Below are 82,254 nucleotides of genomic sequence, written 5' to 3' on the forward strand. Positions count from 1 at the left end.
CCGGCACACACCAACACAACCATCCACACAAATGCAAAAAGTACATTGGCACACTATTGAGTTCTCAAACATCACTGCCACCCAAACGAACACACACAAAAAGTACGTGCTCATTTAAGAGCTTTGAAAAGATTTTTGTCAGGGCCTGTTTTCCTGCCGCCTCTCTTCCTTGGACTCTGTCTCAAGGAGGGGCGCTGTCGGTCGCGCTGACCCATATGAATTTACACACCGGTATTACATTCCACAAATCGCCTGGCAGGACCACTTTTTAACGCGCTTATTCGAGGCCGAGTTTGCGCACTATTCCGCCGCCCAGGTTCGCACCGCCGGCGGAGACCCGGAACAGGCCCCACGAAATGAAGTAGGCGGCGAAGGGGAAGCCGAGCAGCGCCACTCCCCATCCCGGGAACTTCACCCACGCGCTAATGCTTATGGCAAGCATGACCAGCACCGCGGCGAACGCCCACCAATTTTTTATGGAGATGAGCTCTAGCGTAACGGCAATGGGCGCAATCCAGAAGGCTACAAAGACGACCTGCCAGATATCGCCGTAGCCGAAGAGAAAGCCCAGCGCTCCCGACAACAACGCGCACGCGACGTTCAACCAGCCGGTCAGCCACGCGGCATTTGCCCACGCCCGGCGCGTGCCACCGAAGACGAGGTTGTCCCGCCAGGACTGGCGGACGGTATCCATCGCGAACGGCACCAGCACGCCCGCGACCCCTGACGCCGCCACGACGGGGTTCGCCCAGCCCCAGAAGTAGTTAGTGATGCCAAGAATGATCGCCACCAGGCCTACTACCGCCCAAAGCGCTAGCCAGCTGCGAACCAGGGGTCGGTAAACAATCTGCGCCGCCGGCATCGGCGGGAAAATCCCGTTGTCGGTCCGTCCGTCGGTTTCCGGTAGACGTTCCGACAGGGACTGGCGTTCCGGTTCGCCCGGCCTGAACCAAATCAACGCGACAACCGCGACGGTCGGCAGGGCAATCCACCACTGGGCGACTAGCGCGGAGATGGCGGCCGGCAGCAGAAATAAACTGGCATGGACTTTGCGCAGCTTCTGCCACTCGCGGGCAGGTAAGCCCAACAACTGGAAGGGAGCAAATTCGGGGACCGTAAACCACGCCGACACCGCGATAAAGGCACTGATGAGCACCGATTCCCAGGCACTCGCATCCGGAAGTATGGCCGCTCCCCACATCAGGAAGAAGACTCCGTATGCGACGAGGTTCCATTTCGTACTTATGGCCCAAAGAAGACGGAATCGGTTAGGCATTGTGCTCGCCTCCCACCTGGGCCAGGGCCGCCACGGCGCGGGCGAGAGTGACTTCGCTGGCGCGCAGCCCCAGCTCCCGGGCCTGCTCGAAGACGGCGTCGGTGAGGTTCGGGCGGGCATCGACAAGCGCCTTGGAACCGAGCTTTCCTTCGTGGCGATCCAGGACGGGCACGTCCAGGCGCGACAGGGCCCTGTCGAGCTGTTCCGGATTGCCGGTGAGCTCGAGTACGCCTTCCAAAATCTCCTCGACCCGGCCCGTGACCGGGTTCTCGCCCATCAGGGAGACGGTGTCCAGGTAGGCCGCCAAGTCGTCGAGGTGGTGGGTGGCCACGATGATGGTGCGCCCGTGCTCTTCCTGCAGGATCTCGTAGAAGACCTCCTGGTTGCGCGCATCGAGGCCCAGGTAGGGCTCGTCGAGAAGCATGTTCTCGCAGCCGGAGGCGACCGCGAAGACGATGCCGAGGGCCGACTTCTGGCCGCGCGATAGGCTCGCGTAGTTCGTGCTCGGCAGGTCGAAGCGTTCAATCAACTCTTCGGCGCGTTGGGCATCCCAGGTGTGCCAGCGCGCTTTACCGATGGTCATGAGTTTGCGCGTGTTCCACCCGTCGATGAGCGGGGTGTCAATCCCCATGAGGATGGTCTTGTCCAGCACAGCCGGGTTATCGAAGGGCTCTTGCCCGTCCACCCGCACGCCCGCGGCAGGGAGGTGGCCTGCTATCCGGCGCAGCAACGTGGTCTTGCCAATGCCGTTGCGGCCCACCAAGCCGTGGGTTAAGCCGGGTTCGAAGGCGAAATCGGAGGTCGTAATCATCGTCGTACTCCTTTGTGTTTTGCGGGTCTAGTGGTAGAGACCGCGGCTTTCGGCCACGCGCACGATGAGGTCGAGGAGCCCCTCGCGCTCGTAGCCGAGCCGCACCGCCTCATCGATGAGCGGGGCAACATACTCCGCGGCGAAGTCCCCGCGGCGCCGCTTGCGAATGAGTTCGGTTGCTCCGTCCGCCACGAACATGCCGATCCCGCGGTGCTTTTCCAGGACCCCGAGGTCAACCAGCACGGTCAGGCCCTTGCGGGCGGTGGCCGGGTTGATGTTGTGGAAAGCGGCCAGCTCGTTGGTCGAGGGCGCTTGCGCGCCCTCCGCCAGCGTTCCGTCCACGATGGAGTCCTCGACCAATGTGGCGATCTGCCGGAACAAAGGTTGGGTCGCGTTATCCATGTCCACCTCGGGATCTGTCGTGTTTTCGTTGGTGAAGGGTAGTTGGTTAGTTAGTCGGTTAGTTACTCACATAACTAACCTATACCCAGGCGCCGGTTTTCCACAACCCTTCGGGCGAAATTTCGGCGTTAACTTCTAGATTTCAACTCTCTGCCTGCAGTTTTGGAAAAAGAGATCGACGTTCACACGTGAATGAGGCAGACTGGGAGGTACCGAAACTTAGTTAGAACAAAGAGAAACGGATTTTAGGAGCCATGCTTGAACGCACAGTTGTATTCGTCGACACCTCGTATTTGTTGGCTAGCTTTTACAACTCCTGGGAAATTGGAGCTCGCGCGCAGCTAGAAATCGACCTTCCCGAGGTGGTATCCACCCTCGGGTCCATGATTGAAAACCAGATTGGCAACCCCGTCCACCGCCAAAACTGGTACGACGGCATCCCGGACACCGGCCCCCACCGCTACCAGCGCGCGCTGCGTACCTGCGACGGCGTCCAACTGCGGACGGGCCAGCTCATCGAGTGGGGCGAACGGCGTACCCAAAAGGCCGTTGACACCCGCTTGGTCGCCGACATGGTCATCGCCGGTTATGGCCGCCAGTTCACGGATTTCGTGTTGGTTTCTGGCGACGCGGACATGATCCCCGGCGTCCAGGAGGCAACGGAAAACGGCGTGCGCGTCCACCTCTACGGCTTCGGCTGGGACTCTATGTCCTCCGCCCTGCGCCACGCCTGCGACTCGACCACCATTCTGGACCCGCGCGAAGACTTCGCCGACGCGATGGAGCTGCAGGTCCTCGAGGGGCCGCTGCCTCCCGCCGTCCGGGACACCAGCTCGGCCGAGGGATCCGGCGATCCTTGCGCCGAGGGCGCGGATGCCGAGCCGGAACAGGCCGACGCACCGCTGCCGCCGGAGGAAGACTCCCGGGTAGAAAAGGAAATCGCCGGCGACGCAGCCAAGCCGCAGCCGGACGCCAAGCCGGACCAGGCCCAGGCGTCGGCCGCCGCACCGGCGCCCAAGCCGGCCCCAAAGCCCGGGGACCAGCTGCCGGCCAACAAGAAGCCCGACAACAAGAAACCGGCCCCGAAGCCGTCCATGATGGCGCCGCGGCGGAAGCTGCGCTCCCGCTACGTCCCGCTCCCCGAGGAGGTGTGGACCTCCGCCGGCTTCCAGACCCCGTTCGACGTGGGCCAGCAGTACGCGTCGTGGTGGTTCGACAACGCCGCCAACGCGGAGCAGCGCGACCAGGCCCACCTGCTCTCGGGCGGCGGGCTTCCCCCGGAAATCGACCGCCCGCTGCTGCAGTTCGCGTGCGAGACGCTGCACGAATACACGTTGAGTGAAAGCCAGCGCGTCAATCTGCGCGACGGCTTCCACTCCGGGATTCGCGGCGTCCTCATCAACGTCCGCCGCGATAACTAGCTTCCGCTAGGGATTAGTCCTTCGCGGAGTCGGTGGACTCTGCGGACTCAGCCGAGGTGGTGGAGTCAGCGGCGTCCTGGGCCTCGCCCTCCTCGCCGGATTCCAGCTCGGCGGTGGTATCCGCGCCGGATTCCACCTGCTTGCCACTGTTCATCGAGGCGCGGATCTCGTCCAGGCGGGCGGCCGCCTTCATGTCCGTGCCGCTCGCGGCGATTTCCTGCATGTGGGCCCCGGCGGAGTCCTGGTAGAGCTCCTGCGCGCCCAGGGCGTCGGTGTAGCGCTTTTCAATCTTGGCCCGCACCGAGTCCAGGGTCGGGGTATCCCCGTCCGGGGTCAGCTCGTTCATGGAGTCGAGCGCCTGGGAGTTCTTCTCCTGCATTTCCGCCTGGTCCGCCTGAGCCATCAGCTGGTCCACCTGGGCCAGCTGCTCCTTCAGACGGGCGGAAGACTCCTTCTGCTGGCGCTGCGCCTGCTCCGCGGCCTGCTCCGCAGCCGCGTGCTGGGTCTTCAGGTTCTCCAGCTCGTTTTCTGCGGAGACCAGCTGGGAGGCCAGGACCTCAGCGGCGTCGTTGTACTCCTGGGCCTTCTGGCTATCGCCTTCCGCGGTGGCCTTATCCGCCAGCTCCAGCGCGCGCTTGGTCTGGTTCTGGTACTCCTCCCGGGTCTTGACCAGGCGGTTCAGCTGCATTTCCAGCTTGTTGCGGTTGCCGATGATCTCCGCGCCGTGATCGGAGATTTCCTGGTGCTGCTTCTTGGCCCCTTCGACGGCCTGCTGGATCTGGACCTTGGGATCAGCGTTCTCATCGATCTTCTGATCGAAGGAACTCATCAAGTACTTCCAGCCCTTGCTGAACGGATTAGCCATAGCTTTTAAGTCAACTCCTCGGGTACATCGAGCATAAAAAATCGCTTTCTCGCGAGTTTAGCGTTACTCACGAGAAAGCGTGCGGCGAAAGCTGCGGAAAGCCTAGTTGTTTTCGGCGTCTGCCTGGGCGTTCTGTTCCGCAACCTGCTTGCGGACCTCGTCCATGTCCAGGCCCTTGACCTGCTCAATGAGGTCCTCCAGGGCGGCCGGCGGCAGGGCGCCCGCCTCGCGAAAGACCATGATGGAGTCGCGGAAGATCATCAGGGTCGGGATGGACTGGATCTGCAGGGCGGCAGCCAGGCCCTGGTTGGCCTCGGTGTCCAGCTTGGCGAAGGTGAGATCGGTGTGCTTTTCCGAAGCCTCCTCGTAAATTGGGGCAAAGCGCTTGCACGGACCGCACCAATCGGCCCAGGCGTCTACGAGGACGATGCCGTCCTCGGTAACAGTCTTCTCAAAGCTATCTTCGGTCACATCGATGGTCGCCATCTGTAACGTTCTCCTTAAATTCGCGGTACGGGTACGTTGGCCACAACGGTACCGGACTCGCCTTTATTCCGTTTCTTCCGGTGTGGCATTTTCCCGGGCCAATCGGGAGGGAACCTACCCTTGCCCTATACCCCCTGGGGGTATACCATGAGAGAGAAAGCAACGCGAGGAAAGGAGCCACCATGGCCACCAAGAACTACACCGTCGAAGGCATGACCTGCGGGCACTGCGAACTCTCCGTCCAGGAAGAGGTCAGCGAGATCGCCGGCGTGACCGAGGCCAACGCCGATCACACCACCGGCACGCTCACCGTCACGGGCGAGGACTTCAGCGACGAGCAGGTCGCCGCCGCCGTAACCGAGGCCGGATACCAGGTGAAGTAAATGACCGCCCCCGATCTTGCCCGCTCCGCTGACACCGCCCACCTAGATCTCGGCGTCACGGGGATGACCTGTACCTCCTGCTCTTCACGGGTGCAGCGCAAGCTCAACAAGGTCGAGGGCGTTGACGCCCAGGTCAACTTCGCCACCGAGACCGCGGCGATCGACTTCGATCCGCAACTGTCCACGCCGCAATCGCTTATCGACGTCGTCCGGGCCGCCGGCTACGACGCCTTCGATCTCTCCGGCGCCGGGGACAACGGTTCCGGTGGCGCGGCGGGTGACTCCCCCACGGACGCGCTGTCCGCGGCCCGCGACGACGAGGCCCGGCAGCTGGCCCGCCGCACCGCTTGGGCGGCGATGCTCTCCGCCCCCATCATGGTCGTCTCGATGGTGCCGGCCTGGCAGTTTATGCACTGGCAGTGGGCGGCCGCCCTCCTGGCCACCGTGGTCTACGTGGTCGGCGGCGCCCCCTTCCACACCGCCGCCTGGGCGAACCTTAAGCACGGCGCGTTCACCATGGACACGCTCATCTCCTTGGGCACCTCCGCGGCCTATTTCTGGTCGCTCTACGTCATGTTCTTCGGCAACGCCGGCATGCCCGGCATGACCATGCACATGACGTTTAGCTCCAACCACGCCGAAATGGACCACATCTACTTCGAGTCGGTGGGCATGGTCATCACCTTCCTGCTGCTGGGCCGCTGGTTCGAGACCCGCGCCAAGGGCCAATCCTCCGCGGCCCTCAACGAGCTGCTGACCCTGGGGGCCAAGGATGCCACGGTCCTGCGCGACGGTAAGGAGGTGCGCGTGCCTATCGAGGAGCTCGCCGAGGGCGATGTCTTCGTCGTCCGGCCCGGCGAGAAAATCGCCACCGACGGCGTGGTCATCGCGGGCAATTCCGCCGTCGACGAATCCATGCTCACCGGCGAGTCCCTGCCCGTCGAGGTCACCGAGGGCTCCACGGTCACCGGGGCGACCATCAACTCCTCCGGCCGCTTGGAGGTCAAGGCCACGCGCGTCGGCAAGGACACGACCCTGCAGCAGATGGCCGAGCTGGTCACCGCCGCCCAGGCCTCCAAGGCCCCGGTGCAGCGGCTGGTCGACCGCATCGCGCAGATTTTCGTTCCCGTGGTGCTGGCCATCTCCGCGCTGACCCTCGTGGTCCATCTCTTCTTCGGCGGCGTGGCAGCGGCATTCGTCGCCGCGGTCTCCGTGCTCATCATCGCCTGCCCCTGCGCCATGGGCCTGGCAACTCCCACCGCCATGCTGGTGGGCACCGGGCGCGGCGCCCAGCTGGGGCTGCTCATCAAGGGCCCGGAGATCCTGGAGTCGACCAAGCAGGTCGACACCATCGTGCTGGACAAGACCGGCACCGTCACCGAGGGCGCCATGCGGGTGGCCGAGGTCTTCAGCGCCGACGGCACCGCCAGCCAGGCGGAGGTCCTCCGCCTAGCCGCCGCCGTGGAGGCCGGCTCCGAGCACCCCATCGCCCGCGCGATCTGCGCCGAAGCCCAGGGCGACTCGGCGGTCCCGACCGCCACCGACTTCACCACCGTGGCCGGGCAGGGCGCGCAGGCCCACGTCGACGGCCGCACCGTCCGCGTCGGCCGCCCGGCCGCGCAGCTTTCCGATGCCCAGGGCCTGGCCAGCGCCTTTACCCGGGCGGAGGAAGCCGGCGGCACCGCCGTGGTCGTGACCCGCGACGAGGAGCCGATCGGGGTCATCGACGTGCGCGATACGGTCAAGGACACCTCGGCCGAGGCCATCGCCCAACTCCGTAAGCTGGGCCTGCGCCCGCACCTGCTCACCGGCGACAACGAGGGCGCGGCCCGGGCCGTGGCCGAGCAGGTCGGCATCGCTAGCGCGGACGTGACCGCGGGTGTTATGCCGGAAGACAAAGTCGCGGTCATCCGGCGGCTGCAAGAAGGCGGGCACAACGTGGCGATGGTCGGCGACGGGATCAACGACGCCGCCGCCTTGGCGCAGGCCGACTTGGGCCTGGCCATGGGTGCGGGCACGGACGTGGCCATCGAGGCCTCCGACATCACCCTGATGAACAGCGACCTGCGCGCCGCGGTGGATGCGATCCGCCTCTCCCGCCGCACGCTGCGCACGATCAAGGGCAACCTGTTCTGGGCCTTTGCCTACAACGTGGTGCTTATCCCCGTGGCCGCCTTCGGTCTGCTCAACCCGCTCTTCGCCGGGCTGGCCATGGCGCTAAGCTCCGTCTTCGTGGTCAGCAACTCCCTGCGGCTACGCGGCTTTCAGAGCACAATTCGGGGGTAGGAGAAAAGAAAAGTCCTGGGCAGCCGCATAAAACACTGGCCTTGGGCGGGGGCACGTCCTACAGTTAGGTTTCCATGACCCCTATCACTCCTACTTCCCTGACCCGCAACCAACGCCTGGACCGCCTGCCGGTGACCCCTAAACACCGGCGGCTCATCTTTGGCTCTGGGCTCGGCTGGGCGCTCGACGCGATGGACGTCGGGCTGATTTCCTTCATCATGGCCGCACTCGCCCTGCACTGGGACCTGAGCAGCACCCAGACCTCGTGGCTGGCCTCGGCCGGCTTCATCGGCATGGCCATCGGCGCTTCCGTCGGCGGGCTACTCGCCGACAAGCTGGGCCGCCGCCAGGTCTTCGCCGCCACTCTGCTCGTTTACGGCCTCGCCACCGGCGCTTCCGCGATGGCGACGGGCCTGGCGGTGCTCATCGTCCTGCGCTTCATCGTCGGCCTAGGGCTGGGCGCCGAGCTGCCCGTGGCCTCCACACTCGTCTCGGAGTTCTCCCCGCGCCGCATCCGCGGCCGGCTGGTGGTGATCCTGGAGGCCTTCTGGGCGCTGGGGTGGATCGCCGCCGCCGTCATCGGCACCTTCGTCGTCGGCGCCTCCGACTCGGGCTGGCGCTGGGCGCTCCTCATCGGCATGGTGCCCGCCGCCTACGCCGCCTACGTGCGCCTGGGACTCCCGGAGTCCGTGCGCTTCCTGGAGGATCGCGGCCGCCACTCGGAGGCCGAGAAGATCGTCCGCTCCTTCGAAGACTCCGCCGAAAAATCCGGCGCCACCGTAGAGACCGAGCCGCCGGCCGCGGTGGAAACCGCCCCGGAGGATGAGAAGGAATCCCTGTTCTCGCCGCGCCTGCGCCGCCGCACCGCGGCCTTCTGGACCGTGTGGTTCTGCGTCAACCTGTCCTACTACGGCGCGTTCATCTGGATCCCCTCCCTGCTGGTCGCGGACGGTTTCGGCCTGGTGAAGTCCTTCAGCTTCACGCTGATTATCACCCTGGCGCAGTTGCCCGGTTACGCCGCGGCCGCCTGGCTCATTGAGGTCTGGGGGCGGCGGGCCACCCTCACCGTCTTCCTGGTGGGATCCGCGCTGGCCGCCGGTCTCTACGGCTGGGCTAGCACCGACGCGCTCATCATCGTCGCCGGCTGCCTGCTGTCGTTTTTCAACCTGGGCGCCTGGGGCGCTCTCTACGCCATCGGCCCAGAGCTCTACCCCACCCGCCTGCGCGGCCGAGGCACGGGTGCGGCCGCCGGCTTCGGCCGGCTGGCCTCCATCGCCGCCCCGCTCATCGTGCCGCCGATCGTGGCCGCGGCCGGCACCCCGTGGCTCTTTGTCCTTTTCGCGGTCTCCTTCGCCATCGCCGCCGCGGCGGCCTGGGCCCTGCCGGAGCAGGCGAACAAGGAGCTCGCCGATTAGGGCTCACCCCGCGCCCGGCGTGCTTTAATAATGCCCATGCGTACTTGGTTATCGCTCCTGTGCTACCTCGCCGTGATGGTGGCCATCACCACCCTGAAGCCCTTCTACCAGATCGGCTACCTGTGGGACCCGGCGCGCCAGCGGGTCCGGGAGCTGCACCTGGTCCCCTTCGACGAATTCGCCGGCTCTACCTGGTTTGCCCCGCTCTTTGAGTACGCCGGCAACACGGCGTTCTTCGTCCCCTTCGGGGTGCTGGCCTTCATCCTGGTGCCCAGCGTTAGCCGGGTGACCGCGTGGGGCTTCGCGGTGAGCCTGGCCGTCGAGGTGGTCCAGTACCTGGGCGCACTGGGGCGGACCGACGTCGATGATTTGTTGTTTAACACCCTGGGGGCGCTCATCGGCGCGCTGATTGCGCGCGCCTGCGGCCGCCGGGCCTACCCCGTCTGGCGGGGTCTCTCCTTCGTCCTGACCGCGGTTTTCCTCGTGCTCGTGGTACTCGGCCCGCGCCTGGGCGACGCGGACAAGGTGGTCGATCTGGCCGGCGCCTATCCGTGCCCCATGTTGACGAACCGGGAGTAGTGCAGCTGGTGGGCGACGCCGACGTCGCCGATGGGCCCACCACGGTGCTTGGCCAGGATGATGTCGGCCTCGCCGGCGCGCTCGTTGTCGCGGTCCTGGGAGTCTGGGCGGTAGAGCAGCATAACCATATCCGCGTCCTGCTCCAGAGAGCCGGACTCACGCAGGTCGGCCAGCTGCGGGCGCTTGTCGGTACGGGCCTCCGGGCCACGGTTCAGCTGGGAGATGGCGATGACGGGCACTTCCAGCTCCTTGGCCAGAAGCTTCAGGGAGCGGGAGAACTCACTGACCTCTTGCTGGCGGGACTCGACCTTCTTGCCCGAGGACATCAGCTGCAGGTAGTCCAGCACGATGAGGTCGAGGCCGTGCTGCTGCTTGAGGCGGCGGGCCTTGGTGCGGATTTCCATCATCGTCAGGTTCGGCGAGTCATCGATAAACAGCGGCGCGTCCTGGATGCGGTTCAGGGTGTCATTGATCTTGGTCCAGTCATCGCCGCTGACGTTGCCGCCGCGCATATCCGATAGTTTGACCTCGGACTCGGCGGAGAGCAAGCGCATGACGATCTCGGACGCGGACATCTCCAAGGAGAAGATGACCGAGGTGCGGCCGTGGGCCAGGGAGGCCGAGCGCATGAAGTCCATGGCCAGCGTCGACTTACCGACACCCGGGCGGGCCGCGATGATGATCATCTGCCCGGCGCGCAGGCCGTGGGTGAGCTTGTCCAGGTCGTAGAAGCCGGTCGGCACGCCGGTTTCCTGACCGCCGTTTTGCAGCTCCGTGAGCTCATCGATGGTGGGCGTAATCAGATCGCCCAGGACGTGGTAGTCCTCCGCGGTCTTCTTCTGCGCGACCGCGAAGACCTGCTGCTGGGCGCTGTCCAGCAGCCCCTCCAGCTCCTGGTCTTCCGTGCCCTCGAAGCCGAGCTCCACCACGCGGGTGCCGGCGTCCACCAGGCGGCGCAACACCGCCTTCTCCGCCACGATCTCGGCATAGTAACGCGCGTTCGCGGCCGTCGGCACGCTCGACAGCAGCGTGTGCAGGTACGGCGCGCCGCCGACGCGGTCCAGATCGTGGGAGCGGTCCAGCCGGGAGGCCAAGATAACCGGGTCGATCCGCTTGTTCTCCGAGTACAGGTCCAGCATGGCGTGGTAGATGATGCTGTGCGCCGGGTAGTAGAAGTCCTCCGGGTCCAGCTCCTCGATGACCTCGATGAGCGTGCTGGGGTTGAGCAGCATGGAGCCCAGAACGCCCTGCTCGGCGTCCTTGTTGGCCGGCGGGTGCCGGTACTCCGCTAGCTGGTTGAAATCCTCCCGGCCGCCACGCTTGGCCGGACGGGAATAGCTGCGGTAGCCGCCTTCGTCCGGCGGTTCCGGCGGGATGTACCCGTCGTCAAAGCTGTCGAAACTCGCGTTCGCCTCAGCCGCCATTGTCGTCTCGCTCCCCTTCAGAAAATAATGTCCGCAGTAGTCTCGGTAATCTCTTTAGTGTCGGTAATCTCAGTCATCTCTGTCAGCGCGGTCAACTCAGTTTAACCGCCACCGCAGACACTGGCTCAGGCACTGCCCCTTCCGGGCCTCTTCCTGCTCTTTTGCCATTGTCCTGGAATCCCTCGCGGGACGCCCTTGGCCGGCGCCTACATGGTCGCCACGATGACGTACTGGAGGCCGGTAAAGATCCAGATCATACAGTTGGGGATGAGCACCCACATAACCCCCATCCACGGCCGCCAGCGGATATAGCCGCGGTACTTGCGCACCATGATGACGCCGCAACCCAACATGCCGAAGACCGGCACCACGAGCACAGCAAAGCCCCAGAAGATCTGTTGGCCAGGGCTGCACAGCCAGGCGGCCTCCCCGGCCTCGCACAGCGGGCCGCCGATAAGCCGCATGATGATGCCGAGGACGAAAGCGACTGCGAACGAGGCCACCAGCACCGAGCCGACGTACCACAGGGCCTGCCGGCTGGACTGCTCGTTCTTCTGGGCGATGACAGCCGGGTCCGGCTCGTCCGCGAGCTCGTCGAAGCTGTGCGGCTCCGGCCGAGGCACGTTGCTGAAATCAGCATCCGTTGACAAATCGTTTTCTGGGTGCTCGAAGCCGCGCGAATTATGGGACCGCGAATTATAGGACATAGTGGGGCCTAGTCTAGCCCAGCCGCTAGCCGCTTAGTTACCCGCCGGATAGACCAAGACCGGCACGCGCATGTGCGGCAGTAGTTCCGTGGCGGTCGAGCCGATGAAGACCCGGGCGATGGGGCCCATCGGGTTGGAGCCCATCACCATGAAATCGCCCTTTTTCCACTTCAGGGCGTCGACCGCGCCGCGCCAGCCGCTGCCGATGCCGATGTCGGTGCGCACGTCCAGCTCCGGGTACCGTTCCATCACCCAGTCGCGGGCGACGTCCAGCAGCGCCAGGGATTGCTCGCGCCACTGGTTGGTCAGCTCGTCTGCGACATCGCGGTGGTTATCGAAGGGGGCGTGGATGATGCCGGACGGGGAAAAGGCCACGATGCGCAGCGGCACTCCCCACGTGTGGGCCATCTCCGCCGCGCGGCCGAGCGCCGGGTCGTCCTTCTGCCCGTCTTCCTCGGTGAAGGCGAAGTTCACGCGGGTCACCCCGTGCTTGGACAGCTTAACCTGCTTCGGCGCCAGCCCGACCGGCACGGGCGAATAATGCAGGAGGGTATCGGCGGTGGATCCGGCCATGAAACGGCCCTTCGGCGCGGCTTGGTTGGGCCCTAAGAAAATCATGTCCGCCGCGAAGTCGTTCGCCGCCTCTGTGATGAGCTGCGGCTTGGACGAGCCGTTCGACAACAGCGAGACCTCGTCGTCCCAGCAAGATTCATCCAGCCCCGCGGCGGACAGCGCCTTTTCCACCTCGGCGCGGCAGGCCTCGGCTTCCTTGCGGAAGTATTTCTTGTATTTCTTGCCCAGCTTGAACAAAGGCGTGGCCGCCCAGGGCTGCAAAAGGGTAGACAAAACCCGCACCTTGACGGGCATGGTCCGCGACAACCAGGCGGCAAAATCGATCGCCTCAGTGCCGGAGTAGCTCGGGGTCCACGAGACCAAAATGCGCATGGTCTGCGGCAATTCTGCTACTTCGGCGAGATCGTCAGGGAGGTTGTCTGTGGGCATGAACCTAATTCATTACGGGGGCTTGCTGTCTGACCATTTTATAAATGTCGCTCCCCTATTACCTAATCCCGGCTGGGCCGGTAGATCTCCGCCAGCTGGTTAATCAGGTCGCCGACCTCCTCGGCAGTCTGGAGGCCGTCCTTGTCCAGCCAGCGCAGAATCTCCGCCAGAGCGTGCGCGCGCTGGCTCGAGACCTCCTCGAGCTCCCGGTCTCCTTCCGGGGTGAGCGCGACCAGGACGCCGCGGCGGTCGTTCTCGTCGCGCATGCGCTTGACCAGCCCGCGCCGCTCCAGCTGGTACAGCGCGTTCGAGGCAGTGGGCATGCGGATGAGCTCCGCCTGCGCGATCTGGCTGACGCGGGACGGACCCCGCTCCTTGAGCTGGTTCATGATGGAGACCTGCGAGGTGGTCAGGCTCGATCCTTCGGTCGTGCGCTGGAAAATCACCATCAGCTTGTTCAGAGCCGGTTGAATCTTCGCAGCGACAGCGAAAGCCTCCTCCGCGCTGGACGGGGACTCTTGGGGCCTTTCTGCGGGGCTAGATTCATTCATGAAACCTAAGTTTAGCGGTTTTGTGCAGCAAACGTTAACACCTTCCCGCTCCCGCCGGAGGCCCGCTTGCCCGGCTAGGACTGCCCGCCGCGGATGAACTCCTCCAGCTGGGCCCGCGCGATATCGTCCGGCAGCTGCTGCGGCGGGGACTTCATCAGGTAGGAGCTGGCCGGCAGGATCGGCCCGCCCAGCCCGCGGTCGAGGGCAATCTTGGCCGCGCGCACGGCGTCGATGATGATGCCGGCGGAGTTGGGCGAGTCCCAGACCTCCAGCTTGTATTCCAGGTTGAGCGGGACCTCGCCGAAGGCGGAGCCCTCCAGGCGGACGTAGGCCCACTTGCGGTCGTCCAGCCACTCCACGTAGTCCGAGGGGCCGATGTGGACGTTGCGGTCCTCCTTCTTGCCGGCCAGCGGCCCGGACTGCAGGTTGGAGGTCACCGCCTGCGTCTTGGAGATCTTCTTGGACTCCAGGCGGTTGCGGTCCAGCATGTTCTTGAAGTCCATGTTGCCGCCGACGTTGAGCTGCATGGTGCGATCCAGGCGCACGCCGCGGTCCTCGAAGAGCTTGGCCATGACGCGGTGGGTGATGGTGGCGCCCACCTGCGACTTGATGTCGTCGCCGACGATGGGCACGCCCGCGTCGGTGAACTTCTTAGCCCACTCCGGGTCGGAGGCGATGAACACGGGCAGGGCGTTGACGAAGGCACAGCCGGCATCGATAGCCGCCTGGGCGTAGAACTTGTCGGCCTCCTCCGAGCCCACGGGCAGGTAGCTGACCAGCACCTCCGCGCCGGCCTCACGCAGGGCCTGGGCGACGTCGACGGCCGGCTCGGCGGATTCCTCGATGCTGTCCAGGTAGTGCGTGCCCAGCCCGTCCAGGGTGGGGCCGCGCTGCACGCTAACCCCCAGGTCCGGGACCTCGGCGATGGTGATGGTGCAGTTGCGGGAGGCGCGGGTGGCGGCGGCCAGATCCGCGCCCACCTTGGCGGCATCCACGTCGAAGGCAGCGACGAATTCGATGTCGCCCACATGGTAGTCGCCGAGCCGCGCGTGCATGAGGCCCGGAATTTTCTCGTCCTCGGCGGCGTTACGGTAGTACTCCACGCCTTGGATGAGGGAGGTGGCGCAGTTGCCGACGCCCACGATGGCGACTTTGACTTTTCCAGACACGGTCGGGTCTAACTCCTTGGTTCGGCTGAATATGTGGCTGATACCTAAAAGCGGCACGGACGCCGCCGGTTCACATCGCTGAGCCTAGGCCGCGGCCCGGCACGGGTGTGGGCGGGACAGCAAGTGGATCGATCAAGATGGCACAAAACCCACTAGATTGGGGCGCCACCGGCGGCCGGAACCTTAACCTCCGAGCAAACGCCGGGGCTTTGAGACAGGAAGGGACAGTTGATGAGCGGACTCGTGTTCACCCAGGCGGTCTCCCACCAGTGGGAGCGCGCCCAGTGCATCCGCGATCTCCGGGCGGGCCGGATCCTGCGCGAGGAGGTCTGCGACGCCGATTTCCTCCTGCGGGCGGCCGCCCAGCACCACGGGGTCGACCTGCCCAAGGCGTGCCCGGTCTGCGGGGCGGAGAGCATGCGGCTGACCCGGTGGGTCTACGGGGATAGCTTGGGGCGCCGGGCGGGCAGCGCGCGCCGGCTGAGCGAGATCGCCGACTTCGCGGCCGAAGGCTTGGAATTCACCGTGCACACCGTGGAGGTATGCCCGTCCTGCCGCTGGAATTACCTGCTAGAAACGGCGGAGGCCCGCCACCGCACAGATTGACCGAAGCTGTGAGTTGTGCGTGTTAGTTTTCTGCGGGCCCACCTAGCCGGTAAGCTGCGAATATTGAAGTCTAGGTTTACAAGTTAAGTAAGGGCTAAGGTCGCAGTGACTGACAATAGTGGATCCCGCACCCGCGATAACCAGGGCGCGGCTAAACCAGCCTCCGCTGGCCAGGCGAAAAACAAGCGCCGTTGGCCGTGGATCGTCCTCGCGGTCGTCGGCGTAATCGTCTTCCTTCCCCTGGCGATTTTCGCGTACGCCTACGCGCAATACGACGTCCCGGAGCCGGAGGAGCTGACTAACAACCAGATCTCCTACATCTACGCCAACGACTCGTCGACGCAGCTGGCGCGCATCGTGCCCCCGGAGGGCAACCGTAGCCAGGTCAAGCTCGACGAGATCCCGGATCACACGGAAAACGCTGCCCTGGCAGCCGAGGACCGCGAGTTCTGGACCAACTCCGGCTTCTCCCTGAGCGGTTTCGCCCGCGCCGTGCTGGGTGAAATCACCGGCAACTCTTCCGCCGGCGGCGGTTCCACCATCACGCAGCAGTACGTGAAAAACACCCTGGTCGGTGACGAGCGCTCCTACGTGCGCAAGGCGCGCGAGCTCATCTACTCGATCAAGATGACCAACGAGTGGTCCAAGGAAGACATCCTCAACGCCTACCTCAACACCGTCTACTTCGGCCGGAACGCCTACGGCATCCAGGCCGCCTCCAACGCCTACTTCGACAAGAACGTCGAGGACCTGACGGTCGAAGAGTCCGCCCTGCTGGCCGGCGTCATCCAGGCCCCCAGCGCCCTGGACCCGGCGGTGGATGAGAACGCGGCCGAGGCCCGCTGGAACTACGTCATGGACGGCCTGGTCGACATGGGCGAGCTCGACGCCGCGGAGCGCGCCGGCATGCAGATGCCGCAGACCCGCGAGCAGGGCGAGTACTCCGCCTACACGGAGGCCCCCGGCGCCAACGGCCACATCAAGAACCAGGTCATCCGGGAGCTGGGCGAGGTCGGCATCACCGAGGAAGACGTCAACACCCGGGGCCTGCGGATCACCACAACCATCGACATGAACGTCCAGAACGCCGGCATCGACGCCGTGGATACCAACCTGGCTCCGCTGCAGGAAGACGCCCGCGCGGCGGCCGTGACCATTGAACCGTCCACCGGCGCTATCCGCGGCTACTTCGGCGGCCACGAGGAGCACGGCTGGGACTACGCCAACGCTCCCCTGCAGACCGGCTCGACGTTCAAGATCATGGCCCTGGCGGCCGGCCTCCAGCAGGGCATCTCGCTGGATACCAACTACTCCTCCGCCCCGTACCAGCTGCCCGGTTCGCAGGTGGTCAACAACGTCAACGGCAGCGGCTGTGGCGTGTGCTCCCTGCGCGAGGCGACGAAGAAGTCCTACAACACCTCCTTCATCCGCCTGCAGGAGGACCTGAAGAACACCACGCAGGACACCGCGGACATGGCCCACGCCCTGGGCGTGGCCCGCTCCCTGCCGGGGATTGAAAAGACCCTGACCGAGAACGGCAAGCAGCCCTACGAGGGCATCGTTCTGGGCCAGTACCAGTCCCGCCCGATGGACATGGCCATCGCCATGGCCACCCTGGCCAACCAGGGCGTCTGGCACAACCCGCACTTCGTCGAGAAGGTCGAGACCATCAACGGCGAGGTCCTCTACGAGCACCCGACGGATAAGGGTGAGCGCCGCGTCGGCCAGCAGGTAGCCAACAACGTCATCGACGCCATGCGCCCCGTGGCCGCCTGGTCGAACGGCGCCCTGGCGGGCGGCCGCGAGTCCGCCTCCAAGACCGGTACCGCCCAGCTGGGCGACACCGGCTACAACAAGGACACCTGGATGGTCGGCGCGACCCCGCAGCTGGCCACCGCCGTATGGGTCGGTACCGCGGAAAACACCGACGCCATCTTCAACGCCTACGGCGGCAACATGTACGGCGCCGGCGCCCCGACCCAGATCTGGAAGTCCATCCTGGACACCTCGCTGGCCGAGGCCGACTACGAGACCTTCCCGCAGGCGGCTCCCGTGCGCTACGGCACCGGCGGGGCCGGCGGCGGCGCGACCTACTACGCGCCGACGGAGGACACCTACACCCCGAGCGACTCGGAGGGCGTCGAAGAAGCCCCGGCCGAGGGCGAGGGCGAACAGCCCACGCAGCCGGCCCCGGCCGAGCCGAGCCGTAACCCGAACGACAACTCCGGTAACGGCGGCGGCAACGCCCCGTCCGGCGGTAACGGCGGCGGCAATGGCGGCGGAAACGGCGGCGGTGGCGGCGGGGGCAACCCCTCGCTCGAGGACTTCCTCGAAGATCCCCAGGGCGGCTTAGCCGACATCCTGGGCTAGGCGCCGAGGCGGAGGAGTACACACGCATATGCACGACACCGCCCCGCGCAATTGGGTGCCGCTGAGCGCGGAGCCCATGGCCCGCGGCATCGTCGACTTCTTGGGTGGGCCGGCCGGGCGCTTTGCCCGCCCCCGCCCGCACTGGATGACCCCGGCCCGGGCGGTCATCGCGGTCGCGTGGGTTTTCCTCGCCCTCGGTTTTCTGGCCAAGGCCAACTGCGCGGGCGGCATCCGGGACGAGCACGGCGCGGTCCAGCTCGACTGGTCCGGCAACCGGCACTACACCTCCGCCTGCTACAACGACATCGTGCCGCTCTTTGCCGGGCGCGGCCTCGACCAGGGCGGCTTCCCTTACGCCTTCTCCTGGGTCGAGGACGGCGTCACCCGCTACATGGAATACCCGGTGCTGGCCGGGCTCTTCCAAGGCGCGATCGCGGCCGTGTCGCGCGCGACCCACCCCCTGGTGGTCTGGGCGGGCATCCCGGCCGCCGGCTGGTACTTCGCGCTCACGGCGCTGGCGATGTCCGTCCTCTGGGTCGCGACCATCACCCTCGTGATGCGCCTGGTGGGCAATCGCTTCTGGGACACGCTGCTCATCGCGGCCAGCCCCCTGGTTATCGTCCACGCCTTCACGAACTGGGACATCCCTTCCATCTTCTGCATGGTCGCCGCCGTTTCCGCTTTCCAGCGCTCCCGGCCGGGCTGGGCGGGGTTCTGGGTTGGCATTGGCACCGCGGTCAAGCTCTGGCCGCTTTATATCCTGGGCGCCTACCTCGTGCTGGCCATCCGCACGAAGTCGTGGCGGCCGTTCAGCCAGATGCTGGGGACCACCACGCTGACGTGGCTGGCGGTCAACCTGCCGGTGGCGCTGGCCTATCCGGCGGCGTGGGGAGAATTCTTCCGGCTCAACTCGGAGCGGTCCTGGGAGTGGACCACCGTCTACGCCGTGTTGGCCCGCAACACACCGTTTAACGTCTCCCCCGGCGTTCTCAACGTCATCTCCTTCGGGCTCTTTGCCGCCCTGTGTCTGGCCATCCTCGTCGTCGGCCTTAAGGCCGCCCGCACCCCGCGGGTGGGCGAGCTCATCTTCCTCATCGTGGCCGCGTTCTTGTTGGTCAACAAGGTCTGGTCGCCGCAGTACTCGCTGTGGCTGCTTATCCCGGCGGTGCTGGCCGTGCCGCGATGGCGGCTGATTACCGCGTGGCCCTGCGCCGAGTTCGCGGTCTGGCCGCTGTTGATGTGGCACATGCTGGGCGCCGAAAACGGCGGCATCCCGCACGAGCTGCTGGATACCGCCATCCTGGTGCGCGACGGCCTCATCATCGCCATGGTCGTGCTGGTGCTGCGGCAGCTTCGCGGCAGCGCCCACGACGCCGTGCGCAGCGTCCACCCCGACCGTCCATATTCCGATCCCCTACAACCGTTGCACTAATCATGCTCATCACCATCATTGGCATTATCTCTATCGTCATTGGCTTTGCCTGTGTGGGCACGGCCTACTACCTCTACCAGCAAAAGGGCCAGCGCACCGCGCCAATCGTCCTGGGCCTTTTGGCCCTGGTTTTCCTGACGCTCGTGCCCGCGGGCAGCGCCGTGTTTTTCGCCGCTACCCAGGGCGGCTAGATTTCAGTTTTGGGCCCCGAGTGCGGTACTGTGGTGGGGTTGCTTGACGCAACGTACCCTCCTGCCACATCCGCAAAGGTGATGTGGCCGAAAACCATTTACTAGACCATAGGAGGTGATGAGGTCCGTGCGTCACTACGAAGTAATGATCATTCTGGATCCTAGCCAGGATGAGCGCACCGTAACCCCGTCCCTAGACAAGTTCCTCGACTCCGTCCGCAAGGACGGCGGCAAGGTTGAAAACGTCGATGTCTGGACCAAGCGTCGCTTGGCCTACCCCATCAACAAGAAGGAAGAGGGCATCTACGCCGTCGTCAACCTGGAGTGCGAGTCCCACTCGGTGCTCGAGCTCGATCGCCGTTTGAACCTGAACGACGCCATTCTGCGTACCAAGGTTCTGCGCACCGACGCTAAATAGCGGATACTGGGGTTTGTAAAAACTACAGTTTCCACGAAAAGGAGTTTAAGAACATGGCACAGGGAGATACCCCAATCACCGTAGTAGGCAATATCGTCGCCGATCCGGAATTGCGTTTCACCCCGTCTGGCGCACCCGTAGCTAATTTCCGGGTGGCCTCTACCCCGCGTTACTTCAATGCGCAGCAACAGCAGTGGGAAGACGGCGAAGCTATGTTCTTGACCTGCAACGCCTGGCGCAACATGGCTGAAAACGTCGCAGAGACCCTGACCAAGGGCATGCGCGTTATTGTCAACGGCCGCCTGAAGGCCCGCAGTTTCCAGACCCGAGACGGTGACAACCGCACCGTTTTCGAGATTGACGTTGATGAGGTTGGCCCCTCGTTGAAGTACGCCAAGGCCCAGGTTCACCGCAACCCGCGTGAGGGCGGCAGCGGCAACTTTGGCAACAACCAGGGCGGAAACAACTCGGGTTCCAACAACTTCGGCTCCAATCAGGGCGGAAACCAGGGCGGCTTCGGCGGTAACCAGGGCAACCAGGGCGGTTTCAGCCAGGGTGGCTTTGGCGGCAACCAGCAGTCCGCGCAGGACAACGATCCGTGGAATTCTGCACCGCAGGCCGGAGGCTTCTCCGGCGCTGATGATGAACCCCCGTTCTAACTAAGTGCGCAGTAATCATCGAATAAACGACTCAATTGAAAGGCAGGGATCATGAAGCTGATCCTCACCGCTGCCGTTGAGAACCTCGGCGCCCCCGGCGAAATTGTTGAGGTTAAGAACGGCTACGGACGTAACTACCTGCTGCCGCGCGGCCTGGCCATCGTTGCCACCCGCGGCGCAGAAAAGCAGATCGAGGGCATCAAGCGTGCCCAGGAAGCTCGCGCAATCCGCGACCTGGACCACGCTCGCGAGGTCCGCGATCAGCTTGAGCAGCTCAACGACGTCACGGTCGAGGTTAAGACCTCCGAGAAGGGCAAGCTCTTCGGCTCCGTGAACGCTGAGGACATCGTCAACGCCGTGAAGAAGGCTGGCGGCCCGAACCTGGACAAGCGCATCGTCAAGATGCCCAAGGGCCTGGTCAAGAAGACCGGCAACTACCAGGTCGAGCTCCAGCTGCACGCTGACGTTCTCGGCAAGGTGAACTTCTCGGTCGTAGCTGCCTAATTAGGCGCTCGACGGTCAAACCATAGACCCAAAGACAACAGCAGCTTGAAGGCCCTGGGGCCGAAATCCTATGTGAGGTGGGATTTCGCCCCGGGGCCTTTTTGCATGCCCACACGGTCATCCCCGGCACCTATCGCGCAGATCCCCGCGATCTGGCGCCTGGTCGGACCGCGAACCCGAACGCGGACTACGGGCCTGTGAGTAACTGTGGATAACTCGGCTCCAGCTGTGGATAACTTCTACCCGGGGACGACTGTTACGAAAAATATACAGGTTCAAAGTGACGCCCCGTCGCCGCAGGTAGGAAAGTTATTCACGTTTTTCTTTAAAGTATTCACACCTTTAAAAACCGTCTGACCTGCAATTATTAAAACCGCTGGTCAGAAAATTAGAGAGTTATCCACAGCGCCCGGTGGATACTTCGACGACGAAAGCAAAGGTGAGAGGGAATTCTACAGCTACCTGTGGATAACTCCCCCGGCCTTATCCACCAGGGGCGGCGATTTGTACCCCCGAGCCCAACGCAGCGGGGGTAAAAGCGGGCACCTCTCCCCGACTGGATTTGCCTCGCCCTCCCCCGAACCATGCCCCGGGGTATTCGCCCTAGTTGCCCTTTTTCCCGGCGGCCTCGGCGGCTACCGCCGCGCAGTCGGGCCGGCCGCAGTGCTGGGTCTCGGTGTGCTGGGCGCAGTCGTCGCAGATGAGGACCTGACGCCGGCAGGTATCCTCATTGATGCAGTTATGGAAGGTGTTCGTCCCGGCGCCGCAGTGCACGCAGTGGCCCAGCTGGATGAAGCCGGGGTCCTCGGTGCCGATGCCGAATTCGTGGTGCATGCGCTTGTCGAAGACGTACATCGAGCCTTCCCACAGCCCGTCGTTTCCGTATTTCTCCCCGTAGCGCACGATCCCGCCGTCGATTTGGTAGACCTCGTTGAAACCGCGGTTTTTCATCAGGGCGGAGAGGACCTCGCAGCGAATCCCGCCGGTGCAGTAGGACACGACGGGCCGGTCCTTCATCCAGTCGTATTTGCCGGACTCCAGCTCCTTGATGAAGTCGTGCGTGGTATTTACATCCGGCACGACTGCGCCCTTGAACTTGCCGATCTCGGCCTCCATGGCGTTGCGGCCGTCGAAGAAGACGACGTCGTCGCCGCGCTCGGCGACCAGCTCGTTGACCTGCTCGGGGCGCAGGTGGACGCCGCCGCCGACGACGCCGTCCTCGTCGACCTGCAGTTCCTGGGGCGCGCCGAAGGCCACGATCTCGTCGCGTACCTTCACCGACAACCGCGGGAAGTCGTCCGCGGAGCCCTCCGACCACTTGAAGGCCATCTTCTTGAAGCCGGGGTAGTCGCGGGTCTTGCGCACGTAGCGCTTACAGGCGTCCATGTCCCCGCCCACGGTGCCGTTGATCCCGTGCTCGGAGACCAGGATCCGGCCCTTGAGCCCCAAAGATTCACACAGGTCCCGCTGCCACAGCATGATGGCCTGCGGGTCCTTGAGCGGGGTAAAGCAGTAGTACAGGAGAATTTTGCCGATGCTCACGCCTTAAAATCTTAGGCGGGGCACCGGCAAATTCCGAATTGTTGACCTGCGGTTTAGCGCTTGTGGTACAAGCCCTTCTTGCGGGCAAAGACCGGGTCCGAGGTCACCAGCACGCCCAGGTTACGGAAAATCCCCTCGTCTACCGAGCCCAGGATGGTGGTGGTGTGGACGTCGCAGCCGGTCAATTCCTTGATGTGCTCGAGGGCGCGGCGGGCGTTCTCGTCCTTCGCCGCGGACGTCGACAGGGCGATGAGCACCTCGTCGGTGTGCAGGCGCGGGTTGCGGGAGCCCAGGTGCTTGGTCTTGAGCGTTTGGATCGGCTCGATGGCCTCGGGGGAGAGCAGGTGGATCTCGTCGTCGATGCCGGCCAGGTGCTTGAGTGCGTTGAGCAGCATGGCCGCCGAGCAACCCAGCAGCGCGGAGGTACGGCCGGTGATGATAGTGCCGTCGGCCAGCTCCAGTGCGGAGGCCGGATCCCCGGTCTCCTGGGCGCGCTGGCGCGCCGGCTCGACGACCGGGCGATCCTCAGCGCGGATGCCGGCCTTGGCCATGATGACCGCGGCGCGGTCGGACTGGGTGGAATCCAGGCCCTCGCGGGCTTCTTCGACTAGCGCCTTGAAGTAGCGGCGGATGATCTCCTGCTGGGAGGCGGCGCGGCAGACGGCGTCGTCAGTAATGCACAGGCCGGCCATGTTGACACCCATATCCGTGGGGGACTGGTAGGGGGTCTGGCCGGTCAGGCGCTCCAGCAGCGACTTGAGCAGCGGGAAGGCCTCCACGTCGCGGTTGTAATTCACCGTGGATTCCCCGTAGGCCGACAGGTGGAAGTGGTCGATGATATTCGAGTCGTTCAGGTCCACGGTCGCGGCCTCGTAGGCCAGGTTGACCGGGTGCTCGAGGGGCAGGTTCCAGATGGGGAAGGTCTCGAACTTGGCGTAACCGGCCTGCACGCCGCGCTGGTGCTCGTGGTAAATCTGGCTCAGCGCAGTGGCCAGCTTGCCGGAGCCCGGCCCCGGCGCGGTAACCACGACGAGGTCCCGGGTGGTCTCGGCGAATTCGTTGCGGCCGAGCCCCTCCTCGGAGACGATCAGATCCGTGTCGGTCGGGTAGCCAGGGATAATGCGGTGCCGGGCGACCTTGAGACCCAGGCGCTCCAGCTTGTCGATGAAGGCTTCAGCCGGGCCGTTGCCGTCCTCCAGCTGGGTCATGACCACGTTGTTAACCAGGAAGCCGCGTTCGCGGAAGACGTCGACCAGGCGCAGCAGGTCGTCTTCGTAGAGGATGCCCAGATCCGCGCGCACCTTCTGTCGGGCGATGTCCTTGGCGTTGATGCAGACGAGGATCTCCACCTCGTCCCGGATATGCTCCAGCATGGCAATCTTGTTGTCCGGGGTGAATCCGGGCAGCACGCGGGAGGCGTGCATGTCATCAAAAAGCTTGCCGCCCATCTCCAGGTAAAGCTTTCCCCCGATGTCACGCCGCCGGGCGCTGATGTGTTCGGACTGGAGTTGGATGTATTTTTCGCGGTCAAATCCAAGTGCGTGCGTCATAAATGGCCCTTCTTGCTCCATCAGCATGGGCGGCGTTACTGCCGTCTTATCGATTTATGTACGCCGCTACAGTCTACGCAACCCCGACCTAAAAGTCATAGAAATCCTAGTCAGCCTATAACGAGGCCCGAAAAATTTGTCATTTCCTCTACGTTGGCAGTGATCTGGGCCCCGAGAAGAGATAAGCGCGGGGGAGGCCGGGATATGTCAAACGGCGCCGCCACCCACGGAAAGGAATATGGGTTAGCGGCGCCGTTCGCCTCTCTCCAGGAATAGGCGTTTCCGACGGTTGCCGCTCTTACCCAACAACCGTCACGCCCGTACCCGACGTCAACCCTCTCGGACGGCGTCGAGTGGTGGTCACCCTACCGCAGATAGCACCAAAGTTATGAATCTGCTTAATCGTTGTCTCGTCCACAATTGCCTCGTCTACCTTGGAGTTTCCTGATGTTAACGCTGTGCGCAGGGAAGACGGCAACCGCAATACACAGGTTCCTAAGATGTCATAGGTATTATGATTTCCGTCACTCACTGCCGCCGAGGGCCACGCGCGCGCCGCCGACTAGACTGGATCAGTATGCCCGAAGGTCATGTTATTCACCGTCTAGCCAACCGCCTCAACCACGATTTCCGGCACCGCGCGTTGCAGGTCACCAGCCCGCAGGGCCGCTTCGCCGCCGAGGCCGCGCAGTTGGACGGGTGCGAGATCGACCGGGCCGAGACCTTCGGCAAGCACCTCTTCGTACACTTCGACGCACCCCAGCCGGAGCACATCGTCTACATCCACCTGGGACTCATCGGCTCGCTGCGCTTCGAGCCGGCAGAAGACGTCTGGGGCCAGATCCGGCTCCGGATCACCACCGACGAGCTGGCGGCCAACCTCCGCGGCCCGCAGTTCTGCCGGCTGATCACCGAGGAGGACTATGCCGCCCGCCTGACCAAGGTGGGCCAGGACCCCCTGCGCGCGGACGCGAATCCCGAGGTGGTATGGGAGAAGGTGCACCGCTCCCGGCGCAGCATCGCCTCCCTGTTGATGGATCAGCACCTGTTCGCCGGGGTGGGCAACATCTACCGCGCGGAGGCCCTTTTCCGGCAGGGCATTAGCCCGTTCCTGCCCGGCAAGGAACTGGACCGCGCGGCTTTCGATGCCCTCTGGGCGGACCTGGTCTTCCTCATGCAGGTGGGCGTAGAGCGCGGACGGATCGACACCGTCCGCGACGAGCACACCCCAGAGGCGATGGGACGCGATCCGCGCAAGGACGATCACGGGGGAGAGGTTTACGTCTACCGCCGGGCCGGCCTGGGCTGCTACGTGTGCGGCACCCCGATTGCCGAGCGCGCGCTCGAATCCCGCAATCTTTTCTGGTGCCCGACCTGCCAGCCGGCCTAGGCTGGAGGCATGTTAGCCACCTATAGCACTGCCGCTGTCCGCGCCGCCGAAAAGGAGCTGCTCGCCGCCGAGCCCGAGCCGGATCACGTCATGCGCGCCGCCGCCCAGGCCGTCGCCCGCACCGCGGCGGCGATGTCGGGCTCCGGGCGCATCCTGGTGCTGGCCGGCTCCGGGGGAAACGGTGGCGACGGCCTCTACGCCGGCGCGCTGTTGGCGCAGCTCGGCCGCTCGGTCGAGGCGCTGCTGGTTACCGGTTCCGCCCAGCCGCGGGCCCGGGCCGCCGCGGAGCAGGCCGGCGTCACCATCACCGACAAGGCCCCGGAGGCGGGACAGTTCGACCTGGTCATCGACGCGGTCGCCGGGCTGGGCTCGGCCCGCGGCCTGGACCCGGACGTCCACGGCCTGCTGGCCGGCGCCCAGGTCTTGGCCGTCGACATGCCCACCGGGGTGGACGCCGACTCGGGAGTGGCCGCGGACAACGCGGTCACCGCCGACGTCACCGTCACCTTCGGCGGCGGGCGGCTGGGCCAGGCCGTGGCAGCCGAGTGCGGCGAGGTCATCGTGGGAGACGTGCCCAACTTCGCCGAGGCGCTCGCCCGGCACATCCCGGACGCCTATTTGGCGGCCGAACCCACCGTGGGCAGCTGCTATGTTTGGGACTCGCCATTTCTGCGTCCTGCGGAAACCACTGGCCCCATCCCGGATCCCCGCCCCGGGATCCACTCCCACAAATACAGCGGCGGGGTGACCGGCATCTGCGCCGGCAGCCAGCGCTACCCGGGCGCCGGGGTGCTCGCCGCCGCCGGCGCCCTGCGCACGACGCCTTCCATGGTCCAGGTCCTCAACAACCCCGGCGCCACGCAGCGCTTCCCGGAGATAGTCTCGGCCACCGGGACAGACGCCCGCGTCGATAGCTGGGTGGTCGGCCCCGGTAGGGCAGAGGCCGCCGCCGCGGAGCTGGAGGCCGTACTACAGCGCCCGGAGTGCGCGGTGGTCATCGACGCCGACGGCCTGCGCCAGCTGGCCGACAGCCCGCGCCTCCAGAACCTGGTCCGCGCGCACCCGGCGGTCCTGCTGACCCCGCACGCCGCGGAATTCGACGCCCTCTACGCCGGCTGCGTGCAGGGCGAAAAGCCCGCCGGGCGCCTGGAGGCGCAAGAAGACCTAGCCGCAAACCTGATGTGCTGGGTGCTGCACAAGGGCCGGATCACCACCGTCGTGGGCCCGGAATGGGCCGGCACCACCCCGGTCGGCATCAACGCGGGCCATTCGCTGGCCGCCACAGCCGGCTCCGGCGACGTACTCAGCGGGCTCCTCGGCGCGCAAGTAGCGCTGGAGGGCATGACCATGGACGCCATCGTCCACGCGGTGACCATCCACATCCACGCCGCGGAGATCGCGGCGACGACGGAGTACGGGGTATCGGTAGCCACTGCCAGCCAGATAGCCGCCGCCATCCCCGCGGCTATCGCACGGCTACTTGCGCGCCAGTAGCTTGCGGACCAGGCCCTTCGGGCCGATCTGCCGGGTGCGGCGGCGCAGGGAGGGCAGCTGCCACGGCGCGGTCATCGCAGCCCAGGCCGCGCCCACCGCGAGGATCTCGGAGACGATATAGAAAGGCCACGGGCCCAGGTAGTTGATGATGGAGCGGCTGCCCGGCGGGTGGTTTAAGAAACCGTAATTGCCGTCGGTAAAACGGTTGACCAACATGGCGGTGGCCATCCACACCGGGGTGGTGGCCACGGCCGAGCGGTACCCGGCCCAGGTCGGGCGGTAGCCCAGGCCGAAGGTGAGCGCCAGGGGAGTGGCCAGCGCGGTGATGTGGAAGAACCAGTAGGTGGCAAAGCGCAGCCACTTCGGCTCGAAGTAGTAGATCACGTCCGGGGTGATGATCGCCTGCGGGTTGAGGATAATCCCCCAGAAATACGTGAGGTTGAGCGCCCGCTCGTTTTCCGTGATAAGCCCGATGGCCAGCACCGGCCGCAGGACGTCGCACAGGTGCAGCGGCAACGACTCCCGGACGTCGAACTGCTTCGGGTCCAGGGAGATAATCGTCCAGGCGGTGCCGGCGACGAGCATGACCCAGCCGGTCATCTTCCGCAGGAAGGATTCCTTGCTGGTGCCGCGCACGCGCCGCGCGGCCACGATGAAGACTCCGCACGCGGCGACCGTGACGGCCAGCATGGTGATATGCGCGTATCCCCACTGCGGCATCCGGGGATACGCGGTGGGGACTACACGTGCTTTACGCGGGCGTTTTAACATGACCCGAACTAGGTTACTATCGTCTCCTTAACCTTTCCGTCATTGACCTCCACTACGGCGTCGCACTCGGCGGCCAGGCCCCGATCGTGGGTAACCACCACCGTGGCGAGATCGCGCTCCCGGGTAAGCCGAATCAACAGGTCCATGATCTGCTGGCTGAGCTTGGAGTCCAGCGCACTGGTGGGCTCATCCGCCAGCAGGACCTCCGGGTCGGCCATCAGGGCGCGGGCGATGTTGACGCGCTGGCGCTGGCCGCCGGACAGCTGCTGCATGCGGCGGCCGCCCAGCCCGCCCAGGCCGACCTGCTCGAGGAGCTCATCGGCATGGCGCGGGCGGCGCTTGCGCCCACTGATGTGATCGACGATCTCGAGCTGCTCGCGCACGGTCAGCGAGGCAATCAGGTTGGCCTGTTGGAAGATGATGCCGATGTGGTTGCGGCGGGTTTGAGAGCGCAGCTTGTCCGGGGCATCGGTGAGATCGGTGCCGGCCACCCGCACGCTGCCGCTGTCCGGGACCACCAGCCCAGCACCCACCGACAGCAGGGTGGACTTGCCAGAGCCAGACTCGCCGACGAGCGCGGTGACCTGGCCGGCCGGAACCTGCAGGTCGGCGGCGTCGAGGGCGGTGGTCACGGTGGGACCATCGGGGTAGGTGACGGTGATATTGAGTAGATCAAGTGGGTAAGTCATCTTAGGCAGCCCCTCCTAGAGCCAGCATCGGATCGGTACGGGAGACCTTGCGGGTAGCCAGTGCCGCGCCCGCCAGGCCGAGCAGCCAGATGCCCACGGCGGGCACCAGCACGGTGTTGATGGACAGTTCGAACGGCAGCGCTTGGGCGGCGGCTTCGCCCAGGCCCCAGCCCACGACGGCGCCGAGGACGGTGCCCAGCCCCAGGACCACGGCGGCCTGGCCGAGCGCGTCGCGGCGGAGGTAGGAACCGTCGGCGCCGAGTGCGCGCAGGATGGACAGGTCGCGGGTGCGCTGGATGGTCCACACGGTCAGGAAGGCGACGGTCACCAGCGCGGAGATGGCGTAGAGGAATCCCTGCATGGTCAGCAGCGAGCCGCGCTCCGACTGGTAGCTGGCCAGCCCGCCGAGTGCCTCCTTCAGGGAGACCGCGCCCGGCGCGTCGGCGTCCTCAGTCAAAAGGACGGTGCCAACGACGTCCTGCGGGGCGTGCGCGACCTCGCGCCAGGTCTGCGTGGTGGTCCAGGCGACGGGGGAGTGGGAGTAGAACTCGTCCGGGACGGTCCCGGCGACCCGGGCGTCCTCCCCGCCTACCTGGAGCATCTCCCCGGCGGAGGCGGCGATATCTTCCGCGGCCGTCTCGGACAGTTGCAACTGCCCGGTTTTCACTGGGGTCTCGGTGCCGGGGACGAGGCTGCCTTCGGGCAGGCCCATCACCGCAACGGTGCCGGCCTCGTCACCGGAGGCGATCCGGGTTTGGCTTACTCCCAGGGCGGTGGCGCCGGGGTAGTCGGCGGCGAAGGCCCGGTCGATCTGGGAGTCGCTGAAGGAGGGCTCGTCGCTGCTGAAGACCACGCCGGCCGGATCGAGCGCCTCCAGGGCGGAGGTGTTTTGCTTACTGAGGCCGCCGGTGAGTCCGCTCAGCATGACGAGCAATAGGGTGATGAGCCCGACGACGGCGGTCATCAGCGCGAACCGGCCGCGGGCATAAACGATATCTCGAAGTGCTAAGAACATACCTTCATCATGGTTTGCCCAGCTCAGAAAGTAATCGGGGCGGCGGTTGATTTGCCAGTCAACCGACTGGTTGATGAAAATCAACCTCCCGCCCGACTAGCTTGGATCGCTGTGAGGTTTGGTTTCGACTCCGTATTGAGTGGGCTGCGCGTGGGCCTGCACGTCATGTTCGCCTTCCTGCTGGGCTTCGGCGTGCTGCGCGCCAGCGTGGACGGGCGCTTGGACTACCGCGCCGTCCTGTTGGCCGGGGTGTTGGCCGTGGTCTACGTCGCCGGCACCTGGCAGGAAAAGCGGGGCGTGCCGCTGCGCCGGGCCACCCGGTATACCTGGTTGGTGCTGGTGACCATGTTGTGGCTCGGGTTGGTCGTCCACACGCCGGACTTTTTGTGGCTGGAATTCCCGCTGGCCTTTCTGTACCTGCACCTGCTGCCCACCGCGCCCGGCCTGATAGCGGTGGCGGGCGCCTGGGCAGTGGCGGCCTTCGTGCCGGCCTGGCTCCACCCGGCGGATTGGACGGTGGCCGCGGCCATCGGGCCGGCTATCGGCACGCTGTTCGCCGTGGCCATCTACTACTCCTACCGGGCCCTGGCGCGGGAGGCGGATCACCACCGGAAGGTGGCCGAGCAGCTGCGGGCCACGCGCGAGGAGCTCGCCGCCGCGGAGCACCAGGCCGGCCGGCTGGAGGAGCGCGAGCGCCTATCCCGGGAAATCCACGACACCGTGGCCCAGGGGCTGAACTCCATCGTGCTGCTGGCCCGTGCGACCCGCGCGCAGGCCCCGGGCAGCGCGCAGGAGGGCCTGTCCACCATCGAGTCCGTGGCCCGCGAAAACCTGGCCGAGGCCCGGCGCTTCGTGCGGGATCTGACGGCGCCGGAGTCCGCCCGCCCTCTCCCGGAGGCCGCCGCCGAGGTGCTGGCGCGGATGCGCCGGCGGGGCCAGGCGCTGGGGGAGCTCACCACCTTTGAGCTGCATACCCACGGCCAGGCCGCCGCCCTGCCGGAGCCGGTCTTCTCCGCCGCCCTGCGCTGCGTGCAGGAGGGCCTCAACAACGTGGTCAAGCACGCCCACGCCTCCCGCGCCGTGGTCACCCTGGGGTTGTTTGCGGACGCCGTGACCGTCGACGTCGTCGATGACGGCGACGGGACCGACGGGCGCTTCGGCTACGGGCTGCGCGGGCTGGCCCGCCGCGTGGAGGACTTAGGAGGTAGCCTGAGCCTAGAATCCACCGGCGCCGCCGGCACCGCCCTGGCAGTCTGCATTCCCCTGACCAGCCAGCACGCGGCCGAGTCCCAGCGCCCCGGCCCGGCAGAAACGGGCACACAGTAGGAGCGCTCCGGACGCGGACGCACGATTAGACGAGGAGGACGAGCACCATGGTGGCAGTGATGCTGATTGATGATCACCCCGTGGTCCGCGCGGGCCTGCGCGCCATTTTGGACAGCTTCGACGACATCGAGGTCGTGGCCGAGGGCGCGGACGGCTCCGCGGTCGATGACTTAGACCCGCAGGTGGAGGTCATCGTCTGCGATATCCAGATGCCCGGCGTGGACGGTATTACAGCCACCCAGCGGGTGGTGGAGCGCGGCGGGCCGCCGGTGCTCATCCTGACCACCTATGACACGGAGGCCGATATCGTCGCCGCCTTGGAGGCCGGCGCCCGCGGTTACCTGTTGAAGGACTCGCCGGAAGAGGAGCTCCACCAGGCGGTGCTGGACACGGCCGCCGGGCGCCGCACGCTGTCCCCGGAGGTCGCCGGGATGCTCGCCGACCGGCTGGGCCGCGGGCAGCAGGCGCTGTCGGCCCGGGAGATTGAGATCTTGCGCGCGCTGGCCACGGGCGTGTCCAACAAGGAGCTGGCCAGCCAGCTGTTTATCTCCGTGGCGACGGTGAAAACGCACCTGATTCACATCTATCAGAAGCTAGGCGTGGACACCCGCACCGCGGCCATCCACCGGGCGCAGGAATTGAAGCTCATCTAATGCTGGACTGTCTCGTTATCGGCGGCGGGCAATCCGGGCTCGCCTGCGGCTACTACCTGCGCAAGCGCGGCCTCGATTTCCGCATCCTCGACGCCGAGCCCGCCCCGGGCGGGGCCTGGCAGCACACCTGGGATTCGCTGCACCTGTTCAGCCCGGCGACGGCCTCGAACCTGCCGGGCATGCCGATGCCCGCCTACCCCGGCTACCCGCCGGCCAGCCACGTGGTGGACTACCTGCGCGCCTACGAAAAGCGCTACGACCTGCCGGTAATCCGCCCGGTCACCGTCACGCGGGTCGACCACCACGGCGAGGGCCACGGGGATAACCACAGTGAGGACGCCAGGGATCATTTCGTGGTGGCCCTCCGCGGCGGCGATGCCCCGACGGTTGCCGCCCGCACCGTCGTGGCCGCGACCGGCACGTGGTCCAGCCCGTTTATCCCTTTTTATCCCGGGCACTTCCGCGGCAAGCAGTGGCATTCGGCGTGGTACCCGGGTGCTTCCCCCTTTGCCGGCGCGCGCGTGGCCGTGGTGGGCGGGGCCAATTCCGGCGCGCAAATTGCTGCGGACCTGCTGGACACTGCGGCCCAAGTGGACTGGTTTACGCACCGGCCGCCGCGCTGGATGCCGGACAACATCGACGGCCGGGATCTCTTCCACCACAGCCGCGCGCGGCTGCTGGCCCAGAAGGAGGGCCGCCCCGATCCGGGTTCGGAGTCTTCCCTCGGCGATATCGTCATGGTCCCGCCGGTCAAGGCGGCGCGCGATGCCGGGCGCCTGGTCGCCCAACCCATCTTCGGACGGCTGGACGAGCTCGACCACGACCACCTAATCTGGTGCACGGGCTTCCGCCCGGCCCTGGGTCCCATCCGGCACCTGGTCGCCGAGGGCAAGGCCCAGGTGCCCGGCCTTTTCCTGGTGGGTTACGGCAGCTGGACCGGCCCCGGCTCGGCCACCATCACGGGGGTCTCGCCGTTTGCTAAGCAGACCGCCGCCGCGGTCGAGAAGATCGTCCGCGCTTAGCCGCGCAGGAAGGTAAAGCCCAAGGCGGCGAGCATCAACGCGGTGACGATGGCGCCTATCAGCGTCAGGCGCCACAACAGGCGGGTCCGGGCCGCGTGGTCGCAACGGGCGAACCAGATGCCGCCGAGTGCTGCGCCGATGGTGTTGAACAGCAGGTCGTCGACGTCGCTGTAGCCGAGGGCGAAGATGTACTGGATGATTTCGATGCTCAGGCTGGTGGCCAGGCCCAATAGCACCGCCCGGCCGGTGCCGCGCGTCAGCGTGTAGAAGGCGGCGCCCACCGGCACGAACAGCAAGATATTGCCGAAGGTATTGGTGTACGGCCCGTACCAGATGGGCGGGGTCTCCCAGCCATCCAGGAATTGCAGATCCAGGCTGCGGATCGCGTGCGCCGAACCGTTAATAAGGCCGGGGATTTCGATCCACGGCTTGGCCAAGGTCACCAGCCCCACCATCGCGAGGATGACAGCGAAGCTGAGGGCCATCCGCCCGCGCCCAGCACGACGCGGCCGAGCGGCGGTGGGCTCGGCAACGGCGAGGCGGTAGTTGGCTGACATGTCCTCTACCGTAGCCACCCGCCCTGCTAATCGGGAGGGGAGACACTGGCAGGAACCTGAGTCCTCCCCGAGGGTGTCGGTTCTAACAATGCAGTTTAGCCGTGGGGCGCATAACATGGCGGACATGACTATTTGGGTAACTCGCAACGATGACGGCTCCGTCCAACACTCGCAGGATTCCGAGCAGAGCTCGGTCAACACCGAAGGTGACGTCGTAGTCGCAGTCAGCCACTCTTCCCTGAACTACAAGGACGCCATGGCCCTTAACGGGGACAAGGGCGTGATGCGCACCAACCCGCTGGTTCCCGGCATCGACGTGGTCGGCACCGTGGAAGAGTCCGACTCGGAGCGCTTCAACCCGGGCGACCAGGTCGTCTGCAACGGCGACGGCCTGGGCGAGTTCCGCCACGGCGGTTACACCGACCGCCAGCGCGTGCGCGCGGAGGCCACCGTCGCCGTCCCGGAGGCCTTCAGCCTGGCGCAGGCCGCGGCCATCGGCACGGCCGGCTACACGGCCGCGCTCTGCGTGAACTCCCTGCTGGACCACGGTCTTTCTCCCGAGGATTCGCCGCGGATCCTGGTCACGGGCGCTACCGGCGGCGTGGGTTCGATTGCGGTCGTACTGCTCAAGCAGCTGGGCTTTTCCGTCACCGCCCTGACCGGCCGCGTGGAAGAACACGGCGACTACCTGCGCCGCCTCGGCGCGGACGAGGTGCTGGACCGCGCAGAGTTTTCGGAGGCCGGCAAGCCGCTGCAAAAGGCCCGGTTTGCCGGCGCGGTGGATACCGCCGGCTCCCACGTCCTGGCCAACGTCTTGGCGCAGGTCACCTGGGGCGGCGTGGTCGCCTCCACGGGCATGGCCGCCAGCCCCAAGCTGGAGACCACCGTGCTGCCGTTCATCCTGCGCAACGTCATCCTGGCCGGCGTGAACTCGGTCGACGCCCCGCTGGATTACCGCCAGCGCGCCTGGGACCTGCTGGCGGACAAGCTGCCGGTCGAGGTCTTCGACAGCCTGACGACGACCATCGGCATCGATAAGGTCGCCGACGCGGGCGAGGCCCTGCTGGCCGGCACCCGCCACGGCCGCACGGTGGTGGAGCTCTAATGGGCGAGGAGGCCATGGCCCAGGTCTATGCCGCCCTGGGTTTCGAATTCGGTGATTTCGACGAGCTGCTGGAGCTCATCCAGGAGGCCCCGGGGCAGCGGACCATCCCGGTCGACGGCTTCGACGCCGCCATGACCTACCAGGATCCCTCCGGCGCGCGCATGACCGCGCTGCAGTACGAGGGCGAATGGGCCACCCTGCCGGGCTTCCGCTCCGACAACACGGTCGACGCGTCCACCTACCGCGTCAGCCCCTACCTGTCGCTGGTGGAGCTACGCCGCGCCGGCGACGGGGAAGTCTTCAACCAGTTCGCCGCCGCCTCGGACGAGGCCTTCGCCCTGCCCGCCGGCAATCCTGCGGGCGGGCGCAAGCTGCGCGCCACCGAGCTACGCATGGCCGCGGCCGGCACCGACTACACGCTGTACGACTCGGTGGAAAGCTGGCGCGAGTCCAAAGACGCCTACGATGCCGCCGAGCCGTCCATGCTCTATTCGCCGTCGACCGAGCGTTTCTACCGCGACTTCCACCCGGGCAATGTCAACCCCTTCGCCCGCCTCGGCGGGGTCATCCGCAGCGCGCAGAAGCGCACCAACCAGCTGACCGGCAACGAATTCGTAGTCGCTACCCTGGCCACCCCGGCGGGCAACCTCCCACTGCTACTGACCGGCGAGGTTCCGGAGGAGGGCCAGGTCTTCTTCGGCGCGGCCTGCATGCTGGCTTCTGCCGGCTTCTGGGAGACCGCCCTGGCTCGCTAAGCCCGCTGTTGTTGCATGAGATCTTGTCCCTTTTCGAAAAACACGAAAACTTAACTGTCTAAGTTTGCGCTTTTCTACAAAAGGAACAAGCTCGATTGAAAATTTTTCCTGCCCTCGCGGGCCAGCCGGCGTCCCCGTAGCCCAGCCGGCCTCCTCGTGGGTCGGCTGGTTAGACGAAGACGATGCCGGTGGCCGGGGTATCCAGGTGGGCGACGGCCGTGGCCTCGGATGTTTCGGTGTCGACGCGGTAGATGGTGCCGGACAGGTCGCTGACCCAGACCGCGGAGCCTGCCGGGTCCAGGGCCAGCCCGATGGCCTCGTGCAGGCCGCGCACCACGACCTCGACCTGGCTCAGATCCGCCAGGGGAGCGCGGTTGAGGGAGTTGCCGTCCGGCTCCGCGCCGCGGTCGGTCCAGTACATATAGTCGCCCACCACGGCCAGATCGATGGGCTCGGGCAGGCCGTCCACCAGGGTGCTTCCCGGATCGACGGCGTCGGCGCCCAGCTGCGTTAGTTCGGCGGCGTGGATGCTGCCGTGGCCGCCCTTCGACGGGCCCTTTTGCGTCCAGTACAGCGTGCCGTCGTGCACGGCCACGCCGACCGGGGTGGTCCGCCAGCTGCCGGCGGGGTCGGTGGCCACTAGCTGCTCCAGCTGGGCAGCGCCCGCCGGGTCAGTCACCCGCCAGACCTTGTGGCCTTCGCGGTCGCCCACGTAGAGCGCGCCGTCGGCGTAAATCAGTTGCTTGCCGGTGGTAAAGCGCGCGTCATCCGTAGCGACGAGGTCTTCGACCGGGCCGGTGGCGGCGGTGCCGTCGAAGGCGACGCGGTGGATGCCGCCGTCCGGGGAGGAATAATCCCCCTCCTGGGTGCCGTTGGGGCGCGGGGTGCCCATCGTGGAGTAGAAGATATATCCTTCGGCCAACGCGATACCGTCGGGCCCACCGCCGGTGCTTTCCACCACCGTGCGCGCGGATCCCGTCGCAGTATCCACGGCCACGATTTCTTCCTTCTGGTGCAGCAAGACGAGCAATTCAGACATACAAACCTCCTTGAACGAGTGGTATGCCTTCCAGTGTAAGCGCGTCTTGGCTAGCGCCCGCGGGCCCGCCGGGAGGCCTAGGCCGACACCGGGCAGATGACCGGGGTCCCGGCGTCATCCAGGATGGTGGACTCGATGCCGTAGACCTCGGCGATGAGCTCCGGCGTGAGCACCTCGGCCGGGGTGCCGTGGGCCAGGGCCTTGCCGCCCTTGATGACCAGCAGGTCGTCGCAGTAGCGAGCGGCCAGGTTCACGTCGTGGATGGCCACGACGGCTTGGCGCGCGCCGTCGGCCACGGTGCCGCGCACCACCTTGAGGAGCTTGATCTGGTGGCGCAGGTCCAGCGCGGAGGTCGGCTCGTCCAGCAACAGGATGTCGGGGTTGCCCACCAAGACCTGCGCGACGCTGACCAGCTGGCGCTGGCCGCCGGACATCTGGGAGACCAGGCGGTCGGCCAGGTAGGTGATGCCGAGCAGCTCAAGGGTGTCGGCGCTGGCCTGGACGGGCTCGACCCCGGGGCGGTGGCTGCGCCGGGCGGTGACCATGAGGCTTTCGAATGCCGTGAGAGAGGCGGTGGACAGGATGTCCTGGGGCACGTAGCCGATAGCCGTGCGGCGCTCTTTCTTGCCCAACTCGGTTTCCCCGCGGGTCAGGTGCACCTGGCCGTCCGCCGGCTGCTTGAGCCCGGCGATGGTGTTGAGCAGCGTGGACTTGCCGGCCGCGTTCGGGCCCAGCAGCCCGGTTACCCGGCCTTCCTTCAGCGGCCCGAAGGACATGCCGTCCAAGATGGTGTGCTTGCCGTAGCGGAAAGTGAGGTTTTCAACCGTGATTGCCATGGTTAGCTCCTTCCCTTCCGCCGCGAGAAGATGAGGAAAACGAAGAAGGGCACGCCCACCAGGGCAGTGATGATGCCGATTGGGATGGCGACGCCGGGCACGATCGAGATGGAGACCGCATAAGCCACGGTCATCAGGACCGCGCCGGAGGCGACCGAGGCGGGCAGGAAGAAGGCCTGGTCCTCACCCACCAGCATGCGGGCGATGTGCGGGCCCACCAGGCCGATGAAGCCGATGATCCCGGCGAAGGCCACGGCCGCGGCGGCCAAGACCGAGGCGACCACCAGGGTCGCAATCCGCAGGGCCTTGACGTTAACGCCCAACGATGCCGCCCGGTCGTCGCCCAGGCGCAGCGCCGTGAGCTTCCACGCGCTGGCGGCCGCGTAGGGGAGGGCCAGGAGCAGGACCACGCCGATGATGCCATTGGAGGTCCAGTTGGCCCGCTGCATGGAGCCCATGGTCCAGAAGACGATCTGTTGCAAAGCTTCCGTGGAGGCGCCGTATTGCATCAGCGACAGCAGGGCCTGGAAGAAGAAGGACAGAGCGATGCCCAGCAAGATCATGACCTCCGCGCTGGCGCCCCGCCAGAGGGATGCCGCGGCCACGACGACGACCGCCAGCAGCGCCGAGACGGAGGTCAGCAGCGCGAGGTTGAACTGCGGGTTGGCCAAGATGGTCCAGCCCATCACGATGGAAAACGCCGCGCCGAAGGCCGCCGCCGCGGAAATGCCCAGGGTGAAAGGCTCGGCCAGGGGGTTATCCAGGATGGTCTGCATGAAGGCCCCGGACAGGCCGAGGGCCGCGCCGACCAGCAGCGCCATGACAGAGGCCGGCAGGCGCAGCTGCCACAGCACCGTGTGCGTGCGTTGATCCACCCCGTCGGAGCCGGTCAGCGCCAGGAAGAGATCGTGGACGCTCAGGTCGATGGGGCCGACGATGGTCGCCACGACGAAGGCGACGAAGGCGAGCAAGAACAGCCCGACGATGGCCACCACCTTCCGGCGCCCCCGCGAGCGGTAGTCCTTGATGGCCAGTTGCTTCAGCCCCGCGTTCTCCTCGCTCGTGACAGGCTGGGCCGGGCGGTGACCAGTTGCGTCTGTTGCTTGCATTAACGCCATCGCAGGTTAGTTGTCCTGGTTCTGGGCGAAGAAGGCGCCCGAGTAGTCGAACGGCAGCCAGTCCTTGTGGAAGTCCTCAAAGTCCTGGGCCGCGTCCATGTCCTGGAACTTCTCCGGGTAGAGCCACTTCGCGAAGGCCTCCAGGGCGAAGACGTTGAACGGGTTGTCGTAGAACTGGTGGTAGACGGCGAAGTACTTGTCGTTCTTCGGGGCTTCCAGCAGGTCCAGGCCCTGGGTCTCCAGCGGGCCGTCCAGGGTCTCCTGCGCCTTTTCCGGGCTGGACTGATAGCCCAGCTGGACGTGGCGCACGTCCGGAGTCTTGTCCGTCTCGTCGGACCACTCACCGCCGGTGACGATGAGGTTCTCCGGCTGCATCTCGATCATCTTCTCGGCGGTCAGGGTGTTGTTCTCGGCCGAGGTGATGTCCTCGCCCAGGTTCTTGGCGTGCAGCGCGTCCAGCAGGGCGCCGAAGTTCTTGTCCGCGGAGACGGAGCAGCAGTCCATCATGCCGGCGGCGGTCCAGACCAGCGCCTCCGGACGGTCCTCGTCCTTAACGTCGGCGATCCGGTCGGTGATTTCCTTGACCTTGCCGTCGTAGAACTCGTTGAACTTCTCGGCGCGCTCGGTCTCACCCAGCAGGTCGCCCAGCAGCTTCACGGAGGTGGTGGTGTTCTCCAGCGGCTTCTGGCGGAAGTCGGTGAAGACGTAGGTGATGCCGGCCTTGTCCAGGTCGTCCAGGAAGCCGGTCTTTTCCGCGCCCTCCTTGTGGTCCAGGGACATGACGACGACGTCCGGGTCCTGCGCCAGCAGGTTTTCCACGGTCACGTCACCCTTGGCGATGTTGCCGATCTCCGGCAGGTCCTTGGCCGCCGGGTTCAGCTCGTACAGCTTTTCTTCGAACTTCGGCGCGGCCTTGGTCAGGTCCGAGCCGAAGGCGACGACGTTTTTGAACGGGTCGTCTTGCAGGATCGAGGTGACGAAGGTGTTGCGGCCTTCCGCCAGGATGATGCGCTCCGGCTGTTCCGCGAATTCGACGGTGCGTCCGGCGGCGTCGTGGACCGTCAGGGCCGCGTTCTCCACCTTCTTGCCGTCTTGGTTTACTTGAGAAGCTCCATTCGAGCCATTCGACCCGGTGGAGCCGTTGTCGGCAGAGTCGCTAGAACAGCCCGCTGCGCCGAAGATCAGCGCAGACGCCGCGACAGCGGCCAGGATTTTCTTCATGATGTGCTGGAACCCTTTCAGAGTAATAAGCATGTAAGCAAGGACAGCTTAACCTTAGTCCTCTGAGGGTGGGCATCAAAATATTTTAGGCGACCCTGCCCTAAACAAGCCCTCCGAGCGGTCCCCGCAGTTCACCCGCGGCGGGATCACCCCACCTCACCGCGGGTTTTCGGGCGGATTACCCCAAAAGGAAGTATCCGCCCGTCTCCCTAGTGGAGACTCCCCGCTACTTCACGACGAGGTTGACCATACGGCCGGGCACGTAGATCTGCTTGACCACGTTCTTGCCGCTAATCAGATCTGCGATCTTCGCGTCGGCGGAGGCGGCGGCCAGAACGGTGTCCTGGTCGGCATCGGCGGCGACGTGGATGCGGGACTTGACCTTGCCGTTGATCTGGACCGGGACCTCGATCTCATCGTCCACCAGGTACTTGTCCTCGTAGGCCGGGAAGGGCTCGAAGGTGATGGTCTCTGCGTGGCCGAAGCGGCGCCAGATCTCCTCCGCGATGTGCGGGGCGACCGGGGAGACCATCTGGGCGATGGGCTCCACGGCCTGCCGCGGCGCGCCGTCCGAGTAGGCCTTGGTCAGGTAGTTGACGTACTCGATCAGCTTGGCCACGACGGTGTTCAGGCGCAGGTTCTCGTAGTCGTCGCGCACGCCCGCGATGGTGCGGTGCAGGGCCTTCAGATCGTCCTCGGTCAGGGCGGCATCGGTAGCCGCCAGCTCACCCGTCTCCTCGTTGACGGCCAGGCGCCACAGGCGCTGCAGGAAGCGCTGCGCACCCACCACGTCCTTGGTCGCCCACGGGCGGGAGGTGTCCAGCGGGCCCATCGACATCTCGTAGACGCGCAGGGTGTCCGCGCCGAAGTCGCGGCAGATGTCATCCGGGGCGACGGCGTTCTTCAGGGACTTGCCCATCTTGCCGTATTCCTGGTTGACCTCTTCGCCGTTGTAGTAGAACTTGCCGTCCTTCTCCTCGACCTCGGTGGCCGGGACGTAAACGCCGCGGGAATCCGTGTAGGCATAGGCCTGGATATAGCCCTGGTTGAACAGGCGGCGGTACGGCTCCTTGGAGCTGACAAAGCCCAAGTCGTAGAGCACCTTGTGCCAGAAACGGGAGTACAACAGGTGCAGCACGGCGTGCTCCACGCCGCCGACGTACAGGTCGACGCCGCCCGGATCGTTGGCGCCGTGCTCCTGCGGGCGCGGGCCGGTCCAGTAACGCTCGTTCTCGAGGTCGCAGAACTGCTCGTCGTTGGTCGGATCCACGTAGCGCAGCTGGTACCAGGAGGACCCGGCCCACTGCGGCATGACGTTGGTGTCGCGGTAGTAAGTCTGCGGGCCGTCGCCCAGGTCCAGCTCGACCTCGACCCACTCGCGGGCCTTGGCCAGCGGCGGCTGCGGCTCCGAGTTGCGATCCTCCGGATCGAAGGAGACCGGCGCGTAGTCCTCTACCTCCGGCAGCTCGACCGGCAGCATGGACTCCGGCAGGGCGTGGGCGTGGCCGTCCGCGTCGTAGACGATCGGGAACGGTTCGCCCCAGTAGCGCTGGCGGGCAAACAGCCAGTCGCGCAGCTTGTACTGGATCTTCTCCGCGCCCTTGCCGGTCTCTTCCAGCCAGGCAATGGTGCGGGCGATGGCGGCCTTCTTGTCCAGGCCGTTGAGATCCAGCCCGGCATCGTTAGCCGAATTGACCAGGGTGCCGTCCTCGGTCCACGCCTCGGTGCTGACGTCGCCGCCGCTAACGACCTCCGTGATCGGCAGGCCGAAGGTCTGCGCGAACTCGTAGTCACGGATGTCGTGGGCCGGGACCGCCATGATGGCGCCGGTGCCGTAGCCCGTCAGGACGTAGTCCGCGATGAAGATCGGGACCTGCTTCCCGGAGACCGGGTTGGTGGCATAGGTACCCAGGAAGACGCCGGTCTTGTCCTTGTTTTCCTGGCGCTCCAGGTCGGACTTCGCGGCGATGTCCTCGCGGTAGGCCTCCACGGCCTCCTTCGGGTCATCGTGGCCGTAGGTCCAGCGCTCATCGATGTCGTCGTCGTAAGGGATGGGGGACAGCAGGTGGTCGACCAGCTCGTGCTCCGGCGCCAGCACCACGTATTCCGCGCCGAACAGGGTGTCCGGGCGGGTGGTGAAGACGGTGATCTCCTGGCCCTCCGCGGTGAAGTTCACGTCCGCGCCGCGGGAGCGGCCGATCCAGTTGCGCTGCATGGACTTGACCTTCTCCGGCCAGTCCAACAGCTCCAAGTCGTCGAGCAGCCGGTCCGAGTACGCGGTAATGCGCATCATCCACTGCTTCAGGTTCTTGCGGAAGACCGGGAAGTTACCGCGCTCGGACTTGCCGTCCGCGGTCACCTCCTCGTTGGCCAGCACGGTGCCCAGGCCCGGGCACCAGTTCACCGTGGAATTCGACAGGTAGACCAGGCGGAACTCGTCCACCGCCTCGGCCTTTTCCGCCGCGGTGAGATCCTCGTAGTAGCGCCCGTCCTTGGTGGTGCGCTTGTTCGCCTCCAGCTCCTGGATCAGCTCCGAAATCGGGCGGGCCTTACCCTGCTCCTCATCGAACCAGGTGTTGTAAATCTGCAGGAAGATCCACTGCGTCCACTTGTAAAACTCCGGATCCGTGGTGGCCACGCTGCGGCGCGGGTCGTGGCCCAGGCCCAGGGCGCCCAGCTGCCGACGCATGTTGTCAATGTTGGCCATCGTGGTCGTCCGCGGGTGCGTGCCCGTCTGGATGGCGTACTGCTCAGCCGGCAGGCCGAAGGCGTCATAACCCAGAGTGTGCAGCACGTTCTTGCCCAGCATGCGGTTGTAGCGGGCGAAGGTGTCCGTAGCGATATAACCCAGCGGGTGGCCCACGTGCAGCCCCGCCCCGGAGGGGTAGGGGAACATGTCCTGCACGTTGAGCTTTTCCGCCGGCAACTCGCCATCCGTAGCCAGGTCGCCGGTCGGGTTCGGCGCGTTAAAAGTGCCATTATCTGCCCAGTACTGCTGCCAGGTCTTCTCAATCTGGTTAGCCAGTTCCGGCGTATAGCGGTGCGCGGTAGTATCCGTGGAATCACTCGGGTTAGTCATAGGCACTTAGTGTAGTCGCCGCAGGTTAGCGGTGTCAGTTTAGGTTAAGCCGTGGCATAGATGGTCTCTTCCTTCTCCACCAGGGTCAGCACGTCGTAGGAAGCGACCAGCTCATCCTCCTGGTTGTAGAGCGCGGCGTCCCAGCGAACCTCGCCGTAGTCATCGGTCACGCGCGGGGTGATCTGCTTGGCGGTCAGCTCGATTCGGATGGAGTCGTCGTAGGTGACCGGGGTGATAAACCGCAGGTTCTCCAGGCCGTAGTTGGCCAGGACCGGGCCCGGGGCCGGCTCGACGAACAGGCCGGCGGCCCAGGAGACCAGCAGGTAGCCGTGGGCGACCCGGCGCGGGAAGAAGGGGTTGGCAGTGGCGGCCTCCTCGTTCGTGTGCGCGTAGAAGGTGTCCCCGGTCGACTCCGCGAAGGCGGTGATGTCCTCCAGGGTGACCTTCCGTAGATCCGAGGCGAACTGGTCACCGATGCGCAGCGTGGCGAGGTCCTTGCGGAACGGGTGGGTGCCCTTCCCGGATTCCACGTCCGCACGGGTGACCCGGTTGACCTGGGCGCCGCGGTGCCACTGGCCCGTGACGGCCGTGAGGTGATCCGGCGTGCCCTGGACGGCGGTGCGCTGCATGAAGTGCTTGATGCCGCGCACGCCGCCGAGCTCCTCGCCGCCGCCCGCGCGACCCGGTCCACCGTGGATGAGGTGGGGCAGGGGAGAGCCGTGGCCCGTGGAGGTCTTCGCGTCGTCGCGGTCCAGGAAGTGCAGGCGGCCGTGGTGGGCCGCGATGCCCCGCCCGTATTGCGTGGCCAGCTCCGGGTCGTGGGTCACGACGGAGGCCACCAGGGAACCCGCACCCAGTGCTGCCAGCTCGACGGCCTCGTCGACGGTCTCGTAGCCCAGGACGGAAACGACCGGGCCGAAGGCCTCAGTGGAGTGCACCGTGGGATTCTTCGCGTCCGCGAACTTCAGGATGGTCGGGGCGAAAAACGCGCCCTCCAGCTTGTCCGCGCCGCCGTAGACCACTTCGCCGCCGGCGTTTTCCAGGGCGCCGACGGCTGCGGCGACGTCGTCGCGCTGCTCCACGGAGACCAGCGGGCCCATGGTGGAGCCTTCCTCGCGGGGGTCACCCACGACGACCTTATCGTCCAAGCGCTGCGACAGCGCGGCGATGAAAGGCTCGACCAGCTGGTGCGGCACAATGGCGCGGCGGATGGCCGTACACTTCTGCCCGGCCTTCGAGGTCATCTCCCCGAAGACGGCCTTGACGTAGGCGGTGAACTCGGGCGAGTCCCCGGTGGCATCCGTGCCGAGGATGGCCGCGTTGAGCGAGTCCGCCTCGGCGCTGAACTGCACCCCGCCCTCGATGACGTTGGCGTGGCTGCGCAGCTTGTGAGCGGTGTCCGCCGAGCCGGTAAACGCCACGTGGTCGCGGTAGTCTAGGTAGTCCAACAGGTCGCGGGCGGAACCGGAGATGAGCTGAATGGATCCTTCCGGCAGCACCCCCGACTCGACCATCAGGCGGACGCAGGCCTGGGTGATGTAACCCGTCGGGGTCGCCGGCTTCACGATGGTCGGCACGCCTGCGATGAAGGCCGGTGCGAATTTCTCCAGCATGCCCCAGACCGGGAAGTTGAAGGCGTTGATCTGCACCGCGATGCCGGGAATGGAGGTGTAGATATGGCAGCCGATGAAGCTGCCGTCGGGGGAGAAGACCTCGGGCTCGCCGTCCGTGACGACCATCGAGTTCGGCATCTCCCGGCGCCCCTTGGAAGAGAAGGTAAACAGCGTAGAAATACCGCCGTCGATGTCGACGAAGTTGTCGCGCTTGTTGGCGCCGGCGGCATGCGCCAGTTCGTTCAGCTCCTTCTTGTGATCCTGCAGGTAGAGCGCCAGCTCTTTAATCTTCAGGGCGCGCTCATGGATGGTAAGTTCCTGCAGCCCGGCGCGGCCGGTGCTGCGGGCGTAGTCAACCGCGGCGGCGATGTCGAGGCCTTCCGCGAAGACCGTGGCGACGAGTTCTCCGGTGGAGGAGTCGCGCACCTCCTTGGCCCCTTCGACATCAGTGGGGGTGACCCACTGACCATTCAGGTAACTCGGGACCACGCCCGGGCTGTGGGTAGTCGCGTCAAAGACAGTGTTGCTGGCGGTAGTCACGGGAGAAAGTATCCTTTCATTAGTTGCCGAACGGTCGGTCAGTATTTGAGAGTAGTATAACCCACATCACAGTGGAAGGAGTCAGGATGGAAAACCAGCCTTGGGGAATCGAGTTGGGCGAGCTGGACAAGAAGATGGGCGTCGAGGTCATCGAACAGTCCCCCGAACGAGTGGTGGCGACCATGCCGGTTAGCGGCAATACCCAGTCCTTCGGGCTCCTACACGGCGGGGCGATGGCCTGCCTCGCAGAGGCCGTAGGTAGCTGGGCCGCGGTCATCCACGCCTCTACCTTGGGAAAAGTGGCCGTCGGCGTGGATCTCAACGCCACCCACCACGCCTCCGGGCGGGAGGGACTGGTCACGGCCACCGCCACGGCCATCCGGCTAGGCCGCACGCTCTGCAGCCACGAAATCGTCATCACGGACGAAGCCGGCACCCGGCTGTGCACCGCCCGCATCACCAACGCCGTAGTGGACAAGCGCTAACACCGTTACCCGGTACCAAGTCGAAGTGCCGTGCGGGCTTATTCGGAGTAATCGTAGAAACCCTTGCCGGCCTTGCGGCCCAGCTCGCCGCGAGCGACCATGTCCCGCATCAGCTGCGGCGGGGCGAAGCGCTCGCCCAGGGTGGACTCCAGGTACTCCGCGATGCCCAGCCGCACGTCGAGACCCACGATGTCGGTCAGCTCCAGCGGGCCGATGGGGAACTTGTAGCCCAGGACCATCGCGTTGTCGATGTCGCGCGGTTCGGCCACGCCCTCCTCAACCATGCGGATGGCTTCCAGGGCAATGGCCACGCCCAGGCGGGAGGAGGCGAAACCCGGCGCGTCCTTGACCACCACTGCCGTCTTGCCCAGGCCTGCGACCCATTCGCGGGACTGGGCGACCAAGACCTCCGGGGTGGACTCGGCGACCACGACCTCGACCAGCTTGGAGGCTGGGACCGGGTTGAAAAAGTGCAGGCCGATGACGTCGTTGTCCACGGTGGCGGCGAGCTCAGTCACGGACAGCGAGGAGGTGTTGGTGGCGATGACCGCCTTCGGAGCGGTCTTCGCGATATTCCCGAAGGCCTCCTGCTTGAGCTCCATGGACTCCGGGACCGCCTCGACCACCAGCTCAAAGCCGGCAAAGTCGCCCACCTCGGTACTGGTGATCAGGCGTTCGGCCCAGGATTCAAAGCTTCCTTCAGCGCCACGGTCAAGGGAGCCGCGGATGGCCTTTTCCACCCGCTCCCGCGCGGCCTGGGCCGCGTCTTCATTGATGTCGACGACGGTGACTTCCGAGCCCGCGGCGAGGAAGGCGTGCGCAATTCCCGCGCCCATCCGGCCGCCACCCAGGACGCCTACTTTGTTCGGGATAGTCATTTACTTGCCCTTCTTCTTGTTCTTCTTGTCGAGGAATGCTTGCATGCGGTCGAACTTGGCGGGGGATTCAAAAAGGACGGCCTGGGCGATGTTGTCCACGGCCGGGTGGGCCGCCGCCGGCATGTCCATGAGCTGCTTGCTTAGGCGCACTGCCAGCGGGTCGAGCGCCGCGATGCGCCCGGCCAAGTCCGCGGCCGCCGCGTCCAGTTCTTCCGGCTCGTGAATTTCCGTGACCAGGTGCAGCGCGTGCGCCTCTTCGCCGCTCAGGATGCGTCCCGCCAGGAGGATTTCCTTGGCCACGGGAGCGCCCACGGTCTCCTTGAGTCGCCAGAGCGCGCCGGCGCCGGCGATGATGCCTAGACCCGCCTCCGGCTGCCCGAACTTGGCGCGCGGGGTGGCCAGCCGGAAATCAGCGGCAAGGGCGAGCTCCAGCCCGCCGCCCAGGGCGAAGCCGTCGATGGCCGCGATGACCGGGGAGGGCAGCTTAGCGATCCGGTCGAAGATGCCGGAGTTGATGCCGCGCAGCGCGTCGGCGCGGCGGCGCTCGCGCAGCTGCGCGATATCCGCCCCGGAGGCGAAGATCCCGCGCGGCCCCTTCGAGGTTTCGGCTATGCAGCCGGTCAGGATGAGAATTTGCGGATCGTTTTCCAGCTGCTGGCACAGCTCGTGAAGCTCCGCGACCATCGTTTCATCGATGGCGTTGCGAACCTCCGGACGGTTTAAGCGGGCGGTGACGAAGCCGTCACCGGGGATGATCTCGAGTGCTTCTGGCATGTCTTTTACACCTTCTCAATCGCGATAGCGGAACCCTGGCCAACGCCCACGCACATGGTGGCGATGCCGCGCGCGCCGCCGTCCTGCTCCAAGCGGTTCAACAGGGTGAGGGTGATGCGGGAGCCGGACGAGCCCAGCGGGTGGCCCAGGGCGATGGCGCCGCCCCAGGCGTTGACCTTGTCCTCGTCCAGCCCGAGCTCCCGGATGCAGGCCAGCGACTGGCTGGCAAAGGCCTCGTTGAGCTCCACCGCATCCACCGAGTCCAGGCCCCACCCGGCGCGCTCCAGCACGTCGCGCGTCGCCGGGATCGGGCCGGTGCCCATGATTTCCGGGCTCACGCCGCGGGCAGAGTTCGCCACGACGCGGGCGCGGGCCTTCAGCCCGTACTTTTGGATCGCTGCGGCCGAGGCCACGATGACCGCCGAGGCACCGTCGTTAAGCGAGGAGGCGTTGCCCGCGGTGGTGACCTCGCCGAGCTTGGTGACCGGCTTCAGCTTGGCCAGCGCCTCCGCGGAGGTATTAGCGCGCGGGCCTTCGTCCGTATCCACCACGGTCACGTTGCCCTTCCGGTCGGTGACCTCCACCGGCACGATTTCGTGGGCGAACTTGCCGTCCGCGATGGCCTTGAGCGCCCGTTGGTGGGAGCGCAGCGCGAAGGCGTCGGCGTCCTCGCGGCTGATGCCGAAGGTGTTGGCGACCTCCTCGGCCGTTTCCGGCATGGAATAGGTGAGCTTTTCTTGCGCCGCGAATTTGTCATTCACGAAGCGCCAGCCGATGGCGGTATCGAAGGCCGCGCCCGGCTTGGCGAAGGCCTTCGTCGGCTTTTCCATCACCCACGGGGCGCGCGACATCGACTCCACGCCGCCGGCGACCACGACCTCGGCCTGGCCAGACTCCACCAGAGCGGTGGCCAGCGCGATAGCCGACATGCCGGACGCGCACAGGCGGTTAATGGTCATCCCCGGGACCGTGTCCGGGAACTCGGCCAGCAGCCAGGCCATGCGGGCGACGTTGCGGTTTTCCTCGCCCGCCCCGTTGGCGTTGCCGATGATGACCTCGTCGACGGCGGCCGGATCCAGGCCCGACTCTTCGACGGTCTTCTTGATGGTCAGCGCCATCAGGTCATCCGGCCGCACCGACGACAGGGCCCCGCCGTAGCGGCCCACCGGGGTGCGGAAACCGGATACGAGGTATGCAGAAGAATCGGACATTTTAGGCTCCTTTGAATTCCGGCTGGCGCTTCTCGTTGAACGCGGCAAAGCCTTCGTAATAGTCTTCGGTATCGCACAGGCGGCCCTGCGCTTGGTTTTCGGCGTCCACGCTGTCCCAGAAACCGGTGCGCTCGTCCCGGATGCTGGCCACCAACGCGCGGCTGGCCAGGAAGGCCTGGGTCGCGCCCTGCGCTGCGGCGGCGGCCTTGGTCCGGCCGAACTCGAGCAGTTCGTCCGCCGGGACCCCGCGGGAGAACAAGCCGGCGGCCACCGCGTCCGCGCCGGAAATCAGGTCGCCGGTGATGATGAGGTCCATGGCGCGGTGGACACCAAGCCGCTCGACGAAGAGGGCGTGCCCGCCCGAATCCAGCGTGGCGCCGAGGTTGGCGAACGGGGAGCCGAAGAGGGCATCGTCGGCCACGTAGACGACATCGCAGGCCAGCGCCAGGCCCAGGCCCACGCCCAGGCACGCGCCGTGCACCAGCGCGAACGTCGGGGCCGGGAAGTCATCAATCGCGCGTAGCACCGGGGTAACCGCCCCGGCGAGGAACTCGGTGGCGTCGTCCTCGCGCGGGTTCAGGCCCTTGATATTCCGGCCGGCGCTAAAGCCCTTGCCCTCACCCCGCAGCACCAGCGCGCGTGGCTTATCCTGCGCGGCCTTGTCGAGGGTGTCCTTTAGCTCCGCCAAATCCTCTGGCCCCATCGCGTTGCGGGCTCGCGGGTTGTTGAGCACGACTTCAGCGACGCCGGTGTCCGGGGCAAAGTGATAATCGATCATCGACATTGCTTTCTTCTCTTTCTGTTGGGGTGGTGGGTAGTCCGGCTGTTGACTAAGCGTCGAAATCGAGGGAAATCTTGTCGGTCTTCGGACGCGACTGGCAGGTCAGGATGTAGCCGGCCTCAACCTCGTCCTTTTCCAGGGCGTAGTTTTCGGCCATGTCGACCTCGCCGTCGACGAGCTTCGCGCGGCAGGTGCCACACACGCCGCCGGCGCAGGCGAAGGGGACGTCCGGGCGCGCCCGCAGCGCGGCATTGAGCAGGGACTCGTTGGCCGAGACCGGGGACTGCACGGAACCGGACAGGCCGTCCAGGGTGAATTCAATGTCCACGTTGTCGCCCTCGGGGTCGGCTTCCACCTCGCGGCCGGTCTGGCCCTGGTTGCCGGAAGGCTTACCGGTGGTAAACAGCTCGTAGCGCACCGCCTCTTCCGCGACGTCGCGGCCCGAAAGCTCGTCACGGACCAGCTGGACTAGCTCGAAGGGGCCGCAGAGGAACCACTCGTCGACCGAACCGGTCTGGATGACGTTGTCCAGCAGCGTCTGGAGCTTCTCCGCATCAATGCGACCGGAGAACAGCGGGTTGACGCGCTGCTCTCGGGACAGGACGTGGTGGACCGCGAAGCGGTTGGGGAATTTGTCCTTCAGATCGCCAATCTCCTCGGCGAACATCACGTCCCCGCCGCCCTTGTTGGCGAAGATGAGCTCGAAGGTGGTCCGCTCCGACTCGTTCAGGACGGTTTGGGCAATAGCCATGATCGGGGTGATGCCAGAACCGGCCGCGATAGCCACCAGGTGGGGGTTATCCAGTTTTTCTAGTTCCTCGCGTACGGCCTCCGGGTTGTTCAGGCCGGTCAGGTGGGTCTTGGAGGTGAACGCGCCCTGCGGGTTCATCACGTCCATCTCATAGCCGGCCTCCAGCTCGGTGTTCGCCCAGGTGGAGAACACGCCCCCGCGGTCGCGCTTGATGGCCACGCGGATGACCCCGTCCCGGGGGACGTCGCAGATGGAATAGGAGCGGCGGACTTCTTTGCCGTCGATGGTGGCGCGCAGCGCCACGTACTGGCCGGGCACGTAGTCGTAGTCGTCTTGGAGTTCCGGCGGGACTGCGAAGGAGACCTCCACCGCGTCGTCGGTCAGCGGCCGCACCGCAGAGACCGTCAGGGGGTGAAAGGTCGCCTTCTTCTTGGCCGGCTTCTGGGCCGACTCGGCCGGGGCAGTTGTGGTGGGAGTAGTCATTAGTGCACCTTGAAGTAGTCGAAAGGCTCCAGGCAGTCCTGGCAGTTGTAGAGCGCCTTGCAGGACGTAGAGCCAAATTGTGCAAGTTTCTGAGTGCGGCGCGAACCGCAGTGCGGGCATTCGATGGCCGGCGGCGGGGCCAAGGTCAGCGGGATGGGCCCGTCATTTGCCTTTCGCGATTGCCCGGTGGGCGGGGCGATGCCGTAGTCGCGGAGGTTTTGCTTGCCCCGCTCGGTAATCCAGTCGGTGGTCCACGCCGGATCCAGGACGAGGTCGACGCGGGAAGAGCTATATCCCGCCTCTTCCAAGGCCCGGACGATATCGGTCGTGATGTGCTCCATCGCCGGGCAGCCCGAGTAGGTCGGGGTGATAGTGACGACGGCGGTCTCGCCCTCTAAGGTCGCTGCCCGCAGGATGCCCAGGTCGGCGATAGAAATGACTGGGATTTCCGGGTCCGGGACCTGGGCAGCCACGTCCCAAACCCGGGCGGCTTCCGGATCCGCGGGCCGCAGAGGGTGCGCCGGCTGGTTGGTGGGGGTCTGGCTAGCCATCACTGTCACCTCCCGCTACCAGGTAGCGCCCGGGTGCTTCCGGGCCAGGGACTGCATCTCCGCCAGGATGAAGCCGCGGTATTCCGAAAAGCAGCCGGTTCGCTGGCCGGAGCGTGCCTGCTTGACCTGCGGCACCTCAAGGCCGGCCTTGTCCAGCACGTACGCGATCCGCTCGTCGAACTGCGGGCGCAGGCTGGACGGGAGCACCGCGATGGATCGCTCCGCCAGCTTCTCGTGCACCGGCAAGTCCTCGAAGAGCTCGTCGAGGTAGGGCCACATGTGCTCCAGGCCCGCAGTCAGTCGGCGCTTGGACTCTTCAGTCCCGAGGCCGAGACGCAGCACCCATTGGTTGGCGTGGTCGACGTGGTATTCAACCTCCTTGATCGCCTTCGCCGCGATGGCAGCCAGCGTCTGGTCGGCCGACTCCAGCAGGGCGGTGTACAGCCCGTATTGGTAGTAGGAAAAGAGGAGCTGGCGAGCGATAGTGTGGCCGAAGTCGCCGTTTTCCTGCTCCACGAGACGGCAAGAGCAGAACTCCTCTTCGTCGCGGAAGTAGGCGAGATCGTCCTCGGTCTTGTCAAAGGCGGTTCCGGCGTAGGAGAGCAAGAAGCGGGCGTGCCCGATAAGGTCCAGGGCGATATTGCCCAGCGCAATGTCTTCTTCCATCTCCGGGGCGCGGGAGATCCACCAGCCCAGGCGTTGGGCCAGGATGAGAGCGTCGTCGCCCAGCGTGATGGCGTAGTTGGCCACGTCCTGGTCGGCGGTAGCGCCGGAGGCCACAATGTCTTCTGCGGTAATACCGTCACCCTGCGATTGCTTGGTGGCGGAGTCCGCGGCAGCGAATCCACTCACAGGTGCGGCACCCCCTCAGACTTGTCGTAGTAGGTGGCGTGGCGGTAGTTCTTGCCCTGCGGCGACTCGAAATAGCCGCCCTTGGAGTCCGGATCCGACGAGGCGATAGCTTCCGAGGGGACAACCCACACGGATGTGCCCTCGTTGCGGCGGGTGTAGAGGTCGCGCGCGTTGCGCAGCGCCATCGTCGCGTCCGGGGCGTGCAAAGAGCCGGCGTGGACGTGGGAAAGGCCGCGGGAAGAGCGCACAAACACTTCCCACATGGGCCACTGGTTTCCCTGGTTAGCGGTCATGGGGTGGATACTCCTTAATTCCTAGTTGCTCACTGCGCCCGGGCGCTAGGCCGAAAGCGCCGAGTCGGTGTGGTGGTACTTCTCCGCGTAGGCAGCGGCGGCCTCGCGGACCCAGGCGCCCTCGTCGTGGGCCTGGTTGCGGCGCTGCAGGCGCTGCTCGTTGCAGGGCCCGTTGCCCTTGATGACGGACTTGAACTCGTCCCAGTCCAGTTCGCCGAAGTCGTAGTGGCCGCGCTCCTCGTTCCACTTCAGGTCCGGGTCCTCGAAGTGCAGCCCCAGGGCTTCTGCCTGCGGGACGATCATGTCCACGAAGCGCTGGCGCAGCTCGTCGTTGGAGAAGCGCTTGATGTTCCAGGCCATCGACTGCTTGCTGTTGGGGGAGTCATCATCCGGCGGGCCGAACATCTGCAGGGCCGGGCCGTAGAAACGGTTGATGGCTTCCTGGGCCATCTGCTTTTGGGCCTCGGTGCCGTGCGCGAGCTCGTAGAGGATCTCCCAGCCTTGGCGCTGGTGGAAGGATTCCTCCTTGCAGATACGCACCATCGCGCGGCCATAAGGCGCATACGAAGCGCGGCACAGCGGCACCTGGTTGCAAATGGCCGCACCGTCGACCAGCCAGCCGATAGCGCCGATATCCGCCCAGGTACGGGCCGGGTAGTTGAAGATGGACGAGTACTTGGCACGACCGTCTAGCAGCTGGTCAACCAGCTCATCGCGGGGAGTACCGAGGGTCTCGGCGGCGGAGTACAGGTAGAGGCCGTGGCCGGCCTCGTCCTGGACCTTGGCCATCAGGATGGCCTTGCGCTTCAAGGAAGGAGCGCGGGTGATCCAGTTGGCCTCCGGCTGCATGCCGATGATTTCGGAGTGCGCGTGCTGGGAGATCTGGCGGGTCAGGGTCTTGCGGTAGGCCTCGGGCATCCAGTCGGTGGGCTCGATGCGGGAGTCCTCCGCGATGATCTCATCGAAGCGTTGCTGGGCCTGGGCGACGTCGAATTCCGCGTCAGCGGCGCCATCGATTGCGGTTAATGCCTGGTCACGGTTAGTCATGGTGGGTTTCCTCCTCGGGTGGGGAGAGTGTCAGTAGCAGGATTACCTACTGAATGGTTGGTCAGTATATGAGAAAATGTGACCTACGTCAATAGCAAGTGTGATCTAGGTGGCAATTAACGGGCCGTCATTGTGGCCCCGCGATAATCGCCTCGCGGCCTAGCTCCGCTTCTCCGGCTTGCCAGGGAGGACCCGGTACGTGCCGCGAAACTCGGCGATGTCCCGGCCGTCGGCGCGCAGCGTGACGTCCACGATCCCGTTTCGGCCCCAGGACTGACGCGTCGTGGCCACGCCTTCGACCCGCTGTCCGGAAAAGCCCGGCGCGAGGTAGTGGATGGAATTGTGCGCCGCCACGGCGACGTCGCCGTAGGAGTTGCAGGCGCCGGCGAACAGGGAATCGGCGAAGGCGTAGAGAAAACCGCCCTGGCAGGTGTCATGCCCGTTGCACATCTCGGGGCGCACGGTGAATTCACCCGCGCAGTGCCCCAGGTCAAGCTCGGTGATGGTCACCCCCAGAAAGGCGGTCGCGCGGTCGCTTTCGAACATCTCGCGGACGTGCACGAACTCCGGGCTCGCGGCTACGCCGGGCGCTAGCACGGGAGCGGGCGCAACTGCCTCGGTCGACATTTCCTCCGCGGCAGTAGAGCGGGAGGGGGTGGAGTTATTGGCTGACATTTCTACTCTCCTTGGGAGTTATTTGGCCAGCGCAAAGAGAAAACTTCCGGGTGTGGGTGACACATACTATAACCGCTGCGACTAAGTCGTGCTTGAATGGAATGCGTGACTGACACGAGTACCGACACCCACCGCGGCCGCCCTGGCTACTCACGCGCCGACGTAATCCGCGCCGCCATCAAGGCGTTCAACACCCGCGGCTACGAGGCGACGTCCATGGGAGTTGTGGCAAACGACCTGGGAATTTCCAAGTCCGCCCTGTACCACCACATCTCCTCCAAGGAAGAGATTCTCGAGGAGACCGTTTCCCGCGCCATGGGGCAGCTCGAGGACGTGGTCGCCGAGGCCCAGGCTGCCGACGCCACCCCGGCCGAGCAGATCGCCATGCTGGTCCGCGGGTCCGTGCACGTTCTGTGCAGCGATCCCGAATCCGTGGCGCTGCTTCTGCGCCTGCGCGGTAACTCCGAAGTCGAGGAACGCGCACTCGAACGCCGCCGCGCGCTTACCCGGTCGGTCATCCCGATGGTCAAGCAGGCCCAAGAGACCGGGGATATCCGCAACGACCTCGAAGCGGCCACCCTAACCCGCCTCGCCTTCGGCATGGTCAACTCCGTGTCCGACTGGTACGAACCCGGCGGGAAATTCGGCGCAGAGGACATCGCCAACAGCGTGGAACGCCTGCTCTTCGGCGGTCTTTCACCGCGCTAAGCTCGCCAAAACACCAGGTCGGGGATTGTTGAACAACATTGACCGAAACAACAATTTCCCCAAAATGTGTTGCCACTCACTAAAATCGCCTGTATTCTACCTCACAAGACTTAACTGACCGATTGTTAAGTCAGGAATTAATCGCTCGCCGCTCCCGCGGCACCCATGACTTCCAACCCAATAGGCGCATTCGAGAAGACGCCAGGTGTGGGCCTGCACGTTTCCCGAAGTGAAAGGCACTGCTGTGACTGCAACTTTTGATATTTTCTCCGACAACTATGGCCCCCAAATGGGCATTGAATACGCCTCGCGAGACGAAATCATCGCCCTCCAGACTGAGCGCGCTCGCAACGAGCTCCGCCACGCGTATTACAACGTTCCCCACTACCGCCGAGCCTTCGATGAACTCGGCGTCCACCCCGACGATTTCAAGGAGCTCGCCGACTTCGCGAAGTTCCCGTTCACGGACAAGGAGACGCTGCGCAACGAGTACCCCTTCGGCATGTTCGCGGTGGGGCAGAAGCAGATCGCTCGTATCCACGCCTCCTCCGGGACCACCGGCCGCCCGACGGTGGTTGGCTACACCGACAACGACATCCGCATCTGGTCTGACCTGATGGCCCGCTCCCTGCGGGCCGGCGGTCTGCGCCCGAGCGACAAGGTGCAGATCACCTTCGGCTACGGGCTCTTCACCGGCGGCCTGGGCGCGCATTACGGCGTGGAGGCCCTCGGCGCCACCGCCATCCCAACCTCCGGCGGCCAGACCGAACGCCAGATCCAGCTCATCAAGGACTTCGAGCCGGACGCCATCCTCGGCACCCCCTCCTACGTCCTCAACCTCCTGGACCGTATGCGCAAGGAGGGCATCGACCCGCGGGAGACCTCCCTGCGCGCCGGCGTCTTCGGCTCCGAGCCGTGGACCGAGGGCATGCGCCGCGAGCTGGAGGAAGGCTTCGGCATCGACGCCACCGACATCTACGGCCTGTCCGAGGTCATGGGCCCTGGCGTGGCGCAGGAGTGCATCGAGACCAAGGACGGTCTGACCGTCTGGGAGGATCACTTCTACCCGGAGATCATCGACCCGGAGACCCTGCAGCCGCTCCCGGATGGCGAGTACGGCGAGCTGGTCATTTCCTCCCTGACCAAGGAAGCCTTCCCGATCATCCGCTACCGCACGCATGATCTGACCCGCATCCTGCCGGGCACGGCGCGTTCGATGCGCCGCCTGGACCGCATCTCCGCCCGCAACGACGACATGATCATCCTGCGCGGCGTGAACTGCTTCCCGTCGCAGTTCGAGGAAATCATCACCGAAGACCGCAACCTGCGCCCCCGTTACCAGTGCGTGCTGAGCAAGCGCGGCCGCATGGACCACCTGACCCTGGTCGTCCAGCACGCCGAAAACCTGAGCCGCGACGACCTCGACGCCTCCGAGCGCCAGCTGCGCAAGCAGATCAAGGACCGGATTGGCGTCACCGTCGAAATCCAGCTGGTCGAGCACTTCGATTCCGGCGACGGCAAGGCCAAGCGCCTGGTCGACAACCGCAACAAGTAAGCCTGGTTCCCGACCTACCTGAAGCACAGAACAAGAGCCGCGCGAACGCTGAACATCTCAGCGCCGCGCGGCTCTTGGCGTGCCGGCTAGTTAAGGGCCTAGCCAAAGATACGGTCGAAGAAGTTCTTGACCGGCTTCATCATCAGGTGCGGTACATACTTCCAGACTGCCCAGCTGCCCAAGCCAAGCGCACCCAGCACGGCCGCGACCAGGCTAAAGCCCCAGAAGACGTTGGAAGAGCCCTGCGAGCTAGCGGAGCTACCGTTGCTGCTGCTCGAGCTACCGGAGCTGCCATTGCTGCTGCCGCTGCTGCCTTCCTTGTTCGGTTCCTTGCTCGGCTTCGAAGGCTCTTCAGTCTCGCCCGGCTTACCCGGCTCGGTCGGCTCAGCTGGCTTCGTAGTCTCAGCCGGCTCGGACGGCTTGTTCGGCTCGGTGGACTCTTCCGGTTCGCTCGGCTCGGTGGTCGGCTCTTCAGAAGGCTCGGTCGACGGTTCGGTAGACGGTTCCTCAGAAAGCTCGGTCGACGGTTCGGTGGTCGGCTCCTTGGAGGGCTCCGTCGACGGCTCGGTCGACGGCTCTTCGGTCGGTTCCGGCTGCTCCTCGCGCGGATCGACCAGGGCGCGGTCGCGGTTTTCCAGGGTGACGCGGTCGACGAGTGCGCCGGTGGGCTCGTCGTAGGTGGTCAGGCGCAGTTGCTCGCCGGTCACGTCCACCCGCAGGTAATCCGGGGTGTAGTCCTGGCGCCAGTAGGCGGTGGAGTCGTGCACCAGTTCCTGCGGGACGTGTTCCATGCGGGCGTTCGGCTGCTTTTCGCCGTTGACGTCCTGGAAATCGTAGAACTTGCCGCCGCCGGCGCTGGTGGTGGTCAGGTAAAGGACCTCGTTGTCGTTCGGGGAAAGCTTGTCATTGCGCTTGCCCAAGCCCTCAGAGACCGGCTCATGGCCGTTCATCAGGTGGGTGCGGGTGTAGATGTGGTCGTGGCCCGACAGGACCACGTCGACGCCGAGCTCAGAGAAGGTATCCGCCAGGCCGTCGCGCAGGCGTCCGACATCGGAGTCGGTGTAGTGGGTGGCCTGCGAGTACAGGGAGTGGTGCATACCCACGATTACCCACTCGTTGAAGGCGCCCCGGTTGTCGATGGTGTCCTTGAGGAAGCGCTTGTGGCGCTCAATGTCGTCCTCTTGGCTTGCGTTGGAGTCCAGGTTGATGAAGAGCACGTTGTTGCGCTCAAACCAGGAGTTGCGCAGGTCCGGGGCCTGGTTGGGGTTGATGAAGTGCTCGTCGTAGTCACCAAAAGCAATCGCGGAGGGGTAACCCTCGTGGTTGCCCGGGATAGCGCTGAGCGGGATCTGCCGGATGACATCCGGGCTAAAGAAGCCGTCGTACTGAGCCAGGGGAGCGCCCCAGCCCTCAATCTGGTCGCCCAGGGACCAGATGAGCCGCGAATCCGGAACGTCACCGATGGCCTTGTTGATGGTCTTATTCCACTGCTCGGTTTGTTCCTCGATCTTCGCGCCCACGCCGATCTGCGCGTCGCTAATCGTGACGAAGGACCAGTCATCACCGTAGGAACCGGTGTTGAACGTGTGCGGGGCGGACCAGCCGCCCTCGTCGGAGCCCACCACGTAGGTGTACTCGGTGTTCTCCGCCAGGCCGGTAGCCGTAGCGTAGTTGGACAGGTAGAGGATGCGGCCGGCGTCCTTCTCCTTGGCGTCGAATTCCTTCGCCTGGTCTTCCTGCCCGGTCGGGTAGACCTTGAGCTTTTCCTCACCCTTGTGGTTGGTGCGCCAGGAGACGATGACGGAGGTTTCATCCGCGCCCGGCTGCAGGACCTGGCGGAAAATCGGGGACTCCTGCGCCTGCGCGGCGGTCGGGACGACGGCGCCGGAGGCTAGGGTGACAGACAAGGCGCAACCAAGCGCCACGAATGAGCGGTTGAGGCGAGCTTTAATCATGAGCTTCTTCCTGGTCAGACGGTCCTACCGCGGGGCCGGATGACACTGCAGTTATTCATTGGTGTCGGGGCTGCAGTGCCAAGTGATCCGTGCGGCAGAACCAAAAGCAGAGTGGTGGGCGAGTTGTTTTACAGCTTTAGAGCCGGGCGGTCACGAGGGAAAATCTTCGGTCGCCCGCGTAAACCACCCGGCTTGAGCAAAACGTTAGGCATATGGAAACAAATACAGGTAAATGCCAGGTTAAAGTCAGGTTGCTCAGAAAATAACTTCTACTTAAAACTTGACAACCAGCACTTATTCCCGCAGCGAGGGACCCTGGACTGGGCTAGTTTGACAGCCATGAAGACGACTCGTTTCTCCCGCCGCACGGCCCTGACCGCTGCCTCCCTTACCGCAGCCGGCATCGCCGCGGCCCCCGCCTTTGCCCAAGACCAGCCCACCTCCCCGTTGGATATTTATAACCAAGATTCCGGTGCCAGCCTGCCGTTCTTGCACGGCGTGGCCAGCGGCGGCCCGTTGCCGAGCTCCGTGGTGTTGTGGACCCGCGTTACCCCGGATCGTGACTCGCTGCCCGGCTCCGGCCTGGGCGAGCCCACCCGCGTCGACTGGGAGGTGTCTACCAGCCCCGAGTTCGGCGACATCGTCGCCCGCGGCACGGAGACCACCAGCCCGGATAGCGACCACACCATCCACGCGGAGCCGCACGACCTGAGCCCGGCCACCGAGTATTACTACCGCTTCCGCGTTGCCGACGGCCCGCACGCCGGGGCCGAGTCCCCGGTGGGCCGCACCAAGACCGCACCCGCCCACGGGGACAGCCCGGACCAGCTGACCTTCGCCGTGGCATCGTGCGCGAACTACGAATCCGGCTTCTTCTGCGCCTACCGCGACATGGCCAAGCGCGGCTGGTCTGGCGAGCTCGACCTCGTCGTCTTCCTCGGCGATTACATCTACGAATACGGCACGGGCGAGTACGTGGGCAAGTCCGGCATCGCCCGCCCGCACCACCCGACGTGGGAGATCACCACCCTCGAGGACTACCGCATGCGCTACGGCCGGTACCGCACTGATGCCCACCTGCAGGCCGCGCACGCCTCCGCCCCGTGGGTCGTGACCTGGGATGACCACGAGTCCGCAAACAACGCCTGGCGCGAGGGCGCGGAAAACCACACCGACGGCTTCGCCGAGGGCCAGTGGGCCAGCCGCCGCGACCAGGCCCTGCAGGCCTACTTCGAGTGGATGCCGCTGCGCAAGGCCGGCACCTCGAAGGAAGGCCACCTCTACCGCAGCTTCCAGTTCGGCGACCTCATGGAGCTGACGCTGATGGACCTGCGCAGCTACCGCGACGCGGAGACCACCTCCGCCAACTTCGCCAGCCCGGACCGCACCATGCTCGGCAGCGAGCAGTTCGCCTGGCTGACCGATGTCGTGGAGACCTCCCCGGCGCGCTGGATGGTGCTGGGCAACTCGGTCATGATGTCGCCCATGCGCTTGCTGACCATGCCGGGCAACCGCGAGGCCGAAGAAGCAATCCAGGCGATGAAGGCCTCCCGCTCCGGTATCGCGCTTAACTCCGACCAGTGGGACGGCTACACCCACGACCGCGACAAGCTGCTCGAGCTTTTAGGGAAGCGCGGCCGCCACAACTTCTTCGTCACCGGCGATATCCACTCCGAGTGGGCCAACTCCATCTACACCGGTGACAAGGAGGTCGCCTGCGAGATGGTGACCACGTCCATCTCCGCGCCGAACGTCGACGAAATCCTGACTGAGTACACGGGCATCTACCACGCGGAGGACAACTCGACCTCCGTGCTGGTGGAAAGCGCCATCAAGGACGCGAACCCCAACGTCAACCACCTCGACTACGACGCCCACGGCTACGCGGTCGCGCAGCTGCGCGCCGACGACGTAGAGATGCGCTACTACCGCGTCTCAGACGTCGAGGACCCCGAAGCCAGCGTCTCCCTGCACACCACCCGCACCTGGCGCGTGGACGGCGGCTTCGACCCCTCGGACGGCGAATAGGCAGGTCACAGGGTTTCGGGTAGGGCCGAGGCGTACAGCAACCGTTTAGGAAGCTCTCGGTTTACTGCCCCGAAAACCCCACGGCTTTGGCACCCGGGCGGCTTAGTCTCGAGTTCATGACATCGCACAGACTCCGCACGAAAGTGGCCGCCCTCCTGGCCGCCACCGCCCTGACCATCCCGCTCGCCGCCTGCTCCACAGGCACCGGCTCGGCTAACGATGCCACCGCCGCGAGCTCCAGCTCGGCAAGCACCAGCACCGCGTCCACCACCACCTCCAGTTCCTCTAGCGAGACCACCGCGGCCACCGCCCAGGCCGTCCAAGAGTTCTTGGACACGCTAAGCGACGAGCAAAAGGAAGCGGTCCAGCTCAGCATGGACGACGACTCCCGCTCAACCGCCTGGTCCAACTTCCCGGTAACCTTCGTGGAACGCAATGGGCTCAACCTCAACGACCTCAACGACGAACAGCGCGCCGCGGCGTTGAAAGTGCTCGAAACCCTGCTATCCGAAAGCGCCTATGAGCGGGTCGTCGCCATCATGGAGGGCGACCAGTACCTCCTGGACAACTCGTCTTCGACGGAAGACTCCTTGGGGCAGTACTACTTCACGCTGTACGGCACCCCGAGTGAATCCGGCGAGTGGGCGCTGCAGTTCGGCGGCCACCACCTGGGCCTAAACGCCACGTTCAGCGACGGTTCCATCACCTTCGCGCCCACCCACTTCGGCGCCCAGCCGGCTGTCTACACCAACGACGCGGGCGAAGAGGTGCAGCCGATGAGCAGCATCTACGAGGCCGCCTTTGCCTTCTACGACTCACTCACCGATGAGCAGAAGGAGCAGCTCTACCAGGGCGAGGAAGTAAAGAACCTCAGCTGCGCCCCGGGCAGCACCTGCGACTACGACACGGGTACCGGGCTAAAAGGCGCGGATCTCAACGATGAGCAGAAGGAGCTCCTTCTCGAGCTCATCGCGCAATGGACCACACTCTCCGACGAGTCCACCAACGAGACCACGCTGAGTGCTATCCGGGATACCTTGGACGAGACGTATATCAACTGGTCCGGTGCCACCACCTACGACATGACCCAGGGCGAGGGCATCTACTTCCAGATTTCCGGACCGAGCGCCTACATCGAATTCGCCAACCAGCAGGGCTCTGCCGGCGCGGATGTCGACGGGGTGACCACCTCCGGCTGGGGCCATATCCACACCATCTACCGCGATCCCCAGAACGACTATGCCGGCACGACCACTCAGCAGGAGGGCTCCGGACCGGGTGCCGAAGGCGGCCCCGGTGGGGGAAAGGACCCGACGGCCTAGCCGCCGGCACCCCGCCCGGCGCGGCGCAGGCTGACAGCACCCCGCCGGACCGCCGAACCTAAAATGGCGCCGAAGCCTAGAACGGGCCGTTAGGTTGCCGGGTAGACCATCGGCCGGCTGATCCTCAGCCCGACGGCGTCGCCGACCTTGGGGTGGTGCTCAAGGCCCGTGGGGTCCTGCATGGCGGGCGCCACGTTGCGCTGCGGTGAATTATCTCTCGGCAGGTTTTGGCCTTTAGCCGTTGATGATGTGCGGGTAGGCTAGGCCCTTCAGCCCCTCCGCGCCGAATTCCACCCCGTAGCCGGAGGACTTAATGCCGCCGAAGGGCACGCGGGGATCCACCCCGCCGTGGCCGTTGATCCACGTGGTTCCGGCCTCCAGCCGGGCGGCCACGCGACGCGCGCGCTCGCGGTCGCTGGACCACACCGACGAGCCCAGCCCGACATCCAGCTTGTTCGCCTGCTCGATGGCCCACTCCTCGTCCTCGTAGGCGATGATCGGCAGCACGGGGCCGAACTGCTCTTCCACCACGAGCGGGTTATCCGGGTCGATGTCCCCGACCAACGTGGTGGGGTAGAAGTAGCCCGGCGCGTCGTAGTCCGGCTCACCGCCGAGTAGCACCGTGGCGCCGCCCTTCTTCGCCTCCTTGACCAAGCGGTCGACGATCTCGAATTGCTGCTTGTTCTGCAGTGGGCCGAGGACGTTGTCATCCTCGAGACCAACGCCCATGGGGGAATTCTTCGCTACTTCGATCAGCGCCGCGACCACGTCGTCGTATTGTGCCGCCGGCACGTAGAGGCGCTTCATCGCCGCGCAGGTCTGGCCGGTGTTGATGAACGCGCCCCAGAAGAGATCCCCGGCGATAGCGTCGATGTCCGCGTCATCCAGGACGATGCCGGCGTCGTTACCGCCCAGCTCCAGCGTCAGGCGCGTCAGGTTGGCCGCGGAGGATTCCACGATCTTGCGCCCCGTGGCGGTCGAGCCGGTGAACATGATCTTGTCGATCCCCGCGTGGGTGGACATCGCCGCGCCGACTTCGCCGTCGCCGGTGACCACCTGGAGGACGCCATCGGGCAGCACATCGTTCATGATCTTCATCAACGCCAGCACGGACAGCGGCGTGTATTCGGAAGGCTTCACAACAACCGCGTTGCCCATCCGCAGTGCCGGGGCGACCTGCCAGACGGTGATCATCATGGGCCAGTTCCACGGGCCGATAGCTCCCACCACGCCCAGGGGGCGGTAGTGCACGGTGGCCGTGATGTCGTCATCCACCGCGGTGTAGTCCGGGGATTCGAACGACGCCGTGGCGCGCAGCCACGCGGAACAGGCACCGACTTCAAAGTGCGCGTTCGGGCCGTTGAGCGGCTTGCCCTGCTCGCGGGATAGCAGCTCCGCGAGCGCCTCCGCGTGTTCCTCGATGACGTCGGCCGCCTTGAGCAAAAGGTCGCAGCGGGCGGCATCCCCTAGCCGGTCGAAGTCTTTCTGCGCCGCGCGGGCCTTATTCACCGCGACGTCGACGTCGTCCACGGTTCCGACGGGCGCGACGCCGACGACTTCTTCGGTCGCCGGGTTAATGATTTCGCGCCCCGTGCCCGAGTCGACGTGGGGGAGCAGGTCTGCGTAGTTGTGCACTGTGGTCACGAGAACTCCTGGGAGAGGATCGGAGGGTCAAGAACTTGGCCTCCAGTATTGCACAGGTCACACATCCATGGTTTCACGTGAAACCATGAGGTTAATTGGCGGTACCTTCCAGGCCCTGCCGGGCTTCCGCCGAGGCGCCCGGGACGCGCATCTCGAATTTCTCGCGGACTACCGTGTAGTCGAAGTAGCCCATGCGGGCGATCGGCTCGGCCTTGAGGATATCGAGCAACCCATCCTCGGTCAGGTAATCGTCATCGATGTGAATCTTTTCGACCCGCGCGAATACGACGTCGATGCTGCCCTGGTTGGAGTTCCCCATGAGCCGTTGCGTGGACAGGTAGCGGCACTCGAAGTGGACCGGGGATTCCTTGACCATAGGGATGGGGTAGTTGTCTGCGTAGACCTTGGTGACATCGAGGTGGTCCCACTCGCTCTCGTTCGCCTCGAGCGCCATCGCGGACTTGTTGACCTCTTCGCGGAGGGGATAGGTAGCCATGTTCCAGACGAACCATCCGGTGCGCTCAGCGTTAATGACCGTGTCCTTGCGACGCCCGTCGGGGTAGTGGTTCGCGGAGAACATCACCATCGGAGGGTCAAAGGTCAGGTTCTGCCACTGGCTGTAGGGCGCGATATTCTCCTGGCCGTCTTCGCTCACCGAGGAGAGCCATCCGATGGGGCGAGGCACTGTGCAGCCCTTGAATGGGGAGTGCGGCAGTCCGGAGCTTTCAGTTAACGGGTTGAACTTCATGGAAGAAACCTTCCCTGGTTTGGCGGATGGGGCTGACCGGTTAACGCAAGACTATGCGCACCCGGTGAACCCGGCAAGGACTTTTCTCCCCCGAACGCGAATGTTTCACGTGGAACATTGCATTTCGCAAGTCGCGAGGAGGATTCCGTTAGCCCCGCTGCGCCTCGCGCAGGGTTTAACGATAATTCCCTTATTGCCGCCTATCGACCCCCTAAGCACCCGTAAAATACGAATCCCAACAACGAAAATTGGAGATCCACTTTGAGCGTCGTCAATAGAATAGTTTTGCTGATAACAGCCGCCCTGGCTCTTTTGTGTACTTGCTTAGGCACGGCCGCGATAGTTTCCACCGTCGCCCCTTGGCTCACCGACGTCACCGGCACTCCGCGGGCCGGAATACCTTATTCCGTCTGCTTTACAGTCTGCGGGCTAAGTTTCGCAGTCTTTCTTGGCATTTGCACCTGGTTCTGCCTCACCCGGGGCGGGCGATCGCAGGCCGTGTTCTTGCTCCGCTCCCTAATCGCCGTGATCATCTTGTGGATGGTAGCGGCAGTAGCCTGCAGCGTCTGGTTCACCATTGAGGTCGACGACTTCGGCTACCCAGGAATCTTGGGAGTTCTGACCGCGCTGTCCATCGGTACCCTGATGGTCGCCGCCCTGCGTCGGGTCAAAGCGAGCATCGATTCGCGAGCCTAGGGGCCGGCCCGCAGCAGACTTAACCGGGGTGGATATCAACTATCCACCCCGGTTTTTGCTTACCCAAGGAGCCGGGCTGGGCCCTAGCTAGGCCTGGCTTGCGTAGGGGTCGCGGATTCCCAGGTACTGGACCTCGGTGTACTCCTCGATGCCCTCGGCGCCGCCTTCGCGGCCCAGGCCGGACTGCTTGACACCGCCGAAGGGGGCGGCGGCGTTTGAGATGACGCCGGAATTGAATCCCATCAGGCCGAATTCCAGGCCGTCGGCAAGGCGCCAGAGGCGGTCGGGATCCTCAGAGTAGACGTAGGAGGCAAGACCGTACTCGGTGTCGTTGGCCAGCTCGATGACCTCGGCCTCCGAGCGGAAGGTCATGATGGGGGCGATGGGCCCGAAGATTTCCTCGCGCATCACGCGGGCACGGCTGGAGACGTTACTCAAGACGGTGGGGCGGAAGAAGTAGCCCGGCTTCTTCACGGCGCGCTGATCCGTTTCCACGGTCGCGCCCTTGGAAACGGCGTCCTCGACGAGCTTTTCCAGGTTCTCGAGAGCCTTTTCCTCAATCACCGGACCGCAGGTCGTCTTCTCGTCCAAGCCGTTGCCGATCTTCAGCTGGTCCATCCGCTTGGCCAGCTTGCGGGTGAATTCCTCGGCAACGGATTCGTGGACGAAGAAGCGGTTGGCGGCGGTGCAGGCTTCGCCCATGTTCCGCATCTTGGCGCCCATGGCACCCTCGACGGCCTGGTCGATATCGGCGTCCTCGATGACGATGAACGGGGCGTTGCCGCCGAGCTCCATCGAGGTGCGCAGCACGTTGTGGGAGGCCGACTTGAGCAGCGAGCGGCCGACTGCGGTGGAGCCGGTGAAGGAAACCTTCCGCAGGCGGGCATCGCCAAGCAAGGGGTTGGAAACCGCGGAAGCGGACTGCCCGGAAACCACGTTGAGCACGCCCGCGGGCAGGCCGGCGTCCTCCATGGTCTTGGCGAAGTACTGCGCAGTCAGCGGGGTGAGCTTGGCCGGCTTGAGCACCATTGTGCAGCCGGCGGCCACGGCGGGCGCGACCTTGCGGGTCGCCATGGCCAGCGGGAAGTTCCACGGGGTAATCAGCAGGCAGGGCCCCACCGGCTTGCGGCGGGTAATCATGCGCAGCGTACCCTCCGGCACGGGGGAGGAGTGGCCGTAATCGCGCACGGCTTCCTCGCTAAACCAGCGCAGGTACTCCGCGCCATAGGTAACCTCGCCGCGGGACTCGGCCAGGGGCTTACCCATCTCCAGGGTCATCAAGGTGGCGAAATCTTCCGCGCGCTCGTGGACGAGCTCGAAGGCGCGGCGCAGAATGTCGGCGCGCTCCCGCGGGGACGTTGCGGCCCACTGGTCCTGGACAGAGCACGCGGAGTTCAAAGCCGAAAGGGCGTCCGCCGAGGAGCCGGAGGCCATCGTGGCGATAACTTCCTTAGTGGCGGGGTTTTCCACCTCATAGGTGGAACCGTCGCTAGAGTCGCGCCACTCCCCGCAGATCAACAGACCCTTCGGTACGCGACTGAGAAGCTCTTCCACATTAACTGCCATGTCCCACTCCTAAACTACTAATCGAGGTTCCCTTCTGATCGCCACTCTACACTTGTCTAGAGTAGTGCGGCCCCGATCACACCCTTGGCTGGCGATGAGCCACGGACATTTACCCGCATCCGTATAGTCACTGTGACGTTATTTGCTGTGGCCTGCGGGACGGGAGGGCCGCGCTCGGATCCCGGTTTCGGCGAATGGTGAGCGGGGGAGGACATCCGCTAGGGTGGCAACTATGCGGAAGGCGTTACTCATTGGGCTCGGTTGGGTAAGCGTGGCCCTGGCGGCGATCGGGGTGGTGTTGCCCCTGCTGCCGACGACGCCCTTCCTCTTGTTGAGCGCGTTCTGCTTCGCCCGCAGTTCCGAGCGCTTCCACGGCTACCTCTACAACCACCGGGTCTTTGGCGCCTACCTCCGCAACTACGAGTCGGGCCAGATGAGTACCCGCCACAAGGTCCGCACGCTCAGCATCATGTGGATCGGCATCCTCGTTTCCGCCGCGTTAATCAACAAGCCCATCGTCTGGGTAGTCTTCATCATCATCGCCAGTTGCGTGACCGTGCACCTGTGGCGGCTACGGCCGGCGGAGGCCCAGGAGCCCGCCCGGGATGAATAAATCTCCCGATTCGCTCCCACCATCCGGAGTTTCTACGTTAATATAGGTTTCATGAAGCAGAACACACTCAACGCCCAGTGGTGGTGGCTCGCTTAACGTAGCGGACCACCAGCTTCTAGTCATGTCCTAGGTCCGCTTAGCGCGGGCCTAGTGGTGTTTCTGCACCTCTCTTGCTCGCGGTAAAGCTAAATTCCCACCGCTCCCACACCTTCGACCCGCAAGAGAGGTCTTCAATGACGCTAGTAACCGCCAGCCAGACGCTGGCTTTTCACGGCGACACGGCGGCCGTGTTCCAAGAACTCAGCACGCCGCACGACAGCCTGCTGCTGGAATCCGCGGATATTCAATCCAAGGACAGCCTCAACTCCCTGGCCGTCCTCACCGCCGCCGCTAAGGTGGTCTGCCAGGACGATGAAGTCACCGCCACCGCCCTCACCGCGGCAGGCCAGGAGATCGTCTCGCGCCTGAAGGAGCAGTTCTCCCACCGTTTAGTAGACGAGTCCGCTGCTCAGGCCACGTTCCGCTTTAGCCGTTCCACGGCCATTGACGAGCGGGAGCGGCTGCGCGAGGAATCAACGGTCTCCGTCCTCCGGGCCCTGCAGGCGGACGCCGGCTACGGCGACGGGATGCTTCCCTTCGTCGCGGGCGGATTCGCCTTCGACTACCTCGCCGGCTTCGAAGAGCTGCCCGCCGTCGCGGACGGCGCCAACACCTACCCGGACTACGAGTTCATAGTGGCCCAGGAGTTGCTGCACGTCGACCACCAGGGGGGCGAAGCTCACCTGCACGTGTTAGGGGTTGATGAGGGCCAGGTCGACCAGCAGCTGGGCGAGCTGGTGCGCCGCGTCGATGGCGCTAGGGATAGCCTACTGCGGGAGCCATCCACGGTGGGGGAGCCCAACACCACCTTCCAGGCGCGAGCGGACCGCACCGACGAGGAGTTCCGGGGCATCGTCGAGCAGATGAAGGAGCACGTCCACGCTGGCGATATCTACCAGGTCGTGCCGGCCCGGGCCTTTAGCATCCCCTGCCCGGACGCGTTTGCCGCATACCGCGAACTGCGCGCGGCGAACCCCTCGCCCTATATGTTCTACGTGCGCGGCAGCGACTACGAGCTCATCGGCGCCTCCCCGGAGTCCAACTTGAAGTACGACCCGGAGACCCACGAGCTGCAGCTCTATCCCATCGCCGGCACTCGCCCCCGCGGGCTGAACCCGGACGGCAGCCTCAACGAGGAGCTGGACGTCCGCAATGAGCTGGACCTGCGCACGGACGCCAAGGAGCTAGCCGAGCACACCATGCTAGTTGACCTGGCCCGCAACGACCTGGCGCGCGTCTGCGTGCCGGGGACCCGGAAGGTCTCCGCCCTGATGCAGGTGGACCGCTACTCCCGTGTGATGCACCTGGTCTCCCGCGTGACGGGCCAGCTGGACGAAGGCCTCGATGCCCTGGACGCCTACCGCGCGTGCATGAACATGGGCACGCTCTCGGGCGCGCCGAAGCTCAAGGCCACGGAGCTGCTGCGCAACGCCGAGGGGACTCGGCGCGGTTCCTACGGCGGGGCAGTGGGCTACCTCCGCGGCGACGGGGTGATGGACAACTGCATTGCCATTCGCTCCGCCTTCATCCGCGGCTCCCGCGCCATCGTCCAGGCCGGCGCCGGGGTGGTGCGGGACTCCTCGCCCCAGGCCGAGGCCGATGAGACCGTCCACAAGGCCTTCGCCGTGCTGAAGGCCATCGCCACCGCCCACCACGCTGAATTGGAGGTTATCCGATGAGCGACAAGCGCCCCACCGTGGCCGTCATCGACAACCATGACTCCTTTGTCTACAACCTGACCGACGCGCTGCGCGCCTACGACGTGCACGTCTTCCGCAACACCGTGGACGTCGACGCGGTCCTTAAGACCCAACCGGACGTCATCTGCCTCTCGCCCGGGCCGGGCCACCCACGCGAGGCGGGCAACCTCATGGAATTCGTCGAGCGCGCCGCCGGCCGCATCCCGCTGCTGGGCATCTGCCTGGGCTTCCAAGCCCTGAGCGAGCACTTCGGCGGCGACGTCGAGCGCTGCGGCCCCGTCCACGGCCAGTCGGTTCCCATGCAGCTGACCGAGGAAGGTATTGCCAGCGAGCTCTTCGCTGGGCTGGGCACCGACGCGGACCCGGCGGCCGTGCCGGTCGCGCGCTACCACTCCCTGGGCTGCCGAAAGCTCCCGGAACCGCTGCGGGCCCTGGCCACCACGGAGACCGCCATCGGGCCGGTCGCCATGGCCGCCGATAACGCGGAGGGCACCATCCTAGGCCTGCAGTTCCACCCCGAGTCCATCCTGAGTCCGACCGGCCCGCTCATCCTGGAGCGGTGCATCGCCCGGCTCAGCCCCGACTAGGGCGATGCTAACCCGAAGCAACCACCCCCTAAAGACTTAGAACTATCACTCAAGGAGTCCAGCACATGGCAAACAACGAATCCCGCAAGATTCTGCAGCAGTTCCTCGACAACTACGATCCGACGGTGGAGGAGGCCATGGAGGCCTTCGCCCCCTTGGCGGTCGGCGACTACGACGACATCCAGATCGCGGCACTTCTAACGCACATCCGCACCCGCGGCGAGACCTTCGCGGACGTGGCCGGCACGGCCAAGGCCTTCCTCAAGGTCGGCTACCCGTTCCCGATCACGGGCGAGGGCCTCATGGACACCGCCGGCACGGGCGGCGACGGCGCCAACACGATCAACATCACCACCGCGGCGTCGCTGGTCGCCGCCGCCGGGGGAGTGAAGATGGTCAAGCACGGCAACCGCTCGGTCTCCTCCAAGTCGGGCTCCGCGGACGTGCTGGAGGCGCTGAATATCCCGCTCGACCTCGACGCCCCGCGCGCCGTGCGCCAGTTCGAGGCCTCCGGCTTCACCTTCCTCTTCGCCCCGGCCTACAACCCGGCCGTCGCGCACGTGCAGCCGGTGCGCAAGGCGCTGGGCGTGTCCACGCTCTTTAACACCATGGGCCCGCTGCTCTCGCCGGCCCGCCCGGAATTCCAGATCATGGGCATCGCCAACCCCGACCAGGGCCAGCTCATCGCCGAGGTCTTTAAGGAGCTCGGCCGCAGCCGCGGCCTGGTGGTCCACGGCGCCGGCACCGACGAGATCGCCACCCACGGCACCACGCTGGTCTGGGAGCTGCGCGACGGGGAGATCACCCACTACGAGATTACGCCGGAGGACATGGGCATCGGCCGCCACCAGCTGGCCGACCTGGTTGGAGGCGAGGGCAAGAACAACGCCGCCGCCATCCGCGCCGTCTTCGCGGGGCAAGGCAGCGAGGCCCACTTCGACGCCATCGCGGCCACCGCGGGCGCCATGTTCTACCTGGACGGCCACGACGAGACCATCGCCGACGGCGTGGCCCGCGCCCAGCAGCTGATTACCTCCGGCGAGGTCAACGCATGGTTGGCCAAGCACGAGGAGGCCAACTATGCCCAGTAATCCCTCTTCTGCGAATCCTTCCGGGGCGCTACCCACGGTGTTGGAAAACATCGTGGCGAACCGCCGGACGCACCTGCCGGAAATCCGCGAGCGCCTCGCCCACGTGGATACCTCCGCGCTGCCGCGCTCCGAGCGCTCGCTCTACGAGTCCCTCAAGGGCACCAACCACTTCATCATGGAGTGCAAGTCCTCCTCGCCGTCGTTGGGGCTCATCCGCTCGGATTACCACCCCGGGGACATGGCCCGCATCTACTCCCGCTACGCCGCGGGCATCTCGGTGCTGTGCGAGCCCGACCACTTCGGCGGCGACTACGACCACCTGCAGACGGTCTCTCTGTCCACGCACCTGCCGGTGCTCTGCAAGGACTTCATCGTCGATCCCATCCAGGTCTACGCCGCCCGCTACTACGGGGCGGACGCCATCCTGCTCATGATGTCGATCGTCAACGACGAGGAGTTCGCGGAGCTCAAGGCGCTCGCGGACGAGCTCGGGCTGGACGTACTCACCGAGGCGATCACCCCGGAGGAGGTCCAGCGCGCGGAGAACTTCGGCGTCGACATCATCGGCATCAACAACCGGAACCTCCACGACCTGAGCATCGACCTGAGCCGCACGGAGCGGCTGGCCAGCCTGGTATCCCCGGGCAAGGTGGTGGTCTCCGAGTCCGGCATCCGCGACCACGCCACGGTCCGCCGCCTGGGCGCGCACGCGAACGCCTTCCTGGTCGGCTCCCAGCTGTCCTCGCAGCCGGACGTGGACCGCGCGGCCCGCGAGCTGGTCTACGGCACCCACAAGGTCTGCGGCCTCACCACCCCGGAGCACGCCCAGGCGGCCCGCGCCGCCGGCCCCTGCTACGGCGGCCTGATCTTCGAGGAAGCCAGCCCCCGCAATGTTTCACGTGAAACCGCGGAAAAGATCATCAACGCCGAGCCGGGCCTCCACTACGTGGCTGTCAGCCGCCGCGAGGACAACTTCGCCGAGCTCGCCCTCCCCGGCGTCCACGCCATCCAGGTGCAGGCGCCGTACCAGGGCAGCCTGGACGCCGAGCGGGCGCTCATCGCCAAGGCCCGGGAGCAGGCCGGGGGAGCGGAGGTCTGGCGCGCCGTCGCCATGACCGACCCCGAGCACGCCGCCCTCGCCGAAGACCTCGCCCGCGAGGCGGACCTTCTGGTCCTGGACTCCGGCCACGGCGGCACGGGCCAGTCCTTCCGATGGTCGGATGTGCCCGACGCGGTGAAGGAACGCAGCCTGCTCGCCGGCGGCATCGACCACACCAACCTGGCGGCCGCGCTCGCGGTCGGCACCCGCGGGCTGGACCTGAACTCCGGGCTCGAGGCCCAGCGGGGAGCCAAGGACACCGGGCTCATCGCCCGCGCCTTCCAGGTAATCCGCGCCAACACCGAAGCAACCCCCGTTAACAACTAGACCCACACCAGAACACAGAAGCAGACAAGACACAAGGAGATTCCCATGGCGGAAGTTTCACGTGAAACCAAGAAGACTATCCTCCCGGCCTATTTCGGGGAGTTCGGCGGGCAGTTCGTGCCCGAGTCCCTCATCCCGGCCCTCGACCAGCTCGAGGCCGCCTTCGTCGAGGCGATGGACGACCCGGAGTTCCACAAGGAGCTGGCCGGCTACCTCAAGGACTACCTGGGCCGCCCGACCCCGCTGACCGAGGCGACCAAGCTGGGCGGTAAGGCCCGGATCTTCCTCAAGCGCGAGGACCTCGTCCACGGCGGCGCCCACAAGACCAACCAGGTCATCGGCCAGGCGCTGCTGGCTAAGCGCATGGGCAAGACCCGTATCATCGCGGAGACCGGCGCCGGCCAGCACGGCACGGCGACGGCTCTGGCCTGCGCGCTGCTCGACCTGGAGTGCGTGGTCTACATGGGCGCCAAGGACGTCCAGCGCCAGCAGCCCAACGTCTACCGCATGGAGCTCATGGGCGCGAAGGTCGTCCCGGTCGACACCGGCTCCGGCACCCTGAAGGACGCCGTGAACGAGGCCCTGCGCGATTGGACCGCCACCTTCCACGAGTCCCACTACCTGTTGGGCACCGCGGCGGGCCCGCACCCGTTCCCGACGATCGTGCGCGAATTCCACCGCGTCATCTCCACCGAGGCGAAGGCCCAGATGCTCGAGCGCACCGGCGGCCTACCCGACCTCGTGGTGGCCTGCGTGGGCGGCGGTTCCAACGCCATCGGCATGTTCGCGGACTTCATCGACGAGGAAGGCGTGGAGCTCGTCGGCGCCGAGCCCGGCGGCGAGGGCCTGGACTCCGGCCACCACGGGGCGACGATTAATAACGGCACCGTGGGCATCCTCCACGGCGCCCGCAGCTACCTGATGCGCAACGCGGACGGCCAGGTCGAGGAATCCTATTCCATCTCCGCCGGCCTGGACTACCCGGGCGTCGGCCCGCAGCACGCCTACCTGTCCGCCACCGGCCGCGCGAAGTACGTCGGCATCACCGACGCCGAGGCCCTGCACGCCTTCCAGCTGCTGAGCCAGAAGGAGGGCATCATCCCGGCCCTCGAGTCCTCCCACGCCCTGGCTTACGCACTCAAGCGCAAGGACGAGGACATCACCATCCTCGTCTCCCTGTCCGGTCGCGGCGACAAGGACATCGACCACGTGCGCGCCACCTTGAGCGCCCACCCCGAACTGCAACTGAACCAGGAGGACTAACCATGACCGACAACCGCTACGAAAAGATGTTTTCCGCCCTCGCGGAGCGCAACGAAGGCGCCTTCGTGCCCTTCATTATGCTCAGCGACCCGAACGCCGAGGACTGCCTCGCCACCATCCGCACGGTGGTGGGCGCCGGCGCCGACGCGCTCGAGCTAGGCGTGCCGTTCTCCGACCCGGTCGCCGATGGCCCGACCATCCAGGCCTCCCACATCCGCGCCCTCGACGGCGGCGCCACGGTGGATCAGGCCCTGGAAATCATCCGCACCGTCCGCGCCGAATTCCCCGAGCTGCCCATCGGCATGCTCATCTACGGCAACGTCGCCTTCACCCGCGGCCGCGACAAGTTCTACACGGAGTTCCACGACGCCGGCGTGGATTCCATTCTCCTGCCGGACGTTCCGGTGCGAGAGGGCGAGCCCTTTGCCGAGTCCGCGAAGAAGGCCGGCATCGATCCGATCTTCATCGCCCCGGCCCGCGCTACCGATGCCACCCTGGCCGGCGTGGCGGCCCTGTCCGAGGGCTATATATACGCCATCTCCCGCGACGGCGTGACCGGTACCGAACGCTCCTCCGAGACACTGGGCCTCGAGGAGGTCGTGAACAACGTCGCTCGCCACGACGGCCCGCCGGTCCTGCTCGGCTTCGGCATCTCCCAGCCCGAGCACGTCCGGGACGCCATCGCCGCCGGGGCCTCCGGCGCCATCACCGGCTCCGCCATCACCCAGATCATCAACGAATACGTCGAGCGCACCGATCCGGACGACGAGCACTCGCCGGCCCGCGTGACCGACCGAGCAGCACTCGATGCCAAACTTAACGAGTACGTCTCCGCGATGAAGGCGGCCACCCGCCGCTAGGAACTGGCCCGCCGTACTGGCAAGGCAGTACTGGCAAGAAGGCACAAAAAGACCGCCGGCCCGAAAAGGACCGGCGGTCTTGTCATTTCTTAGTCGCTACTACTTCTGATTGGCCGGGCAACACCATTGGCATCGTCACCAGAAGACGGGGCAGGAGACTTCCCGCCCGCGCTCTTTGCCGGGCGGGCCGGCCACCAGAAGCGCTCGCCCAGCAGCTGCACCACCGCGGGCACGACCAGGGTTCGCACGATGAGGGTGTCCAGCAGCACGCCAATGCACACGATGACGCCGATCTGGGCCAGCACCACCAGCGGCAGGACGCCCAGGGCGGCGAAGACCGCGGCCAGCAGGACACCGGCCGAGGTGATAACCCCGCCGGTCGCGGCCAAGGCGGTGTAGATACCGGACGCCGTCCCCTCCCGGGCGGAGTCCTCGCGGGCGCGTGTGACCAAGAAGATCGTGTAATCCACGCCTAGGGCGACGAGGAAGACAAAGGCGTAGAGCGGGGTGGTGGAATCGAAATTGTTGAAGCCCAGCACGTAGTGGGAGACCCACCAGCCCAGGCCCAGCGCCGCGATATTGGTCAGCAGGACCGAGGCAATCATGATGGCCGGGGCCACCAAGGCCCGCAGCATGACCACGAGGGCGGCGAAGATCAGCACCAGCACGAGGGGGAAGATGAGCTGCCGGTCCTCGGCCGCTGCGGTCTCCGCGTCGGCGAGCTCCGCGTCCGGGCCGCCCACGAGCGCCCCATCCAGCTCGCCGCGCAACTCCGCGAAGTCGGCACCGCTGACCTGCAGGAGGGTCCAGCCGTCGACGCTGCCTTGTTCGCGGCCGTTCGCACCCAGCTGCTCAAGCTGCTCCTGCGTGCGGTCCACGTCCTGGGTGGCCACCACCGGTGGGGTGGCCGACTGATCCGGGAAGTCGCGGCTGAGTTCTTCCGCGGCGGTGATGGACTCCGGGGTGTCGATGAATTGCTCGGACTGGATCAGCCCGGTGTTGGTCTGGAAATAGCCGGTGCAGCAGAGGCCGAGCACCAGCAGGGCCACGGCCACGACCTTGCGCGGGCGCTGGTTAACCCAGGAGCCGACCTTCGCCCAGACGCCGTGGTTGGGGGTGTCGCCCTCCCGGGGGATGCGCGGCCAGAAGATCCACCGGCCGAACAGGGCCAGGAATCCGGGTAGGGCGAAAAGCGCGAAGAGCCAAGCGATCGAGATGCCGACGATGGCGGCCGCGCCCAGGCCCTGGGTGGTCGGCACCGAGGACAACAGCAGGCAGGCCACGCCCACGATGACGGTGGCCGCCGAGGCGGAGACCGTTTTGGCGGTCGGGGTCCACGCCCGCGCCATCGCGGTGAAGCGGTCCGCGGTCCCGGTCAGCTCGTCGCGGTAGCGGGAAATGAGCAGCAGCGCGTAGTTCGTGCCCGCGCCGAAGACGAGCACCGACAGGATGCCGGCCGTGGACTCGTTCCAGGACAGGCCGAAGGCGTCCAGCACATAGGTAAACGCGGTGGCTGCGGTGCGGTCGGCGACGCCGATAACGGCCAGCGGCAGGATCCACAGGATGGGGGAGCGGTACGTCACGATGAGCAGGAAGGCGACGATGGCCGTGGTGACGCCCAGCAGCAGGAAGTTCGCGCCCTCGAAGACGCCGGCGAGATCCGCCTGGATAGCGGCGGGGCCGGTGGCTTGGGCGGAAACGCCCGCGGGCATCTCCGCGTTAATATCCGCGCGGAGCTTCTCGACCTCCTCGGCGTTTTCCGAGGCGGTGCCCGCATTCACAGTGACGGGCAGCAGGGCGGCGGTGCCGTCCTCGCTGGGGATGAGCGCCTCACCCCACTGGGAGGTCACTTCCTTAAGGGCGGGCAGGTCCAGCGGCTCCGCGGACTTGAGGTAGACCAGCGCGGTGCTGCCGGACTCGCCCTCAGAGTTTTGAGCCGAGTATTTTTCTTGTAACTCGGCCACCTGGGTGGAATCCATGCCGGACGGCGCGGTGGCCGTGGCGGATTCCGGCTGGTCCACGCCGCCCAGGGCGCTAACGCCCAGGCCCAGGACCAGCAGGACGAGGGAAATCCAACGCAATATGCGTATTCGATGATTGGTCATTTACCCAGCATAACAGCGTTGCCGAGCTGGGCTAGGGGACCCGGACTACGGGCGCTCCTCCTGGGCGACCGGGCGCGCGGCCTCGGCGTCAGCGGGCTCGCCCTCCGCGTTGACCTTGCCGCGGGCGAACTTGTCCACGATCATCGCGATGGCGCCGTCGCCCGTGACGTTGGCCGCGGTGCCGACGGAGTCGACAGCAATGTAGGCGGCGATCATCAGCGCGACGAGGTTGTCGTCGAAGCCCATGTTCTGGCTCAGCAGGCCGACGGCCACCATGACCGCGCCGCCCGGCACGCCCGGGGCGGCAATCATGGTGATAGACAGCAAGAGCATGAAGCCCATGGCCGCGCCCAAGCTGACGTCCATGCCGGTGAGGTAGATGATGGCGAAGGCGTAGAGCATCAGCTTGATCATCGAACCCGCGATGTGGATGGTCGCGCACAGCGGGACCACGAAGCTGGCCACCGGCTTGGAGATGTTGTTCTTCAGCGCGTTGTCCAGAGTCACCGGGATGGTGGCGGCCGAGGAGGAGGTACCCAGCGCGGTGGCATAAGCCGGCAGCATATTCTTCAGCGCCTTGAACGGGTTCTTGCCGGTGATAGCGCCGGCGATCAGGTACTGGATGACCAGGTAGACCAGCGTCATAGCGACCGAGAGCAGCAGGACCTTGCCGAAGGCGACGAGCACGTCGACGAGGTTGCCGTTCATGCCCAGATCCAAGAACATGCCGAAGATATAGAACGGCAGCAGCGGGATGACAAAGCCCCAGATGACCTTGACCACTACGTTCTCGAGCTCTTTAGTGACGTTGTACAGGTTGTCGGACTTGACCTGGGTCATGGCCACGCCGATGCAGAAGGACAGCAGGAGGGCGGTCATGACCTCGATGGGCGCGGGCATCTCGACCTCGAAGTAGGGCTCCAGCGCACCGGCATCAATATCGGAGACGTTGGTATCGATGGTCTGGCCGGCCAGCATCCACGGATACACCAGCATCGAGACGCCGTAGGCGAGCAGGCCCGCGATGATGGTCGAACCCCAGGCGATGCCGGCGGTGATCCCGAGCCACTTGCCGGCCCCGCGGCCGAGCGCGGCGATGGCGGGGGCGATAAGCGCGAAGATGAGGACGGGGATGAAGAAGTTGAGGAAATTGCCGAACAACCCGTTGAAGGTGGCAAAGACCCGGCCCAGCCATTCCGGCGCGACGAAGCTTAAGCCGATGCCCAGCACGATGGCTACGGCGATCCGGAACAACAAGTTTTGGCTCAGTGTTTTCAATTTCATGATGTCACTAACTATTTTTATATCCCGCGCCCCGGCGTTTCCGCGGTGCGCAGGATGAGACTTTCAAAGACAGCGGGCCAATCGCTAAATATTTTCTATAGACCGACCTGAATTAAAGTGTACCCAACGGGTATGCCCCGCCGGAAGGGGGGATGGCTAAGTGCACCCGCCGAGAATTGCTGCTCGCCCGGCCCAGCGGGTTAGGATATGAGGCATGGTCGTTATCGGTATTGTCATCCTCATCCTCGCCGCGGTCTTGATCGTGGTCGGAGCCTTGGCCACCACCCGCAAACTGCCGGGCAACTCGGTGGTGGGCCTGCGCGTCGAGGAGGTCCGCAAGTCCCGCGAGGCCTGGGATGCCGCGCACGCCGTCGCCGGCCCCGTCTGGTTCCTCGGGGGAGTGGCGCTCGCCTTCGGCGGGATCGTCGCCCTGACCGCGACCGGCTGGATGTGGCTCATCCCGGTGGCAACCGCCATCATCGCCGTCATTACCCTGTCGGTGGGCGCCAACCTGGGCGCGCGCTCGGCGCTCCTGTGGGACCAGGCCAACAACGCCGACGAGGGCTGCGGCGACAGCTGCAACTGCGGCTCCGGCGGCTGCGGCAGCGATACCGCAGCGGAAGCCGCGCCCGCGCAGATCGATCTCGACGCTGTCCGCCAGGCGGCCAACCGCGCGGATCAGTAGCCGATCCCCGGTCGAATAGCCCGCCGCGGCCTAGACCCGCAGCACCCACCACTATTGTCACTGTGACGCAATGTTTGTGGTGGGTGTTTTTGTCTCTCGCGTTGCCCGCGTGGGGCCCGAGGCGACGGAAGGATAGCCTGCCGTAAATAGTCTCCCCGCCGGCCGAGGGATAGAGTAGGGGGCATGACTATGAAGTGTTCGCGTCGCATGTTCCTGCTCGGGACCGCCACCACCTTCGCTGGCGCCTACCTCGCCGCCTGCGGCAAGCAGGCCTCGGCGGAGATCGCCGCCACCGAGATCCCGGTCGGCTCCGCCGTCATCGTCGACAACGTGATTTTCGCCCAGCCGGAGGAGGGGCTCTTCAAGGCCTACTCGCAGACCTGCCCCCACCAGGGCAACCCCATTACCGAGGTGGAGGGCTCCCACGTCATCTGCACCTCCCACTACACCGAGTACGACATCACCGACGGCTCGGTCGTCTCCGGACCCGGCCGCGATCCGCTCGAGGAGATCTCCGTCGAGGACGACGGAACCACCGTGAAGACCGTCTAAGGTTTCACGTGAAACCCCGCCGCCGAGGGGGAGGCGGGGCGTAAACTGCGGTACATGCTCAACGCACTGCGCCGACTAGATCCGCTCATCGTCCTGATCATCACGGCGGTCCTTATCGCGATCGTCTTGCCCGCCCGAGGGCAGTTCGCCGAGGTCTTCGCGGTACTCACCAACATCGCGATCGCGCTGCTTTTCTTCCTCTACGGCGCGCGACTATCCACCCGGGAGGCGCTCGCGGGCCTGCAGCACTGGCGGCTCCACCTGACCATCCTGGCGGCTACCTTCGTGCTTTACCCGCTCATCGGCATGGCCCTGCGGCCCCTGTCCTTCGTCGTGGGCGACGAGCTCTACCTGGGCATTCTCTACCTGACGCTGGTCCCGTCCACGGTGCAGTCCTCGGTCGCCTTCACCTCCATCGCGCGCGGCAACGTGGCGGGGGCCATCGTCTCAGCCTCGCTGTCTAACCTCGCCGGAGTCATCCTCACCCCGCTGCTGGTGATGCTGTGCATGGGCGCCGGCCACGGCATCCACATCGACTCCTCGGTCTTTCTGGAGATTTCCCTCCTGTTGCTCATGCCCTTCGTCCTGGGCCAGCTGACCCGCCGCTGGGTGAAGAACTTCGCCGCCCACAAGGCCACGAAGGTGGTCGACCGCGGCTCCATCGCGATGGTGGTCTACTCCGCCTTCTCCTCCGGCGTGGTCGGCGGGATCTGGTCCGATATCGGGGTGGGCCAGCTGCTATTCCTCATCGTCTTCGCCGTCGTGCTGGTCAGCGCCGTGTTGTGGCTGACCCGCTGGGTGAGCGCGCGCCTGGGTTTCGCACGCCCCGACGTCATCGCCATCGAATTCTGCGGCTCGAAGAAGTCCCTGGCCACCGGCCTGCCGATGGCCTCGGTCATCTTCGCCACCGGCGGCGGGCAGCTGGGGCTGCTGATCCTGCCGCTGATGATCTACCACCAGGTCCAGCTGATGGTCTGCTCGTGGCTGGCCGCCCGCTACGCCCGGCAAGACCCCGCGGCCGAGGCGCGTTAAACACCGGGAAGGCTAGGCACTAGACTTGGGTGCCATGACTTCCGCAGAGAACTCCGAGAGCGACAAGGCGCTGCTCTACGTCAAGACCACGCTGCACATCCCGGGCGCCGGCGCGGCCATCCACGTGGCCGAGATGCAGCAGCTCGACGCCCGCAGCTGCCGCATCCACCGACTCATCGCACAAACCCCGGACGGGCAGATCGCCGGCGCGGTCAGCGGCAGCCAGCGCGTCGGCAGCATCGACAAGCCCAACAGCACCGTGCCGCACCCGGATACCTACGCGTCCTACCCGGACATCGACGCCGAGTACCTCGCCGCGGCGGATTTCGAGTCCCTCTGGGTCGAGGCGCAGCTGCGCTTTCCGGGGCTCTAGAAGACGAAGTTCACCAGCACCATGTAGACGGCGGTGCCGCCCAGGATGGACAGCCCGGACTCGCGCCGCCACAGGTGGAGGCCGGCGGTGACGGCCGCGCCCAGCAGGGCGGCCAGGATGCCGCCCGGGGCCGCGGACTGCCCGACGATGGTGTAGACGACCAAGACCACCATCACGCCGACCGGCATCGTCCGGCCCAAAACGCTGACCAGATCGCTGCCGCGCAGCGCCTTAACAAAGCTAAAGGGGATCTGCCGCAGCAGGACCGTGACCACGCAGACCGGGATGAGCACGGCCAGGATCATGGATAGGCTCACGCCAGCTGGCATCAGCGTTCACCTCCCTGTGCCCGGTGGGGCCCGCGGCGCCACTCGATGAGTTCATCGAAGCGCGGGGAATACACGCGCGCCAGCAGGAAAAGGAAATAGGCGATCAGCGCGACCATCAGCACCTGGTTGGGCGTGATAACCACCGCCACTATGCCCAGCAAGGCGGCGACCGCCGGCAGGGAAAAGTCCGGGTTGTTGCGAAAGGAATCCAGCGCCAGCACCACAAACAGGGCCACCAGCGCGAATTCAATCCCCTGCACGTTGTCCGGGATGGCCTGGCCCGCCAGCGCACCCACCACGCCGCCGCCGACCCAGAGGAACTGGGCGAAGAGCTGGATGGTAAGTATCCGCCGCCCGGTCAGGGCGGAGTCGTGGGGCAGTGCCGAGACGATCGCGTAGGTCTCGTCCGTCAGCGCGTAGGTGGAGTAGACCTTCCCGCCCACCGAAGAGATGCGGTGGCGGGGGAAGCTTAACCCGTAGAAGATATGGCGGAAGTTGACCATGAAGCCGGTCAGCGCCGCCGAGAGCGGGCCGACCCCGGAGGTGACCATGCTGATGGCCAAAAACTCCATGGAGCCGGCATAGATGACGATCGAAAAGATAGGCGCCCACCACCAGTCGAAGCCGGTTTGGACGATCAGGACACCGAAGGCTAGGCCCAGGGGAACCAGGCCCAAGGCTACGGTCCAGGTGTCCTTCAATCCCTGGCGAACATCAGCGTGCATGCGCTTATCGTAGCGGCGGCGACGCCCACCCGCCCCCGAGAATGGAGATAAAAATTCTAATTATCATCCAGGTCGGCGGGGAAGGTGGAATACAGCGGCAGCGGCATCGGCTGGCGCTTCATCACGTCCGCCCACAGGTCGGCCGGGCCGGGAGTCAACACGTCATGGGCCAGGGCCGGGGCGACGAACCAGTCGCCGCGGTCGATCTCCTGCTGCAGCTGGCCCGGGGCCCACTCGGCGTAGCCGGCAAACAGCCGCATCCCGTCCAGGGTCTGCGCCAAAAACTCCGGGTCGGCGCGCATGTCCACGTGCGCCAGCCGCGGGGCCAGGCGGCTGAGCTGCGGGTGATCCTCGAAGCGCACGCCCTGCTTGGTCATGCCCAGGCCCACCACGGACTGCTGGTTGAGCGGGCCGCCGATGTAGAGGGCCTGCGGCTTGGCGACCACCGGCAGGTATTCGGGCAGCACGTTGAAGACCGCCAGCTCGCTGCGGGTCGTCAGGTTCACGCCGAAGGTCAGGTAGTCGTCGTGCTGGATGATGAGGATAACCGAGCGGGCAAACTCGGCAGAGAACATGCCCGGGGCGGCGACCAGCAGTTGGCCGGGCTCCGGGTCGTTGCGTTCGAGGGCATTAAATAGTCGGTCCGCGTACATTAACTACCAGACTCCCACCAAGCACGTAGCTTTGCAATTGCTTCCTCGCGGGGCAGCGGGCCCTGCTCCAGGCGCAGTTCCTTCATAAACGACCACGCGCGGCCCACCTCGGGCCCCGGCTGCAGCCCCAGGATCTCCATGATCTCGTTGCCGTCCAGGTCCGGGCGCACGCGGGCCAGGTCTTCCTTCTCCTGGATCTCCTGGATGCGTTCCTCCAGGTGATCGTAGGTCCGCTGCAGGCGGCGCGCCTTGCGCTCGTTGCGCGTGGTGCAGTCCGCGCGCACCAGCTTGTGCAGGCGCGGCAGCAGCGCGCCGGCGTCAGTGACGTAGCGGCGCACGGCGGAATCCGTCCACTGCCCCTCGCCGAAGCCGTGGAAGCGCATGTGCAGGTAGACCAGCTGCGCGATGTCCTGAGTCATGGCCTTCGGGAATTTCAGCGCGCGCAGGCGCTTGCGCACCAGCTTCGCGCCGACCACCTCGTGGTGGTGGAAGGTCACCTTGCCGCCGGTGGTGTCCCGGGTATCCGGCTTGCCGCAGTCGTGCAGCAGCGCCGCCCAGCGCAGGACCAGGTCGGGTCCGTCCTCTTCCTGATCCATCGCCTGCCGCATGACCTGCAGGGAATGGGCGTAGACGTCCTTGTGCTGGGCGTGCTCGTCCGGGGCCATGCACATGGCGGGGATCTCGGGGATGACGATCTCGGCGATCCCGGTATCGACCAGCAGGTCGATGCCCACCCACGGCGCAGTACCGGCGACCAGCTTGTCCAGCTCGACGCGGATGCGCTCGACGGTGATGCGCCGGATCTCGCCGGCCATGTCCTGCATGGCGCCGAAGACCCGGTCGGCGACGTGGAATTCCAGCTGGGAGGCGAAGCGGGCGGCGCGCAGCATGCGCAGCGGATCGTCGTGGAAGGAGATCTCCGGCGCGTCCGGGGTGTCGATGATCCCGGCGACGAGATCCTCCAGGCCGCCCAGCGGATCGTGGAATTCGCGGCCGCCGTCGGCCTTGAGCTCGACCGCCATGGCGTTGATCTTGAAATCGCGGCGAACTAGGTCCCCGGCCAGGGTGTCGCCGTAGACGACCTCCGGGTTGCGGGAGTCGCCGTCGTAGGAGTCCGCGCGGAAGGTGGTGATCTCGATCTGCTGGCCGCGGTAGACCGCGGAGACGGTGCCGAAGGCGATGCCGGTGTCCCAGACCTTCTCGGCGTAATCCTCCAAGATCTCCTGGACGACGTCGGGGCGGGCTGGGGTGGTGAAGTCGAGGTCATTGCCCAGGCGCCCCAAAAGGGCGTCCCGGACGGAACCACCTACCAGGTAGAGCGGAAAGCCTCGCTGCGCGAAGCGCTCCACGAGCCCGCTCAACAGGTCACTGAGTTGGGCAATCGCGGATTCTGCCCGCGCCATAACGCCAATTAGCTGAGTGTCCTGAAAATTCACGCACGTTAGTCTACTACGATTAACCAGGATGACTAACCACAACGAGGCCAGCCCGAAGGCCAGCAACACCAACGCCGCGCCCGGCGGCGAGCCTGCGGCTGCCACGGCAGGCGGGAGCGGTTCCAGCTCCTCCCGTCGCGGGGGCCGCGGCCGCTCGCGCCGGCGC

78 protein-coding genes are annotated in these 82,254 nt (G+C 65.6%); 36 read left to right on the plus strand and 42 right to left on the minus strand.

Annotated features, from left to right (window positions below):
* Positions 1 to 277: 277 nt before the first annotated feature.
* From ACEE23_RS07285 to ACEE23_RS07295, 3 genes are read right to left on the minus strand one after another with little or no spacing between them, the layout of a single operon-like run.
* Positions 278 to 1,276 carry a hypothetical protein gene (locus ACEE23_RS07285; protein WP_448871495.1) on the minus strand — a complete coding sequence of 333 codons (999 nt, stop codon included), beginning with the start codon at positions 1,274 to 1,276 and terminating at the stop codon, positions 278 to 280.
* Positions 1,269 to 2,087: an ATP-binding cassette domain-containing protein gene (locus tag ACEE23_RS07290; protein ID WP_368520727.1), complete on the minus strand. Its 819-nt coding sequence runs from the start codon at positions 2,085 to 2,087 to the stop codon at positions 1,269 to 1,271. Before ACEE23_RS07290 ends, ACEE23_RS07285 begins: the two co-directional genes overlap by 8 nt.
* Positions 2,088 to 2,114: 27 nt before the next feature.
* Complete coding sequence (locus ACEE23_RS07295) at positions 2,115 to 2,489, minus strand: GntR family transcriptional regulator (RefSeq protein WP_368520726.1); 375 nt, start codon at positions 2,487 to 2,489, stop codon at positions 2,115 to 2,117.
* 254 nt (positions 2,490 to 2,743) lie between these two features.
* Here ACEE23_RS07295 and ACEE23_RS07300 point away from each other — a divergent pair, with 254 nt between their 5' ends.
* Complete coding sequence (locus tag ACEE23_RS07300) at positions 2,744 to 3,910, plus strand: NYN domain-containing protein (RefSeq protein ID WP_368520725.1); 1,167 nt, start codon at positions 2,744 to 2,746, stop codon at positions 3,908 to 3,910.
* Positions 3,911 to 3,923: 13 nt separating this feature from the next.
* Here ACEE23_RS07300 and ACEE23_RS07305 read toward each other — a convergent pair whose 3' ends face one another.
* Both ACEE23_RS07305 and trxA read right to left on the minus strand, forming a co-directional pair.
* Entirely contained in the window at positions 3,924 to 4,775 is an 852-nt protein-coding gene (locus ACEE23_RS07305) for a PspA/IM30 family protein (RefSeq protein ID WP_448871493.1), read from the minus strand.
* 102 nt (positions 4,776 to 4,877) lie between these two features.
* Positions 4,878 to 5,261 (minus strand): thioredoxin, encoded by a 384-nt coding sequence (gene trxA, locus ACEE23_RS07310; protein WP_368520723.1) that lies wholly within the window; start codon positions 5,259 to 5,261, stop codon positions 4,878 to 4,880.
* A 182-nt stretch (positions 5,262 to 5,443) separates the two neighbouring features.
* Here trxA and ACEE23_RS07315 point away from each other — a divergent pair, with 182 nt between their 5' ends.
* The 4 genes from ACEE23_RS07315 to ACEE23_RS07330 all read left to right on the plus strand — a co-directional run bounded on the left by ACEE23_RS07315 (position 5,444) and on the right by ACEE23_RS07330 (position 9,924).
* On the plus strand, positions 5,444 to 5,644 hold the full coding sequence (locus ACEE23_RS07315) for a heavy-metal-associated domain-containing protein (protein WP_070768798.1): 201 nt from the start codon (positions 5,444 to 5,446) through the stop codon (positions 5,642 to 5,644).
* A complete protein-coding gene (locus ACEE23_RS07320; RefSeq protein ID WP_368520722.1) occupies positions 5,645 to 7,930 on the plus strand; it encodes a heavy metal translocating P-type ATPase in 2,286 nt (761 codons plus the stop codon). It abuts the gene before it with no gap.
* A gap of 74 nt (positions 7,931 to 8,004) precedes the next feature.
* The gene (locus ACEE23_RS07325) at positions 8,005 to 9,345 is read left to right on the plus strand and encodes an MFS transporter (protein ID WP_368521438.1); all 1,341 of its coding nucleotides are present in this window, start codon (positions 8,005 to 8,007) and stop codon (positions 9,343 to 9,345) included.
* A gap of 36 nt (positions 9,346 to 9,381) precedes the next feature.
* Positions 9,382 to 9,924 (plus strand): VanZ family protein, encoded by a 543-nt coding sequence (locus tag ACEE23_RS07330; protein WP_368520721.1) that lies wholly within the window; start codon positions 9,382 to 9,384, stop codon positions 9,922 to 9,924.
* On the opposite strand, the gene dnaB is transcribed toward ACEE23_RS07330, so the two are convergent.
* The 5 genes from dnaB to ACEE23_RS07355 form a co-directional block, all read right to left on the minus strand.
* Complete coding sequence (gene dnaB, locus ACEE23_RS07335) at positions 9,891 to 11,348, minus strand: replicative DNA helicase (RefSeq protein WP_368520720.1); 1,458 nt, start codon at positions 11,346 to 11,348, stop codon at positions 9,891 to 9,893. The genes ACEE23_RS07330 and dnaB overlap by 34 nt on opposite strands.
* Positions 11,349 to 11,554: 206 nt before the next feature.
* Positions 11,555 to 12,055 (minus strand): hypothetical protein, encoded by a 501-nt coding sequence (locus ACEE23_RS07340; protein WP_448871489.1) that lies wholly within the window; start codon positions 12,053 to 12,055, stop codon positions 11,555 to 11,557.
* Between the two features lie 33 nt (positions 12,056 to 12,088).
* Entirely contained in the window at positions 12,089 to 13,057 is a 969-nt protein-coding gene (locus ACEE23_RS07345) for a universal stress protein (protein ID WP_448871487.1), read from the minus strand.
* 62 nt (positions 13,058 to 13,119) lie between these two features.
* Positions 13,120 to 13,608 (minus strand): MarR family winged helix-turn-helix transcriptional regulator, encoded by a 489-nt coding sequence (locus ACEE23_RS07350; protein WP_368520717.1) that lies wholly within the window; start codon positions 13,606 to 13,608, stop codon positions 13,120 to 13,122.
* Positions 13,609 to 13,682: 74 nt separating this feature from the next.
* Positions 13,683 to 14,777 carry an inositol-3-phosphate synthase gene (locus tag ACEE23_RS07355; protein WP_368520716.1) on the minus strand — a complete coding sequence of 365 codons (1,095 nt, stop codon included), beginning with the start codon at positions 14,775 to 14,777 and terminating at the stop codon, positions 13,683 to 13,685.
* Between the two features lie 231 nt (positions 14,778 to 15,008).
* Between ACEE23_RS07355 and ACEE23_RS07360 the strand changes: the two genes are divergently transcribed.
* From ACEE23_RS07360 to rplI, 7 genes are all read left to right on the plus strand, one after another.
* Entirely contained in the window at positions 15,009 to 15,383 is a 375-nt protein-coding gene (locus ACEE23_RS07360) for a DUF5318 family protein (RefSeq protein WP_368520715.1), read from the plus strand.
* 105 nt (positions 15,384 to 15,488) lie between these two features.
* Positions 15,489 to 17,753: a transglycosylase domain-containing protein gene (locus tag ACEE23_RS07365; protein WP_409338206.1), complete on the plus strand. Its 2,265-nt coding sequence runs from the start codon at positions 15,489 to 15,491 to the stop codon at positions 17,751 to 17,753.
* A 28-nt stretch (positions 17,754 to 17,781) separates the two neighbouring features.
* Positions 17,782 to 19,185 carry a glycosyltransferase family 87 protein gene (locus ACEE23_RS07370; RefSeq protein WP_448871483.1) on the plus strand — a complete coding sequence of 468 codons (1,404 nt, stop codon included), beginning with the start codon at positions 17,782 to 17,784 and terminating at the stop codon, positions 19,183 to 19,185.
* A 2-nt stretch (positions 19,186 to 19,187) separates the two neighbouring features.
* Positions 19,188 to 19,376: a hypothetical protein gene (locus ACEE23_RS07375; protein WP_368520713.1), complete on the plus strand. Its 189-nt coding sequence runs from the start codon at positions 19,188 to 19,190 to the stop codon at positions 19,374 to 19,376.
* Between the two features lie 127 nt (positions 19,377 to 19,503).
* A complete protein-coding gene (gene rpsF / locus ACEE23_RS07380; RefSeq protein ID WP_210400092.1) occupies positions 19,504 to 19,794 on the plus strand; it encodes a 30S ribosomal protein S6 in 291 nt (96 codons plus the stop codon).
* A gap of 53 nt (positions 19,795 to 19,847) precedes the next feature.
* Positions 19,848 to 20,453 carry a single-stranded DNA-binding protein gene (locus tag ACEE23_RS07385; RefSeq protein WP_368520712.1) on the plus strand — a complete coding sequence of 202 codons (606 nt, stop codon included), beginning with the start codon at positions 19,848 to 19,850 and terminating at the stop codon, positions 20,451 to 20,453.
* Between the two features lie 51 nt (positions 20,454 to 20,504).
* Positions 20,505 to 20,957 carry a 50S ribosomal protein L9 gene (gene rplI, locus ACEE23_RS07390; RefSeq protein WP_368520711.1) on the plus strand — a complete coding sequence of 151 codons (453 nt, stop codon included), beginning with the start codon at positions 20,505 to 20,507 and terminating at the stop codon, positions 20,955 to 20,957.
* A 603-nt stretch (positions 20,958 to 21,560) separates the two neighbouring features.
* Here the strand turns inward: rplI and trhO are convergent.
* Positions 21,561 to 22,499, minus strand: coding sequence for an oxygen-dependent tRNA uridine(34) hydroxylase TrhO (gene trhO / locus ACEE23_RS07395; RefSeq protein WP_368520710.1), 939 nt, complete (start codon positions 22,497 to 22,499; stop codon positions 21,561 to 21,563).
* Between the two features lie 53 nt (positions 22,500 to 22,552).
* The gene (locus ACEE23_RS07400; RefSeq protein WP_368520709.1) at positions 22,553 to 24,049 is read right to left on the minus strand and encodes a DUF1846 domain-containing protein; all 1,497 of its coding nucleotides are present in this window, start codon (positions 24,047 to 24,049) and stop codon (positions 22,553 to 22,555) included.
* A 577-nt stretch (positions 24,050 to 24,626) separates the two neighbouring features.
* Here ACEE23_RS07400 and ACEE23_RS07405 point away from each other — a divergent pair.
* Together ACEE23_RS07405 and ACEE23_RS07410 are read left to right on the plus strand one after the other, a co-directional pair.
* Complete coding sequence (locus ACEE23_RS07405; RefSeq protein WP_368520708.1) at positions 24,627 to 25,439, plus strand: Fpg/Nei family DNA glycosylase; 813 nt, start codon at positions 24,627 to 24,629, stop codon at positions 25,437 to 25,439.
* Positions 25,440 to 25,448: 9 nt separating this feature from the next.
* Entirely contained in the window at positions 25,449 to 26,933 is a 1,485-nt protein-coding gene (locus ACEE23_RS07410) for a bifunctional ADP-dependent NAD(P)H-hydrate dehydratase/NAD(P)H-hydrate epimerase (RefSeq protein ID WP_368520707.1), read from the plus strand.
* On the opposite strand, the gene ACEE23_RS07415 is transcribed toward ACEE23_RS07410, so the two are convergent.
* The 3 genes from ACEE23_RS07415 to ACEE23_RS07425 are packed head-to-tail and all read right to left on the minus strand — an operon-like array spanning position 26,916 to position 29,408.
* Entirely contained in the window at positions 26,916 to 27,653 is a 738-nt protein-coding gene (locus tag ACEE23_RS07415) for a YwaF family protein (RefSeq protein WP_368520706.1), read from the minus strand. The genes ACEE23_RS07410 and ACEE23_RS07415 overlap by 18 nt on opposite strands.
* A gap of 59 nt (positions 27,654 to 27,712) precedes the next feature.
* The gene (locus tag ACEE23_RS07420; protein WP_368520705.1) at positions 27,713 to 28,393 is read right to left on the minus strand and encodes an ABC transporter ATP-binding protein; all 681 of its coding nucleotides are present in this window, start codon (positions 28,391 to 28,393) and stop codon (positions 27,713 to 27,715) included.
* Position 28,394: 1 nt separating this feature from the next.
* On the minus strand, positions 28,395 to 29,408 hold the full coding sequence (locus ACEE23_RS07425; RefSeq protein ID WP_368520704.1) for an ABC transporter permease: 1,014 nt from the start codon (positions 29,406 to 29,408) through the stop codon (positions 28,395 to 28,397).
* Between the two features lie 165 nt (positions 29,409 to 29,573).
* Between ACEE23_RS07425 and ACEE23_RS07430 the strand changes: the two genes are divergently transcribed.
* Genes ACEE23_RS07430 through ACEE23_RS07440 form a run of 3 tightly spaced genes read left to right on the plus strand, consistent with a single transcriptional unit; the run spans position 29,574 to position 32,409 of the window.
* Positions 29,574 to 30,734 (plus strand): sensor histidine kinase, encoded by a 1,161-nt coding sequence (locus tag ACEE23_RS07430; RefSeq protein WP_448871498.1) that lies wholly within the window; start codon positions 29,574 to 29,576, stop codon positions 30,732 to 30,734.
* A gap of 47 nt (positions 30,735 to 30,781) precedes the next feature.
* On the plus strand, positions 30,782 to 31,387 hold the full coding sequence (locus tag ACEE23_RS07435; RefSeq protein WP_368520703.1) for a response regulator: 606 nt from the start codon (positions 30,782 to 30,784) through the stop codon (positions 31,385 to 31,387).
* Complete coding sequence (locus ACEE23_RS07440) at positions 31,387 to 32,409, plus strand: FAD-dependent oxidoreductase (protein ID WP_368520702.1); 1,023 nt, start codon at positions 31,387 to 31,389, stop codon at positions 32,407 to 32,409. The genes ACEE23_RS07435 and ACEE23_RS07440 overlap by 1 nt, the downstream gene beginning before the upstream one ends.
* Here the strand turns inward: ACEE23_RS07440 and ACEE23_RS07445 are convergent.
* On the minus strand, positions 32,406 to 32,966 hold the full coding sequence (locus tag ACEE23_RS07445; RefSeq protein ID WP_368520701.1) for a VanZ family protein: 561 nt from the start codon (positions 32,964 to 32,966) through the stop codon (positions 32,406 to 32,408). The two genes, ACEE23_RS07440 and ACEE23_RS07445, sit on opposite strands and share 4 nt — an antisense overlap.
* Before the next feature lie 124 nt (positions 32,967 to 33,090).
* Here ACEE23_RS07445 and ACEE23_RS07450 point away from each other — a divergent pair, with 124 nt between their 5' ends.
* A complete protein-coding gene (locus ACEE23_RS07450; protein ID WP_448871477.1) occupies positions 33,091 to 34,071 on the plus strand; it encodes an MDR family oxidoreductase in 981 nt (326 codons plus the stop codon).
* Positions 34,071 to 34,826, plus strand: coding sequence for a hypothetical protein (locus ACEE23_RS07455; protein ID WP_368520699.1), 756 nt, complete (start codon positions 34,071 to 34,073; stop codon positions 34,824 to 34,826). The genes ACEE23_RS07450 and ACEE23_RS07455 overlap by 1 nt, the downstream gene beginning before the upstream one ends.
* Before the next feature lie 169 nt (positions 34,827 to 34,995).
* Here the strand turns inward: ACEE23_RS07455 and ACEE23_RS07460 are convergent, their stop codons facing one another.
* From ACEE23_RS07460 to paaZ, 6 genes are all read right to left on the minus strand, one after another.
* On the minus strand, positions 34,996 to 35,865 hold the full coding sequence (locus ACEE23_RS07460) for a hypothetical protein (protein WP_368520698.1): 870 nt from the start codon (positions 35,863 to 35,865) through the stop codon (positions 34,996 to 34,998).
* 77 nt (positions 35,866 to 35,942) lie between these two features.
* Positions 35,943 to 36,701, minus strand: coding sequence for an ABC transporter ATP-binding protein (locus tag ACEE23_RS07465; RefSeq protein WP_368520697.1), 759 nt, complete (start codon positions 36,699 to 36,701; stop codon positions 35,943 to 35,945).
* A 2-nt stretch (positions 36,702 to 36,703) separates the two neighbouring features.
* Positions 36,704 to 37,810 carry a FecCD family ABC transporter permease gene (locus ACEE23_RS07470; RefSeq protein ID WP_368520696.1) on the minus strand — a complete coding sequence of 369 codons (1,107 nt, stop codon included), beginning with the start codon at positions 37,808 to 37,810 and terminating at the stop codon, positions 36,704 to 36,706.
* A 15-nt stretch (positions 37,811 to 37,825) separates the two neighbouring features.
* Entirely contained in the window at positions 37,826 to 39,040 is a 1,215-nt protein-coding gene (locus ACEE23_RS07475) for an ABC transporter substrate-binding protein (protein WP_368520695.1), read from the minus strand.
* A 226-nt stretch (positions 39,041 to 39,266) separates the two neighbouring features.
* Positions 39,267 to 42,119: a leucine--tRNA ligase gene (gene leuS, locus ACEE23_RS07480; protein WP_448871473.1), complete on the minus strand. Its 2,853-nt coding sequence runs from the start codon at positions 42,117 to 42,119 to the stop codon at positions 39,267 to 39,269.
* Positions 42,120 to 42,163: 44 nt separating this feature from the next.
* Positions 42,164 to 44,272 carry a phenylacetic acid degradation bifunctional protein PaaZ gene (paaZ, locus tag ACEE23_RS07485; protein WP_448871471.1) on the minus strand — a complete coding sequence of 703 codons (2,109 nt, stop codon included), beginning with the start codon at positions 44,270 to 44,272 and terminating at the stop codon, positions 42,164 to 42,166.
* Between the two features lie 86 nt (positions 44,273 to 44,358).
* On the opposite strand from paaZ, the gene ACEE23_RS07490 reads away from it, so the two are divergent.
* Entirely contained in the window at positions 44,359 to 44,757 is a 399-nt protein-coding gene (locus ACEE23_RS07490) for a PaaI family thioesterase (protein ID WP_448871469.1), read from the plus strand.
* A gap of 38 nt (positions 44,758 to 44,795) precedes the next feature.
* On the opposite strand, the gene ACEE23_RS07495 is transcribed toward ACEE23_RS07490, so the two are convergent.
* The 10 genes from ACEE23_RS07495 to paaI form a co-directional block, all read right to left on the minus strand.
* The gene (locus ACEE23_RS07495) at positions 44,796 to 45,635 is read right to left on the minus strand and encodes a 3-hydroxyacyl-CoA dehydrogenase family protein (protein WP_368520691.1); all 840 of its coding nucleotides are present in this window, start codon (positions 45,633 to 45,635) and stop codon (positions 44,796 to 44,798) included.
* Positions 45,636 to 46,409 carry an enoyl-CoA hydratase/isomerase family protein gene (locus ACEE23_RS07500; protein WP_368520690.1) on the minus strand — a complete coding sequence of 258 codons (774 nt, stop codon included), beginning with the start codon at positions 46,407 to 46,409 and terminating at the stop codon, positions 45,636 to 45,638. It abuts the gene before it with no gap.
* Positions 46,410 to 46,414: 5 nt separating this feature from the next.
* A complete protein-coding gene (locus tag ACEE23_RS07505; protein ID WP_368520689.1) occupies positions 46,415 to 47,620 on the minus strand; it encodes an acetyl-CoA C-acyltransferase in 1,206 nt (401 codons plus the stop codon).
* Position 47,621: 1 nt separating this feature from the next.
* Positions 47,622 to 48,398, minus strand: coding sequence for an enoyl-CoA hydratase/isomerase family protein (locus tag ACEE23_RS07510; RefSeq protein ID WP_368520732.1), 777 nt, complete (start codon positions 48,396 to 48,398; stop codon positions 47,622 to 47,624).
* 52 nt (positions 48,399 to 48,450) lie between these two features.
* Positions 48,451 to 49,635, minus strand: a complete 1,185-nt coding sequence (gene paaE / locus ACEE23_RS07515) for a 1,2-phenylacetyl-CoA epoxidase subunit PaaE (protein ID WP_368520688.1) — start codon at positions 49,633 to 49,635, stop codon at positions 48,451 to 48,453.
* Entirely contained in the window at positions 49,635 to 50,186 is a 552-nt protein-coding gene (paaD, locus tag ACEE23_RS07520) for a 1,2-phenylacetyl-CoA epoxidase subunit PaaD (RefSeq protein WP_368520687.1), read from the minus strand. The genes paaE and paaD overlap by 1 nt, the downstream gene beginning before the upstream one ends.
* A gap of 15 nt (positions 50,187 to 50,201) precedes the next feature.
* Entirely contained in the window at positions 50,202 to 51,038 is an 837-nt protein-coding gene (gene paaC, locus ACEE23_RS07525; RefSeq protein WP_368520686.1) for a 1,2-phenylacetyl-CoA epoxidase subunit PaaC, read from the minus strand.
* The gene (gene paaB, locus ACEE23_RS07530) at positions 51,035 to 51,331 is read right to left on the minus strand and encodes a 1,2-phenylacetyl-CoA epoxidase subunit PaaB (protein WP_368534455.1); all 297 of its coding nucleotides are present in this window, start codon (positions 51,329 to 51,331) and stop codon (positions 51,035 to 51,037) included. The genes paaC and paaB overlap by 4 nt, the downstream gene beginning before the upstream one ends.
* 45 nt (positions 51,332 to 51,376) lie before the next feature.
* Positions 51,377 to 52,378, minus strand: a complete 1,002-nt coding sequence (gene paaA / locus ACEE23_RS07535) for a 1,2-phenylacetyl-CoA epoxidase subunit PaaA (RefSeq protein ID WP_368520684.1) — start codon at positions 52,376 to 52,378, stop codon at positions 51,377 to 51,379.
* Positions 52,379 to 52,537: 159 nt separating this feature from the next.
* The gene (gene paaI / locus ACEE23_RS07540; protein ID WP_409338204.1) at positions 52,538 to 53,053 is read right to left on the minus strand and encodes a hydroxyphenylacetyl-CoA thioesterase PaaI; all 516 of its coding nucleotides are present in this window, start codon (positions 53,051 to 53,053) and stop codon (positions 52,538 to 52,540) included.
* A gap of 96 nt (positions 53,054 to 53,149) precedes the next feature.
* On the opposite strand from paaI, the gene ACEE23_RS07545 reads away from it, so the two are divergent.
* Both ACEE23_RS07545 and ACEE23_RS07550 read left to right on the plus strand, forming a co-directional pair.
* Positions 53,150 to 53,761 carry a TetR/AcrR family transcriptional regulator gene (locus tag ACEE23_RS07545; protein WP_368520683.1) on the plus strand — a complete coding sequence of 204 codons (612 nt, stop codon included), beginning with the start codon at positions 53,150 to 53,152 and terminating at the stop codon, positions 53,759 to 53,761.
* A 289-nt stretch (positions 53,762 to 54,050) separates the two neighbouring features.
* Positions 54,051 to 55,316 carry an AMP-binding protein gene (locus tag ACEE23_RS07550; RefSeq protein ID WP_409338213.1) on the plus strand — a complete coding sequence of 422 codons (1,266 nt, stop codon included), beginning with the start codon at positions 54,051 to 54,053 and terminating at the stop codon, positions 55,314 to 55,316.
* A 98-nt stretch (positions 55,317 to 55,414) separates the two neighbouring features.
* Here ACEE23_RS07550 and ACEE23_RS07555 read toward each other — a convergent pair whose 3' ends face one another.
* Entirely contained in the window at positions 55,415 to 57,271 is a 1,857-nt protein-coding gene (locus ACEE23_RS07555; RefSeq protein ID WP_448871464.1) for a fibronectin type III domain-containing protein, read from the minus strand.
* A gap of 339 nt (positions 57,272 to 57,610) precedes the next feature.
* On the opposite strand from ACEE23_RS07555, the gene ACEE23_RS07560 reads away from it, so the two are divergent.
* Entirely contained in the window at positions 57,611 to 59,299 is a 1,689-nt protein-coding gene (locus tag ACEE23_RS07560; protein WP_448871462.1) for an alkaline phosphatase D family protein, read from the plus strand.
* A gap of 116 nt (positions 59,300 to 59,415) precedes the next feature.
* Positions 59,416 to 60,621, plus strand: a complete 1,206-nt coding sequence (locus tag ACEE23_RS07565) for a DUF3500 domain-containing protein (protein ID WP_448871460.1) — start codon at positions 59,416 to 59,418, stop codon at positions 60,619 to 60,621.
* A gap of 234 nt (positions 60,622 to 60,855) precedes the next feature.
* Here ACEE23_RS07565 and ACEE23_RS07570 read toward each other — a convergent pair whose 3' ends face one another.
* Together ACEE23_RS07570 and ACEE23_RS07575 are read right to left on the minus strand one after the other, a co-directional pair.
* Positions 60,856 to 62,265 carry an aldehyde dehydrogenase family protein gene (locus tag ACEE23_RS07570; RefSeq protein WP_448871458.1) on the minus strand — a complete coding sequence of 470 codons (1,410 nt, stop codon included), beginning with the start codon at positions 62,263 to 62,265 and terminating at the stop codon, positions 60,856 to 60,858.
* Positions 62,266 to 62,356: 91 nt separating this feature from the next.
* Entirely contained in the window at positions 62,357 to 62,950 is a 594-nt protein-coding gene (locus tag ACEE23_RS07575; RefSeq protein WP_368520677.1) for a flavin reductase family protein, read from the minus strand.
* Between the two features lie 603 nt (positions 62,951 to 63,553).
* Between ACEE23_RS07575 and ACEE23_RS07580 the strand changes: the two genes are divergently transcribed.
* The gene (locus ACEE23_RS07580; protein WP_368520676.1) at positions 63,554 to 63,709 is read left to right on the plus strand and encodes a hypothetical protein; all 156 of its coding nucleotides are present in this window, start codon (positions 63,554 to 63,556) and stop codon (positions 63,707 to 63,709) included.
* Between the two features lie 87 nt (positions 63,710 to 63,796).
* Here the strand turns inward: ACEE23_RS07580 and ACEE23_RS07585 are convergent, their stop codons facing one another.
* Entirely contained in the window at positions 63,797 to 65,275 is a 1,479-nt protein-coding gene (locus ACEE23_RS07585; protein WP_368520675.1) for an NAD-dependent succinate-semialdehyde dehydrogenase, read from the minus strand.
* A gap of 232 nt (positions 65,276 to 65,507) precedes the next feature.
* Between ACEE23_RS07585 and ACEE23_RS07590 the strand changes: the two genes are divergently transcribed.
* The 7 genes from ACEE23_RS07590 (at position 65,508) to trpA (ending at position 72,914) form a co-directional block, all read left to right on the plus strand.
* Positions 65,508 to 65,888, plus strand: a complete 381-nt coding sequence (locus tag ACEE23_RS07590) for a YbaN family protein (protein WP_368520674.1) — start codon at positions 65,508 to 65,510, stop codon at positions 65,886 to 65,888.
* A gap of 233 nt (positions 65,889 to 66,121) precedes the next feature.
* Positions 66,122 to 67,666 (plus strand): anthranilate synthase component 1, encoded by a 1,545-nt coding sequence (locus ACEE23_RS07595; protein WP_448871455.1) that lies wholly within the window; start codon positions 66,122 to 66,124, stop codon positions 67,664 to 67,666.
* Complete coding sequence (locus ACEE23_RS07600) at positions 67,663 to 68,274, plus strand: glutamine amidotransferase-related protein (RefSeq protein ID WP_368521424.1); 612 nt, start codon at positions 67,663 to 67,665, stop codon at positions 68,272 to 68,274. The genes ACEE23_RS07595 and ACEE23_RS07600 overlap by 4 nt, the downstream gene beginning before the upstream one ends.
* 65 nt (positions 68,275 to 68,339) lie before the next feature.
* Positions 68,340 to 69,365, plus strand: coding sequence for an anthranilate phosphoribosyltransferase (gene trpD, locus ACEE23_RS07605; RefSeq protein ID WP_448871453.1), 1,026 nt, complete (start codon positions 68,340 to 68,342; stop codon positions 69,363 to 69,365).
* Entirely contained in the window at positions 69,355 to 70,791 is a 1,437-nt protein-coding gene (gene trpCF, locus ACEE23_RS07610) for a bifunctional indole-3-glycerol-phosphate synthase TrpC/phosphoribosylanthranilate isomerase TrpF (protein WP_368521423.1), read from the plus strand. The genes trpD and trpCF overlap by 11 nt, the downstream gene beginning before the upstream one ends.
* A 45-nt stretch (positions 70,792 to 70,836) precedes the next feature.
* Complete coding sequence (trpB, locus tag ACEE23_RS07615; protein ID WP_368520669.1) at positions 70,837 to 72,054, plus strand: tryptophan synthase subunit beta; 1,218 nt, start codon at positions 70,837 to 70,839, stop codon at positions 72,052 to 72,054.
* A gap of 2 nt (positions 72,055 to 72,056) precedes the next feature.
* Positions 72,057 to 72,914 (plus strand): tryptophan synthase subunit alpha, encoded by an 858-nt coding sequence (gene trpA, locus ACEE23_RS07620; RefSeq protein WP_368520668.1) that lies wholly within the window; start codon positions 72,057 to 72,059, stop codon positions 72,912 to 72,914.
* Positions 72,915 to 73,003: 89 nt separating this feature from the next.
* Here the strand turns inward: trpA and ACEE23_RS07625 are convergent, their stop codons facing one another.
* Positions 73,004 to 74,995: an MMPL family transporter gene (locus ACEE23_RS07625; protein ID WP_368520667.1), complete on the minus strand. Its 1,992-nt coding sequence runs from the start codon at positions 74,993 to 74,995 to the stop codon at positions 73,004 to 73,006.
* 69 nt (positions 74,996 to 75,064) lie between these two features.
* Entirely contained in the window at positions 75,065 to 76,303 is a 1,239-nt protein-coding gene (locus ACEE23_RS07630) for a dicarboxylate/amino acid:cation symporter (RefSeq protein WP_368520666.1), read from the minus strand.
* Between the two features lie 214 nt (positions 76,304 to 76,517).
* Between ACEE23_RS07630 and ACEE23_RS07635 the strand changes: the two genes are divergently transcribed.
* The 4 genes from ACEE23_RS07635 (at position 76,518) to ACEE23_RS07650 (ending at position 78,945) form a co-directional block, all read left to right on the plus strand.
* Positions 76,518 to 76,988 (plus strand): SdpI family protein, encoded by a 471-nt coding sequence (locus ACEE23_RS07635; protein WP_368520665.1) that lies wholly within the window; start codon positions 76,518 to 76,520, stop codon positions 76,986 to 76,988.
* Positions 76,989 to 77,195: 207 nt separating this feature from the next.
* Positions 77,196 to 77,540 carry a Rieske (2Fe-2S) protein gene (locus ACEE23_RS07640; RefSeq protein WP_141759337.1) on the plus strand — a complete coding sequence of 115 codons (345 nt, stop codon included), beginning with the start codon at positions 77,196 to 77,198 and terminating at the stop codon, positions 77,538 to 77,540.
* 54 nt (positions 77,541 to 77,594) lie between these two features.
* A complete protein-coding gene (locus tag ACEE23_RS07645; protein WP_368520664.1) occupies positions 77,595 to 78,572 on the plus strand; it encodes a bile acid:sodium symporter family protein in 978 nt (325 codons plus the stop codon).
* A gap of 34 nt (positions 78,573 to 78,606) precedes the next feature.
* Positions 78,607 to 78,945 carry a hypothetical protein gene (locus ACEE23_RS07650; RefSeq protein WP_368520663.1) on the plus strand — a complete coding sequence of 113 codons (339 nt, stop codon included), beginning with the start codon at positions 78,607 to 78,609 and terminating at the stop codon, positions 78,943 to 78,945.
* Here ACEE23_RS07650 and ACEE23_RS07655 read toward each other — a convergent pair.
* From ACEE23_RS07655 to ACEE23_RS07670, 4 genes are read right to left on the minus strand one after another with little or no spacing between them, the layout of a single operon-like run.
* Positions 78,942 to 79,274: a branched-chain amino acid transporter permease gene (locus tag ACEE23_RS07655; RefSeq protein WP_368520662.1), complete on the minus strand. Its 333-nt coding sequence runs from the start codon at positions 79,272 to 79,274 to the stop codon at positions 78,942 to 78,944. The genes ACEE23_RS07650 and ACEE23_RS07655 overlap by 4 nt on opposite strands.
* Complete coding sequence (locus ACEE23_RS07660; RefSeq protein WP_368520661.1) at positions 79,274 to 79,999, minus strand: AzlC family ABC transporter permease; 726 nt, start codon at positions 79,997 to 79,999, stop codon at positions 79,274 to 79,276. The genes ACEE23_RS07655 and ACEE23_RS07660 overlap by 1 nt, the downstream gene beginning before the upstream one ends.
* A gap of 56 nt (positions 80,000 to 80,055) precedes the next feature.
* Complete coding sequence (locus tag ACEE23_RS07665) at positions 80,056 to 80,652, minus strand: YqgE/AlgH family protein (RefSeq protein ID WP_368520660.1); 597 nt, start codon at positions 80,650 to 80,652, stop codon at positions 80,056 to 80,058.
* Entirely contained in the window at positions 80,652 to 82,088 is a 1,437-nt protein-coding gene (locus ACEE23_RS07670) for a CCA tRNA nucleotidyltransferase (protein ID WP_368520659.1), read from the minus strand. The genes ACEE23_RS07665 and ACEE23_RS07670 overlap by 1 nt, the downstream gene beginning before the upstream one ends.
* Positions 82,089 to 82,254: the final 166 nt, after the last annotated feature.

The organism is Corynebacterium sp. 32222D000AT (genome assembly GCF_053546955.1).

Bases quoted from the DNA above. Each gene is read 5' to 3' on its own strand.
- ACEE23_RS07435 (WP_368520703.1), top strand. From the start codon at position 30,782: ATGGTGGCAGTGATGCTGATTGATGATCACCCCGTGGTCCGCGCGGGC.
- ACEE23_RS07560 (WP_448871462.1), top strand. From the start codon at position 57,611: ATGAAGACGACTCGTTTCTCCCGCCGCACGGCCCTGACCGCTGCCTCC.
- ACEE23_RS07510 (WP_368520732.1), bottom strand. From the start codon at position 48,398: ATGATCGATTATCACTTTGCCCCGGACACCGGCGTCGCTGAAGTCGTG.
- ACEE23_RS07595 (WP_448871455.1), top strand. From the start codon at position 66,122: ATGACGCTAGTAACCGCCAGCCAGACGCTGGCTTTTCACGGCGACACG.
- ACEE23_RS07500 (WP_368520690.1), bottom strand. From the start codon at position 46,409: ATGCCAGAAGCACTCGAGATCATCCCCGGTGACGGCTTCGTCACCGCC.
- trpA (WP_368520668.1), top strand. From the start codon at position 72,057: ATGACCGACAACCGCTACGAAAAGATGTTTTCCGCCCTCGCGGAGCGC.
- ACEE23_RS07375 (WP_368520713.1), top strand. From the start codon at position 19,188: ATGCTCATCACCATCATTGGCATTATCTCTATCGTCATTGGCTTTGCC.
- ACEE23_RS07550 (WP_409338213.1), top strand. From the start codon at position 54,051: ATGGGCATTGAATACGCCTCGCGAGACGAAATCATCGCCCTCCAGACT.
- ACEE23_RS07325 (WP_368521438.1), top strand. From the start codon at position 8,005: ATGACCCCTATCACTCCTACTTCCCTGACCCGCAACCAACGCCTGGAC.
- ACEE23_RS07490 (WP_448871469.1), top strand. From the start codon at position 44,359: ATGGAAAACCAGCCTTGGGGAATCGAGTTGGGCGAGCTGGACAAGAAG.
- ACEE23_RS07650 (WP_368520663.1), top strand. From the start codon at position 78,607: ATGACTTCCGCAGAGAACTCCGAGAGCGACAAGGCGCTGCTCTACGTC.
- paaB (WP_368534455.1), bottom strand. From the start codon at position 51,331: ATGACCGCTAACCAGGGAAACCAGTGGCCCATGTGGGAAGTGTTTGTG.
- ACEE23_RS07315 (WP_070768798.1), top strand. From the start codon at position 5,444: ATGGCCACCAAGAACTACACCGTCGAAGGCATGACCTGCGGGCACTGC.
- ACEE23_RS07430 (WP_448871498.1), top strand. From the start codon at position 29,574: ATGTTCGCCTTCCTGCTGGGCTTCGGCGTGCTGCGCGCCAGCGTGGAC.
- ACEE23_RS07440 (WP_368520702.1), top strand. From the start codon at position 31,387: ATGCTGGACTGTCTCGTTATCGGCGGCGGGCAATCCGGGCTCGCCTGC.
- ACEE23_RS07505 (WP_368520689.1), bottom strand. From the start codon at position 47,620: ATGTCCGATTCTTCTGCATACCTCGTATCCGGTTTCCGCACCCCGGTG.
- ACEE23_RS07385 (WP_368520712.1), top strand. From the start codon at position 19,848: ATGGCACAGGGAGATACCCCAATCACCGTAGTAGGCAATATCGTCGCC.
- leuS (WP_448871473.1), bottom strand. From the start codon at position 42,119: ATGACTAACCCGAGTGATTCCACGGATACTACCGCGCACCGCTATACG.
- ACEE23_RS07350 (WP_368520717.1), bottom strand. From the start codon at position 13,608: ATGAATGAATCTAGCCCCGCAGAAAGGCCCCAAGAGTCCCCGTCCAGC.
- ACEE23_RS07400 (WP_368520709.1), bottom strand. From the start codon at position 24,049: ATGACGCACGCACTTGGATTTGACCGCGAAAAATACATCCAACTCCAG.
- rplI (WP_368520711.1), top strand. From the start codon at position 20,505: ATGAAGCTGATCCTCACCGCTGCCGTTGAGAACCTCGGCGCCCCCGGC.
- ACEE23_RS07555 (WP_448871464.1), bottom strand. From the start codon at position 57,271: ATGATTAAAGCTCGCCTCAACCGCTCATTCGTGGCGCTTGGTTGCGCC.
- ACEE23_RS07445 (WP_368520701.1), bottom strand. From the start codon at position 32,966: ATGTCAGCCAACTACCGCCTCGCCGTTGCCGAGCCCACCGCCGCTCGG.
- ACEE23_RS07425 (WP_368520704.1), bottom strand. From the start codon at position 29,408: ATGTTCTTAGCACTTCGAGATATCGTTTATGCCCGCGGCCGGTTCGCG.
- ACEE23_RS07455 (WP_368520699.1), top strand. From the start codon at position 34,071: ATGGGCGAGGAGGCCATGGCCCAGGTCTATGCCGCCCTGGGTTTCGAA.
- ACEE23_RS07450 (WP_448871477.1), top strand. From the start codon at position 33,091: ATGACTATTTGGGTAACTCGCAACGATGACGGCTCCGTCCAACACTCG.
- ACEE23_RS07340 (WP_448871489.1), bottom strand. From the start codon at position 12,055: ATGTCCTATAATTCGCGGTCCCATAATTCGCGCGGCTTCGAGCACCCA.
- ACEE23_RS07460 (WP_368520698.1), bottom strand. From the start codon at position 35,865: ATGTCTGAATTGCTCGTCTTGCTGCACCAGAAGGAAGAAATCGTGGCC.
- trpCF (WP_368521423.1), top strand. From the start codon at position 69,355: ATGCCCAGTAATCCCTCTTCTGCGAATCCTTCCGGGGCGCTACCCACG.
- ACEE23_RS07580 (WP_368520676.1), top strand. From the start codon at position 63,554: ATGGTAGCGGCAGTAGCCTGCAGCGTCTGGTTCACCATTGAGGTCGAC.
- ACEE23_RS07305 (WP_448871493.1), bottom strand. From the start codon at position 4,775: ATGGCTAATCCGTTCAGCAAGGGCTGGAAGTACTTGATGAGTTCCTTC.
- trpB (WP_368520669.1), top strand. From the start codon at position 70,837: ATGGCGGAAGTTTCACGTGAAACCAAGAAGACTATCCTCCCGGCCTAT.
- ACEE23_RS07285 (WP_448871495.1), bottom strand. From the start codon at position 1,276: ATGCCTAACCGATTCCGTCTTCTTTGGGCCATAAGTACGAAATGGAAC.
- paaA (WP_368520684.1), bottom strand. From the start codon at position 52,378: ATGACTAACCGTGACCAGGCATTAACCGCAATCGATGGCGCCGCTGAC.
- ACEE23_RS07465 (WP_368520697.1), bottom strand. From the start codon at position 36,701: ATGGCAATCACGGTTGAAAACCTCACTTTCCGCTACGGCAAGCACACC.
- ACEE23_RS07475 (WP_368520695.1), bottom strand. From the start codon at position 39,040: ATGAAGAAAATCCTGGCCGCTGTCGCGGCGTCTGCGCTGATCTTCGGC.
- ACEE23_RS07665 (WP_368520660.1), bottom strand. From the start codon at position 80,652: ATGTACGCGGACCGACTATTTAATGCCCTCGAACGCAACGACCCGGAG.
- ACEE23_RS07655 (WP_368520662.1), bottom strand. From the start codon at position 79,274: ATGCCAGCTGGCGTGAGCCTATCCATGATCCTGGCCGTGCTCATCCCG.
- paaD (WP_368520687.1), bottom strand. From the start codon at position 50,186: ATGGCTAGCCAGACCCCCACCAACCAGCCGGCGCACCCTCTGCGGCCC.
- dnaB (WP_368520720.1), bottom strand. From the start codon at position 11,348: ATGGCGGCTGAGGCGAACGCGAGTTTCGACAGCTTTGACGACGGGTAC.
- ACEE23_RS07420 (WP_368520705.1), bottom strand. From the start codon at position 28,393: ATGACTTACCCACTTGATCTACTCAATATCACCGTCACCTACCCCGAT.
- ACEE23_RS07415 (WP_368520706.1), bottom strand. From the start codon at position 27,653: ATGCCGCAGTGGGGATACGCGCATATCACCATGCTGGCCGTCACGGTC.
- paaE (WP_368520688.1), bottom strand. From the start codon at position 49,635: ATGACTACTCCCACCACAACTGCCCCGGCCGAGTCGGCCCAGAAGCCG.
- ACEE23_RS07405 (WP_368520708.1), top strand. From the start codon at position 24,627: ATGCCCGAAGGTCATGTTATTCACCGTCTAGCCAACCGCCTCAACCAC.
- ACEE23_RS07495 (WP_368520691.1), bottom strand. From the start codon at position 45,635: ATGACTATCCCGAACAAAGTAGGCGTCCTGGGTGGCGGCCGGATGGGC.
- ACEE23_RS07545 (WP_368520683.1), top strand. From the start codon at position 53,150: ATGGAATGCGTGACTGACACGAGTACCGACACCCACCGCGGCCGCCCT.
- ACEE23_RS07470 (WP_368520696.1), bottom strand. From the start codon at position 37,810: ATGCAAGCAACAGACGCAACTGGTCACCGCCCGGCCCAGCCTGTCACG.
- ACEE23_RS07635 (WP_368520665.1), top strand. From the start codon at position 76,518: ATGGTCGTTATCGGTATTGTCATCCTCATCCTCGCCGCGGTCTTGATC.
- trpD (WP_448871453.1), top strand. From the start codon at position 68,340: ATGGCAAACAACGAATCCCGCAAGATTCTGCAGCAGTTCCTCGACAAC.
- ACEE23_RS07290 (WP_368520727.1), bottom strand. From the start codon at position 2,087: ATGATTACGACCTCCGATTTCGCCTTCGAACCCGGCTTAACCCACGGC.
- ACEE23_RS07630 (WP_368520666.1), bottom strand. From the start codon at position 76,303: ATGAAATTGAAAACACTGAGCCAAAACTTGTTGTTCCGGATCGCCGTA.
- ACEE23_RS07295 (WP_368520726.1), bottom strand. From the start codon at position 2,489: ATGGATAACGCGACCCAACCTTTGTTCCGGCAGATCGCCACATTGGTC.
- ACEE23_RS07590 (WP_368520674.1), top strand. From the start codon at position 65,508: ATGCGGAAGGCGTTACTCATTGGGCTCGGTTGGGTAAGCGTGGCCCTG.
- ACEE23_RS07600 (WP_368521424.1), top strand. From the start codon at position 67,663: ATGAGCGACAAGCGCCCCACCGTGGCCGTCATCGACAACCATGACTCC.
- paaI (WP_409338204.1), bottom strand. From the start codon at position 53,053: ATGTCAGCCAATAACTCCACCCCCTCCCGCTCTACTGCCGCGGAGGAA.
- ACEE23_RS07565 (WP_448871460.1), top strand. From the start codon at position 59,416: ATGACATCGCACAGACTCCGCACGAAAGTGGCCGCCCTCCTGGCCGCC.
- ACEE23_RS07300 (WP_368520725.1), top strand. From the start codon at position 2,744: ATGCTTGAACGCACAGTTGTATTCGTCGACACCTCGTATTTGTTGGCT.
- ACEE23_RS07360 (WP_368520715.1), top strand. From the start codon at position 15,009: ATGAGCGGACTCGTGTTCACCCAGGCGGTCTCCCACCAGTGGGAGCGC.
- ACEE23_RS07585 (WP_368520675.1), bottom strand. From the start codon at position 65,275: ATGGCAGTTAATGTGGAAGAGCTTCTCAGTCGCGTACCGAAGGGTCTG.
- ACEE23_RS07345 (WP_448871487.1), bottom strand. From the start codon at position 13,057: ATGCCCACAGACAACCTCCCTGACGATCTCGCCGAAGTAGCAGAATTG.
- ACEE23_RS07645 (WP_368520664.1), top strand. From the start codon at position 77,595: ATGCTCAACGCACTGCGCCGACTAGATCCGCTCATCGTCCTGATCATC.
- ACEE23_RS07330 (WP_368520721.1), top strand. From the start codon at position 9,382: ATGCGTACTTGGTTATCGCTCCTGTGCTACCTCGCCGTGATGGTGGCC.
- trxA (WP_368520723.1), bottom strand. From the start codon at position 5,261: ATGGCGACCATCGATGTGACCGAAGATAGCTTTGAGAAGACTGTTACC.
- ACEE23_RS07370 (WP_448871483.1), top strand. From the start codon at position 17,782: ATGCACGACACCGCCCCGCGCAATTGGGTGCCGCTGAGCGCGGAGCCC.
- ACEE23_RS07660 (WP_368520661.1), bottom strand. From the start codon at position 79,999: ATGCACGCTGATGTTCGCCAGGGATTGAAGGACACCTGGACCGTAGCC.
- ACEE23_RS07320 (WP_368520722.1), top strand. From the start codon at position 5,645: ATGACCGCCCCCGATCTTGCCCGCTCCGCTGACACCGCCCACCTAGAT.
- ACEE23_RS07410 (WP_368520707.1), top strand. From the start codon at position 25,449: ATGTTAGCCACCTATAGCACTGCCGCTGTCCGCGCCGCCGAAAAGGAG.
- ACEE23_RS07640 (WP_141759337.1), top strand. From the start codon at position 77,196: ATGTTCCTGCTCGGGACCGCCACCACCTTCGCTGGCGCCTACCTCGCC.